107 protein-coding genes and 3 tRNA genes (1 of these 110 only partly in view) are annotated in these 115,343 nt (G+C 60.5%); 58 read left to right on the top strand and 52 right to left on the bottom strand.

What is annotated here, in order from left to right; genetic code table 11:
• The first annotated feature begins 386 nt into the window (after window positions 1-386).
• A complete protein-coding gene (locus SM763_RS00275) occupies window positions 387-1,001 on the top strand; it encodes an invasion associated locus B family protein (RefSeq protein WP_274834124.1) in 615 nt (204 codons plus the stop codon).
• 116 nt (window positions 1,002-1,117) lie between these two features.
• Here SM763_RS00275 and SM763_RS00280 read toward each other — a convergent pair whose 3' ends face one another.
• From SM763_RS00280 to SM763_RS00295, 4 genes are read right to left on the bottom strand one after another with little or no spacing between them, the layout of a single operon-like run.
• Window positions 1,118-2,326, bottom strand: a complete 1,209-nt coding sequence (locus SM763_RS00280; protein ID WP_274828104.1) for a beta-ketoacyl-[acyl-carrier-protein] synthase family protein — start codon at window positions 2,324-2,326, stop codon at window positions 1,118-1,120.
• 29 nt (window positions 2,327-2,355) lie between these two features.
• A complete protein-coding gene (locus SM763_RS00285) occupies window positions 2,356-2,613 on the bottom strand; it encodes an acyl carrier protein (protein WP_065270263.1) in 258 nt (85 codons plus the stop codon).
• 48 nt (window positions 2,614-2,661) lie between these two features.
• On the bottom strand, window positions 2,662-3,735 hold the full coding sequence (lpxD, locus tag SM763_RS00290; protein ID WP_368996939.1) for a UDP-3-O-(3-hydroxymyristoyl)glucosamine N-acyltransferase: 1,074 nt from the start codon (window positions 3,733-3,735) through the stop codon (window positions 2,662-2,664).
• A 42-nt stretch (window positions 3,736-3,777) separates the two neighbouring features.
• A complete protein-coding gene (locus tag SM763_RS00295; RefSeq protein WP_368996940.1) occupies window positions 3,778-5,403 on the bottom strand; it encodes a L,D-transpeptidase family protein in 1,626 nt (541 codons plus the stop codon).
• Between the two features lie 362 nt (window positions 5,404-5,765).
• Between SM763_RS00295 and mepK the strand changes: the two genes are divergently transcribed.
• The gene (gene mepK, locus SM763_RS00300; RefSeq protein WP_065270260.1) at window positions 5,766-6,335 is read left to right on the top strand and encodes a peptidoglycan L,D-endopeptidase MepK; all 570 of its coding nucleotides are present in this window, start codon (window positions 5,766-5,768) and stop codon (window positions 6,333-6,335) included.
• A 217-nt stretch (window positions 6,336-6,552) separates the two neighbouring features.
• On the opposite strand, the gene SM763_RS00305 is transcribed toward mepK, so the two are convergent.
• Window positions 6,553-6,629: transfer RNA gene (locus SM763_RS00305), tRNA-Arg, on the bottom strand.
• Window positions 6,630-6,822: 193 nt separating this feature from the next.
• Between SM763_RS00305 and SM763_RS00310 the strand changes: the two genes are divergently transcribed.
• Window positions 6,823-6,896, top strand: a tRNA-Gly gene (locus SM763_RS00310).
• Window positions 6,897-7,027: 131 nt separating this feature from the next.
• Entirely contained in the window at window positions 7,028-7,507 is a 480-nt protein-coding gene (locus tag SM763_RS00315) for an acyl-CoA thioesterase (RefSeq protein ID WP_368996941.1), read from the top strand.
• Between the two features lie 9 nt (window positions 7,508-7,516).
• On the opposite strand, the gene pgl is transcribed toward SM763_RS00315, so the two are convergent.
• Both pgl and zwf read right to left on the bottom strand, forming a co-directional pair.
• Entirely contained in the window at window positions 7,517-8,188 is a 672-nt protein-coding gene (gene pgl / locus SM763_RS00320) for a 6-phosphogluconolactonase (protein ID WP_368996943.1), read from the bottom strand.
• On the bottom strand, window positions 8,185-9,660 hold the full coding sequence (gene zwf, locus SM763_RS00325; protein WP_368996945.1) for a glucose-6-phosphate dehydrogenase: 1,476 nt from the start codon (window positions 9,658-9,660) through the stop codon (window positions 8,185-8,187). The genes pgl and zwf overlap by 4 nt, the downstream gene beginning before the upstream one ends.
• Window positions 9,661-9,805: 145 nt before the next feature.
• Between zwf and SM763_RS00330 the strand changes: the two genes are divergently transcribed.
• On the top strand, window positions 9,806-10,759 hold the full coding sequence (locus SM763_RS00330) for a radical SAM protein (protein WP_368996947.1): 954 nt from the start codon (window positions 9,806-9,808) through the stop codon (window positions 10,757-10,759).
• A 28-nt stretch (window positions 10,760-10,787) separates the two neighbouring features.
• Here SM763_RS00330 and SM763_RS00335 read toward each other — a convergent pair whose 3' ends face one another.
• Complete coding sequence (locus SM763_RS00335; protein ID WP_065270255.1) at window positions 10,788-11,057, bottom strand: usg protein; 270 nt, start codon at window positions 11,055-11,057, stop codon at window positions 10,788-10,790.
• 196 nt (window positions 11,058-11,253) lie between these two features.
• Here SM763_RS00335 and gyrA point away from each other — a divergent pair, with 196 nt between their 5' ends.
• On the top strand, window positions 11,254-14,007 hold the full coding sequence (gyrA, locus tag SM763_RS00340; protein ID WP_490363251.1) for a DNA gyrase subunit A: 2,754 nt from the start codon (window positions 11,254-11,256) through the stop codon (window positions 14,005-14,007).
• A gap of 126 nt (window positions 14,008-14,133) precedes the next feature.
• Complete coding sequence (locus tag SM763_RS00345) at window positions 14,134-14,484, top strand: DUF6614 family protein (RefSeq protein WP_065270254.1); 351 nt, start codon at window positions 14,134-14,136, stop codon at window positions 14,482-14,484.
• 69 nt (window positions 14,485-14,553) lie between these two features.
• On the opposite strand, the gene SM763_RS00350 is transcribed toward SM763_RS00345, so the two are convergent.
• The 3 genes from SM763_RS00350 to SM763_RS00360 all read right to left on the bottom strand — a co-directional run bounded on the left by SM763_RS00350 (window position 14,554) and on the right by SM763_RS00360 (window position 17,994).
• Window positions 14,554-16,023, bottom strand: coding sequence for a carboxypeptidase M32 (locus SM763_RS00350; protein WP_368996949.1), 1,470 nt, complete (start codon window positions 16,021-16,023; stop codon window positions 14,554-14,556).
• A 4-nt stretch (window positions 16,024-16,027) separates the two neighbouring features.
• A complete protein-coding gene (gene ctaA, locus SM763_RS00355; protein ID WP_368996951.1) occupies window positions 16,028-17,176 on the bottom strand; it encodes a heme A synthase in 1,149 nt (382 codons plus the stop codon).
• 65 nt (window positions 17,177-17,241) lie between these two features.
• Window positions 17,242-17,994 (bottom strand): RNA methyltransferase, encoded by a 753-nt coding sequence (locus tag SM763_RS00360; RefSeq protein WP_368996953.1) that lies wholly within the window; start codon window positions 17,992-17,994, stop codon window positions 17,242-17,244.
• Window positions 17,995-18,160: 166 nt separating this feature from the next.
• On the opposite strand from SM763_RS00360, the gene SM763_RS00365 reads away from it, so the two are divergent.
• Entirely contained in the window at window positions 18,161-18,793 is a 633-nt protein-coding gene (locus SM763_RS00365; protein WP_368996955.1) for a thiamine phosphate synthase, read from the top strand.
• A gap of 66 nt (window positions 18,794-18,859) precedes the next feature.
• On the opposite strand, the gene SM763_RS00370 is transcribed toward SM763_RS00365, so the two are convergent.
• On the bottom strand, window positions 18,860-20,002 hold the full coding sequence (locus SM763_RS00370; protein ID WP_368996957.1) for a HupE/UreJ family protein: 1,143 nt from the start codon (window positions 20,000-20,002) through the stop codon (window positions 18,860-18,862).
• Between SM763_RS00370 and SM763_RS00375 the strand changes: the two genes are divergently transcribed.
• The 4 genes from SM763_RS00375 to SM763_RS00390 all read left to right on the top strand — a co-directional run bounded on the left by SM763_RS00375 (window position 20,001) and on the right by SM763_RS00390 (window position 23,461).
• Window positions 20,001-20,801, top strand: a complete 801-nt coding sequence (locus SM763_RS00375) for a DUF4198 domain-containing protein (protein WP_368996959.1) — start codon at window positions 20,001-20,003, stop codon at window positions 20,799-20,801. The two genes, SM763_RS00370 and SM763_RS00375, sit on opposite strands and share 2 nt — an antisense overlap.
• 48 nt (window positions 20,802-20,849) lie before the next feature.
• Window positions 20,850-21,776 carry a PfkB family carbohydrate kinase gene (locus tag SM763_RS00380; RefSeq protein ID WP_368996961.1) on the top strand — a complete coding sequence of 309 codons (927 nt, stop codon included), beginning with the start codon at window positions 20,850-20,852 and terminating at the stop codon, window positions 21,774-21,776.
• Window positions 21,773-22,687: a pseudouridine-5'-phosphate glycosidase gene (locus SM763_RS00385; protein WP_368996963.1), complete on the top strand. Its 915-nt coding sequence runs from the start codon at window positions 21,773-21,775 to the stop codon at window positions 22,685-22,687. Before SM763_RS00380 ends, SM763_RS00385 begins: the two co-directional genes overlap by 4 nt.
• 81 nt (window positions 22,688-22,768) lie before the next feature.
• Complete coding sequence (locus SM763_RS00390) at window positions 22,769-23,461, top strand: DUF502 domain-containing protein (RefSeq protein WP_368996965.1); 693 nt, start codon at window positions 22,769-22,771, stop codon at window positions 23,459-23,461.
• 90 nt (window positions 23,462-23,551) lie between these two features.
• On the opposite strand, the gene SM763_RS00395 is transcribed toward SM763_RS00390, so the two are convergent.
• Window positions 23,552-24,325 carry a 3-hydroxybutyrate dehydrogenase gene (locus tag SM763_RS00395; RefSeq protein WP_368996967.1) on the bottom strand — a complete coding sequence of 258 codons (774 nt, stop codon included), beginning with the start codon at window positions 24,323-24,325 and terminating at the stop codon, window positions 23,552-23,554.
• Between the two features lie 462 nt (window positions 24,326-24,787).
• On the opposite strand from SM763_RS00395, the gene SM763_RS00400 reads away from it, so the two are divergent.
• Entirely contained in the window at window positions 24,788-26,503 is a 1,716-nt protein-coding gene (locus SM763_RS00400; protein WP_490363252.1) for an extracellular solute-binding protein, read from the top strand.
• 142 nt (window positions 26,504-26,645) lie between these two features.
• Window positions 26,646-26,876 carry a hypothetical protein gene (locus SM763_RS00405; protein ID WP_274828089.1) on the top strand — a complete coding sequence of 77 codons (231 nt, stop codon included), beginning with the start codon at window positions 26,646-26,648 and terminating at the stop codon, window positions 26,874-26,876.
• Window positions 26,877-27,055: 179 nt separating this feature from the next.
• Here the strand turns inward: SM763_RS00405 and SM763_RS00410 are convergent, their stop codons facing one another.
• Window positions 27,056-27,679 (bottom strand): helix-turn-helix domain-containing protein, encoded by a 624-nt coding sequence (locus tag SM763_RS00410; protein ID WP_065270242.1) that lies wholly within the window; start codon window positions 27,677-27,679, stop codon window positions 27,056-27,058.
• A 64-nt stretch (window positions 27,680-27,743) separates the two neighbouring features.
• On the opposite strand from SM763_RS00410, the gene SM763_RS00415 reads away from it, so the two are divergent.
• The 5 genes from SM763_RS00415 (at window position 27,744) to SM763_RS00435 (ending at window position 33,475) form a co-directional block, all read left to right on the top strand.
• Window positions 27,744-29,252 (top strand): class I adenylate-forming enzyme family protein, encoded by a 1,509-nt coding sequence (locus SM763_RS00415; protein ID WP_368996970.1) that lies wholly within the window; start codon window positions 27,744-27,746, stop codon window positions 29,250-29,252.
• 3 nt (window positions 29,253-29,255) lie between these two features.
• Window positions 29,256-29,924 carry a DsbA family oxidoreductase gene (locus SM763_RS00420; RefSeq protein ID WP_368996972.1) on the top strand — a complete coding sequence of 223 codons (669 nt, stop codon included), beginning with the start codon at window positions 29,256-29,258 and terminating at the stop codon, window positions 29,922-29,924.
• Window positions 29,924-30,301, top strand: coding sequence for a potassium channel family protein (locus SM763_RS00425; protein ID WP_368996974.1), 378 nt, complete (start codon window positions 29,924-29,926; stop codon window positions 30,299-30,301). The genes SM763_RS00420 and SM763_RS00425 overlap by 1 nt, the downstream gene beginning before the upstream one ends.
• A gap of 155 nt (window positions 30,302-30,456) precedes the next feature.
• On the top strand, window positions 30,457-31,680 hold the full coding sequence (locus SM763_RS00430) for an MFS transporter (protein WP_274834093.1): 1,224 nt from the start codon (window positions 30,457-30,459) through the stop codon (window positions 31,678-31,680).
• Window positions 31,681-31,804: 124 nt separating this feature from the next.
• Complete coding sequence (locus tag SM763_RS00435; protein WP_368996976.1) at window positions 31,805-33,475, top strand: hypothetical protein; 1,671 nt, start codon at window positions 31,805-31,807, stop codon at window positions 33,473-33,475.
• Between the two features lie 27 nt (window positions 33,476-33,502).
• Here the strand turns inward: SM763_RS00435 and mfd are convergent, their stop codons facing one another.
• Complete coding sequence (gene mfd, locus SM763_RS00440; protein ID WP_368997496.1) at window positions 33,503-36,964, bottom strand: transcription-repair coupling factor; 3,462 nt, start codon at window positions 36,962-36,964, stop codon at window positions 33,503-33,505.
• Between the two features lie 54 nt (window positions 36,965-37,018).
• Window positions 37,019-37,543, bottom strand: coding sequence for a component of SufBCD complex (locus tag SM763_RS00445; protein WP_274834088.1), 525 nt, complete (start codon window positions 37,541-37,543; stop codon window positions 37,019-37,021).
• 169 nt (window positions 37,544-37,712) lie between these two features.
• On the opposite strand from SM763_RS00445, the gene hemB reads away from it, so the two are divergent.
• Complete coding sequence (gene hemB / locus SM763_RS00450) at window positions 37,713-38,711, top strand: porphobilinogen synthase (RefSeq protein WP_065270234.1); 999 nt, start codon at window positions 37,713-37,715, stop codon at window positions 38,709-38,711.
• A 185-nt stretch (window positions 38,712-38,896) separates the two neighbouring features.
• Window positions 38,897-39,472 carry a lipid-binding SYLF domain-containing protein gene (locus SM763_RS00455; RefSeq protein WP_347508506.1) on the top strand — a complete coding sequence of 192 codons (576 nt, stop codon included), beginning with the start codon at window positions 38,897-38,899 and terminating at the stop codon, window positions 39,470-39,472.
• Window positions 39,473-39,572: 100 nt separating this feature from the next.
• On the opposite strand, the gene SM763_RS00460 is transcribed toward SM763_RS00455, so the two are convergent.
• Window positions 39,573-40,475, bottom strand: coding sequence for an NAD(P)-dependent oxidoreductase (locus SM763_RS00460; RefSeq protein WP_274832266.1), 903 nt, complete (start codon window positions 40,473-40,475; stop codon window positions 39,573-39,575).
• Between the two features lie 83 nt (window positions 40,476-40,558).
• Between SM763_RS00460 and SM763_RS00465 the strand changes: the two genes are divergently transcribed.
• Both SM763_RS00465 and SM763_RS00470 read left to right on the top strand, forming a co-directional pair.
• Window positions 40,559-43,033, top strand: a complete 2,475-nt coding sequence (locus SM763_RS00465) for a penicillin acylase family protein (RefSeq protein ID WP_368996978.1) — start codon at window positions 40,559-40,561, stop codon at window positions 43,031-43,033.
• Between the two features lie 15 nt (window positions 43,034-43,048).
• On the top strand, window positions 43,049-44,245 hold the full coding sequence (locus tag SM763_RS00470) for a cation:proton antiporter (protein WP_274840696.1): 1,197 nt from the start codon (window positions 43,049-43,051) through the stop codon (window positions 44,243-44,245).
• A gap of 39 nt (window positions 44,246-44,284) precedes the next feature.
• Here SM763_RS00470 and hflX read toward each other — a convergent pair whose 3' ends face one another.
• The 4 genes from hflX to trkA all read right to left on the bottom strand — a co-directional run bounded on the left by hflX (window position 44,285) and on the right by trkA (window position 48,841).
• Window positions 44,285-45,556, bottom strand: coding sequence for a GTPase HflX (gene hflX / locus SM763_RS00475; RefSeq protein WP_368996980.1), 1,272 nt, complete (start codon window positions 45,554-45,556; stop codon window positions 44,285-44,287).
• Entirely contained in the window at window positions 45,556-45,795 is a 240-nt protein-coding gene (gene hfq, locus SM763_RS00480) for an RNA chaperone Hfq (RefSeq protein ID WP_008204623.1), read from the bottom strand. The genes hflX and hfq overlap by 1 nt, the downstream gene beginning before the upstream one ends.
• 132 nt (window positions 45,796-45,927) lie before the next feature.
• Window positions 45,928-47,463 (bottom strand): TrkH family potassium uptake protein, encoded by a 1,536-nt coding sequence (locus tag SM763_RS00485; protein ID WP_368996982.1) that lies wholly within the window; start codon window positions 47,461-47,463, stop codon window positions 45,928-45,930.
• 1 nt (window position 47,464) lies between these two features.
• Window positions 47,465-48,841 (bottom strand): Trk system potassium transporter TrkA, encoded by a 1,377-nt coding sequence (gene trkA / locus SM763_RS00490; protein ID WP_065270227.1) that lies wholly within the window; start codon window positions 48,839-48,841, stop codon window positions 47,465-47,467.
• A gap of 102 nt (window positions 48,842-48,943) precedes the next feature.
• Between trkA and SM763_RS00495 the strand changes: the two genes are divergently transcribed.
• On the top strand, window positions 48,944-49,429 hold the full coding sequence (locus SM763_RS00495; RefSeq protein WP_368996984.1) for a hypothetical protein: 486 nt from the start codon (window positions 48,944-48,946) through the stop codon (window positions 49,427-49,429).
• Window positions 49,430-49,536: 107 nt separating this feature from the next.
• Here SM763_RS00495 and ntrX read toward each other — a convergent pair whose 3' ends face one another.
• The 5 genes from ntrX to dusB form a co-directional block, all read right to left on the bottom strand.
• A complete protein-coding gene (ntrX, locus tag SM763_RS00500; protein WP_274837020.1) occupies window positions 49,537-50,946 on the bottom strand; it encodes a nitrogen assimilation response regulator NtrX in 1,410 nt (469 codons plus the stop codon).
• On the bottom strand, window positions 50,943-53,225 hold the full coding sequence (locus SM763_RS00505) for a sensor histidine kinase NtrY-like (protein WP_368996986.1): 2,283 nt from the start codon (window positions 53,223-53,225) through the stop codon (window positions 50,943-50,945). The genes ntrX and SM763_RS00505 overlap by 4 nt, the downstream gene beginning before the upstream one ends.
• 98 nt (window positions 53,226-53,323) lie before the next feature.
• The gene (locus SM763_RS00510) at window positions 53,324-54,694 is read right to left on the bottom strand and encodes a response regulator (RefSeq protein ID WP_368996987.1); all 1,371 of its coding nucleotides are present in this window, start codon (window positions 54,692-54,694) and stop codon (window positions 53,324-53,326) included.
• A 3-nt stretch (window positions 54,695-54,697) separates the two neighbouring features.
• Window positions 54,698-55,777 carry a two-component system sensor histidine kinase NtrB gene (locus tag SM763_RS00515; RefSeq protein ID WP_116560293.1) on the bottom strand — a complete coding sequence of 360 codons (1,080 nt, stop codon included), beginning with the start codon at window positions 55,775-55,777 and terminating at the stop codon, window positions 54,698-54,700.
• A complete protein-coding gene (gene dusB / locus SM763_RS00520) occupies window positions 55,774-56,760 on the bottom strand; it encodes a tRNA dihydrouridine synthase DusB (RefSeq protein ID WP_368996989.1) in 987 nt (328 codons plus the stop codon). The genes SM763_RS00515 and dusB overlap by 4 nt, the downstream gene beginning before the upstream one ends.
• Before the next feature lie 181 nt (window positions 56,761-56,941).
• On the opposite strand from dusB, the gene SM763_RS00525 reads away from it, so the two are divergent.
• The 4 genes from SM763_RS00525 (at window position 56,942) to SM763_RS00540 (ending at window position 60,415) form a co-directional block, all read left to right on the top strand.
• Window positions 56,942-58,105 carry a bifunctional 2-C-methyl-D-erythritol 4-phosphate cytidylyltransferase/2-C-methyl-D-erythritol 2,4-cyclodiphosphate synthase gene (locus SM763_RS00525; protein WP_368996991.1) on the top strand — a complete coding sequence of 388 codons (1,164 nt, stop codon included), beginning with the start codon at window positions 56,942-56,944 and terminating at the stop codon, window positions 58,103-58,105.
• Window positions 58,102-58,599, top strand: coding sequence for a phosphatidylglycerophosphatase A family protein (locus SM763_RS00530; RefSeq protein ID WP_368996993.1), 498 nt, complete (start codon window positions 58,102-58,104; stop codon window positions 58,597-58,599). Before SM763_RS00525 ends, SM763_RS00530 begins: the two co-directional genes overlap by 4 nt.
• Window positions 58,596-59,072, top strand: coding sequence for a CinA family protein (locus tag SM763_RS00535; RefSeq protein ID WP_368996994.1), 477 nt, complete (start codon window positions 58,596-58,598; stop codon window positions 59,070-59,072). The genes SM763_RS00530 and SM763_RS00535 overlap by 4 nt, the downstream gene beginning before the upstream one ends.
• A 161-nt stretch (window positions 59,073-59,233) precedes the next feature.
• Window positions 59,234-60,415 carry an ammonium transporter gene (locus tag SM763_RS00540; RefSeq protein WP_368996996.1) on the top strand — a complete coding sequence of 394 codons (1,182 nt, stop codon included), beginning with the start codon at window positions 59,234-59,236 and terminating at the stop codon, window positions 60,413-60,415.
• 122 nt (window positions 60,416-60,537) lie between these two features.
• On the opposite strand, the gene SM763_RS00545 is transcribed toward SM763_RS00540, so the two are convergent.
• Window positions 60,538-60,984: a type II toxin-antitoxin system RatA family toxin gene (locus SM763_RS00545; protein WP_274834066.1), complete on the bottom strand. Its 447-nt coding sequence runs from the start codon at window positions 60,982-60,984 to the stop codon at window positions 60,538-60,540.
• 75 nt (window positions 60,985-61,059) lie between these two features.
• On the opposite strand from SM763_RS00545, the gene hpt reads away from it, so the two are divergent.
• On the top strand, window positions 61,060-61,608 hold the full coding sequence (hpt, locus tag SM763_RS00550; protein ID WP_368996998.1) for a hypoxanthine phosphoribosyltransferase: 549 nt from the start codon (window positions 61,060-61,062) through the stop codon (window positions 61,606-61,608).
• 36 nt (window positions 61,609-61,644) lie between these two features.
• Here the strand turns inward: hpt and SM763_RS00555 are convergent, their stop codons facing one another.
• Window positions 61,645-62,808 (bottom strand): amidohydrolase, encoded by a 1,164-nt coding sequence (locus SM763_RS00555; protein ID WP_368997000.1) that lies wholly within the window; start codon window positions 62,806-62,808, stop codon window positions 61,645-61,647.
• Window positions 62,805-63,758, bottom strand: coding sequence for a lipoyl synthase (gene lipA, locus SM763_RS00560; RefSeq protein WP_368997002.1), 954 nt, complete (start codon window positions 63,756-63,758; stop codon window positions 62,805-62,807). Before lipA ends, SM763_RS00555 begins: the two co-directional genes overlap by 4 nt.
• A 260-nt stretch (window positions 63,759-64,018) precedes the next feature.
• Here lipA and SM763_RS00565 point away from each other — a divergent pair, with 260 nt between their 5' ends.
• Window positions 64,019-64,567 (top strand): peroxiredoxin, encoded by a 549-nt coding sequence (locus SM763_RS00565; protein ID WP_065273451.1) that lies wholly within the window; start codon window positions 64,019-64,021, stop codon window positions 64,565-64,567.
• 3 nt (window positions 64,568-64,570) lie between these two features.
• Here SM763_RS00565 and SM763_RS00570 read toward each other — a convergent pair whose 3' ends face one another.
• Together SM763_RS00570 and SM763_RS00575 are read right to left on the bottom strand one after the other, a co-directional pair.
• Complete coding sequence (locus SM763_RS00570) at window positions 64,571-65,539, bottom strand: LysR substrate-binding domain-containing protein (protein WP_274832207.1); 969 nt, start codon at window positions 65,537-65,539, stop codon at window positions 64,571-64,573.
• A gap of 44 nt (window positions 65,540-65,583) precedes the next feature.
• On the bottom strand, window positions 65,584-66,642 hold the full coding sequence (locus tag SM763_RS00575) for a DUF6456 domain-containing protein (protein ID WP_368997004.1): 1,059 nt from the start codon (window positions 66,640-66,642) through the stop codon (window positions 65,584-65,586).
• A gap of 240 nt (window positions 66,643-66,882) precedes the next feature.
• Here SM763_RS00575 and SM763_RS00580 point away from each other — a divergent pair, with 240 nt between their 5' ends.
• Entirely contained in the window at window positions 66,883-67,173 is a 291-nt protein-coding gene (locus SM763_RS00580) for a DUF6477 family protein (protein WP_368997006.1), read from the top strand.
• 105 nt (window positions 67,174-67,278) lie between these two features.
• Here SM763_RS00580 and SM763_RS00585 read toward each other — a convergent pair whose 3' ends face one another.
• The gene (locus tag SM763_RS00585) at window positions 67,279-68,823 is read right to left on the bottom strand and encodes a trimethylamine methyltransferase family protein (RefSeq protein WP_368997008.1); all 1,545 of its coding nucleotides are present in this window, start codon (window positions 68,821-68,823) and stop codon (window positions 67,279-67,281) included.
• 288 nt (window positions 68,824-69,111) lie between these two features.
• Between SM763_RS00585 and guaA the strand changes: the two genes are divergently transcribed.
• The 11 genes from guaA to SM763_RS00640 all read left to right on the top strand — a co-directional run bounded on the left by guaA (window position 69,112) and on the right by SM763_RS00640 (window position 80,036).
• Entirely contained in the window at window positions 69,112-70,680 is a 1,569-nt protein-coding gene (gene guaA / locus SM763_RS00590) for a glutamine-hydrolyzing GMP synthase (RefSeq protein WP_368997010.1), read from the top strand.
• 539 nt (window positions 70,681-71,219) lie between these two features.
• Window positions 71,220-71,771, top strand: coding sequence for a dTDP-4-dehydrorhamnose 3,5-epimerase family protein (locus SM763_RS00595; protein ID WP_368997012.1), 552 nt, complete (start codon window positions 71,220-71,222; stop codon window positions 71,769-71,771).
• Window positions 71,772-72,168: 397 nt separating this feature from the next.
• On the top strand, window positions 72,169-72,900 hold the full coding sequence (locus tag SM763_RS00600; RefSeq protein WP_368997013.1) for a hypothetical protein: 732 nt from the start codon (window positions 72,169-72,171) through the stop codon (window positions 72,898-72,900).
• Window positions 72,893-73,708 (top strand): hypothetical protein, encoded by an 816-nt coding sequence (locus SM763_RS00605; protein WP_368997014.1) that lies wholly within the window; start codon window positions 72,893-72,895, stop codon window positions 73,706-73,708. The genes SM763_RS00600 and SM763_RS00605 overlap by 8 nt, the downstream gene beginning before the upstream one ends.
• 54 nt (window positions 73,709-73,762) lie before the next feature.
• Window positions 73,763-74,659, top strand: coding sequence for a DMT family transporter (locus SM763_RS00610; RefSeq protein WP_274832200.1), 897 nt, complete (start codon window positions 73,763-73,765; stop codon window positions 74,657-74,659).
• 76 nt (window positions 74,660-74,735) lie between these two features.
• Window positions 74,736-75,650, top strand: a complete 915-nt coding sequence (locus tag SM763_RS00615; protein ID WP_368997015.1) for a DMT family transporter — start codon at window positions 74,736-74,738, stop codon at window positions 75,648-75,650.
• 56 nt (window positions 75,651-75,706) lie between these two features.
• Window positions 75,707-76,570: an ATPase gene (locus SM763_RS00620; RefSeq protein ID WP_368997498.1), complete on the top strand. Its 864-nt coding sequence runs from the start codon at window positions 75,707-75,709 to the stop codon at window positions 76,568-76,570.
• A gap of 50 nt (window positions 76,571-76,620) precedes the next feature.
• The gene (gene metA / locus SM763_RS00625; protein ID WP_368997017.1) at window positions 76,621-77,538 is read left to right on the top strand and encodes a homoserine O-acetyltransferase MetA; all 918 of its coding nucleotides are present in this window, start codon (window positions 76,621-76,623) and stop codon (window positions 77,536-77,538) included.
• Between the two features lie 4 nt (window positions 77,539-77,542).
• Window positions 77,543-78,490, top strand: a complete 948-nt coding sequence (locus tag SM763_RS00630; RefSeq protein WP_368997019.1) for an alpha/beta fold hydrolase — start codon at window positions 77,543-77,545, stop codon at window positions 78,488-78,490.
• Window positions 78,491-78,556: 66 nt separating this feature from the next.
• Entirely contained in the window at window positions 78,557-79,426 is an 870-nt protein-coding gene (ppk2, locus tag SM763_RS00635; RefSeq protein ID WP_368997021.1) for a polyphosphate kinase 2, read from the top strand.
• Window positions 79,419-80,036 carry a TetR/AcrR family transcriptional regulator gene (locus SM763_RS00640; RefSeq protein ID WP_065270202.1) on the top strand — a complete coding sequence of 206 codons (618 nt, stop codon included), beginning with the start codon at window positions 79,419-79,421 and terminating at the stop codon, window positions 80,034-80,036. The genes ppk2 and SM763_RS00640 overlap by 8 nt, the downstream gene beginning before the upstream one ends.
• A gap of 127 nt (window positions 80,037-80,163) precedes the next feature.
• Here the strand turns inward: SM763_RS00640 and rpsI are convergent, their stop codons facing one another.
• The 3 genes from rpsI to SM763_RS00655 form a co-directional block, all read right to left on the bottom strand.
• The gene (rpsI, locus tag SM763_RS00645) at window positions 80,164-80,649 is read right to left on the bottom strand and encodes a 30S ribosomal protein S9 (RefSeq protein ID WP_065270201.1); all 486 of its coding nucleotides are present in this window, start codon (window positions 80,647-80,649) and stop codon (window positions 80,164-80,166) included.
• A gap of 5 nt (window positions 80,650-80,654) precedes the next feature.
• Complete coding sequence (gene rplM, locus SM763_RS00650) at window positions 80,655-81,113, bottom strand: 50S ribosomal protein L13 (RefSeq protein ID WP_065270200.1); 459 nt, start codon at window positions 81,111-81,113, stop codon at window positions 80,655-80,657.
• Window positions 81,114-81,275: 162 nt separating this feature from the next.
• Complete coding sequence (locus SM763_RS00655) at window positions 81,276-82,679, bottom strand: aminotransferase-like domain-containing protein (RefSeq protein ID WP_065270199.1); 1,404 nt, start codon at window positions 82,677-82,679, stop codon at window positions 81,276-81,278.
• 93 nt (window positions 82,680-82,772) lie between these two features.
• On the opposite strand from SM763_RS00655, the gene SM763_RS00660 reads away from it, so the two are divergent.
• The 3 genes from SM763_RS00660 (at window position 82,773) to speE (ending at window position 84,577) form a co-directional block, all read left to right on the top strand.
• Window positions 82,773-83,006, top strand: coding sequence for a DUF1127 domain-containing protein (locus SM763_RS00660; RefSeq protein WP_274828059.1), 234 nt, complete (start codon window positions 82,773-82,775; stop codon window positions 83,004-83,006).
• Between the two features lie 216 nt (window positions 83,007-83,222).
• Entirely contained in the window at window positions 83,223-83,729 is a 507-nt protein-coding gene (speD, locus tag SM763_RS00665) for an adenosylmethionine decarboxylase (protein WP_065270197.1), read from the top strand.
• Entirely contained in the window at window positions 83,726-84,577 is an 852-nt protein-coding gene (speE, locus tag SM763_RS00670; protein WP_065270196.1) for a polyamine aminopropyltransferase, read from the top strand. Before speD ends, speE begins: the two co-directional genes overlap by 4 nt.
• Before the next feature lie 87 nt (window positions 84,578-84,664).
• Here the strand turns inward: speE and ccmE are convergent, their stop codons facing one another.
• The 5 genes from ccmE to SM763_RS00695 all read right to left on the bottom strand — a co-directional run bounded on the left by ccmE (window position 84,665) and on the right by SM763_RS00695 (window position 91,719).
• Window positions 84,665-85,108, bottom strand: coding sequence for a cytochrome c maturation protein CcmE (ccmE, locus tag SM763_RS00675; protein WP_065270195.1), 444 nt, complete (start codon window positions 85,106-85,108; stop codon window positions 84,665-84,667).
• Between the two features lie 36 nt (window positions 85,109-85,144).
• The gene (gene argC / locus SM763_RS00680; RefSeq protein WP_368997023.1) at window positions 85,145-86,173 is read right to left on the bottom strand and encodes an N-acetyl-gamma-glutamyl-phosphate reductase; all 1,029 of its coding nucleotides are present in this window, start codon (window positions 86,171-86,173) and stop codon (window positions 85,145-85,147) included.
• A gap of 131 nt (window positions 86,174-86,304) precedes the next feature.
• Complete coding sequence (murI, locus tag SM763_RS00685; RefSeq protein ID WP_274837001.1) at window positions 86,305-87,114, bottom strand: glutamate racemase; 810 nt, start codon at window positions 87,112-87,114, stop codon at window positions 86,305-86,307.
• Window positions 87,115-87,138: 24 nt separating this feature from the next.
• Complete coding sequence (locus SM763_RS00690) at window positions 87,139-88,071, bottom strand: lysophospholipid acyltransferase family protein (RefSeq protein WP_274832263.1); 933 nt, start codon at window positions 88,069-88,071, stop codon at window positions 87,139-87,141.
• 222 nt (window positions 88,072-88,293) lie between these two features.
• Window positions 88,294-91,719, bottom strand: coding sequence for an indolepyruvate ferredoxin oxidoreductase family protein (locus tag SM763_RS00695; RefSeq protein ID WP_368997025.1), 3,426 nt, complete (start codon window positions 91,717-91,719; stop codon window positions 88,294-88,296).
• Window positions 91,720-91,897: 178 nt separating this feature from the next.
• Here SM763_RS00695 and SM763_RS00700 point away from each other — a divergent pair, with 178 nt between their 5' ends.
• The 5 genes from SM763_RS00700 (at window position 91,898) to grxD (ending at window position 96,663) form a co-directional block, all read left to right on the top strand.
• Complete coding sequence (locus SM763_RS00700) at window positions 91,898-92,803, top strand: LysR family transcriptional regulator (protein ID WP_065273448.1); 906 nt, start codon at window positions 91,898-91,900, stop codon at window positions 92,801-92,803.
• A 523-nt stretch (window positions 92,804-93,326) separates the two neighbouring features.
• Window positions 93,327-95,492: a phosphoribosylformylglycinamidine synthase subunit PurL gene (gene purL, locus SM763_RS00705; RefSeq protein WP_274828055.1), complete on the top strand. Its 2,166-nt coding sequence runs from the start codon at window positions 93,327-93,329 to the stop codon at window positions 95,490-95,492.
• 225 nt (window positions 95,493-95,717) lie between these two features.
• Window positions 95,718-95,954, top strand: a complete 237-nt coding sequence (locus SM763_RS00710; RefSeq protein WP_065270190.1) for a BolA/IbaG family iron-sulfur metabolism protein — start codon at window positions 95,718-95,720, stop codon at window positions 95,952-95,954.
• A gap of 5 nt (window positions 95,955-95,959) precedes the next feature.
• On the top strand, window positions 95,960-96,190 hold the full coding sequence (locus tag SM763_RS00715) for a hypothetical protein (RefSeq protein WP_065270189.1): 231 nt from the start codon (window positions 95,960-95,962) through the stop codon (window positions 96,188-96,190).
• A 110-nt stretch (window positions 96,191-96,300) separates the two neighbouring features.
• Window positions 96,301-96,663, top strand: a complete 363-nt coding sequence (grxD, locus tag SM763_RS00720) for a Grx4 family monothiol glutaredoxin (RefSeq protein ID WP_274828054.1) — start codon at window positions 96,301-96,303, stop codon at window positions 96,661-96,663.
• Window positions 96,664-96,795: 132 nt separating this feature from the next.
• On the opposite strand, the gene SM763_RS00725 is transcribed toward grxD, so the two are convergent.
• Both SM763_RS00725 and SM763_RS00730 read right to left on the bottom strand, forming a co-directional pair.
• A complete protein-coding gene (locus SM763_RS00725; protein ID WP_065270187.1) occupies window positions 96,796-97,197 on the bottom strand; it encodes a cell division protein ZapA in 402 nt (133 codons plus the stop codon).
• Window positions 97,197-97,994, bottom strand: a complete 798-nt coding sequence (locus tag SM763_RS00730) for a coiled-coil domain-containing protein (RefSeq protein WP_368997026.1) — start codon at window positions 97,992-97,994, stop codon at window positions 97,197-97,199. Before SM763_RS00730 ends, SM763_RS00725 begins: the two co-directional genes overlap by 1 nt.
• 279 nt (window positions 97,995-98,273) lie before the next feature.
• Here SM763_RS00730 and tkt point away from each other — a divergent pair, with 279 nt between their 5' ends.
• The gene (tkt, locus tag SM763_RS00735; protein WP_368997028.1) at window positions 98,274-100,295 is read left to right on the top strand and encodes a transketolase; all 2,022 of its coding nucleotides are present in this window, start codon (window positions 98,274-98,276) and stop codon (window positions 100,293-100,295) included.
• 186 nt (window positions 100,296-100,481) lie between these two features.
• On the opposite strand, the gene SM763_RS00740 is transcribed toward tkt, so the two are convergent.
• Window positions 100,482-100,567, bottom strand: a tRNA-Leu gene (locus tag SM763_RS00740).
• A 159-nt stretch (window positions 100,568-100,726) separates the two neighbouring features.
• On the opposite strand from SM763_RS00740, the gene SM763_RS00745 reads away from it, so the two are divergent.
• Window positions 100,727-101,305 (top strand): YqaA family protein, encoded by a 579-nt coding sequence (locus tag SM763_RS00745; protein WP_368997030.1) that lies wholly within the window; start codon window positions 100,727-100,729, stop codon window positions 101,303-101,305.
• A complete protein-coding gene (locus tag SM763_RS00750; RefSeq protein WP_274832188.1) occupies window positions 101,302-101,766 on the top strand; it encodes a disulfide bond formation protein B in 465 nt (154 codons plus the stop codon). The genes SM763_RS00745 and SM763_RS00750 overlap by 4 nt, the downstream gene beginning before the upstream one ends.
• A 28-nt stretch (window positions 101,767-101,794) precedes the next feature.
• On the opposite strand, the gene SM763_RS00755 is transcribed toward SM763_RS00750, so the two are convergent.
• Window positions 101,795-102,220: an Lrp/AsnC family transcriptional regulator gene (locus tag SM763_RS00755; RefSeq protein WP_065273447.1), complete on the bottom strand. Its 426-nt coding sequence runs from the start codon at window positions 102,218-102,220 to the stop codon at window positions 101,795-101,797.
• Window positions 102,221-102,336: 116 nt separating this feature from the next.
• Here SM763_RS00755 and rocF point away from each other — a divergent pair, with 116 nt between their 5' ends.
• Both rocF and ocd read left to right on the top strand, forming a co-directional pair.
• Window positions 102,337-103,263, top strand: coding sequence for an arginase (rocF, locus tag SM763_RS00760; protein WP_368997033.1), 927 nt, complete (start codon window positions 102,337-102,339; stop codon window positions 103,261-103,263).
• Window positions 103,260-104,324, top strand: a complete 1,065-nt coding sequence (gene ocd / locus SM763_RS00765) for an ornithine cyclodeaminase (protein WP_368997034.1) — start codon at window positions 103,260-103,262, stop codon at window positions 104,322-104,324. The genes rocF and ocd overlap by 4 nt, the downstream gene beginning before the upstream one ends.
• A gap of 8 nt (window positions 104,325-104,332) precedes the next feature.
• Here the strand turns inward: ocd and SM763_RS00770 are convergent, their stop codons facing one another.
• Window positions 104,333-104,917 (bottom strand): HNH endonuclease, encoded by a 585-nt coding sequence (locus SM763_RS00770; RefSeq protein ID WP_274832184.1) that lies wholly within the window; start codon window positions 104,915-104,917, stop codon window positions 104,333-104,335.
• Between the two features lie 216 nt (window positions 104,918-105,133).
• Here SM763_RS00770 and SM763_RS00775 point away from each other — a divergent pair, with 216 nt between their 5' ends.
• Window positions 105,134-105,823, top strand: a complete 690-nt coding sequence (locus tag SM763_RS00775) for an rRNA large subunit pseudouridine synthase E (protein WP_274834460.1) — start codon at window positions 105,134-105,136, stop codon at window positions 105,821-105,823.
• Window positions 105,824-105,850: 27 nt separating this feature from the next.
• Here the strand turns inward: SM763_RS00775 and SM763_RS00780 are convergent, their stop codons facing one another.
• Window positions 105,851-106,516 (bottom strand): alpha/beta hydrolase, encoded by a 666-nt coding sequence (locus SM763_RS00780; protein WP_065270179.1) that lies wholly within the window; start codon window positions 106,514-106,516, stop codon window positions 105,851-105,853.
• A complete protein-coding gene (locus SM763_RS00785) occupies window positions 106,513-107,187 on the bottom strand; it encodes a DNA-3-methyladenine glycosylase family protein (RefSeq protein ID WP_368997036.1) in 675 nt (224 codons plus the stop codon). The genes SM763_RS00780 and SM763_RS00785 overlap by 4 nt, the downstream gene beginning before the upstream one ends.
• 105 nt (window positions 107,188-107,292) lie before the next feature.
• Between SM763_RS00785 and SM763_RS00790 the strand changes: the two genes are divergently transcribed.
• Window positions 107,293-108,513: an MFS transporter gene (locus SM763_RS00790; RefSeq protein WP_274828046.1), complete on the top strand. Its 1,221-nt coding sequence runs from the start codon at window positions 107,293-107,295 to the stop codon at window positions 108,511-108,513.
• An 88-nt stretch (window positions 108,514-108,601) separates the two neighbouring features.
• On the opposite strand, the gene SM763_RS00795 is transcribed toward SM763_RS00790, so the two are convergent.
• The 5 genes from SM763_RS00795 to SM763_RS00815 all read right to left on the bottom strand — a co-directional run bounded on the left by SM763_RS00795 (window position 108,602) and on the right by SM763_RS00815 (window position 114,288).
• A complete protein-coding gene (locus SM763_RS00795) occupies window positions 108,602-109,378 on the bottom strand; it encodes a squalene/phytoene synthase family protein (RefSeq protein WP_368997038.1) in 777 nt (258 codons plus the stop codon).
• Window positions 109,368-110,336, bottom strand: a complete 969-nt coding sequence (locus SM763_RS00800; protein ID WP_368997040.1) for an alpha/beta hydrolase — start codon at window positions 110,334-110,336, stop codon at window positions 109,368-109,370. The genes SM763_RS00795 and SM763_RS00800 overlap by 11 nt, the downstream gene beginning before the upstream one ends.
• Window positions 110,336-111,958 (bottom strand): citramalate synthase, encoded by a 1,623-nt coding sequence (gene cimA / locus SM763_RS00805; protein WP_368997041.1) that lies wholly within the window; start codon window positions 111,956-111,958, stop codon window positions 110,336-110,338. Before cimA ends, SM763_RS00800 begins: the two co-directional genes overlap by 1 nt.
• A gap of 109 nt (window positions 111,959-112,067) precedes the next feature.
• On the bottom strand, window positions 112,068-113,462 hold the full coding sequence (gene cysS, locus SM763_RS00810) for a cysteine--tRNA ligase (RefSeq protein WP_368997042.1): 1,395 nt from the start codon (window positions 113,460-113,462) through the stop codon (window positions 112,068-112,070).
• Between the two features lie 277 nt (window positions 113,463-113,739).
• Window positions 113,740-114,288 carry a hypothetical protein gene (locus tag SM763_RS00815; RefSeq protein ID WP_368997043.1) on the bottom strand — a complete coding sequence of 183 codons (549 nt, stop codon included), beginning with the start codon at window positions 114,286-114,288 and terminating at the stop codon, window positions 113,740-113,742.
• Between the two features lie 491 nt (window positions 114,289-114,779).
• On the opposite strand from SM763_RS00815, the gene SM763_RS00820 reads away from it, so the two are divergent.
• Window positions 114,780-115,343: the 5' portion of a trimethylamine methyltransferase family protein gene (locus SM763_RS00820; protein WP_368997044.1), read on the top strand. It continues 987 nt past the right edge of the window; only the first 564 of its 1,551 coding nucleotides appear in the window; the start codon lies at window positions 114,780-114,782; its stop codon lies off the right edge, out of view.

A 115,343-nucleotide genomic window follows, 5' to 3' on the forward strand; every position in this document is an offset into this window, starting at 1 on the left:
TTTCCTCCCTGTCAGACTGGCCGTGCCACCGAGCACGGCCTTTTTTTGTACACCGACAGGTGATGGACACCCTCAAAATCATGGTTAAAAGTTCGTAAATCGGTCAAACCCCTTTCAGGGGTGCCTTGCTGTAATTTTTTTGTCATTCCATGTTGACCACAGGCCGGGGCTTTCGTAACGTCCCTACCAATAACTAAGTCGGCCAGTCCGACGGGGGAGAAAAAACAAAAGGGAACCCGTTAGGTTCCCTTTTTTCTTTGTTTCCAAAATCTTCGCTCTGATCATCCTGCCGTGCATTTCCCCGCCGATAGGCCGATAATGACCTGACACCACATGTGCATCGTGCTAGATCCCGTATCGGACGTCCTGACATAAAAGAGGCACTCATGATCAAGTCCCTGACACCGATCGCCCTGGCTGCGATGATCGCAACAACTGCGCCTTTGCATGCGCAGGAAACGCAGAACTCCGGCGGCGAGACGGCTGCGCCCTCTGCGGATCAAATGCTGGACCTGGGGCAGCCCGTCGATGACGGCACTCCGGCGATTGGGGATCGCTATGCAAAAGAAACCCACGGCGACTGGGATCTGGCTTGCATCAAGACCGAAACAGAAACGGACCCCTGTTCACTGCTACAGATCCTGACTGCGCCCGATGGCAACCCGATGGCCGAGGTTTCGCTGTTCCGCATCGATCAGGCCGGCGGACAGGCTGTTGCTGGGGCAACCGTAATCGTGCCGCTGGAAACGCTGCTACCTGCGGCCCTGACCATTTCGGTCGATGGCGCCCCGAGCAAGCGCTACAACTATTCCTTCTGCAACCCACTGGGCTGCGTGGCGCAGATCGGCTTTACCCAAGGCGACATCGATGCATTCAAGAAGGGCACCGAAGCCACCCTGTCCCTGCGCCCTGCCCCTGCGCCGGATCAGCTGATCGAACTGAAAATGTCGCTGAAAGGGTTCACCGCCGGCTACAATGTCGTCGACGTGGTCTCCCAATAAGATGAGAACTCACGCTCCCGCCACCAGGCGGGCGTGATCAGACAACGATAAAAGCCACCGCAGCGACTGCTGACGGTGGCTTTTCTTTTTTTCGGCAAGCCCGGGCAGCGCTCCGTTCAGATCTTTTTCAGCGCCAGAACCGCGTTCAGCCCGCCAAAGGCAAAGGCGTTGCTCAGCGCCACATCTACCTTTGCCTCACGCGCCTCATTGGGCACCACATCCAAAGCGCATTCCGGGTCTGGTTCCTCATAGCCGATTGTGGGGGCAATCACCCCATCACGCACGGCCATGATACAGGCCAGAAGTTCGACTGCACCGGTGCCGCCGATCAGGTGACCATGCATGGATTTCGTCGAGGAGATCATCAGCCGGTCCGCGTGCGGACCAAACACATCTGCCACCGCGGCGCATTCGGTTTTGTCATTCGCTGCAGTGCCGGTCCCATGGGCATTGATATAGCCAACGCTTTCAGGCGCCACTCCGGCATCCTGCAGGGCGCCAGAGATTGCGCGGGCCGCACCCTGTTTGCTCGGCATGACGATGTCCGCCGCGTCCGAGGACATGGCGTAGCCCACCACCTCGCAGAGGATCTCCGCACCGCGGGCGCGGGCGTGTTCGTAGTCTTCAAAGACAAACACGCCGGCGCCTTCGCCCTGCACCATGCCGTTGCGGTTGGCGCTGAACGGGCGGCAGGCATCGCGGGACATGACCCGCAACCCTTCCCAGGCCTTGACCCCACCAAAGCACAGCATCGATTCCGATCCGCCTGTGACCATCGCAGGCGCCATGCCGCTGCGCACCATCTGGAAGGCCTGCGCCATCGCATGATTGGAAGAGGCGCAGGCGGTGGAAACGGTGAAACTCGGCCCTTTGAGGTTGAATTCCATTGACACATGGCTGGCGGCTGCGTTGTTCATCAGCTTCGGCACCACGAAGGGATGGACGCGGTTCTTACCGTCCTCATAGACCGAGCGGTAATTGTCATCCCAGGTTGATACGCCGCCACCGGCTGTGCCCAGAACCACTCCGGATTTCGCCGACAGATCGCCGTGGAATTCGATTCCGGACTGGGCAATCGCCTCTTTGGCGGCGGTCAGAGTGAACTGGGTGAACCGGTCATAAAGGCTCATCTGTTGCCGGTTAAAACGGCCCTCGGCCTCAAAGCCCCTGACTTGGCCACCGATCTGAATCGACAGACGCTCCACATCGCGAAACTCCAGCGCGCCGATGCCACAACGCCCCTCGCGCATCGCCTCCATGGTGGCGGATACAGAATGGCCAAGAGCGTTGATGGTGCCGGCGCCGGTGATTACTACGCGTCTCATTCAGATCATCCTTGATCCAGAGGCAGGCCTCACTGCTTTGCAGCCGTCAGCTTTTCGATACCCGCGATGATGGCCGCAACATTGGTGATATCGAAATCACTCTCTTCCGGCGCATTGGCATTGAACGGAATGGTGATGTCGAACTCTTCCTCGATAGCAAAGATGCTTTCCACGAGGCCGAGACTATCGATGCCCAGATCCTCAAGCGTGCTGTCGAGTGTCACATCAGACGGTTCCAGCACTGCCTGCTCTGCGATGATTTCGATTACCTTGTCCTTGATGCTCATACCGGGTCCTTGATCCTTAAGGCTGGCGCAGATGTAATCTCTGTGCCGTTATTTTAAAACTGCCTTTTTCAGCGCTTCGATATCGCGCATCAGTCGGGGCAGCCTGCGTTGTGCCTTATAGACTTCGGTATGTGTCTCCATTTTGACAGCGGGATAGCCCATCATCACACGGCCTGCGGGCACGTTCGAAAGGATCTTTGTGCCGCCGCCGGCAATCACTCCGTCGCCGATAAAGATATTATCGACCACGCCGCATTGCCCGCCAAGAACCACGTTGTTGCCGATATCAACCGAGCCGGACGTTCCGGTCTGTCCGCACAGGAGGCAATCACGCCCAACCCGGGTGTTGTGGCCAACGTGTACAAGGTTGTCGAGCTTTGTGCCGTCGCCGATCACCGTGTCGCGGATGGTGCCGTTGTCGACGGTGCAATTGGCGCCCACTTCTACATCGTCGCCGATGGTGACCGAGCCAAGGGAGTGAATGCGCAGCCAGCTTTGGGGTTTGGCATCGCCCTGATCACCCAGCGTCTTGCGCACGGTTTCCGCGCCTGACACCTCAGGCGTTACATAGGAAAACCCATCGCCACCGATGCGCGCGCCGGGCTGGGCCCGGAACCGCTCCCCAATGGTGACGCGGGCGCCGATGGAGACCATCTCGCGCAGTTGTGCGCCGTTCCCCATCGTGACATCCACGCCGATATGGCACTGCGGACCGATGATGGAATTGTCTCCGATTTTCGCCCTCGCACCAATCACACAGAAGGGGCCGACGCTGACACCCTCTCCCAGCTCCGCGCTGGGATCAATGACGGCTGAGGGGTGAATGCCGGAGCCAAAGCCCTGGCCCGGATCCATCATACTGGTGAGACCGGCCATGGCCATACGCGGCCGGGCTGCGAAAATAGCCGCCTTCAGGCCCATGGACTGCCAGTCGGCACCTTCCCAGAGCATGGCAACCTGGGCTGCGCCCTCGGCCAGCGCCTCGGCATATTTCGGGGAGGTTGCAAGCGCCAGATCGCCGGGACCTGCGTCTTGCGGTTCGGCCGTACGCGCCACTTCGATAGAAACATCGCCTTCGCAGGCAGCACCTAATGCATCAGCAATCTGATGGACAGTATACATATGGGGCCCTTCCTCACGTCTGTTGAAGACGGGCCCCGGAGATCAGCCCTGCACGCCCGGCAAGGCGACCCCTGCCCGCTGCAAGGCGTCCCATACCTTGGCGTCGCGTCCATAGACATCCCGCCGGAACTCGGCCCGTCCTTTGCCCGAGACATAAGCCGTCCGGTAGATAATGTGAACAGGCACCTTCTGTTCCAGATCCACTTTGGTTTCTTTTCCGGAGCTTAGGATCCGCTGAAAGAATGCCTTGGGATCTTCGGTCTGCCGCGCCAGCAGCGCATAGGCAAACTCAAAGGGCTGCGCCAGGCGGATACAGCCGTGGGAGAAGGCCCGGACTTCGCGGCTGAACAGGCTCTTTTGCGGCGTGTCGTGCAGGTAGATGTTGTATTTGTTCGGGAACATGAACTTCACCAGCCCCAGCGCATTGCTGCGGCTCGGCGGCTGGCGCATCGAGTATGGAAAGTTGCTTCTGGTGTACTGAGAGAAGTCCGCTGAGTTGCGGTCGACGACACGGCCCTGACGATCGGTAATCAGAATGTGACGGACTGCATTCGGGTTGTTGCGCAGTTTCGGCAGGTATTCCTTGGTGATGATCGAGCGCGGCACGTGCCAGCTCGGATTGATAATCATGTGTTCCATGACATCCGAGAATTCCGGCGACCTGCGGTCGTGCTGGTTCTTGCCGATCACGGACCGGGTTTCAAAGGTCACGTCGCCACGGTCGACGATCTTGGCGGTGAAATCGGTCTGGTTCACCAGGATATGACGCTCACCGCGTTCGGGTGACAGCCAGCGCTCCCGCTCCATCGCCACCACCACGGATTTCAGCCGTTCGGTAACCGGTTTGTTGAGCTCGGCAATGGTGCCGTCCCCGGCAACGCCGTCGACCTCCAGCCCGTGGTTCGACTGGAACTTTTGCACCGCCTGTTCCACATCCATGTCAAACGCGGCGGTGGCGCTGCGGGGCAGATATCCCATGGCTACCAGCCGGTCGCGCAGCGCGATCACAGCAGGTCCGGTGTCACCCGGCTCAAGCTTGCCCTTCGGAACCGTGGTGCCCCAGCCGCCTTTGGCGACCAGCTGCTCAAGACGGAATTTCTCCCGCAGCAAGGCGCGGTATTGCGGCGAGGCGGGCACCAGCGAGCGCATATAGGCCATCGGCTGGTTGTCCCGGATGCCTTCCAGATAGGTCACCGGATCGGTGGTATGTTTCTTGCGAACGATCCCGTCGTCGATCGAGCCGGGATCAAGAAGGCCAGTCTGCAGATCAGTGGCATAATTCACGTAAGCCGTGCTCAGCGCCGCTTCGATCTGCCCCAGATCACGGGCCGACCGTGCATTGCGCATCTGCTCCATCAGCGACGCCGCCAGGGCAGATTGATCCGGCAACCCGTGGGCCGAGGCCTCTTCCAGCGCACGCAGCAGCGCGGCCCGGCGCTGCATCGATTCTTCGCCCGGCGCGGTCCAAATCGGAGTGTAAGCGGATTCGCGGTAGAATTTGGCAACGGCGTCTTCGTTCGCTGCGAACTCAGCAACCGATTGCTTGAAGGCCGTGACCTGCGCCGAGGCACCACTAGGCGCAAAGGCGACTGTGGTACCGAATAGAGCCAGAGCGAAAACGCCGGACCGAACCTGCGGCAGAACGCTGCTATAAAGTGCTGTTTTCATTGACGCGCGACCCCCTGATGACGATGCCACTAAATCTTCCCTCTACTACATGAATCTTTAGTAATAAGAAGCAAGACGCAGCCCCCATTTACACATCGTAAACCAATAGTTGAGAGCCTATTTTCGGCGGTTCTCGAACTTGTGACCAGTGATTTTGGTGCTTTTTGATGGGGAAATCTTAACGGAACGTCCCCTTTTGCGCAAAAAATTGCCGAAAATCCGAAGAAAACAGGGATGAGACCACTCGAAACTTGGATCGTGATTCCCCCTGTGTCATAGAAGTCACGTGCCGGGAAATACGGCAGGCCCGTAACATCGGGCATCGGCAGGACACACAAATCGTTCGGGATGGTGCGGTAAACATGGCAGAAACATCGAACTCGGGGCTCACCCGTCGGGCCCTTCTGGGTGCATTTGCGGCAACAGCAGTAACCGCAGCCCCAACATTTTCCAATGCAGCAGGCTTTTTGCGTGGTGGCGGCGATATCCGCCGCATCCGCATGTACTCGGGCCGCACCGGTGAACGGCTGGACATGGTCTACTGGATCGAAGGCAAGTACATCAAAGACGCAGTGCGCGAGATCAATCACTTCATGCGCGACTGGCGCACCGACGACGTCAAAGAAATCGACCTGCGCACAATCGATATCATGGCCGCCTCTCATAACCTGCTGGAAGTAAACGAACCGTATATGATGCTTTCGGGATATCGCAGCCCGAAGACCAACGCCATGCTGCGCAGCCGTTCGCGTGGCGTTGCCAAGAACTCTCTTCACATGCGCGGACAGGCCGCAGACCTGCGCCTTGCGTCTCGCTCGGTTACGCAGATGGCGAAAGCGGCCAAGGCTTGCCGTGCCGGCGGTGTTGGCACCTATTATCGCTCCAACTTTGTTCACATGGACTGCGGCGTCGTCCGTGACTGGCGCGGCTGATACGGAAACCCGACCAGGCATTATATAGAAGCCCGGTCCGCATGTCGTCATCCAGGCGTTCTGCATTACACCAAAACGAACCACTAATGTCCGGTGTGCCCCGATGGGTGCGCCGGATTTTTGCTTCTGCCGCACCTGGAATTGGCGTCGAATTTACAATACAGCCCAAATCCGAATTGGTCCGGACACTGGTTCGGGAGATTAGTTCGGGGAGAAGTGGCGCACCTGATAGGATTCGAACCTATGGCCTCTGCCTTCGGAGGGCAGCGCTCTATCCAGCTGAGCTACAGGTGCCTGATGTGGAGCCGTATACCTGCCGTTCCATGACGCTGCAATGGCAAAATTGCCTCTGGATTCTTTTGTTTGCGGACCGCCAGCCCTGTGCCGGGAGTACTGCGGTCCCGCTCGGCGCTGGATTTGCAAAATCCGCCATCCACAGCGAAATCAACTTGAAGCGCCCACGGCGCGGTGCTACCCAAATCTCACTGCGGGTGTAGCTCAATGGTAGAGCATTTGCTTCCCAAGCAAGTGACGAGGGTTCGATTCCCTTCACCCGCTCCAAATCTCCCTTCCCATTTCGAATGCCACAACCTCGCGACGCTTGGACTGATGTTTTCGCGGATGTCGCGGTCAAGACGATGTGCCGGAGGGTTTTTGTTGAAACTTCAAATACCGCGCCTTAGTCCAACGGGATGACACTCCTTTACCTTACCCCGCTCGATGCAGAGACTCAGTTGGCTCAGGGGATCGACCGCCCCTGCCCGGTTGCCATTGCCGATAAGGTTCGTTTTTCCGAACTCGACCTTTTGAACCATGTGAACAACAAGGCCTACCTGGGCTGGTTCGAATCCACCCGCGTCACCTATTTCGATACACATTGCGCCAGGCATTTCTCCGGCGGGCCGGTGCCGCGCACGGTGATGCGTAACTCCAATGTGCACTACCTCAAGGAAATGCTGCTTGGCGAAAGCTACATCTCCACCGCCCGGGTGCTGTCCTTCCGCAACACGTCATATGTGATGGAGCAGCAGATCTGGTCTGGCGACCTGCGCACCCGGCTGGAAGCCGTGATGGTTCTGCGTACCGCCGATGGCAGCGCAGGACAGCCGCTTCCGGACAGTTTGAAACAGCAATTTCTGGATCTCGATGGCGCCACCGACCTCAGCCAATAAGGCTGAGGCTTAAGGTGCCCAATGCACTTGAGTGCCTGACAAAATGGCCTGAACCGGGGCTTCTTCGGGCGGCAGCGATATCGCCCGATCCAGCGCCTTGCGTTTGGCCTCACCAAAGATCACCAGATGTTTCGCCATCGCTCCGTTTAACACCGGCGCTGTCAGACTGATGCGGCCTTCCGGCTGGCTGTCCGGGCGCATCACTGCCAAAGTCGGCGCCGAGCCGGCCAGCGCCGCCTCAAGCCCCTTCACCCCCGGAAACAAGGAGGCCGTGTGCATGTCTTCGCCCATCCCCAGAAGCGCCACTGAAATCGGCAATTCCGGGGAAACTAGGGATTCGACCTCTGCCAACACATCTTCGGGGGCGCGGTCGGGCACGTAGAACGGCAGAAAGCGCGCGGCGGCAGCGGGGCCTGTCATCAGCCGCTCGCGGATCATTCGCGCATTGGAGCGGTGACTGTCGGAGGGCACCCAGCGTTCATCCGTCGCCATCACCCGGACCCGTTCCCAGTCGATTGACGCTGCGCAGAGATCATCAAAGATAGGAGCGGGCGTGCTGCCGCCTGCCACCGCAAGCGAGGCGGTGTCGTGATGTAGAAGATGTGTTTCCAGATCCCCGGCAATGCGCTGCGCAACCTCTATCGCCAGCATTTCCTGATCTGGATATTCATTGAATTTCATGGATTTATTCCTCTCCATTCACGTCCATCACGGCGCATCAGCAAGTCCGCATCGCCGGGCCCGGTGCTGCCCATATCATAGGGTTTTGGTACATCCCCGCGCGCCTGCCAGCCCGCGATTATCGGGTCGGTCCAGGCCCAGGCGGCGGTCACCTCGTCCCCGCGCATGAACAACGTCTGGTTACCCCGGATCATATCGGTGATCAGACGCTCGTAAGCGTCCGGGGGATTTTTGCCATCCGCCCCGAGGGCCGTGGCAAAGCTCATATCCAGCGGAACGTCAACCAGCCGCATGCCGCCCGGACCCGGCTCCTTGATGGTCACGCTCAGTGTGATGCCTTCGTTGGGTTGCAGGCGGATCTTCAGATGGTTGGCGTGACGGCCGGCCTCCTCGCCGAATATAGAGTGCGGCGCGTCCTTGAACAGCACGTTGATCACCGAAGACCGTGCCACCAGCCGTTTCCCTGTGCGAAGGTAAAACGGTGTGCCCGCCCATCGCCAATTGCTGATATGGGTCTTGAGCGCGATATAGCTTTCGGTGCTGGAGCGCGGGTTTCCGACGGTTTCCCGGTAGGTTAGGTCGGATCCTTCACCCCCGGCAGCCGCGTTATACTGCCCCCGGACGATGTGGTAAGGCTCCACCGGATCCAGCGCCCGGATCACTTTTACCTTTTCATCGCGCACCGCGTCGGGGTCAAATTTTGCAGGCGGTTCCATCGCGATTAGGCACAGAAGCTGCATCAGGTGGTTCTGCATCATGTCGCGCATTGCGCCGGCGCGGTCGTAATACTCCTCGCGCCCGGCGACCCCGACGGTTTCCGCCACGGTGATCTGGATATGATCGACGTATTGACTGTTCCACAGGGGTTCGAACAGCATATTGCCGAACCGGATCGCCATCAGGTTCTGCACCGTTTCCTTGCCCAGATAATGATCGATCCGGTAGATCTGGTTCTCGGTGAAATGCGCAGCCAGTGTCGCGTTCAGCGCCTTGGCAGACTGCAAATCGTGTCCAAAGGGTTTTTCTACCACGATCCGGCTGTCTTCATCCGACAATCCGTGCCGGTGCAGACGTTCGGCCAGCGGTCCGAACAGGCCCGGCCCCACCGAGAAGTAGAAGACTCTGATCGGCCGTGGCTCAACTTCGGCCAGTTGCGCGGCCAGCGGCTCCCAACCGCGATCCTCGCGGGCGTCCAGCGACACATAAGTGACACGGCGCAGAAACTCCGGGATTCCCGCAGCACCCGGCCCGTGTTCATTCAGCGTTGCCTTAATCCCCTCCGCCACCAGCCGCCGGTAGTCTTCGGTGCTGATATCGGCCCGGGCGGCACCGATGATGCGGACTTCCTCGGGGAAATGGCCACCACAAAACCGCCGGTAAAGCGCCGGCAGGATTTTGCGCTGCGCCAGATCGCCAGTACCGCCAAAGATCACCAGATCGAAGGGATCGACCGGAATCACGCGTGGAGCCATTGTTCATTCCATTTCGCTGTGACCGGATGCCCAAGGCAGAGGCGAAATCACTTCACATCCCTGTCAGGCGGCCTCCGGCGGCTTTCACTTTGGGGGCAGTATAGGGTAGCCTTGTCGGAAAGGAACGGCCCATGAGGACATCCCCGTGAAAGATCTGCCTAACCCCAACGCAAACCTAGGTAAATTTCAAGACAGCCTGGTGACAGCCGACGGCAGCACCCGGGCGTCCGTGGCCTTGTCGAACCCGGAAACCCTATGGTTCAACACCGGAACGCTTTGCAATATTGAATGCGCGAACTGCTATATCCTCAGCTCGCCCCGCAATGATGCCCTTGTCTACCTCACCGCAGCCGAGGTCGAGGACTATCTGGATCAACTCGAAGAGCGGAACTGGCGGGTACGTGAAATCGCCTTTACCGGCGGCGAGCCCTTCATGAATCCCGAGATGTGCGCCATGGCCGACGCCGCGCTGGAGCGGGGGTATGAAGTGCTGATCCTCACCAACGCCATGCGGCCAATGATGCGCAAGACTGTGCGGCAGGACCTGCTGGCGCTGAATGAAAAACACCCGGGCAAGATGACGCTGCGCATCTCGCTGGACCACCACTCCGCAGATATTCACGACACCGAGCGCGGCGAAGGCAGCTATGCCAAAACGCTGGAAGGTATGGCCTGGCTGCGGGACAACGGGTTCCAGATGGCGGTTGCCGGCCGCATCACCTTTGCCGAAAGCGAGGCGGAAGCGCGGCAAGGTTTTGCCGATCTGTTTGCCGCGCAGGGGTTTGATATCGATTCCGCCAACCCCGGTCAGACGGTGCTGTTCCCTGAGATGGACGAGGCGGTGGAAGTGCCCGAAATTACAACCGCTTGCTGGGGCATCCTGAACAAGGCGCCAGAGGATGTGATGTGCGCCTCCTCTCGTATGGTGGTCAAACGCAAGGGTGCCGAAAAACCGGCGGTTCTGGCCTGCACCCTGCTGCCCTATGCGCCGGAATTTGAGCTCGGCACAACCTTGGCCGAGGCAGAAAAGCCTGTGGCGCTAAACCATCCCCACTGCGCCAAATTCTGCGTATTGGGCGGGGCCAGCTGTTCGGCCTGACCTCCATTCATGGCCCGGCACCTGCTGTTTAGTGGATCTTGAATTCGCCCTTCACGTGCCGCCATTCCCCGGCGCCAATCATCTTGCGGTGGGTAAAGCGGACCGAATGCAGCGGTCCCTCGATCTCGCGCTGCCAAAATTCGATGAACTGAAACATCCGGTCGTGGTCTGGAGCCAGATCGTACTCCTGCCACAGAAATGTATTCAGAACATGAGGATGGTCCGGCATGTGATATATGAATTCGGCCGTGGTCAGCCCATAGCCCTTGAGCATCAGTTCCGTTTCGCTGATCTCCATATGTGGTCTCCTGCAACGAAGCCCCCCGTGAAATCCTAGCCACGGATTGGTTAACAGTTTCGAAACCACGCTGCCTGCTCCGCGCGCGGTCGGGCGGCGTGCCGGTCTGCCCATCAGCCAGCTTGCGCCCCATATGGGGTGTCTGATAGGGTGTCCTGACACAATAGAGACCCATAATACAGAACGGGCAGCAAACGTGAGCGATACGCCGGATACTCCTGAAAACATGGACGAAACACCGCCCCAAGGGCCGGTATACGAGGGGCCGACGGTCTCAATCGAATCCGAGATGCGCACGTCCTATCTGGACTATGCCATGTCGGTCATCGTCAGCCGGGCCATTCCCGACCTGCGCGACGGGCTGAAACCCGTTCACCGCCGGATTCTTTATGCGATGCATGAGACCGGCAATACCCATGATAAATCCTATCGCAAATCGGCCCGTCCGGTCGGCGACGTGATGGGTAAATACCACCCGCACGGCGACAGCGCGATTTATGACGCCTTGGTGCGCATGGCGCAGGACTTCTCGATGTCGCTGCCGCTTTTGGATGGTCAGGGCAACTTTGGCTCGATGGACGGCGATAACCCCGCCGCCATGCGTTACACCGAAGTGCGCATGGACAAGCCTTCGGCCTTTATGCTGGCGGATATCGACAAGGATACCGTCGATTTCCAGGACAACTACGATGGCAAGGACCAGGAACCGACGGTTCTGCCCGCGCGTTTCCCCAACATGCTGGTCAACGGCGCTGGCGGTATCGCGGTCGGCATGGCCACCAACATCCCGCCGCACAATCTGGGCGAAGTTGTTGACGCAACCCTGGCCCTGATCGAGGAGCCGGATCTGACCAGCGAACAGCTGATCGAATATGTGCCCGGTCCCGACTTCCCGACCGGCGGCGTGTTGCTGGGCCGTTCTGGCGCGCGCAAGGCCTATCTTGAAGGACGCGGAAGCGTCATCATCCGCGCCAAGACCCGGGTCGAGGAGATCCGCAAGGATCGCTACGCCATCATCGTGGACGAAATTCCCTATCAGGTGAACAAGGCCTCGATGATCGAAAAGATCGCCGAACAGGTGCGCGACAAAAAGATCGAAGGCGTTTCCCACGTTCAGGATGAATCCGACCGCAACGGTGTGCGCGTGGTGGTCGAACTGAAGCGTGACGCCACTGCCGAGGTGGTGCTCAACCAGCTTTATCGGTTCACGCCGATGCAGACCCATTTCGGCTGCAACATGCTGGCGCTTAACGGTGGCAGACCCGAGCAGCTGACCCTGCGCCGGTTCCTGACCTCCTTTATCGATTTCCGCGAAGATGTGGTCGCGCGCCGGACCGCTTATCTCCTGCGCAAGGCGCGGGAACGCAGCCATATCCTTTGTGGTCTGGCGGTTGCCGTTACCAATATCGACGAGATCGTCACGACGATCCGCCAATCTGCGGATGCGGCCGAAGCGCGTGAAAAGCTGATGACCCGCCGCTGGCCGGCGCAGCCGATCCTGGAATATATCGCGCTGATCGATGATCCGACCCATACCGCGAACGAAGACGGGACCTACAACCTGTCAGAAACTCAGGCCCGCGCCATTCTGGAACTGCGCCTGCAGCGCCTGACCCAGATCGGCGTCAAGGAAGTCACCGACGAGTTGGAAGAACTGGCCTCCAAGATCAAGGAATACCTTGAGATTCTGGGCTCCCGTGACCGGATCATGGGCATCATCGCTGACGAGCTGCGCGAGGTTCGTGAGAATTTCGCCGTGCCGCGCCGCACCGAAATCGTTGATTGGTCCGGAGATATGGACGATGAGGACCTGATCGAGCGCGAGGACATGGTGGTCACCGTGACCTCTGGCGGCTACATCAAACGCACCCCGCTGGTCGATTTCCGCGCTCAGAAACGCGGCGGCAAGGGGCTGTCGGGGATGCAGACCAAGGAAGAGGATGTTGTCACCACCCTCTTTGTTGCGAATACCCATACACAGCTGTTGTTCTTCACCACGGATGGCATGGTCTACAAGCTGAAGACCTGGCGCTTGCCGCAGGGCGGACGCACCTCAAAAGGTAAGGCGATCGTCAACATCCTCCCGATCCCGACAGGCGTCTCCATCGCGGCCATCATGCCGGTCGACCGGGCCGAGGACGAATGGGACGATCTGCAGATCATGTTCGCGACATCTGCTGGAACTGTGCGGCGTAACCGTTTGTCGGATTTCACAAATGTCATGCGCAACGGTAAGATTGCGATGAAGTTCGAGGACGATCACGCGGACACCAAACTGATCAATGCCCGGATCTGCTCCGAGGATGACGACATCATGCTGGTCACCAACACCGGCCGCGCGATCCGCTTCCCCTCGACCGAGGTCCGGGTGTTCAACAGCCGCAATTCCGTTGGTGTACGCGGGATCAAGCTGAATGAAGGCGACGAGGTCGTATCGATGTCGGTGATCCGCCACTCGAAATACACGCCCGAACAGCGGACGGCGTATCTCAAGATGCGCCGGGCCATGGCCGGGATCGCAGACGATGCAGAACCCTCGGATGAGGATAGCGTGGCAGATCCCAACTTCTCGACCGAGCTTTATGCAGAAATGTCAGCGGCCGAAAACCTGATCCTCACCATTACCAAGGGCGGTCAGGGTAAGCTGAGCTCCAGCCACGATTACCCGGTTCGGGGCCGTGGCGGTATGGGCGTCACCGCCATGGACAAGGCGATGCGCGGCGGCGAACTTGTGGCGTCTTTCCCGGTCGAGGTTGAAGATCAGATCATGCTGGCAACCTCCAAGGGTCAATCGATCCGGGTGCCGGTGGATGGAATTTCCTTCCGGTCCCGCTCGGCCGGCGGCGTCCGTGTCTTCAACACTGGCAAGGGTGAAGAGGTGGTTTCGGTCGCCTGGATTGCCGACAGCGGTGACGATGATGAGGCTGAGGTTGAGGGCGGCGAAACCTGACGCCCACTCCCCAAACCAAAGCAACAACAGACGCCGTCCCGGTCCGGGGCGGCGTTTCGTTTTTACCGATGGGTAAACAATTTCTGCCATGCTGACGGGAAACATTTGCGTGGGAGGAGCCACCCGATGAACATGTACCACTGCTACATCGACCTTCATCACGAAGCCAAAGCGCTGGCGTTTTCCAGCGCCGTCGATCAATGGATGTCCTACCTGCAAGAACGCAAGGTGATCAACGGCTGGCGCCTGCTGCGTCGCAAGCTGAACCTTGCCAGCGATTCCTGCCGTGATTTCCTGCTTGAGATCGAATTCGAGAACATGACCCAGCTGGACCAGGCCTTTCGGGTGTTGGGTGAAAAAGACGAAGAGATTGAAAAGCTCTACGCGAATGTCTCTGCGTTGATCGCAAATTCCGACTTTGGGCTCTACCGGCCATTTCCGGACCCGGAACGGGCGGAGCGCATGGCTCTGGTCTGATTCCGCTGTAGTTTATGCAAAAAGGCCGGGCATAGCGCCCGGCCTTTTCTGTTGTTCCCGCCAGGCAGCTTACAGATCGTAGAGCGCGCCGAATTTCTGTTCGAGATAGTTCATGAGCGGCGCGTGGTCCGGCTCCATTCCCGCCGCATGGGCGATGGTATTCCGCGGGCTGCGCAACCCACCATGCTGCTGCAACTTCTCGCCCAGCCAGCCGATTGCGGCCGAAGTATCGCCTTGCGCCAGATCCGTATCCAGCTTTGGCACATCCCGGCGCAGCGCCTCGTGCAGGCAGCCGGCGTAGACATTGCCCAGGGAATAGGTCGGGAAATACCCGAAGAGACCAACCGACCAATGCACGTCCTGCAGACACCCGTTTGAAGGCTTGTCGACGGCATAGCCAAAATCGGCCTCAAACCGATCATTCCAGGCCGCCTCTAGGTCCGCAACCTCCAGATCGCCTTCCATCAATGCCCGTTCGAGATCGAAACGGAGCATGATGTGCAGGTTATATTGCAGCTCATCTGCTTCGGTCCGGATATAACCGTTATGAACCTTGTTGACCGCCGCGTAGAAGGCATCGGCATCGGACACGCCAATGTCGCCAAAGCTGTCCCGCATCTGTTCGAACAACCATCCAGTAAAGGCACGGCTGCGGCCGATCTGGTTTTCATAAATCCGGCTCTGGCTTTCGTGCACGCCCATCGACACCCCGCGCCCCAGCGGCGTCAGCAGGTAATCGCGGCTGATGTTCTGCTCATAGGCGCCGTGGCCAACCTCGTGAATGGTCGAATAGAAGCAGTTGAACGGATCTGTTTCGCTGGTCCGGGTGGTAATCCGCACATCCAGCCCTGAGCCAGAGCTGAACGGGTGCACCGCCTTGTCGACCCGCCCATGCGCCATGTCATATCCAAAGGTGCGCGCCAACGTGCGCGCCAGCTGCATCTGGGCTTTTTCATCAAACCGCCCCGACAGGCCCTGCGGCGCTGGCTTATCCAGAACCCGGGCGCGCAGGTCCACCAGACCGGGACGCATCGCATCAAAGATTTTTGCGATTTCAGAAGAGGTTGTGCCGTGTTCGTAATCCGCCACCAGCGCATCATAAAGATCACCGCCTGCCGCCAGCGCCTGACCTTCCTCACGCTTCAGTGCGACCACTTCCTCCAGCACAGGCAGGAAGGCCGCCACGTCTTCATTGGCGCGGGCCTCGGCCCATTTTCCCTGCGCTTCGGAGGTGACCTGCGCCAGTTTCTTGGCCAGGTCCGCAGGCACCTTGATGGTACGGTCGTAGCTGCGGCGGATTTCGCGCAGATGCGCAGCGCCGACCTCATCCGGGGCTTCGGCCTGCTCCAGCCATTCCGCCACCTGCGGCGCGCTGCGGCGGGCGTGCAGCACGGATTCGATCGCGGCCATCTCCGCGCCGCGCTGCCCGGTGGCCCCGCGCGGCATCATGGTTTCCTGGTCCCAGCCCAGACGGCCAGCGATCTGCCCCAACGCCTGCGTGTCACGCTCATAGGCCATCAGCTGTTCAAATGCGGTCATATTCTCAATGGTCCTTGATGGAAGTTGCAATCGGATAGCCTGCCAGGAAGCGGGCGCGCAGGATCAGGACCCACAGAACCACAGCCATCAGCTGGTGCAGGATCGCTGCCTGCCAGGGTGCAGCGTAAAGAACGGTGATCACGCCAAGGGCAATCTGTACGATCAAACCTGCAAAGACGGCGTTGAAGGCGAACCGGGTCGCGCCATGGGCGCTGGCGCGGCCGCGTAGCCAGACAACCACCCCAAAGGCAAACAGAAGATAGCCACAGATCCGGTGAACAAACTGTACCAAGCCTGGGTTTTCAAAGAAGTTCTTCCACATCGGCTCGATCATCAACGGATTGGGCGGGATCACCTGTCCGCCCATCAGCGGCCAATCGGTATAGGACCGCCCAGCGTCAATGCCTGCCACCAGCGCGCCCAGCAGGATTTGCAGGAACGCAAAGTGCAAGAGCCCGGTCGAGAGGCCGAATATCTTTGCTTCCTTGGCCCGGCGCGCCTGCATCAGGTCCCGTTCCTGCCGCCCCAGAAGGAAGCCATACCAGGCGATCAGCCCGAGGATGACAAAGGCCAGACCAAGGTGCGTCGCCAGCCGATAGGAGGCAACAGAGGTCATGCCCTCGCCCTGGGTCACGCCCGAGGAGACCATCCACCAGCCGATTGCACCCTGAGCCCCGCCCAAAGCCCCCGGCAGGATCAATCGTCCTGTCCAGCCGGTCGGGATCTTGCGGGCCAGCAGAAAGCCAAAAAAGCCAACCGCCCAGACCAGCCCAATCACACGGCCCAGCTGGCGATGCCCCCATTCCCACCAGTAGATCGATTTAAAATCAGAGAGTTCCATCCATTGGTTGTGGATCTGCCACTGGTCGATCTGCTTGTATTTGTCGAACTCCTGCTGCCATTCCGCCTCGTTCATCGGCGGAATGGCCCCGGTGACGGGGCGCCATTCGGTGATCGACAGGCCGGAATCGGTCAGACGGGTCAACCCACCGACCACGATCATCGCCACCACCAGCGCAAACAGCACAAAGAGCCAGGCCCGGATCGCCTTGCGGGCGCCGCCCCGGCCCCGGTCGATCATGCCGGTTGCGGCGGTCTGCGGCTTGGCCTCGGGTTCACTGACATCTTGGAAGATACTGCGCTTGCTGCTCATGCTCGTCCCTCTTCGGTTTCGCGGTGAAGCTAGGGTTGGCGGTCCGGATCGTCCAGTGCTAACGCTCAGTTCTCGTCCGACATTTTCTTCCAGCGGACCATCTGCCGCATCACCCCATGCAGCATCTGCACATCGGCCCGCGTCAGGCGCATGCGGCTGAACAGGTTGCGGAAGACTACTTTCATCCCCGGCGCCTTTTCCGGCGGGAAGAAATAGCCGGCTTCTTCCAGCCGATCCTCGTAATGGGTCACCAGCGCCTCAACCTCAACACCGGTTGCCCAATCGGATTTGCCAATCTCGAAGACCTCGTGCTCGACCTCCGCCGCCTGACGGCGCCATTCATAGGCAGCCAGCAGCACGCATTGACCAAGGTTGAGCGAGGCAAATTCCGGATTGACCGGCACCGTGATGATAGCATTGGCACGGGCGATATCGTCATTCTCGAGGCCCGCACGTTCCGGGCCGAACATCACGGCGACCTTCTCGCCGCCACGGATTTTCTCAATCGCCAGCTTCATTGCGGCTTCGGGGCTGTACACCGGTTTGGTCAGCTCACGCGGACGCGCAGTGGTGGCAAAGACAAAGGAACAGTCCTCCAGCGCACCAGGCACATCGGGGGCCAGCAATGCCTCGTCCAGCAACCGCCCCGCACCCGAGGCCATGGCCACCGATTTTGGGTTCGGCCAGCCGTCGCGCGGCGCGACGATACGCATCCGGTCCAGCCCGAAGTTCCACATCGCACGGGCGGCGGCGCCGATGTTTTCGCCCATCTGGGGGCGCACCAGAACAAAGGCGGGCTGTGGCATATCGCTGGGCATGTCAGTCTCCATAGCGCCCAAAGGGCATTTCCCCTGCTGTAATCGCAGGGGCTGCGAACGGCAAGGGCATCCACTGCTGGTCCCGGCGTCGCAGGGCGGCGCAGGATCCTTGCGTCCTGTGGCAGATGCGTTAAACACCAGCCAGCAAGCAACAGGAGCGCCCTTGATGGATACCGCCGCGGATACAGTGGAAAAGCCCCAGATCTATCTGATTTCGCCGCCCAGTTTCGAACTGGGCCGGTTTCCCGACCAGCTGGCCAAGGTGCTCGACAGCACCGAGATTGCCTGCGTCCGCCTGGATCTGGCAAGCCGCGATGAAGACGCGCTGAGCCGGGCCGGTGACGCCCTGCGCGAGGTTTGCCTGGCCCGCGATGTGGCAATCGTGATTTCCGATCATCAGATCCTGGCCGAGCGGCTCGGCCTTGATGGCGTGCACCTGACCGATGCCTCCAAATCCGTGCGCAGCGCCCGCAAGGCGCTTGGCGCCGATGCCATTGTCGGCAGCTTTTGCGGAGCTTCCCGCCACGACGGGCTGACTGCAGGCGAAGCCGGCGCCGATTACATCAGCTTTGGCCCCGTCGGCACTTCCGGTCTGGGTGACGGAGCCGTGGCTGAGCAGGAGCTGTTCCAGTGGTGGTCCGAAGTGGTAGAAGTGCCGGTCGTGGCCGAAGGCGGTTTGACTGAAGAGCTGGTCGGAAGCCTTTCTCCTTACACGGATTTCTTTGGCATTGGCGAGGAAATCTGGCGCAGCGAAGATCCCGTCGCCGCGCTTCAGACATTTATCAAGGCAATGGGCTGAGCCTCAGCTCTCCCAGAAGGTACGTCATCGCCCCGGTGTTATAGCTGCGGGGCGATGAAAACACGATCAGAGCCAGACGCGTTCCACGAACCAATAGCTGCCGATCAGCGCAATCGTGACGGAGGCTGGAATGGCTACGCGGCCGCGGTACTTCGGATGGCCGCCGAACCAGTAACCGACCAGCAGATAGGCAAGCGCGATCACCGTCAGCTGCCCCAGTTCAACCCCGACATTGAACCCGATCAGCGCCGGAATGAACTGCGCCTGCGGCAGGCCAAATTCCCCCAGTACGCTGGCAAAGCCCAGCCCGTGCAGCAGGCCAAAACCAAAGATCACCACCGTGCGCCAGCTGTGCAGCCGCCGGGCAAAGATGTTCTCCACCGCAACAAAGACGATCGAGGCCGCAATTAGCGGCTCCACCACCGCCGGGTTCACAGTCACCAGCCCCAGCGCGCCGCAAGCCAGCGTGATGGTGTGGGCGACGGTAAAGGCGCTGACCTGCCACAGCAGCGGCTTAAGACGCGTGCTGAGGAAGAAAAGCCCCAGGACAAACAGGATGTGATCCAAACCTTTCGGCAGGATGTGGTCAAAGCCGACCGGGATATAGCTGGTAAAAGCCTTTGCCGGGGACAAGGCCGATCCGCCCCCGATCGCGATGGGTCCGGTGCTCTCACCGCCCTGAATGTAGCCGGTAAAAGGTTCTTCCACCCCGTTTTGACGCAGAACCACGGCGCCTGCCCCTTCTGGCCAGCGGATCGTCAGCGCCGAGGCAAGCGGCGGTAGCTCCCCCGAAAGGGACAGCACACTCTCGCGCGGCAGTTCGACATCACCAACCGGTGCGACGCGTACATCTTCCACCACCAGCGGCACCGGGCGACCTGCCTCGACATCAAGGGTTTTCAGCCAGTCCTCGGCAAACAGCCGCAGCATCGGCGCCAGTTCCTCGGGCGGCATGGCGCGCAACAGATCGTAATCGCCCGCCTGATCGGCCGCTTCGGTGTCTTGGTGCGTATCCAGATCAATACCGGCGACAAATGCCTCTGCATTCAAACGAAGAGACAGATGTAACGCGTTGTCCTCAATTGTGAAATCACCAATGGCCGGTGTCACCTCATGGGCGAGTGCGCGCTCGGCGCCCCAAAAGCCGAGACTTGACAGCAGGCAGAGGCATGCCACCTTCATCCCACGCAGCAACAAAGAATTCGTCATGAAAAATCACCTGGCCTGTTTACTCGTTTTTGCATTCTCGTTCAGGCTGGCGGATCCGGCCCTGTCCCATGAGTTTTGGATCGAACCGCAGAATTATCAAGTTGAATCCGGAGAGGAACTCCCAGCGCAATTGCTGAACGGGCAAGAGTTCAAGGGCTTTCGGCTGCCCTATTTCAAAACTCGCACCAAACGGTCCGAGGTGATAACCGGTGACACCGCCACCCCTTACGAAGGACGCATGGGCGATCTACCGGCCCTGACAGTGACCGCCGAACGGGACGGGTTGCTGACTCTGGTGCATGAAACCATGCCGGAAACGCTGATCTATGAGACTTGGGAAAAATTTGACGCCTTCGCAGCGCACAAGGGATTTGCCGATATCCGTGCCCGGCACGAGGGGCGCGGCCTGCCCGTGGATGGATTCACCGAACGCTACAGCAGGCACGCGAAATCCCTGATTGCCGTCGGCAGCGGCGCCGGGTCGGACCGGGAAAGGGGCTTGGAGACGGAGTTTGTTGCACTGGAAAACCCCTATACGTTCAAGGGTGACACGCTACCGGTTCAGCTGTTCTACCAGCAAAAACCGCGCTCGGCGGCACAGGTCGAAATCTTCGAACGCGCGCCCGATGACAGCGTGACCATCACCTTGACCCAGACTGATGCAGAGGGACGCGCCGAGATCCCGGTGAAGCCCGGCCATACCTATCTTCTGGACGCCGTTGTGCTGCGCCCGTCCGATCCGGAAACCGGCGCGGTATGGGAAACGCTTTGGGCTGCGCTAACCTTTGCGGTGCCATAGGTTGCAAAGCCGCTTGCGGGGGCGCGTGAAAGGCGGCAAGAGAGAGCCATGACATCGCCCCGTTCCAATACCCCCATGGCCCAACCTGCTCCTGCCCAGATTCTCTGCATCGGATCGGTGCTGTGGGACGTGATTGGCCGCTGCTCCTCTGACATGCAACGCGGATCTGACATGCCGGGGCGGATCACCCGCCTGCCCGGCGGCGTTGCCATGAACATCGCCATGACACTGGCCCGCTTTGGCCTGAAACCCGCGCTGCTGAGCGCGATTGGTCAGGATGCCGAAGGGGATGAACTGATCGCCGCCTGTGGTCACCTGGGGCTTGATACGCAGCACGTCTACCGCTCCGAAGATCTACCGACCGACCAGTATATGGCGGTCGAAGGCGCCAACGGGTTGATTGCGGCGATTGCCGATGCTCATTCGCTTGAGGCCGCAGGGGCGAAAATCCTGCGCCCGCTGCTGGATGGCACCCTCGGCTCGGAAACCGCGCCTTATGCAGGGCCGGTTGCGCTGGATGGCAACCTGACCCTGTCCCTGCTGGACGACATCGCCGCCAGCCTCGCCTTTGCCAATGCCGACCTGCGGGTGGCGCCTGCCTCTCCGGGCAAGGCAGAGCGGCTACGGCCATTCCTGATGCGCAGCCGGGGCACGCTTTACGTCAACCTCGAAGAGGCCGGTTTGCTTTGCCAGGACACCTTTGCCGATAGCGAAACCGCCGCAACCACCCTGCTGGAGCGCGGCGCCGCGCGGGTTCTTGTCACCGACGGTAGCCGCTCGGCCTCCAAGGCAGACGCACACAATACCTTTACGCTGGAGCCGCCGCAGGTCACCGTCGCCCGCGTCACCGGCGCTGGCGATACTTTCATGGCGGCGCATATCGCCGCCGAGACCCGCGGCGAGCCGCCCGCAAAGGCGCTAGCATCTGCTTTGAACGCCGCAGCCACATATGTTTCAGGAGAGCCTCCGCTTTGATCCCCATCAAATATTCCCAAGAAGTGGCCGAGGCCCGCGCTGCCGGTCGCGCCATTGTCGCGCTTGAAAGCACCATCATCACCCACGGCATGCCTTATCCGCAAAACGTGGAAACCGCCGCACAGGTCGAACAGGACATTCGCGATGCGGGCGCGGTTCCGGCCACCATGGCAGTGATGAACGGCAAGCTGTACGTAGGCCTAGAAGCGGATGAGTTGCAGGCGCTCGGCCAGGCGAAAGACGTCGCCAAGGTGTCGCGCGCAGATATCGCTGCCTGCATCGCCAGTGGCGGCACCGGAGCGACCACCGTGGCCGCCACCATGATCGCTGCCCGGCTGGCGGGGATTTCCGTCTTTGCCACCGGCGGCATCGGTGGTGTGCACAAGGGCGCCGAAACCAGTTTTGACATCTCCGCCGACCTGATGGAGCTGGCGCAAACCCCGGTGACTGTCGTTGCGGCTGGCGCCAAGGCGATTCTGGACATCCCGAAAACGCTGGAAGTTCTGGAAACCCAAGGGGTTCCGGTGATTTCTTATGGTCAGGACAGCTTCCCCGCCTTCTGGTCGGGGCAATCCGATCTCAATGCCCCGCTCCGTATGGACACAGCCAAGGAGATCGCCAGCGCCCATGCCATGCGCCAGGCCATGGGGCTCAACGGCGGGCAGTTGGTAGCGAACCCGATCCCGGCCAAGGCTCAGATCCCCTCCGAAGAACTGACCCCGATCATCGCAAAGGCCCAATCCGAGGCCGATGCGCAGGGCATTTCCGGCAAGGGCGTCACGCCCTTCCTGCTGCAGCGCATCTTTGATCTGACCGAGGGACGCTCGCTGGTGGCCAATATCGCGCTTGTGCGCAACAACGCCCGTCTTGCCGCGGCTATTGCTCAGGAATTGAACGCAATCGCGGGCTGATATGGTAATTCGGCAGCACGGCCATTGCCGTTCTGCTGAACAGTGCCTAGGTTCCCCGCATCTGTCATCGTGAATGCGCCCATGACCACTCCATTTGATCAAGAACCCCACCGCCGTCCCGGCCTGTTCGCGCGGCTGCGCTCTTCCTTTCTGACCGGGATCGTCGTGATCGCGCCAGTGGGGCTGACACTCTGGCTGCTCTGGACCGTGATGGGTTGGATTGACGGTGTGGTTCTGCCCCTTGTGCCGCATACCATGCGGCCCGAGCAATATATCGGCATTAACCTGCGCGGCGTCGGGCTGATTATCTTCCTGTTGTTCACCATCATCGTCGGCTGGATTGCAAAAGGCATCATCGGCCGTTCGCTGATCGGGTTTGCGGAGAACCTGGTGGACCGGATGCCTGTGATCCGCTCGGTTTATTCCGGAATCAAGCAGATCTCGGAAACCGTATTCGCTCAGTCGGAAAGCAGCTTTGATACCGCCTGCCTGATCCAGTATCCGCGCAAGGGAGTTTGGGCGATAGCTTTTGTCTCGACCAAGGCAAAGGGTGAAATTGCCCAGCGGGCCGAAACATCCGGCGGTTTGATGAGCGTCTTCATCCCGACAACACCCAACCCGACCTCCGGGTTCCTGTTGTTTGTGCCAGAAGAGGATGTGACCGTTCTCGACATGTCGGTCGAGGATGCAGCGAAACTGGTGATTTCCGCCGGACTGGTCTACCCGAACCCCAAGGATCCGACGCAGCCGCCCTCCGACGGGGCCAAAGGCTGACGACTTAGGCTTTTTCGTGCTTTAGCCTGCAATATCGGCATTAAGAGCGGCAGCTATCTCGCTGCCACTCCATTCCTTTTCCCATACCGCTTACAGAGCGGTCCAGCCACCATCGACGCTGATCGTGGTCCCGGTGATCTGCGCAGCCGCATCCGAGCACAGGAAGACAGCCGTACCGCCAAGTTGCTCAACCGTGGCGAATTCGCGCGAGGGCTGACGCTCCAGCATGACCTTCTTGATCACCTCCTCGCGGCCCATGTTGTATTTCTCCATGGTGTCCGGGATCTGCGCTTCGACCAGCGGTGTCAGCACGTAGCCGGGACAGATCGCATTGGCGGTGATCGGCTCCTCGGCAGTTTCCAGCGCGACGGTCTTGGTCATGCCGACCACGCCGTGTTTGGCCGCCACATAGGCCGATTTATAGGGCGATGCCGTCAGGCCATGGGCCGAGGCGATATTGACCACCCGGCCCCAGCCCGCTGCGCGCATCTTGGGCAGGGCCGCTGCGGTGGTGTGAAAGGCCGAGTTGAGGTTGATCGCGATGATCGCGTCCCATTTGTCCAGCGGGAACTCATCAATCGGGGCGACGTGCTGGATGCCTGCATTGTTGATCAGGATATCGCAGCTACCCGCCTGTTCGATCAGGGCGCGGCAGTCTTCGCCCTTGGACATATCCGCCTGGATGTAGCGGGCAGTGACCGAGAACTCCTTGGCGATCTCTGCAGCCAGCGCGTGATCTTCGTCGCGGTCGGTGAAAGAGTTCAGAACCACATCCGCACCGGCGCGTGCCATTTCGCGTGCAACGCCCAGGCCAATCCCGGAATTCGATCCGGTAATCACCGCCGTTTTGCCCTTCAGTGTCATATCTCAGGTGTCCTTTGAGCTGAGTTCAGTTGCGCGGCATTCTGCCACGTGACCGGAGTAATGAAAACGCGTAGGACTACTGACTTGCTCATCCAGGACGGCCGAAATACACCGCATTTCCGCCGTGGTCTCCAAAGCCATTTTTCATCGAAAACCGCACGATTTTACCAAAAAAAACGCCCGCACGAAGCGGGCGTTAAGTTATTGAGGCAGGTTTCATACAGGCAAGAAACCTATCGAGCAGTGACCCCTTTATACGCAATTTCGTGCTTTCATCCAAGCTAAAAGTTTGAAAAGACAAAGACGCGCCTCTACCGTGAAGGCTCAAGTAAATAAGGGCAGAATGGGATTGTTGCCAAAGTGAGGTCAGAATATTTCTCCGCCGCCAGATCGCTTGTGATGGGAATCGGGCTTTGTCTTAACGCCAGTTTTGCAGCCGCAGAATCAGCCCATGGTATTGCAATGTATGGCGAACCGGCGCTCGACCCTGGCTTCACCGCGCTTCCCTATGCCAACCCCGAGGCGCCAAAGGGCGGCAGGCTGGTTGTCGGCAACACCGGCGGCTTTGATACGCTGAACCCATTTGCCCAGAAAGGCACCCCGCCCTGGCAGCTTCGCTTCTGGGGATACGAAAGCCTGATGGGCCGCTCTTGGGATGAACCCTTTACCCTCTATGGCTTGCTGGCCGAATCGATCAACGTGCCCGAGGACCGCTCCTGGGTCGAATTCACGCTCCGCCCCGAGGCGCGGTTTTCCGATGGCAGCCCTGTCACGGTCGAGGATGTGCTTTGGTCCTATGAAACGCTCGGCACCGAGGGGCACCTGCGCTATCGCGGGTTCTGGTCCAAGGTGGCGGGGATTGAACAGACCGGCCCACGCAGCCTGAAGATTACCTTCAATACCGAAGACCGGGAGCTGGCGCTGATCGCCGGTATGCGTCCGATCCTGAAAAAGGCGCAGTGGGAAGCCAAGGATTTCGCGGCCTCCGGCCTCAGCGAGGCGCCCATCGGCACTGGCGCCTATGTGGTCTCCGATTTCGAGCCGGGCCGGTTTGTCACCCTTTCCCGCAATCCCGACTACTGGGGCGCGGATCTACCGCTGCGCCGGGGCATGCATAACTTTGACGAGCTCCGCATAGATTTCTTTGGCGATCAGACGGTGCTGTTCGAGGCCTTCAAGGCCGGAGAGCTGAGCGCCTATCGCGAATTCAACGCCGACAAATGGAAAAGCGCCTATGACTTTCCCTCCGTCAACAATGGCGACGTGGTCAAAAGCGAGATCCCGCATCAGCGCCCATCGGGCATGACCGGACTGGCGATGAACACACGCCGCGCACCTCTGGGTGACTGGCGCGTGCGAGAGGCGCTGATCCTTGCCTTCAATTTCGAATATATCAACGGCACCGTCACCGGCGGCATCCAGCCGCGGATCACCTCTTATTTCTCCAACTCCACCCTTGGCATGCGGGACGGTCCCGCGCCTGATGAGGTGCGCGCACTGCTCCAGCCCTATGCCGACAGCCTGCTACCCGGCACGTTGGAAGGCTATGCCCTGCCCACCAGCGATGGCACCAAACGCAACCGCAGGAATCTGCGCCGTGCAGTCGCCCTGCTGGCCGAGGCAGGATGGACCGTGCAGGACGGCGTACTAAAAAATGATAACGGACAGGTGCTGACGCTGTCGGTCCTTTTGCGCCAGGGCGATGCAGAGATGAAAACCATCGTCGAAATCTACGCCCGCGCACTGGATCGCCTCGGCATCACTATCACGCCAGAGCTTGTTGATAATGCGCAATATGTGGCGCGCCAGTCCGAGTTCGATTTCGACCTGACCCGGTTCCGCCGCGATCTGTCGCTCAGTCCCGGCAACGAACAGAAACTCTATTGGGGGCGCGCCGGGGTCAACCAACCGGGCAGCCGCAACCTGATGGGCATCGACAGCCCCGCCGCCGAAGCGATGATTGACCAGCTGCTGACCTCAAAGAGCACGGATGACTTCACCGCTGCGGTACGGGCACTGGACCGTGTGCTGACGGCGGGGCGCTATGTGATCCCGATCTGGCAATACGACAAAGGGCGCATTGCCCATAAGCGGCAACTGGCCCATCCCGAGAGCCTTCCAATATATGGTGATCGCACCGGCTTCTTCCCCGACGTTTGGTGGTATCAACCAGAGTAACTGGGCACGGCGCCGCAACCACTAGGCGTTGATCACAGCGGTTTCGCGTGATCGTGAAGATCTTCATGATCCAATTGTTTTCTTTTTTGACATATTTGCTACCATAATACCGTATTGTTGTTGTTTTCACGGGGTACTCGAAATGTCATGTTTCTCTGCTTCGGCCAGCTGGGCGGTCCGCTTTCCCCGCGCCAAACAGCGGTTTCCGTATCTTCAACGCCGGTATGCTCCCTGTCCGATCGGCGACAAGGACGGGTTCGTTGCTTACCTGGCCCAGTCGCATCACCTGACGCTCACCGAGGCGCAGGAAGAGGCCGACGACTTCCTGTTTTGGGAAAGGCTGCATGAAGAGCTGGAACGCGATGCGATCTGAGCGCCGTGTTCCTTTCGTCATCGCATTGGGGTGCGGACTACAGCCGCTGTGACCGCTGTGGGCTGAAATTCCCGTAGCGCGGGTCATACGGTGATGCGCGAAAGCTCCTGGGTGCCATCCCCCACAGAAATAAAATCGCTAAAATTCAAAGGGTTGCCCTCGGCATTTCACTGTAGTCTTCAGACTAGGGACGTGACCCACAGAATGGTCGCATCATCCGGACTGAGCGAGATCACGTTGTGCCCCATGGCACCATCGTAATAGGCGCTGTCGCCCCGGCGCATTTCAACCGGCTCGTAAAACTCGGTATAAAGCATGATCACCCCGGTCAGCACATAGAGGAATTCCTCGCCGTCGTGCCGTACCCAGCCGTCAAACTCATCCATCGAGCGCGCCCGGACCCGGGCCCGGTACGGCAGCATCTGCTTGCGGGTCAAACCATCGGCGAGCAGTTCGTGCTCATAGGTGGCCGTCGCCTGATGCGATCCTTCACCGGATTTTGTCACTGTCATCCGCCCGTTCACCTGATCGCGCTGCGGCGGGGTGAACAGCTGCGGTACTGAAATTTCCAGCCCGACGGCCAGCTTTTTCAGGGCGTCATAAGTCGGGGACATCTGGCCGTTTTCGATCTTTGACAGGGTCGAACGGGCCAGCCCCGCTTGATTGGCCGCGTGTTCCAGCGTCCAGTCCCGCGCCTTGCGCAATTCCCGCACGCGGGCGCCAAGGTCCAGCGGTTCTGCCTGCGTGTCTTCGCCGCCAGAGCGGGCAATGGTGATAAGGGTTTTGGGGTCGCGGCCAGTCATGCTGTTTCTATAGGCCGCAGCACGGCAGCTTGCAACGCGGGACGTGTCACGCTAGCGAAGATCCATGATATCAGTTTTCGACAATGGGCCGTTTGCCCCCTGCCCGGCGCCTTTCAACATGGCCGCCCATGTACTGCGTTTCGCACCCGACCGCCCTCAAAAACCTGCGTTGGAGGTCCTTGGCCGCGATCAAAGCCAGAAATGGACCTATGCCCAGCTGGAGGCCGCGGTGCGCGGCACTGGCACGGGGCTGTTGGCGGCGGGTCTGCGCCCTGGCGACATTGTGATGATGCGGCTTGGCAATACGGTCGATTTCCCGCTGGCCTATCTTGGCGCGATTGCGGCTGGTCTGGTACCCGTCCCGACCTCCTCGCAGCTAACCGCACCGGAAACCGCCAAGATGATTGCGGAACTCGACGTGGCCGCAGTTCTGCGCGACCCGTCGGTCGCCTGCGCCGATCACCCGCGCGAAATCATCCTGCCTGAACTGACCGCGATGCGCGACCTTCCTCCCTGCGAGTATGACATCGGGGATCCGGACCGTCTGGCCTATGTGGTCTATACCTCCGGCACCAGCGGATCACCCCGCGCCGTCGCTCATGCCCACCGCGCGATATGGGCGCGGCAAATGATGGTGCGGGACTGGTACGACCTTTCAGAGCACGACCGCCTGCTGCACGCCGGCGCCTTCAACTGGACCTTCACCCTAGGCACCGGATTGATGGATCCGTGGAGCATTGGCGCAACCGCGTTGATCCCTGATCCCGACACACCGCCCGAGGCAATCCCGGCGCTGCTGCGCGACCATCACGCCAGCATTTTTGCCGCCGCTCCAGGCATTTATCGGAAAATCCTCAACTCTGATTGCACTCTTGACCTGCCGGATCTGCGCCATGGCCTTTGTGCCGGTGAAAAGCTCTCGCGTCACCTCTCCGAGCTTTGGAGCGATCGAACCGGCCGGGCCCTTTTTGAGGCCTACGGCATGTCCGAATGTTCGACCTTCATTTCTTCCAGCCCGGCGCACCCGACGCGCGGCGATGCGCTTGGCCAGCCCCAGGAAGGACGCCGGGTGGCGATCCTTGGTCCAGACGGGCCAGTACCGCGCGGCGCCGAAGGTACCATCGCCGTGCACCGGTCGGACCCCGGTCTGATGCTGGGCTATCTGAACGCCCCCGATGAAACCGAGGCGCGCATGCAGGGAGACTGGTTCCTGACCGGCGATCAGGGCGCCATGGCTTCCGATGGTCAGATCACCTATCTGGGCCGCGCCGATGACATGATGAACGCAGGCGGTTTCCGCGTTTCCCCGATCGAGGTGGAAACCACGCTCGCGGCTCATCACGGGATTGTGCAGGTCGGGGTTACCTCGGTTGAAGTCAAGGAAGACACACATATTATCGTGGCCTTCTACACCGGTCCGCAGGAGATCCCCGAAGCCGAGCTTCGGGATTTTGCCACGGACCGTATGGCGCGTTACAAACAACCGCGTGCCTATGTGTATCTTGATGCCCTGCCGACTGGCGCAAACGGAAAACTACTGAGGCGCGCCCTACCGGCCTATTTCAAAGGATAACCCATGACCAGCCTTCCTTCGGTCAAGCTCGACATTCTTTCGGACCCGATCTGCCCCTGGTGCTATATCGGCAAGACCCATCTGGACAAGGCGCTGGCCGAGATCCCGAACCATCCTTTTGTGATCGAATGGCACCCCTTCCAGCTGAACCCCGACATGCCCCGCGAAGGTATGGACCGGCGCGCCTATCTTGAGGCGAAGTTTGGCGGCAAGGAAGGCGCGGTGCGGGCCTATGCCCCCATTGTGGAACATGCTGAACAGGCCGGACTGTCGATCGATTTCGAAGGCATGAAACGCACGCCCAATACGCTCAACGCGCATCGGCTGATCCATTGGGCCGGCACCGAAGGCAAACAGACTGCGGCCGTGGATGCCCTGTTCGAGGCCTATTTCGTCAAAGCGTTGGATATCGGTGATCCTGAAATCCTTGCGGACATTGCCGAAGAGATCGGCATGGAGCGCGATGTCATGCTGAAGCTGCTGGAAACCGACAACGACCTTGAGGCGATCCAGTCCCGCGATGCCCATTCCCGCAAGATGGGCGTGAACTCGGTCCCGACCTTCGTGGTCGCCAACCAGCACGCGGTGCCGGGCGCACAGCCGCCCGAGCTGTGGAAAGAGGTGATCGCCGATATCATGTCCCAGCTGGAAGCCGGACCAAAGGATGAGTAATGCAGATTAAACGGTCCAGTATCTTTGCCACCCTCATCGGCATCATCGTGTTCAGTACAGTGTTTTTTCATTACGCCGAGGGATGGAGCTGGCTGGACAGCCTGTTCTTTACGGTCGTGACCATTTCCACCGTGGGTTACGGGAACTTTGTTCCCGTGACGGCGGCCGGGAAGATTGGCACGATCATCCTGATCTTCAGCGGCCTTGGGGTCTTTGCCCTGGCGATCCGGGAGTTCGCGCTCTACCAGATCCAAAAACGCGAAGAACACAGCGAGTGGCTAATTGCCCATTTCGGTCGCCACCATCGCGAAGATCCGACCACTGCGGCCAACGAGGATGAGTGTCCCGATCCGCCCACGTCACCTGCGCGCCAGTGACAACGCTGCCGCAATTCTGACCATCGCATTGATGCACAGAGTCCTGTGCAGGCGATCTACTGGTGCCTTTTTTAAAATCATGGTAGCGGCCTTTCAGCGGCGCCCGGATTGGATCCGATTTCCGGTTCCTTCTGAAGCACCGCATGAGGTTATCTATGTCAAAATCCGTTTCAAACCCGATGTCGAAAGGTGAATTTATCGCCTTGATCGCGATGATGTTTGCCACCATCGCCTTTTCCATTGACGCCATGCTGCCGGCCCTGCCGGAAATTGGCGCAACGCTCAGCCCCGATAACATAAATCGGGCACAGCTGATCATCACCTCTTTTGTTCTGGGCATGGGTATCGGCACCTTTTTTACCGGCCCGATCTCTGACGCCTTTGGCCGCAAGCCCGTCATTTTTGGCGGCGTCATTCTCTATATCATCTCGGCGGCCGCGGCCTGGGCCGCGCAATCCCTGGAACTGGCGCTTTTGGCGCGGGTCACCATGGGGCTTGGCGCAGCCGGACCGCGCGTTGTCGCCATGGCCGTGGTGCGGGATCTCTATTCGGGCCGTGAGATGGCGCGGGTTGTCTCCATCGCCATGATGATCTTCACCCTCGTTCCGGCGGTTGCGCCGATGCTGGGCTCTGTCATCATTGCCTTTTCCAGCTGGCGCGGCATCTTTGCTGCCTTTGCGGCCTTTGCTCTCATCATCGCACTTTGGATGGGCGTGCGCCTGCCCGAAACGCTGGAGCGGCAAGACCGCCGCCCGGTGCGCCCGGCGCTGATGGCTGCAGCACTGAAGGAGATGGTGACCCACCCCACCGTCCGCCTGTCGATCATCGCCCAATGCCTGTGCCTTGGCATGCTGTTCACCATGATCACCCTGGTTCAACCGGCCTATGATGTGGTCTTTGACCGCGCCGAAAGCTTCCCTTACTGGTTCTTCGGCGTTGCGCTGGTGGCCGGGACGGGCAGCCTCCTGAATGCCGTACTGGTGGTGCGTCTGGGGATGCGCCGCATGGTGACCTGGGCGCTGGCCTCCCAGATCGGTCTGGCATCGGCCATGCTGGTCTTGGAAAGCATGCCGCTGGACAACTCCGTTGCCTTTGGCCTGTTTGTGACCTGGCAGACCAGCGTGTTCTTCATGGCCGGCGTTACCCTTGGCAATCTCAACGCCATGGGGATGGAGCCGATGGGCCATATCGCGGGTACGGCTGCCTCGGTCATGGGGGCAATCTCCACAGTAGTTGCCGCAGCCATCGCCGCACCGGTCGGGCTGTTGTTCGACGGATCGCTGCTGCCGCTGACCGCAGGCATTCTGATCATGGCTTTCCTCGGGTTTCTCGTCATGCTGCATATGGCGCGAGTAGAAGCACGCCTGCCTGCGGTTTAACCCCGCACCGCCGCCTGCCAGCAGATTGCGCAAATGCACTGCTGCCGCGTCGCGCCGGGGACACGCCGCTTGCCCGGCAAGCCTGAAAACCCTAACCTCTTCATAAGCTTGAAGGGGTGTTTTCATGGATTTCTATTATGATCTCGGGACCTATTCCTGTCCCGTGACCACCGGCAGCGCCAAGGCGCAGCTGTGGTTTGATCGCGGTCTGATCTGGACCTATGGCTATAACCATCAGGAGGCAGCCACCTGTTTTCGCCGCGCGCTGGCCGAAGATCCCGCCTGCGCCATGGCGCATTGGGGTCTCGCCTATGCATCCGGCCCCAACTACAACATGCCGTGGGAATTGCACGACCCCGCGACCCGGGCCGAGGCGCTGGCGACAGCCTATGATGCGACGCAGTCCGCTCTGGCCCATGCAGAGGTCTGCACCCCGGCCGAGCGCGCCCTGATCGCAGCGCTGACCGCCCGCTATCCGCAGCGCACGCCCGTCGACGACATGCACGCCTGGGACCATGATTTTGCCGACAGCATGCGCGCGGCCTTTGCCAAGGTACCCAACAATCTCGACCTGCGCTGCGTCTATGTCGAAAGCCTATTGAACCTCACACCCTGGAACATGTGGGATCTGAAAACCGGCCTTCCGGCAGAAGGCGCCGCGACGACAGAAGCGCAACAGGTTCTGGAAGACGCCTTTGACAGCCTGCCCGGCGCCATGACCCATCCCGGCCTGCTGCATCTTTATGTGCACCTGATGGAAATGTCGCCGACCCCGGAAAAGGCGCTGAAGGCGGGTGATGTGCTGCGCGATCTGGTGCCCGATGCCGGGCATCTGGTGCATATGCCCACCCATATCGACGTGCTCTGCGGCAATTATCAGGATGTGGTCTATTGGAACCAGAAGGCGATCGAAGCAGACCTGAAATACTACGAACGCGAAGGCGCCTATAATATCTACACCGGCTATCGGCAGCACGATTATCACTTCGTGATCTATGGTGCTCTTTTCCTTGGACAAATCAAGCCAGCCCTACGCGCAAATCAGGGGCTGTGGGACACCACGCCGATTGAAATGCTGCGGATCGAAAGCCCGCCAATGGCAGATTATTTCGAAAGCTACATGGCCATGCATCCTCATATCCTGATCCGGTTCGGCCGTTGGGACGAGGCGATCGCGCTGGAACTGCCAGAGGACCAGGAGTTGTTCCGCACTCTGACAGCCACTACCCATTATGCCCGCGCCCTTGGCTATGCTGCGACGGGCCGCGTGGCTGAGGCTGAGGCCGAGGAAGCGCTGTTCCTTGCGGCCAAGGACCGGGTGCCGGAAACCCGTCTGATGCACAACAACCGCGTTGTCGATCTTCTTGAAATCGCGCGGGAAATGCTGCGCGGCGAGATTGAGTATCGCAAGGGCAACTTTGATATCGCCTATGGCCATCTACGCCGCTCGGTCGATCTGGATGACAACCTGCCTTACGACGAACCCTGGGGCTGGATGCAGCCCACCCGCCACGCGTTGGGGGCGCTGCTGCTAGAGCAAGGCCATGTGACCGAGGCCGAGGCCGTCTATCGCGCCGATCTGGGGCTGGATGGCACCCTGTCGCGGGCGTCGATCCATCCCAACAACGTCTGGAGCCTCAAAGGGTTGCACGACTGCCTCGCGGCGCGTGGGGAAACCGTGGAAATCCACCACATTCGCCAGAAGCTGGATCTGGCGCAGGCGCGTTCGGACGGGATCATGGCCTCCTGCGGCTGCGCGCAGGTGGCGATGGCGCCGCAGGACTGTTGCGGCTGACCCGCACCATCCCTGCGCGCTGAAGGCCTAGCCCTGCTTTGCCTTGGCTTTTTTCTTCTCCGCGACCACCTTTTCGGCCAGGTCGCGGGCGATGGCAAAGGCGCCCTTGATCTTCTCGCTGTCCTTCTTCCAGTCGCGCCGCACGACGATCTTGTTGTCCTTGACCTTGGCCAGGCCTTTCTGATCCTCGATGAATTCGACCAGCCCCTGCGGGGAGGCAAATTTGTCATTGTGGAACTGCAGGGTTGCGCCCTTTGGACCGGCGTCCAGCTTGGCGATGCCCGCGCGTTTGCACATCGCCTTGATCCGCACCACCAGCATCAGCGTGTTTACCTCTTTCGGCAGTTTGCCAAACCGGTCGATCAGTTCTGCGGCGAACCCTTCCAGCTCTACCTTGGTCGTGAGGCCTGAGAGACGGCGATACAGGCCAAGGCGCACATCAAGGTCGGGCACGTAGTCCTCGGGGATCAGCACCGGCACGCCCAGATTGATCTGCGGCGCCCATTGATCGTCGCCCTCGGAAAGGCCCTCCAACTCCCCGGCCTTGATCTTGGCAATCGCCTCTTCCAGCATGGATTGGTACAGCTCATAGCCCACATCGCGCATCTGGCCCGATTGTTCCTCGCCCAGCAGGTTCCCAGCGCCGCGGATATCAAGGTCCTGACTGGCAAGGGTAAATCCGGCGCCCAGAGTGTCGAGCGAACCGAGCACCTTGAGCCGTTTTTCAGCCGTCGCGGTCAGGCGCACGCGCGGCTTGGTGGTAAGGTAAGCATAGGCACGGGTTTTCGAACGGCCCACCCGGCCCCGGATCTGATAAAGCTGCGCCAGGCCGAACATATCGGCCCGGTGCACCACCATGGTGTTTGCCGTCGGAATGTCGAGGCCCGATTCCACGATGGTTGTCGCCAGAAGGATGTCGAATTTGCCGTCGTAGAAGGCATTCATCCGGTCATCAAGCTCACCGGCCGCCATCTGACCATGCGCAACCACATAGGTCAGCTCGGGCAGTTGCTCCTTGAGGAATTCCTCGACCTCGGCGAGGTCTGAAATCCGCGGTACCACGTAAAAGCTTTGTCCGCCGCGATAATGTTCCCGCAGCAACCCTTCGCGGATGGTGACAGCGTCGAATTCGCTGACATAGGTGCGGATCGCAAGCCGGTCCACCGGCGGCGTGCCGATAATCGATAGATCCCGCACGCCCGTCAGGCTCAGCTGCAGGGTCCGCGGGATCGGCGTTGCGGTCAGGGTCAGCACGTGAATGTCGCTGCGCAGCTGCTTCAGGCGTTCCTTGTGGCCGACACCGAAATGCTGCTCTTCGTCGATGATCAGCAGGCCAAGGTTTTGAAACTTGATCCCCTTGGCCAACAATGCGTGGGTGCCAATCACGATATCGACCGTTCCCTTGGCCATACCTTCGCGCGTTTTGGCAGCGTCCTTTGCCGTAACAAAGCGCGACAACTGCCTGACTTCCAACGGGAAACCCCGGAACCGTTCTGCGAACGAGGCCGCGTGCTGACGCGCCAGCAGGGTTGTCGGCGCGATGACAGCCACCTGCACGCCGGACATCGCCGCGACAAAGGCCGCGCGCATCGCGACCTCGGTCTTGCCAAAGCCGACATCGCCGCAAATCAACCGGTCCATCGGCTGGCCCGAGGTCATATCCGCCATCACGTCCTCGATGGCGCGCAGCTGATCGTCGGTTTCCTGATAGGGAAAACGTGCCGAGAATTCCTCCCAGGCGTGCGGCGGCGGATCCATGATCGGTGCCTTGCGCAGCGCCCGTTCGGCCGCAATCCGGATCAGCCGGTCGGCCATCTCCCGAATGCGCTCTTTCAGCTTGGCCTTCTTCGCCTGCCAAGCACCGCCGCCCAGCCGGTCCAGAAGCCCTTCATCGTGGCCGTATTTGCTGAGGAGTTCGATATTCTCGACCGGCAGGTACAGCTTGGCCGCTTCGGCATATTCCAGCAGCAGGCATTCATGGGCCGCCCCGGCGGCGGTGATAACCTCCATCCCCTGATAGCGACCGATGCCGTGGTCGACATGCACCACTAGATCCCCCGGCGACAGCGATTGCGCCTCGGTCAGGAAATTCTCGGCCTTGCGGCGTTTCTTGGGCGAGCGGATCAGCCTGTCGCCCAGCACGTCCTGCTCGGAGATCACCGTCATGTCCGGCGCTTCGAACCCGTGTTCCAGCGCCCAGACCGCCAGATGCAGCCCGGATTTTCCAATCCGGGTGCCGTCCATGACCGGGATTGCCTCGGCCAAACCTTCGTCTTCGATCAACCCGGTCAGACGTTCCCGCGCACCTTCGGAGTATGAGGCAACCACGACCGGACCCTTTTGCATCCGCTCCTGAATATGGGCCGCCAAGGCACCAAAAAGACTGACGTTTTCCAATTGACGCTCGGGCGCGAAATCCCGCCCGATCCGCCCGCCTGCATCCACCACACCGGGGCCAGAGGCCTGCGCCAGTGGATGCAGCTGGATGGTACGATGTGCACTGGTTGCGTCCTCCCAGGCGCTGTCGTCAAGATACAGCAGCCCCGGCGGCGTTGGTTTGTATACCGTGTCCATCCGCCCCTTTTGGGCCATCGCCAGTTTGCGGGTCTCATACTGGTCCACGATACTGTCCCAGCGCGCCAGCCGGGATGCGGTAACCTGATCGTCCAGCGTGACCGAGGCCTGCGGCAGGTAGTCAAACAGGGTTTCCAGCTTCTCATGGAAGAACGGTAGCCAGTGTTCGATCCCTTGATGCTTTCGGCCCGCGCTGACCGCCTCGTACAGCGGATCGTCAGTGCCCGCAGCGCCGAATTCGATGCGGTAGTTCTGCCGGAACCGGGTCACGGCGGCGTCGTCCAGGATCACTTCGGAGACCGGCGCCAGTTCGATGAGGTCCAGTTTTTCCGTGGTCCGCTGGGTCACCGGATCAAACCGGCGCGCGCCATCCAGCACGTCACCAAACAGATCCAGCCGCACCGGCCCGGTGTCGCCCGGCGGGAAGATATCGATGATCCCGCCCCGGATTGCGTAGTCGCCCGGCTCCATCACTGTTGGACTTTGCGTGAACCCCATGCGGACCAGGAACTGACGCAGCGCCGTTTCATCGATCCGGTGGTCGACCCGGGCGCTGAAGGCTGCTTCGCGCAGGACCTCGCGCGCAGGCACCCGCTGACTGGCGGCGTTGAGCGTGGTCAGCAGGATGAACTGCGAAGGCATCTGGTGGACCAGCGCCGCCAGCGTCGCCATCCGCGCGGCGGAGATATCGGCGTTGGGCGAGACGCGGTCATAGGGCAGACAATCCCAGCCGGGAAAGACAAAGACCGGCATGTCCGGTGCAAAAAAGGCCAGCGCGGCGCGCATCGCCTCCATCCGCTTGTCATCGCGGGCCACATGAAGAACCGGACCGCCGGACGTCTCGACCTCTTTCAGCACCAGCCGGGCATCGAACCCTTCCGGCGCGCCGCCCATGGTTATCGCAGGCTGCGCCATGCTGCGCGTCTCCCTCTTCATTGTGTTTCTTCAGCTCTGGGTCCCTGGTGATGCTCAGCCAAAGACGCCCAACCGCAGATTCTGGTACATGCCCCACATCGCCGTGACAAAAATGGAGATCATGCCGATGATCTGGATCGCAAAGCGGCAGGTGGCAAGTCTGCGGTAGAGCGCATCGCCCTGCGGCTCATTCATCCGGATCGACCGCGCCGTCGCCAGATTGACCAGCCCCACCGCAGCCATCGGGAACAGCAGCAGGAACACTGCCTGTGCGAATTCCACGCCAAGACCAAAGCCCAAGGTTGCCAGGGACGACAGCACGAAGCAAGCGATCGCAAGGATCCAAAGTCCCGCCATTTGAACCACATAGAGCATGCGGTTTACGTTGATCCGCACCAGATCCTCCAGATCCTCGGCGCTCTGGCCGCCGTTCTTGCGCGCCCGGTGCACCATGTCAAAGGGCACCCCCAGGATCCAGTGACTGGCCGTGGACCACATCACCGCAAGGGCAATCCAGTACCAAAGGTTGGAAAAGGACCGCAGGTCGATCATTTCGGTCAGTGTCTGAAACAGATCCAATCCCGTGCCCTCTTCCGTCTGTTCGCATTCGCCGCCTTATATCCACCGCCAAAGCCCCCGGCACAAGCCCCGCAGACAAGGGGCGCACAAGCGCGGCGATTGTGCCACTTGCATGACGGCGCGGTTCCATGCGACCCACAGGCGTGCCACAGAGAGATGAGAGACCACGATGAAGCCGACCGTCGCCCCCTTTCCCGCCGCCCGCCTGCGCCGTACCCGTGTTAGCCCTGCGATCCGCGGGTTGGTCCGCGAGAACACCCTGACCACGGATGATCTGATCTGGCCGGTTTTCGTGCGCGATGGTGAAGGAATCGTGGAGCCGGTGGTCTCCATGCCCGGCGTGGTGCGCCGTTCGGTCGACAAGATCGCCGAAGCGGCAGTCGAGGCGCAGGCCCTTGGCATTCCGGCCATCTGCCTCTTTCCCTATACCGATCCGGCGCTCAAGACCGAAGACTGCGCTGAGGCCTGGAACCCCGACAACCTGTGCAACCGTGCTATCCGCGCGATCAAGGCGGTCGCGCCGGAGATCGCAGTGATGACCGACGTGGCGCTCGATCCCTATAACATCAACGGTCACGATGGTTTTGTCGTCGATGGTGAGATCCTCAACGATGAAACTGTCGAGGCACTGGTGAAGATGACCCTCGCGCAGGCCGAGGCCGGTGCGGACATCATCGGTCCGTCGGACATGATGGACGGTCGGATCGCCGCCATGCGCAGCGGCCTGGAACAGGGCGGCCACCGCAACGTATCGATCCTGTCCTATTCGGCCAAATACGCCTCTGGCTTTTACGGCCCGTTCCGCGATGCGGTCGGTGCATCTGGCGCGCTGAAAGGCGACAAGAAGACCTATCAGATGGACCCCGGCAACTCGGACGAGGCGCTTCGGCTGGTCGAACGTGACCTGCAGGAAGGCGCCGATATGGTCATGGTCAAACCCGGCATTGCCTATCTGGACATCTGCCACCGGGTCAAAACCACCTTTGGCACGCCCACCTTCGCCTATCAGGTCTCTGGCGAATACGCGATGATCCAGGCTGCCGCCCAGAATGGCTGGATCAATGGCGAACAGGTCATGCTGGAAAGCCTTCTTGCGTTCAAACGCGCAGGCTGTGACGGTATTTTGACCTATTTCGCGCCTGAAACCGCACGGATCCTGAACGGCTGATCCACCGCTATCCGGGATCACTTCCGGCGACGACACTGCCAACCCCACAGCAACGCCCTGCGGGAAGCCGCTCAGGCGGACTATGGCGCTGTTGTCGTAGATGACAGCGGGCTTTTTTCCGCCTATGATCCTGCTCAGAGCCGAACAACCGGCCTATATCCATAACGTGACAGGCAACACTTCACATGAGCAGACAAATTTCCCCCCGCTTGACGCGCCGCGGCTTCACTCTTGGCATTCTTGCCGGGACCGGAGCGGTTGCGGCCTGTGGCAATGGCGTTGGCAACAACAATGCCGCCACCATCGACGCCCGCGTCGATGCCACCCTCAACCAGATGTACAGCCAATACCCCAACACCATCACGCTGGCCGAGAAATCGACCGGCATGCTGGTGATGCCGCTGGTCACCGAGGCCGGTTTCCTGATTGGCGGCGCCTATGGGCGCGGCGCGCTGCGCATCAATGGCGTAACGGTCGATTACTATTCCACGGTCAAGGGCAACGCCGGGTTGCAGATCGGTGCCCAGCAATACGCCCATGTGCTGTTCTTCATGACGGACGACGCCCTGGCCGGGTTCCGACGCTCTTCGGGTTGGGCGGCCGGCGCTGATCTCGAATATGTGATCAAAGACGATGGCAACTCTGTCGCGGCCGATACCAATACCCTGACCTCTCCGATCCTGGCGGCCGTTTTCGCGCAGGCCGGTCTGCGTGTTGGCGCCACACTGGAAGGCACCAAATACACCCGCATCATTCCCTGATCGGACACGGCTCAGCTGATTTCACCGCTGAAGCAGCAGATAAAAAAAGGCGCGCCACATTCCGGGCGCGCCTTTTATTTCAGATGGTTGCGGGCTCTGTTTAACCTGCTGACTTCAGGCGTTTGAACAGCGACGAGGTATCCCAGCGCCCGCCGCCCATCTTCTGCACATCCTTGTAGAACTGATCGACCAGCGCGGTCACCGGCAGGCTGGCGCCGGTTTCATCCGCAGCATCCAGACAAATCCCCAGATCCTTGCGCATCCAATCCACGGCAAAACCATGTTCGAAATGATCGTCCAGCATGGTTTCATAGCGGTTCGCCATCTGCCAGCTGCCTGCCGCCCCCTGGCTGATCACCTCGACCACGGCGCGGCCATCAAGACCTGCTTTTTCGGCAAAATGCAGCGATTCCGCGAGCCCCTGCACCAGCCCGGCGATTGCAATCTGGTTGCACATCTTGGTCATCTGGCCGGCACCGCTGTCGCCGATCCGGCGACAGATACGGGCATAGGCGTCGATGATGGGTTCCGCACGGGCATAGGCCTCCGCTTCACCACCGCACATCACCGATAGAACGCCATTCTCGGCCCCCGCCTGACCGCCGGAAATCGGCGCATCTACAAAGGAAATGCCCAGCTCGGCAGCCGCCTCGAACAGCTCCCGCGTGACGCTGGCAGAGACCGTGGTGTGATCGACAAAAACGCCGCCCTTGGCCATCCCGGCAAAGGCGCCATCCGGCCCCAGGCAGACCGAGCGCAGGTCATCATCGTTGCCCACACAGGACATCACGAATTCCGCGCCCGCAGCCGCCTCGCGCGGAGTTGGCGCGCTGGCACCGCCGTGCTCCTTGACCCAGGCCTCGGCCTTGGCGGCGGTGCGGTTGTAGACCGTCACCTCGTGACCCGCCGATTGCAGGTGCCCGGCCATCGGATAGCCCATAACTCCCAACCCCAGAAATGCAGCTTTTGCCATGTGCTTTTCCCCTGTGCTTTCTTGGCATATGTTGACGCTACCCTAGCACTGGCGGCGCGGGGTGCAATCGTGCCAGGCCGCTGAACACAGAAAACAAAGGGAAAAACCTTTATATGGCACTCCTGTTCCGCTGGCTGATGCGACTGACCGCCACCTTGATTCTGCTGTCGCTCGCTGCGGTTGTCCTGGCCTACTATTTCGCCTCCCAGTCGCTGCCCGACTATGACAAGACGATTGCCCTGCCCGGCCCCACGGCACCGGTCGAGATTGTCCGCGACAACGCCAATGTGCCGCATATCTTCAGCAGCATCGGCGCCAGTGACGAGGACGTGTTTTTCGGCCTCGGCTATGCCCATGCGCAGGACCGCTTGTGGCAGATGGCTGTGATGCGGCGCACCGCGCAGGGACGTCTGTCCGAGATCTTTGGTACCCGCACCATTGAGGTCGATACTTTCGTGCGGCGGCTTGATCTTTACCGGCTGGCACAACAATCGGTCGCGGTTCAGACACCCGAAGCCATGGCCGCGTTGACCGCCTATTCCGCTGGTGTGAATGCCCGCCTGCAGGAGATCAACGAAGAGGCGCTGGGACGCGGCGCGCCGGAGATGTTCCTGTTTAATATGCCGCTAGCCCCATGGCAGCCTGCCGACAGTATCGCGATCATGAAACTGATGGCGCTGAAACTGTCAGGCCATATGCGCGAGGAAATCCTGCGTGCACGCACCTCTCTGGCGCTCGCCGATCCGGAACGCCTGTTTGATATCCTGCCCGATGCGCCGGGATCCGGCACGGCCGCGCTGCCGGAATATGCGAGCCTGTTCCCAGATGCACCGCGCATCGCCGCCTCTTCGCCCGAGCCGGAAAGTCGCCTGTTTCCGCTCGCGCCGCGCGGCCTTGGCGGAGCGTCCAATGCCTGGGCTGCCGATCCCAGTCGATCGGCCACGGGCGGCACCCTACTGGCCAATGATCCACATCTGGGCCTCAGCGCGCCCGGGATCTGGTATCTGGCGCGGATGGAACTGGCAACCGGCGGCGTGATTGGCGGAACCATCCCAGGGCTGCCTGCCGTGCTCACCGGACGCTCAAACGACTTGGGCTGGGGGATCACCTCTTCCTACATGGATGATCAGGATCTCTTCATCGAAAAGATCAACACCGAAAATCCCGAAGAATATTTAAGTCCAACGGGTTACATGCCTTTTGTTACCCGCCGGTCCATCATCAACATTAAGGACGCGCCGCCAGTCACCCTGACCCTGCGCTGGACCGAGAACGGGCCGGTTCTTCCGGGGTCCATGTTCTCTCTGGCCACCATCACCCCGCCGGGTCACGTGGTCAGCCTTGGCTGGACGGCTTTGTCTGGCGAAGATACCTCGGTCAGTGCCGCCATCGCTTTGATGCGCAGCGCCTCGGCCCGGGAAGCGATCCGTGTCGCCGAAGATTATATTGCACCTTCGCAGAACCTGACGCTGGCGGATAAGGAAACGATTGCCCTCAAGACCATCGGCGCCATTCCCCAGCGCGATGCACGTCATCAAAGCAAGGGCCGCCTGCCAAGCCAGGGCTGGCGCCGGGAAAACATTTGGAAAGGCCGCGCGCCCTATGCTGCCAACCCGGAATTCATCAGTCCCCGTGGCGGGATCCTGGGCAATACCAATAACAAGCTGCTTGACCGCCCCTTTCCCAACCATGTCTCCTTCGACTGGGGCGACACCCAGCGGATCAACCGCTGGCGGCGCTTGATGCAGAACCGCGAAGTACACACGCGCGACAGCTTCATTGAGGCGCAGCTTGATACGGTATCCTACTCTGCCCGGGCCCTGCTGCCGCTGATCGGGGCAGACCTGTGGTTCACCGGCGAGGCCGCCCCTGAAGGCAGCCGCGAACGCCAGCGTCACACCGCGCTGACCCTGCTGTCTGAATGGAACGGCGAAATGAATGAGCACCTGCCGGAGCCGTTGATCTATGCGGCCTGGCTCCGGGCGCTGCAAGCGCGGCTGATCACCGATGATCTGGGACCGCTGACGGAAGAGTACAAACACGTGGACCCGCTGTTCATCGAACGGGTCTACCGCGACATCGATGGAGCTGCCGCCTGGTGCGATGTCCGGCAAAGCGCGCCGCGGGAAACCTGTACCGACATGGCGCGGCTGGCGCTGGACGATGCGCTGATCTGGATCGAGGAACGCTATGGCACCGCGCTGGAATCGCTGCGCTGGGGCGATGCCCACCAAGCCACCCACGATCACGAGGTTCTGGGCGAGGTGCCGGTACTGCGGTTCTTTGTGAACATCCGCCAGTCCACCAGCGGCGGCGACAACACCCTGCAGCGCGGGCGCACCTCTGGCGAAGGCCCGATGCCGTTTCAGAATGTCCATGCCGCCGGGTTCCGCGGCGTCTATGATTTTGCCGATCCGGACAGTTCGGTCTTTATTACCTCGACCGGCCAGTCGGGACACTTCCTCTCGCGCCACTATGACGACATGGCCCAGTTGTGGCGCCGGGGTGAATATATCCCGATGTCTCTGGACGAGGATCTTGCCCGCGCGGCGGCAGTCGGTGTGACCCGTATCCTGCCCCGGAACTAGACAGAGAGCCCCTGGATGGAAGATCAAGCCGTCACTCTGATCATCTTTGGCCTTCTGTTCTTTGCCGGGTTGGCGGCCGACCGGATCGGGCGACGGTTGCGCCTGCCCCGTGTAACACTGCTTCTGGGCTGCGGCTTGCTGATCGGTCACTCCGGGTTTGGTTTGCTGCCGGACAGCATCACGGAACTGTACCCGGTGATTGCTGTGGTGGCGCTCAGTGCGGTTGCGGTTCTCTTGGGCAGCGCCTTGTCCATGTCCAACCTGCGCCAGCATGGCCGCGTGGTTGTCGTCGTGTCACTGTCCATCGTTATCGTCAGTCAGGTCGCCGTCACAACCGGGCTTTGGGCCATGGGCCTGCCGCTGACGCTGGCCATCCTGCTGGGCGCGCTGGCCACGGCGACCGATCCCGCAGCCACCTATGACGTGATCGATCAATCCGGGCAGGATACGGGATTTACCCAAACTCTCAAAGGCTTGGTCGCCATTGATGATGCTTGGGGGCTGTTCGCCTTCAGCCTCGCATTGCTGATGATTGATCTCATCAGCGGTATTGGTGACGGTGTTGATACGCTGATCATCGCCACGCAGGAGGTTGTCGGATCGATAGGACTGGGGATCGCCATCGGCATTCCTGGTGCGCTGCTGACCGGACGGCTGTCAGATGGGGAGCCGCTGCGGATCGAGGCGCTCGGCCTGATCTTCCTGACCGCCGGACTGTCGCTGATGCTGGAGCTGTCTTATCTGATCGCAGGCATGACAGCCGGCGCAGTGATCGTAAATCTAGCCCGCCACCACACTCGGGCCTTTCACGAGATCCACAATTTCGAATGGCCTTTCATGATCATCTTTTTCGTACTCGCCGGTGCAACGCTGGACCCCGAGGCGCTGGCGACGCTGGGCATGGCGGGCCTTGGCTATTCGGTTCTCCGGGTGTTGGGGCGCATCTTTGGGGGTTGGATCGGCGGTATGCTGGCCCACGCCCCGGCGACCGAACGGCCCTATTACGGCGCCGCGATGCTGCCGCAAGCCGGGGTGGCAATCGGCATGGCGTTGGTCGCGGCCGAGCGGTTCCCCGAATTCGCTCCGTCGATCATGGCGCTGGCGATTGGAACCACGGTGGGGTTTGAACTGATCGGGCCAATCGTCGCTGCAGCCACGCTCACGCTGCAATCACGACCGCGTAGCGGTGCAACGCCGCCGGATTCTCACTAGCAGCTACTTCGGAGTTTCAAGGACGTACAGCACGACGGATCATAGCCCGTCGTACTGCGCCCGTTGTTTCGCAGTCCAAAGCACGGTGATATCAAAACCGCTCTCGGTCTGCTCTTCGGAGACGACAACATCCTGCGCGAACAGCCAGGCCCGTTGCTTGCCTTGCGAAAAATCAAGGCTGAGCACCTCTTGATGCTTTGTGCCTTGCAGTTTTTCCGCGATATCCGCCAAGAGCCCGTCGATGCCTTCGCCGGTCACGGCTGAAATCGCGTGGATCCCTTCCTCGCGGGCGGCGCGCTGTCGGCGGGCGTCGGCTTCTTCCTCGCTGAGATTGTCGAGCTTGTTCCAGACCTCAATCTGGGTGCGGTTTTCATCCACCCCAAGCGACGTCAGGATCGCGGCCACATCGCGGGCCTGATGCTCGGTTTCATCGTGGCTGATGTCGCGCACGTGCAGGATCACATCGGCGGCCAGCACCTCTTCCAGCGTCGCACGGAAGGCCGCGACCAGCTCGGTCGGCAGATCCGAGATAAAGCCCACCGTGTCCGACAGGATCACCTCTGGACCATCAGGCAACAGCACCCGGCGCATAGTCGGATCCAGAGTGGCGAACAGCATATCCTCGGCCATCACCTCAGCCCCGGTCAGGCGATTGAACAGGGTCGATTTACCGGCGTTGGTATAGCCGACAAGCGCGACAATCGGATAAGGCACCTTGGCCCGCGCGGCGCGATGCAGCGTGCGGGTTTTCACCACCTTGTCGAGCTGGCGGCGTAGGCGCACCAGCTGATCGTCAATTGCACGACGGTCCGCCTCGATCTGGGTTTCGCCGGGACCGCCAACGAAACCCAATCCGCCCCGCTGCCGTTCCAGGTGGGTCCAGGCCCGCACCAGCCGGGTCCGCTGGTAGCTGAGCGCGGCCATCTCCACCTGCAGCACACCTTCACGCGTGCGCGCCCGATCCGAGAAGATCTCGAGGATCAGCCCGGTCCGGTCGAGGATCTTGACCTTCCAGGCCTTTTCCAGATTTCGCTGCTGCACCGGAGAGACCGGACCGTCAATAAGGACCAGTTCCACCTCTTCGGATTTCAGCTTCTGCGCCAGTTCTTCGATCTTACCCGAACCGAACAACATCCCCGCATGAGCCTTGGGCAAACGCACCACATCCGATCCGACAACGTCGAGATCGGGCAGCGCCTGCGCCAGCGCCACAGCCTCTGCAAGGGCGGGTTCAGGATCGCGCCGGTGTTGATCCGACTTGATCTCGGGATGCAGCACCCAGGCCCGGGTGCGCTTCCGGTCATGCTCCATCAAGAGGCGTCTTCACCTTCATAAAGGCTGATCGGCTGTGCGGGCATGATCGTGGAAATTGCGTGTTTGTAGACCAACTGCGACTGTCCGTCGCGGCGCAGCAGGACACAGAAATTATCAAACCAGGTAATAACCCCCTGCAATTTGACCCCGTTGATCAGAAAAATTGTAACGGGAACCTTGGTTTTGCGAACGTGATTCAGGAAGGCATCCTGAAGATTCTGTCTGTCCGAAGCCATTATTATTATCTCGCCTTTTTTCTTGCTACGCGCTGCGGACCAACGCGCCTCGTTACAACCAACTATGGACGGAGACCGATTGGGTTTCCACCCGAAAAACATCAAATGCCAGAGCAGCGTAACGAGGTTTTCTTAACTGCGCCAGAGATTAGGCGACAAAAGCGCGATGATCGCCAGAGTTTCGAGCCGCCCGAGCACCATCGCAAAGCACAGCACCAGTTTGGCCGAGGGCACCAGCTGCCACAGCATGATCGGCTCGCTCGCCGCGACTTCGGTCAACGGGCCAGTTGTCGACAGGGCCGATACCGCCAGGATCAGCGAAGTTTCGAAATCCGTACCAAGGGCGGCAAGCACCGTGCTGATCAGCGCCAGAGACAAGGCAAAGAGCATGAAAAAGATCCAGGCCACAAAGGCGCCGTTCTTTTGCAGCCGCCGGTTGCCAGCACCCTCGCCGCTGACCGATGACGGATGCACCAGCCGTTCCATTTCGCCAAGCCCGTTGAGATAAAGCGCATAGACCCGCAGCAATTTGACGCCGCCCGCTGTGGTGGCCACCCCGCCGCCAATCAGAGACAGGCCCAGAAGAATCATACCCGGGGTTTCCAACCCCGACCATTGCCCGGCGGCCTCCCAGTCGGCGCTTTCAAATCCGGTGGTGGACAGGAAGGACATCACCGTGAACAGCGCCCCCCAGAAGGCGCGCAGCGCCTGCATGCCATCCTCGGCGTTGTTGACCTCAAACGTTGCCAGCCAGTGGCGCAGGAACAAGAGCGTCGGAACCCCCAGCACAATCAGTAGGCCGGAACGGAACTCCGGGTCACGATCCAGCCGCCCGTCGCCGGTACTGACCGTATCGGAAGAAAATGTCAGCCGCGACAGGGCAAAGAACATGAACAGGAACATGACCATTTCCCCGGCCATGCCGCTGTTTGCCGCCTCGGTGCCCCCGACCGATGAAATCCCCGAGGTCGCCATCACCGACATCGCATGGGTCAGCCCGGCCAGCGATTTACTACCAGTCATCATCAAAAGGGTCCAGAGAACCAGCGTCAGCGCGAAATAGACCGGCGTCAGGGTGCGTGCGACTGTGATCAATTGGCGCCGTGGATCCGCCTTTTGCATCAGAACAGGTGTCGCGCCACCGCCGCCCGGCTCCCCCTTGGCGGTGACTTCGAAGCCGCCCAGGAACATCGGCGCCAGAACCGCCGAGGCGGCGATCCACATCAAAAGGCCGCCAAGCCAGCCAACAATCGCCCGCCACAGATGCACGCTGGGCGGCAGCCGCCCCGGATCGGCAAAGATATCGGCGCCCGTTGTGGTGACGGCGCTCACCATGTCGAAATATGCGTTGAGGAAGCTTGTGTTTTTCAACGCATCCTGTACGGGAAGCGCAAGGAACAGCGGCAATACTGCAAAGGTTGCCAGCAGCGACAGCAACTGCCCCGGCATGCCATAGCGGGGCATCTTATTGCCCAGCGACAAGGCAATCACAGCGATCACAAAAAGCCCCAAGAGGCCGGAGAAAAAGAAACTTTGCGATGTCGGGTGGTCGTTCAGGATCACCGCATGGGTGGCCGGCACCCACATGGCCAGGCAAGCCACACCCCAGATCAGCAGGAACAAAGGCAGACGCAACAGCCCGCCCGCGGTATGATTGCGTGCCGCCATGCTAGAAGTAGTCGATCGAAACCTGCATCAGGCGCTCGACCTCTGGCACATCGGCGGCCATCGCAAAGATCGCGATGACATCACCCTCTTCGATGCGCATTTCGCCGCTGGGTCGCAGGACCTCGCCTCCCTTGCGCACAGCGCCGATCAGTACGCCTTCGGGGAAGGGAATATCGCGAACCGCTTGTCCCGCCATCGGAGAGGTTCCCAGAACCTCAGCCTCGATCACCTCGGCTTCGGCATCGCCAATGGAATAGACCTGCCGAACGCGGCCATAGCGGATGTGTTGCAGGATCGAACTCACCGTGGTGGAGCGCGGGTTGATAAAGGCGTCGATCCCGAGAGGCGCCATCAGCGGCAGCAAGGTCGGATCATTGATCAGGGCCACCACGAAAGGGCAGCCTTCGGATTTGGCGCGCACGGCCGCCAGCATGTTGGTCTTATCATCGTCGGTGACAGCAAGCATGGCATCGGCGCGATCAATACCGCCTTCAATCATCAGAGAACGGTCCAGCCCGTCACCGTTCAGAACGATGGTCCTCTCGAGTGTTTCGGCCGCCCGCTCGGCGCATTTGCGGCTTTTCTCAATGATCTTGGCGCGGATCCGTCCGGTGCGGTTCTCAAGCGCCTTTGCCACTTCAAGGCCCACATTACCGCCGCCCACGATCACCACCCGATCCTGGCGTTTTTCTTTCTTGCCAAAGACTTCGATGGTTCTGCTTACGTCGTCCGTGTGGCAAAACACATAGGCGCTGTCGCCGACGAACAGCTGATCGCCCGGTTCCGGTGCAAACAGGCTGCCATCGCGCCGCACACCCACAACGATAGCCCGCAGGGTGGAAAACAGATCCGTCAGCTGCCGCAGCGGCGTGTTGACCACCGGGCAATCCTCGTCGATCTGAATGCCGAGGAGCTGCGCCTTGCCGCCCATGAAGGTTTCCGTGTCAAACGCGGCCGGTGCCAGAAGCCGCTGAATGGCGGCGGCGGCGACCTCGCGTTCGGGGCTGATCACCACATCGATGGGCAGATGGTCACGCCGGTACAGGTCGGAATAGATCGCATTCAGGTAGCTGCGCGCCCGCAGCCGGGCAATCTTGCGCTGGATCGAGAATACCGAATGGGCAACCTGACAGGTCACCATGTTGACCTCATCCGAGTGGGTTGCGGCGATGATCATATCCGCATCCCGCGCCCCTGCCCGCTCCAGAACATCCGGGTATGAGGCAAAGCCCGCAATCCCCTGAACATCCAGCGTATCTGTCGCGCGGCGCACCAGATCCGGGTTGTTGTCGACAACTGTCACATCGTTGTGCTCGCCGGACAGGTGCCGCGCGATCTGCCAGCCAACCTGGCCGGCGCCACAGATGATAACCTTCATGATCTTTTCCCTTGGGCGCGATCTTGCCAGTTTTGAATGACAGAAGCCGCCAGAGGGGTCAAATCAATTGTACTGACCGTCATCGCGGGGCATTCTGACAGCATGACCCGTACTTACCGCCGCTTCCGTTCCCTGTTCGCCGTGCCCGTTTTGGGCGCCGTCCTTGCCGGATGTGGCCCGGTGCCGGTCTATTATCGCGAAGGCGCCGATGTGCAGCGGCTCAAGGCCGATACGCTTTCCTGTCAGGTCAGCGCACTGGAAAAGGCGCCCGTGGCCAACGAAATTCGTCAGCGCCCGCCCGTCTATTATCCCGGCGGGCAATATTGCAGGGACGGCAACTGCTGGAGCCGCCCCGGATACTGGGTTGATGGTGGCATCTATACGGTTGATGTGAACCAAGGTCTGCGCAGACGGTTGGAGCAAAGCTGTATGGCCAAGAAAGGGTATCAAGAGGTACCCCTGAGGCGCTGCACCACCGCCGAAGTCGGGCAGCGTCTGGCCGGACAATCGCGCCGCCTGCCGCCGCTGACTGGCGATGCTTGCGTCTGGAAAGGCCCTGACAACACCCTGCATGTCCTGACGCCGTAGTCGGCCACGCTGCCGCCCCAGACACCGGGTTTTCTCCAGGCTTCGCAAACACAATGACAGCAGGCGCGCAGACCGTGCCTACGCGCCCCGTCATCCGTCCGCGGCGGTCAAACCATATCTTCTTCCTGCTCCACATGAGCAACGCGCGCGCCAGCCTTGTTCGAGGTGACAACGCCAAGGGATTTCAGCTTGCGGTGCAAGGCCGAGCGTTCCATACCCACAAACGAAGCCGTGCGGCTGATATTGCCACCGAACCGGTTGATCTGGGTCAGCAGATATTCGCGTTCAAAGGCCTCGCGGGCCTCACGGAGCGGCAGCGTCGCCAAGGCCCCGGACAGGACGACGCGGCCCTCGTCTTCGACCTTTTCCTCTTCACGCGGCAGATCGCGCGCCTCGATCGGGCCATTGCCATCGCCAAGGATCAGGATCCGCTCCACCAGGTTTTTCAGCTGGCGGACGTTGCCGGGCCACATCATGGTCTGCATCAGTGCAACCGCCTCATCCGTCAGTTCACGCAGTGGCAGGCCCTGCGCCTCATTAAAGCTGCGGATAAAGTGTTCGGCCAGAACAGGAATATCCTCGCGCCGATCTGCGAGCGTCGGCACCGCAATCGGCACCACGTTCAGCCGATGATAGAGCTCCTGCCGGAAACGGTCCGCTTCAATTTCTGCCTCCAAGGCCTTGTTTGTGGAAGAAATCACCCGCAGATCGACCCGCACGTTCTCGGATCCACCAACCCGCTGGAACTGCTGATCGACCAGCACCCGCAGGATCTTTGACTGGGTGCCAAGCGGCATGTCCGCGACCTCGTCAAAGAACACCACGCCGCCATGCGCCTGTTCCAGCAATCCCGGCTCAACCCCGCGGTCCGTGGTTTCACGGCCAAACAGCACCTCTTCCATCCGCTCCGGCTCGATGCTGGCGCAGTTCACCGTCACGAAGGGAGCCGAGGCACGGGCCGAATTGGAGTGGATATAGCGCGCGGCGATATCCTTGCCCACGCCGGCAGGTCCCGTCAGCATCACACGGCCATTGGATTTAGTGACCTTGTCGAGCTGCGCCACCAGCGCCCGGAAGGCTGCGGAATTGCCGATCATCTCGGCAGCTCCGGTTTCCTTGCGGCGCAGATCGGTGTTCTCACGGCGCAAGCGCGAAGTCTCCATCGCCCGCCGGATCACCACCATCAGCTGATCGATATTGAAGGGCTTTTCGATGAAATCATAAGCACCCTGTTTGATCGCCGCGACCGCAATCTCGATATTCCCGTGGCCTGAGATGATCACCACCGGTACCTCGGGATTGTCCCGCTTCACGGTTTTCAGGATGTCGATGCCGTCCATCTGGCTGTCCTTAAGCCAGATATCGAGGATCAGCAACGCCGGAGGCTCCTGCCCGATCTCGGCCATGCATTCCTCGGAGTTCGCCGCCTTTCGCGTGGCAAACCCCTCATCTTCCAGGATATCGGAAATCAATTCGCGAATGTCGCGCTCATCGTCAACGATCAGAATGTCACTCATGTCAGACCTACCTTCACTGTATTTCTGTTAGCCTCAGCCGTACGTACGGCGTCTGGCAGGCGGATCACCGCCATGGCTCCAAAATGGTTCTGTCCTTCGAACACCGGCGCATCCTCAAGCGTCAGGGTGCCGCCGTGTTCTTCGATAATCTTCTTCACAATCGGCAATCCCAGCCCGGTGCCTTCGTTCCGGGTGGTTACATAGGGTTCAAACAACCGCGCGCGGTCCTCTGGCAAGCCGATGCCATTATCGGCAATCGTCACCTCATACCCCCCTTTATCGGCCCGGCGCAGCGCCACGCGAATTTGCGGATCCAGATCCTCGGGCGCACCTTTTTTCTTCAGGCTTTCAATCGCTTCACCGGCATTTTTGATCAGGTTAGTCAGCGCCTGCCCGATCATCGTCGCATCCAGATCTGCACAGCACACGGTATTGGGCAGATCCGCCGTAATCGTCACATCCGGCTGGCCGGTGCGCTGCAGCACCACCGCGTCCTGCACCAGCTTGACCAGATCTTCTTCATGGCGTTCTGGTTCCGGCATGCGCGCGAATTTTGAAAACTCATCGACAATCCGGCGCAGATCGTTGGTCTGGCGCACGATCACATCGGTCATGGCTTGCAGTTGATCGCTGTTTTCCTCGCCTAGCTTGGGCGCGAACTTGCGCTTGATCCGCTCCGCACTCAGCTGGATCGGGGTCAGCGGGTTCTTGATCTCATGGGCAATCCGCCGGGCCACATCGCCCCAGGCGGCCATCCTCTGGGCGCTGACAAGATCGGTAACGTCGTCAAAAGCCACCACATAGCCTTCGAGGTTGCCATCATCGGACCGGCGCTGCGACATCCGCACCAGCAGGTTTTCCAACCGACCATGCCGCGTCACCTTGATCTCATCCTGCGCGGTTTCCGCGCCATCCTTGGTCAGGGTTTCGAACAGCGGGCCGAATTCTGGCACCGCAACGGCGAGCGCCAGAGATTGCCGGTCTCCGTGCCAATCCAGCAGACGTTCCCCGGACCGATTCACAAAGGCGACCCGGCCTTCGGCATCCAACCCCACGACACCGGAGGTGACTGAGGAGAGAACCGAATCGAACAGCCTACGACGGCGCTCAATCTGGTCGGTGTTTTCCAGCAACGTCTTGCGCTGTTGTTTCAGTTCCCGCGTCATCCTGTTGAAATACTGGCCAAGTTGGGAAATCTCGTCACCGCCGTTCTCTTCGGGCACCTGCACGTCAAGATCACCGCCACCGACCCGGCGCGCGGCCACGGTCAGGCGACCGACAGGACCGGACAAACGTTCCGCAAACCACATGCCCAACCACATGGCCGCCAGGATCAGGATCAATGCAAACCCGATGTACAAAAGGCCGAATTCGAACAGCACCCGACCGCGCTCTTTCTCAAGCTGTTGATAGAGGTTCGCGGTCTGCTGGGTTTCATCCAGAAGGTTCAGTAATTCACCATCCACATCGCGACTGATGTACAGGAACCGGTCGACAAAGGCGTTCAGGCGCACAATGGCCCGGAACTCGTTATTGTCCCAGTCCTGGATGATGCTCATCCCCTGCTCGGCCGCCTCGGTGATCTGCTCAGGATCGGGATGTTCGAAATCAAATTCGTAGGACCGTTCGCCCCGCACCCGGATATCGCCAACGCCATCGATGACATAGGCCTCGCGTAGGCCACGCTGGATCTGCAGCTGCCCCTGCGACAGAACCTGCCGCAGCTCTGCATCGTTCATGAAAAAACTACGCGAGCGGCTGGTATCTAGGTAACGCGCCAGCGCCTCGCCATCTTCGGAAAGGTCACGCCGTTGTTCCACCTGATAGGCCTCGGCAGCCGCAAGCGACGAGCCGATGACCTGCCGAACACGCTGGGAAAACCAGCCCTCAAGCCCAACATTCACCGTCAATACTGCAAAGATCGCGACGATAACCGTGGGCACCAGCGCCAAAAACCCAAAGGCTCCGATCAGCCGCAGGTGCAGTCTGGAGCCAGCCGATTTGGAACGGCGCGCCGCGAACAGACGCACAATCTGGGTCAACACCAAGGCGGCAATCGCCATGATGTAGACCATGTCGGCCAGCAGAATCAGGCGCAACGACATAGAGGATGCGCCGTGCCCCAAAGGACCAAAGATCAGAAACGTCACCAGAGCCAGAATCGGCCCCAGCAGGACAAGGCCAAGGGTGCCGATATTGCGCGCCTTCCGGGTTTTCCGCCACCGGTCAAACGCCGCGAGCGTTCTGAATCCCCCGCGAAGATGTGACTTCTGCGCCACTGGCTGCCCTCATTCTGATGTATGGCCTTCTAGGCCAACCGCCACATGTCGCGACCTCACCGACGGCTGTGCCGGTCGGCCACGTTTCTGTGGCGATATTACATCAGTTTGCGCCGCCGTGTCACCTCAATATCAAGGTCCGTAATTTTCTTTCTCAGGGTATTGCGGTTGATGCCCAGCAATTCGGCGCATTTCGCCTGATTTCCGCCGGTTGCAGCCAGCGCAATCTCGATCAGGGGCGTCTCTACTTCGCGCAGCAGCCGTCCGTAAAGCCCCGGCGGCGGCAACATGTCGCCATGCAGATCAAAATAGCGTTGCAGGTGGCGCGCCACGGATTCGGATAGCTTTTCGTTGACTGCGCCACTGACCATGGGTTCGGCCCCGGTCTGCGGCCCCAGCGCCGCCGCAACATCGGATTTACCGATTTCCTCGCTCCGCGCGGTCAGCGCCAGTCGGCGAACCACGTTTTCCAGCTGGCGCACGTTCCCGGGCCAGGCGAAATGGCGCAAAAGCTCGCGTCCTTCTTCGCTCAGCGTGCGGTGCGGCGCGCCTTCGTTTTCTGCCCGGATCAGGAAGTGCTCCGCCAAGAGCGCTATATCCTCGACCCGTTCGCGTAGCGCGGGCACGTGCAGTTCCGTCCCGCAGAGCCGGTAATACAGATCGGCGCGCAGTTCCCCGGCCTCCATCGCCGGAGCCAGGTCTTTCTGGCTCGTCGCCATGAAACGCGGAGAATGATCACTGGTCGCATCCATCATGCGCACCAGCCGGGCCTGCGCCTCATCCGGCAGATCCAGAAGCTCATCAATCAGCAGCGTGCCGCCCTTGACCTGCGACAAAAGCCGTGCAGGACCTTCGAGCTCGATCAGCTCGGCCGCGGTGGCGGTCACATAGGGCAAGGTGCGCCGGTCGGAGAAATCGTGAATAGCACGCGCAATCAATGACTTGCCCGTACCACTTTCACCCGTAACCAAAAGCGGCATATCGGTGTTCATCACCCGCGCGATCAGGCGGTACAGGCCCTGCATCACCTCGGTACGACCAACGAGAGGCAGTTCCTCGGGGCGGTCGCCTTCTTCTTCCGAACGGGCCGTGGTCACGGTGGTCCGTTTCTCCGACAACGCCTTGGCCGTGCGCTTCATCAGCTCCGGCAGGTCAAAGGGTTTCGGCAGGTAGTCATAGGCATCCGCCTCGGCCGCCTTGATCGCGGTCATGATGGTGTTTTGGGCCGAAATGACGATCACCGGCAGTCCGGGACGGTCCTCGGCAATCTTGGGCAGCATTTCCAACCCGTTTCCGTCCGGCATCATCACGTCGGAAATCACCACATCACCCTTACCCTCGGCCACCCAGCGCATCAGCGTGGTCAGGGATGAGGTCGCATGAACCTTGCATCCGGCCCGCGTCAGCGCCTGTGTCAGAACCGTGCGAATGGTGCGGTCGTCATCTGCGACCAGAACGGTGCCATCCATCGATCAACTCTCCTGCGATTGGACGTCGCGCGGAACACGCGACAAAGAAAGCCTGAAAACTGTGTGCCCCGGTTCGGAGCTGACAGAAATCCAGCCGTCATGGTCGGCAATGATCTTGCTGACCAATGCGAGCCCCAACCCGGTGCCGTTTTCACGCCCCGAGACAAAGGGATCAAAAATGTCCTCCCGGATGGTGTCCGGCAGCCCCGGTCCATCGTCGATGATCTCGATCTGAAGCGGTAACAGTTTCCCGGTTCCATCGCTGCGGCGTAGCCGGAAGGAATGCTCGTAAAAGGTACGGATCCGAATTTTTCCGCCTTTTTTGCCAGCAGCTTCGGAGGCGTTCTTCAACAGGTTCAGGATCACCTGGAGCAGCTGATCTGCATCGCCCCAAGCCGAGGGCAAAGACGGATCGTATTCTTCGGTGATCGTCATATTGGCGCCGAACCCCAACAACGCAGAGCGCCGGGCCCGGTCCAGAACATCGTGCAGGTTCACCGGTTTAAAATCCGGCTCCGAGAGATTGCCGAATTGCTCCACCTGCTCCAGCAGTTTGACGATGCGGCGGCTTTCGCTGACGATCAGATCGGTCAGCTCCAGATCTTCGGCCGACAGGTTCATGCTCAGCAGTTGCGCCGCGCCAGTGATCCCGGCCAGCGGGTTCTTGATCTCATGGGCCAGCATTTCCGCCATCCCGATGGCAGATTGCGCCGCCGATTTAGCAGAATGGTTCTGCGTCATCCGCCCGGCGAGTTCACGAGGGGACAGCATCAGCAGCATCATCCCCTCGTGCCCGCTCACCGGGGAAATCTGCACCCCGCATTGCAGTGGCGCACGGCTGCTGGCGCCGACGTCAATGTCATTCACGAACAGGGGCGTGCCCGAACTGCGGCTGCGCGCAAAGGCATCCGTGATCGGCGCATCGATATAGATCTGGCTCCAGACCGGTTTCCCCATCAACGCCTTTCGCGAGGTGTTGAGGAACCCCTCCGCCGCAGAATTTGCGTCCGCAATCAAGTCTTCCGCATCAATCAGAAAAGCCGGGACCGGAAGCGAAGCCCATAGCGCACCATCGTCAATCACGCTGCTACCTCGTCTGTTTGCTCACTCAAAGCTGCCTCAAGAAGAACCAGAACCTGATCTGGGTCGCGCTCCGTCAGAACCGCGCGGCGCAGAACGGGGCCAGTGCCTGCGGCATCCATGTACCAGCCCAGATGTTTGCGTGCGACGCGGGTGCCCAGATCGATGCCGTAAAAAGAGAGCATTGCCCGATAATGCTCTGAAACCATGTCCAAAAGCTGTTTCCCTTCGGGGACATCCGGCTTGGGCGTCTGCCAAAGATCATGCGCGATCTCGGCCAGCAGCCACGGCTTGCCCTGGGCGCCGCGGCCAATCATCACGCCATCAGCGCCGGATTGTTCCAGCGCCTGCTGCGCTGCGCCCGTGCCAGTGATGTCGCCATTGGCAAGAACCGGTATGTCCACCGCGTCTTTGATCGCCCGGATCGCGGCCCAATCGGCGGAACCCTTGTAGAACTGGCAGCGGGTGCGACCATGGATAGTCACCATCTTGATGCCCGCATCTTCGGCCCGCCGCGCCACCGAGGCGGCGTTGAGACTCCCCTCATCCCAACCAAGGCGCGTTTTCAGCGTCACCGGAATATCGACCGCAGCCACAACCGCCTCGATCAGCGACAGGGCGTGATCGGGTGTCTTCAACAGCGCCGATCCCGAATACCCGTTGGTCACCTTCTTGGCCGGGCAGCCCATATTGATATCGATGACCCGCGCGCCACGGTCCGCAACCTGCCTAGCGGCCTCGGCCATCCAATGGGCTTCACGCCCGGCCAGCTGAACCGCCGTATTCTCCACATCCGCGCTCAGCTCGGCCCGCTCACGCACGCCGGGCTTGGCCTGCACCATTTCCTGACTGGCCACCATTTCGCTCACGGTCAGCCCAACGCCGAAAGAACGAACCAGATCCCGAAACGGGCGGTCCGTGATTCCGGCCATCGGCGCGAGTGCGATCGGCGGTGTCATAGAGGTGGTTCCGAGGCTGAAGGGCAACTGCCTAATCCTTGTGCAACTGAGACTTTTCTAACCGGGAGCGCCGGGGAGAGACAATGAAATGGCCCCGAATGATCCAATATTCCAGATCGACTGCCTATTTTTTAGGCGCGGCCCCATGGGTGATTGCCTCTGTAACCGGCAGGTCCTAAACAGCCAAGCAAAAGCCGGAGGCTGCCTTTTGACCACTGCCGCACTTATCGTTGCCGCCGGTCGCGGAACCCGCGCTGGCGGCGGTCTTCCCAAGCAATGGCGCCCCCTGAAAGGGCGCCGCGTCATCGACTGGACTCTGGCTGCTTTTCGGCAGGCGGGGATCGAGAAGATCGCCCTGGTCCTTTCGCCCGACGACAGCGAAGCATGGGCCGAATTTCAGGGGCAGCCGGGGATTGTCCTGGCCTCAGGGGGCGATACACGCTTCCGCTCGGTTCTGAACGGGCTGGAGGCGATCGAGGCGCAGGACATCGCCCAAGTGCTGATCCACGACGCGGCCCGGCCCTGCATCACCCCGGATTTGATTCATGCGGTTGAGGAGGCGTTGAGCACAAGCATAGCGGCGGCCCCGGCGCTGGCAGTCACCGATGCGCTGTGGACCGGGCAGGACGACAAGGTCACCGGCACCCGCGACCGCGACGGGCTATTTGCGGCGCAGACACCGCAGGGCTTTCGCTATGCCGAGATCCTTGCCGCGCATCGCGCCCATCCGGGCGAGGCAGCAGACGATGTCGCCGTGGCCCGCGCTGCCGGGCTTGACGTTGCCATCGTTCCGGGAAATCCAGACAATATCAAAATCACCGGCCCCGCGGATTTTGCCCGGGCCGAGTTGATTTTGGGCAGAGCAGACAGCGACAGGTCAGAAGAGGACAGGATGGATATCAGACTGGGCAATGGCTACGACGTTCACAGATTTGGCGCGGGCGACCATGTTGTACTCTGCGGCGTGAAAATACCGCACGACAAGGGGTTGCAGGGTCATTCTGATGCAGATGTCGGCATGCATGCGGTCACCGATGCGATTTATGGCGCGCTGGCCGAGGGCGATATCGGCCGCCACTTCCCGCCGTCTGATCCGCAGTGGAAAGGCGCAGCCAGCGACATCTTCCTGCGTCACGCCGTTGATCTGGCGCGTGATAAAGGTTTCGTGATTTCCAACGTCGACTGCACGCTGGTCTGCGAATACCCCAAGATCACACCGCATTCTGCAAAGATGCAGGCGCAAATGGCATCAATCCTTGGCATTGATGCAGATCGCGTGTCGGTCAAGGCAACAACATCCGAACGGCTTGGCTTTACCGGGCGCAGCGAAGGGATCGCGGCGCTGGCCACCGCGGCATTGGTGAAATCATGAATATCGCAACAGCAATCGGAACCGTTCTGGGCGTCGGTTATCTGCGCCCGGCCCCCGGCACCTGGGGATCCTTGGTGGCGCTGCCGTTGGCCTATGGCTTGCACCTGGCGGGCGGGTTTCCCCTGCTGGCTGCAGTGACCCTCATCTGCACCGCCGCGGGCCTCTGGGCTGCAGCCGAGATGACGCGCGGCAAGGAAGACCTCGACCCGTCTGAATTCGTTATGGATGAACTGGCCGGTCAGTTCCTGGCGCTCTGGGCGATTTCCTATCCATCCTGGGCGCATGGCATCGACATCACCGCCCTATGGCCGGGCTGGGTCACGGCCTTTGTGCTGTTCCGCCTGTTCGATATCCTGAAACCCGGCCCCGTCGGCTGGGCCGACCGCAAGAAAGGCGCGGTCGGGGTGATGATGGACGATGTGATCGCCGGGATCTTTGCCGCCATTGGCGTTGCCCTGCTGGCTGGCCTGTCGCATGGGGTGCTGGGGCTGTGAGTGTCGATGTCGCGAATCTGATCGCCCGCGCAGCCAAGGCAGGCGTGACCATCGCCACCGCCGAAAGCTGCACGGGGGGCATGGTCGCCGCTGCCCTGACCGATATCCCGGGGTCCTCGGCGGTGCTGGATCGTGGCTATGTGACCTATTCCAACACCGCCAAAACCCAGATGATCGGCGTGCGCCCGGAAACGTTGGACGCATTCGGCGCGGTGAGCGAGGAAGTCGCGCGGGAGATGGCCGAAGGTGCCCGCGCCCGCGCCGGAACCACCCTGGCCGTGTCGATCACCGGGATTGCCGGACCGGGCGGTTCTGAGTTCAAGCCCGAAGGCCGGGTCTGCTTTGGCCTCTCTGCCGAAGGGAGGGAAACTCATGTGGAGACCATCGAATTTGGCGCCCTAGGCCGCCCGCAGGTTCGCGCCGCCAGTCGGGATCATGCCCTTTCCCTGCTGGAACGGGCCATTTCACATTAAGTCCATAAAGCGGGCAAACGAGCGCATTTCTTGCCCAAAAATTAATCGCTTCGCTAAAAGCTGCAAAAAACAGCACCCAAGCCAAGCATGATGCTTCTTTTAGCATCGCTCTTGCGTTTTGTCGGCCTCCAACCACTCAATCTTGATGGAAGGAACCCAAAATGAACGGAGCTGATACAGCCTGGATCATTGTGGCGACGGCTTTGGTGCTCTTTATGACGCTCCCCGGTCTCGCGTTGTTTTACGGCGGGCTGGTACGTGCCCGAAATGTGCTCAGCGTCTTCATGCATTGCTACGCAATTGCCTGCTTGATGAGCGTTCTGTGGCTGGTCGCGGGATACTCCATCGCATTCGGCGGCGGCACCAGCGGTTACTGGGGCGGGCTGGACAAGCTGTTCCTGAGCGGCGTTGATGCAGACAGCCTGGCAGGCACCCTGCCCGAAGTGCTGTTCTTTGCCTTCCAGATGACATTTGCCATCATCACACCGGCGCTGATCGTCGGCGCCTACGTGGAACGGGTTGGGTTTGGCTTTGTGCTGACCTTCTCCGGGCTGTGGATGCTCCTCTGCTATGCGCCTGTGGTGCACTGGATCTGGGGCGGCGGCATGCTGTCCGATGGCGGTATCTTTGGCGACATCGGCGTGCGTGATTTTGCCGGCGGCATCGTGGTGCATGAAACCGCAGGCCTTGCCGCGATCATCATTGCCGTCTTCCTTGGGCCGCGCAAAAACAGCACGACGCCGCCGCACAATCCCGGCTTCGTGGTCATCGGTGCAGCCATGCTCTGGGTTGGTTGGTTCGGCTTCAACGGCGGCTCGCAACTGGCAGCAGACGGCGGCGCAGCCATGGCGCTGACCGTGACGCATATTTCGGCCGCCACGGCATCGCTGACCTGGGCACTGTGGGAAAAGATCAAATACGGCAAAGCCTCGGTTGTCGGCATCGTCACCGGCACCATCGCAGGCCTTGCCTCGATCACCCCGGCCAGCGGTTTTGTCGGCCCGGTTGAAGCGCTGATCATCGGCGCCGTCGCGGGTATCCTGTGTCAGGAAGCGGTCAATCTGGTGCGCAATGTGCTGAAGATCGACGACACGCTGGATGTCTTTGCCGTGCACGGCGTTGGCGGCATCTTCGGTACCATCATGATTGCCGTCTTTGGTGCAGGCAGCTGGGCTGCGCAACTGGGTGGTCTGGCGGTCGTCGGGATCTTCACAACAGTTGTCACTGTGGTTCTGGTCAAAGTGGTCGCTGCTGTCACCGCCCTGCGCGTCGATGCAGAAGCCGAAACCAACGGTCTGGATATCTCGGCCCATGGTGAGCGGGCCTACGATCTGTCAAGTTAAGACAACAACTTAGAGAACTGAATTTCCTGAGGCAGGCCCCTTTTTTGAAGGGGCCTGTTTTGTGTCAGCCGCTGTCACTGCGCGGCGAGTGGCAAGGCTGCCCCGGCCACCAAGGCAGGAGACTAGCCGTAAAGATCCGCCGCCCGCCGTTCGAATGCGCGCACGATGCGCTGCATTGCCTCGTTGAATACCACGCCGATGATGCCCTGAAGCACCGCGTTCTTGAACTCGAAATCGACAAAGAAATCGACATTGCAACCGCCATCGGGACGATCTTCAAAAGACCAGTTGGATTTCATGTAGCGGAACGGACCGTCGAGGTATTCGGTATCGATCTTGCGCGTAACAGGAAACAGGGTCACCCGGCTGCCAAAGCGTTCGCGGAACACTTTGAAGGAGATCACCAGATCGGCCTCCATAACCTCAGCATCGCCCTGTGGCGTCACGCTGCGGATCCGGGCTGCGGCGCACCAAGGCAGGAATTTGGGATATTGCGCCACATCCGCCACCAGATCGTACATCTGCTGTGCTGAATAAGGCAGCTGGCGGGTTTCCGAATGGGTGGGCATGGTTTCGTCGAATTTCCTGCTATGATCGTGCCGCGTCATGTCCTATGAACGCGCGGGAATTTCAAGGGGTCAGCCATGTCACAGCGTCCATATGTCATCGATGTGATGATTTCAGCCAAGGCCATCGCCGCACGGATCGAAGAGCTGTGCGGCGATATCCACGCCGAGTTCGGGGACACCGACAAGCTGGTCGTCGTCGGCCTGTTGCGCGGCAGTTTCGTCTTTATCGCCGATCTTGTCCGCGAACTGGACCTGCCTATCGAGGTCGATTTCCTTGAGGCGTCCTCCTACGGTGACGGTATGGAGAGCAGCCGGGAAGTGCGCATTCTCAAGGACTTGCGCGGCGCCATTGAAGGTCGCGACGTGCTGGTCGTGGAGGATATCGTCGACACCGGGCATACGCTGAACCACGTGATCGGCCTTTTGAACAGCCGCAAGCCCGCGCGGCTTAAATCCATTGCCCTGCTCGACAAACCCTCGCGCCGCGAGGTGGATTTCCGCGCCGACTGGATCGGGTTCGAAATCCCCGATGAGTTCGTCGTCGGCTACGGCATCGATTTTGCGCAACGTAACCGCAACCTGCCCCATATCGGCAAGGTCCGCTTTACCGAAGACAGCGCCTGATCCCGCACCATAGCCTGGCGTCGGCGGTAACCTCGTTCAGTGGTTGCCACCTGGCGCCTGGTTCAGAACAGCGTCGATTGCAGCGGCAAAGATCGCAGACCCAACGGGGATAAGCTCATCCGGGAAATCATAATCCGGATTGTGAAGCTGCGGCATGGTCTCGCCTGCGCCGAGCCAGAACATAGCGGATTTGGCTACTTTGGAGAATTGACCAAAATCCTCTGACCACGGCTGTGGCACCTGCCACAACTGCGCTGGGTAACCCGCTGTTTCTGCGCCAAAAGACAAGATCTCGGTTGCCTCAGGGTGGTTGGTGCACGCATCAAAGACATCGTCATAGGAAACGGTGTATTCCAGCCCCTCTGCCGCGCAGACCTCTGCAAGAACCGCGTTGGCCTCCTCCGTCAACTGCTCCATCCGGGAATCGGTGACGGTGCGCAGGGTGACCCAGATTTCCGCCTCTCCCGGCGCGATGCCGAATGTCGGCTCCCCCAGCCAGGCGTGGGTAAGGGTTACGCGGGCGAAATCGGCGGACATCTCTCCGCCCGGCCCCAGTGCCACCAGTCCCGGCATCAGCTTGGTCAATGCCCCGGCTGGGGATACCCCGTCCTGCGGCGCCGCTGCATGGGAGGTCTTGCCCATGAGACGGATCCGCATGCCGCGCGACGCGCAATTTGCGGGTCCTTGACACAGGGCCACCGCACCGGCGGCGAGACCCGGATAGTTGTGAAGTGCAAAGGCATAGTCCGGTTGGATGCGTTCAAATTGCGGATCTGCAATAACAGCCGCGGCGCCCTTACCGGTTTCCTCGGCGGGTTGGAACAGCAGCACCACCCGGCCCGTTTGCGGACGGGTGCGCGCCAGATCCTCCGCCAGGGCGGCAACCATCACCATATGGCCGTCATGACCGCACAGATGCCCGCGCCCTGCATGACCCGACCGGTAGTCGGCGTCAGAGACTTCCTCGATCGGCAACCCATCCAGCTCACAACGGATCAGCACCGTCGGACCCTCGGCAGCGCCACGATAGACGGCCGCAACGCCGTGTCCGCCCAGCCCGGTCAACAATTCATCCGGCGCGTGTTGGCGTAGATACCCCGCAACCACATCGGCAGTTTTTTCTTCACTGCCAGAGACTTCCGGGATTGTGTGAAGCCTGTGGCGCAGCGCGGTCAGCTGCGCCCGACGCTCAGGCGTCATGCCCGACCCAGCCTTGCATTCCGGGCCTCGCGCAGCCGGTCAAAGTCATCCCCTGCGTGATAGGACGACCGGGTCAGCGGCGTGGCCGAGACCATCAGGAAGCCCTTGCCGTAGGCCGCCTTTTCATAAGAGGCGAATTCCTCGGGCGTCACAAAACGATCCACTGCGTGGTGTTTCGGGGTCGGCTGCAGATACTGGCCGATGGTCAGGAAATCGATATCCGCAGCGCGCATATCGTCCATCACCTGCTTCACCGCCTGCGCGTCCTCGCCGAGGCCAACCATGATTCCCGATTTGGTGAACATCGACGGATCCAGCTCCTTCACCCGCTGCAAAAGGCGCAGCGAATGGAAATACCGCGCGCCCGGACGCACCTCGGGGTAGAGCCCCGGCACGGTTTCCAGATTGTGGTTGAACACATCCGGGCGAGCTTCAACGACGGTTTCCAGCACTTCCGGCGCGCATTTGATGAAATCCGGGGTCAGGATTTCGATCGTGGTCTTCGGGCTGCGGTGGCGCACGGCCCGGATCGTCTGAGCGAAATGCTCGGCGCCGCCGTCCTCAATATCGTCGCGGTCAACGGATGTGATCACAACGTGGTTGAGACCCAGTTTTTCCACCGCATGGGCGACCCGGCCCGGCTCAAAGGCGTCCAGTTCCTCGGGCGGCTTGCCGGTGGCAATGTTGCAGAAGGTGCAGGCCCGGGTGCAGACCTCGCCCATGATCATCATGGTGGCGTGGCCCTGGCTCCAGCATTCGCCCACATTGGGGCAGCCGGCCTCTTCACAGACGGTCACAAGATTGTTTTCCCGCATGATCTTGTGGGTGTCGGCATAGCCTTTTCCACCGGGCGCCTTCACGCGAATCCAGCTGGGTTTCTTCGGCTGTTCGTTATCGGGGCGGTGCGCCTTTTCCGGGTGGCGCTGCGCGGGGATTTTCAGGTCTCTCACGGGTTTTTCCCTTGCGGCAACTGTTCATCCGCTGATGTATCACAGCCACACGGCAATGACACGGCCATTTCTGCAACCCTGGTTTCACCATTTCGCAACCGCCGCCGAACCGCGCCTTCAGCGGCATCGTGCCAGTCTTGTGATCATCCATCTCTGCAATGCGGCGCTGAACATTGCTTGTGCAGCATTCCCCATTGCAGCGTTTGCGCAAGTTTATTAAGCCAGCGCCCAGAACCGATTTTCACCATATGGAGACCGACATGAAAGCTGGCGTCAAACTGCCCGAGGTAACCTTCCACACCCGCGTTCGCGACGAAGCGATCGAAGGCCCGAACCCGTTCCGCTGGGAAGACAAAACCACCGCCGACTATTTCGCGGGCAAGCGCGTTGTGCTGTTCTCGCTGCCGGGCGCCTTCACCCCGACATGCTCCACCTACCAGCTGCCCGGTTTCGAAAACGGCTTTGCCGATTTCAAAGCCGAAGGTATCGATGCGATCTACTGCATGTCGGTCAACGACAGCTTTGTGATGAACAAATGGGCGGAATCGCAAAACCTTGAAAACGTTCAGGTTATCCCGGACGGTTCCGGCGAGTTCACCCGTAAGATGGGCATGCTGGTGGCCAAGGACAACCTCGGCTTTGGCGCGCGCAGCTGGCGTTATGCCGCCATCGTCAAGGACGGTGTCGTCGAAGCCTGGTTCGAAGAGCCCGGCCTGTCGGACAACCACGCCGAAGATCCCTATGGCGTCTCCTCGCCCGAAACCGTGCTGAACTACCTGAAAACCGCCAAGGCGGAAGTTGCAGCCTGATCTTCAGGCCTCCTGATCTTCAGCGGGCGCGCCCGGCGCGTGCCCGCTGTCCTGCCTGCACTGGCTGACAATCCCTTCCCCCACTGATCTGACGACCTCGGCTAGCTGTTCGAACCAGCCTTCGCCATCGGTTGAATCGCGTCGCACCAGCCCGATACGCCTATATGGCTGCGGCTCGGGGAACCTCTGTACTCGCAATCCTTCTGCACCGCCGCATTCTGCCTGCGCGGCAATTTCCGGCATCAGGGTCAGGCCGAATCCTGCCGCAACCAGTCGTGACAGGGTGGCCAGCGATCCCGCCCCCATATTGATTTCCGGCGCGGTACGTTGCATCCCGCAGATATCGAGCGCCTGATCGGTCAGGCAGTGCCCATCCTCCAGCAGCATCAGCTGCTCTGATCGCAGATCCTGCGGGCGAATGCCGGGACCATGGGCATTGATCTGCTCCAGCCGGTTGCAGGAGCCCGCCAGCAGGAACCGGTCGCGAAACAATTCAACCTCGACCAGACCATTACCGCCACTGGGCAAGGCCAGCACCGCTGCATCCAGCTCCCCGGCCTGTAACAGTGCCAGCAGCCGCTCTGTCGTGGCCTCGCGCACTTGAATCGCCAACTGCAAATCAACCGCGCGCAGCTGCGCCAGCGTTCCGGGTAGTAGATAGGGCGCAACGGTGGGAATCACCCCAAGGACAAGACTACGTCGTCCGCTGCTTTGATCCCGGGCCGTGCGCGCCAGGGTCTCGGCCGCCTGAAGCACCGCGTCGGCCTGCGCCAGCACCTGCCGCCCCAGCGGGGTCAGCACCACATCGCGGGCTCGGCGTTCCACCAGGGGACCGCCCATCACGTCCTCAAGCGCGCGGATCTGAACCGACAGCGCCGGTTGGGAGACATGACAGGCCTCGGCAGCGCGGCCAAAGTTCCTGTTGGCGCAAAGCGCCTGAAAATAGGTCAGTTGTCGTAGAGTGAAGTTCATAGCTTCTATTTATCCCAGCCAATCAAAACCACAAGTCGCAGCTATCACCCGATCAGTCTTTCCTGCTCTCCCTCCTGTCCGCAGGATTCGTAGTGGGATTGCAGCTGCTGCAGGGCGATGCGCAGCACGATCTTTCCAGATCGCGCCGACCAGCCAAGCTGCCGCTCTGCCGCCTCAAGCCCCTCAAGGTAGCAACAACAGCGCAGGGCGATATCGCTGAGCCCGGCGCCAAGGGCCGCCAGTGCCCGCCGCGCCCGGTCCCGGGCCGCCCGGGCTGTTGCGCTTGGCATCGGGGTTGGTTCCGGTCTGGCACAGGACTCACCGCCGAAATAAGCCGCCTCCTGCATCAGGTGATTGCCGATCTGGGCCACTTCGAAATCCTCGCGCAGACGTTTGCCGACCCGAACCAGGTCGGGCGGCAGGAAGGGCTCGCCGTTCTTGTCGATAAGCCGCGCCAACATATCCATCGGTGTCTCCCCGCCGCCATAACGCGTGCGCCTGGGGCGTGGCGATTGTCCTTTGTGGCCGCTGGGCCCCCCGGCAAGGGCCGCGATTCCGTTTTCGGCACGGTTGCGTGCCTTGTTCTCACGCTCGGCGATCAGCCGGGTCAGAAGGTTACGACCGTTACTGGTGATCTGGTAGCGGCTGAGCCGTCCGGACCGGGTGCAATCAATCCAGGTCAAAAGCGCCATCGCCCCGGCCAGCCCGCGGCTCACCGACAGCTTCGCCTCGACCGGATCGCCCTGCCGGACCACCACAGCGGTTTCCATACCCTCGGCCACCGCCAGAACAGCGCCGGGTTGCGCAAGACGCGTGAGGATTTCAACAGAACGGGCTTCAAGCAGGGCAGTTTGCGAAGGCGGCAGCGCCCCGCTTTCCTCAGCCCCAGAATGCCAACACGCCAGCGCAGTCAGAATGCTATCGATTAACGGGTCGTCGCGCCGGATCTCAATCCGGCGCACCTGCCGCAGCACCGTAGACGGATGACAGCCCGCCTGACGGGCCAGTTGCCGGATCGATTGCCCTGTTTCCGTATGCTGCAGATACCTTTGCGCATCCTCGGGAAGCCAGTCCGGCAGCTTCGAAACAGATAGTGTACCCATGATATCAGATCCCCGACTGTTGTTCAGGGAATAATCCACGGGGCACCCCCATGGTTACCCACAAGGGGATCGCGTCCTACTCACCTGTTTTTAAACAAAACTTCGCGTCCGACCATCATTCATTTCAAATTTATATCAATCAACCAACAATACAGCGCGCGCTAGTATGCCCTGCGCCGCAACACCCGTTTTGGTTGCGTTATGACATCGCCGCCCGTCGTCACAGAAAGGACCCGCGCGATGCAAGATGTTCTTAGCCGCCTAGCGGCGTTGCACCGACCCCGCCTTCTTGTCCTCACCGCCAGAATTGGCGCCAGCAGCTACCTGCGGGAGAAGAGCCTGAACCGATTGCTGGGATATGGCGCCCGGCCCAGCCCGTCGGCAGCGATCCTGAAACTGTTGGACATGGAGTATGAGCTCAACGCATGCCGCCTGCTGCGCGATGCGGGGTATGACCTGCGCCGCCATATCGAGGTGCTGATCGCGCTGATGGGAGAGGCAAATCTCCTGCGGAGCAGTAAGGAAACATGATCCTCTCGGGGCGTTACTCATTCGACAGAACAGAAAAAGGCGGCATCCGCATGGCCACCGCCTTACAGGACCGCCCATGCCGGACAGCCCCCAGCTTTCCGAGGCTTACAGGAAGGAATCCGGCATGGATGCCTTTTTCTCAGCCACGTAGGCTTCCAATGCATCCTTGATCGCCGGGTCCAGCGCAGGCGGCTGATAGGTCGCCAGCAGGTGATCAACCCGCGCAGAGGCAAGCGCATAGGTGTCGCGTGCGCCTTCCTCTTCCCAGGTTTCAAAGGGCTTGTAATCCAGCAGATCGGATTTCCAGAACGCCGTTTTAAAGTTCGCCTGCGTATGGGCGCAGCCCAGATAATGGCCGCCGGGACCTACTTCGCGGATGGCATCCATCGCCTGATCGTCTTCGCTGACGGTGACGCCCTTGGCCAACCCGTGCAGCACGCCAAGCTGATCGGCATCCATCACGAATTTTTCGAAATCGGCCACCAGACCACCTTCGAGCCAGCCACAGGAGTGCAGCATGAAGTTGACGCCGGACATCAGCCCCATGTTGAGCGAGTTTGCTGTCTCATAGGCGGCTTGAGCATCGGGCAGTTTCGAGCCGCAGAACGACCCGGCCGAGCGGAACGGCAGACCCAGACGGCGCGCCAGTTGGCCCGCACCATAGGTCACCAGCGATGCCTCGGGCGTGCCAAAGGTCGGAGCGCCGGAGTTCATATCGATGGAAGAAACGAAGGCGCCAAAGATGACCGGAGCGCCCGGACGGATCAGCTGGCTATAGGCCACACCGGCCAGAACCTCGGCCAGAACCTGCGTCAAGGTGCCCGCCACCGACACCGGCGCCATGGCGCCGCCAACGATAAAGGGCGAAATGATGCAGGCCTGGTTGTTCTTGGCATAGACTTCCAGCGCGCCCATCATCACATCGTCGAAGGTCATCGGCGAGTTGATGTTGATGAGCGAGGTCATCACGGTGTTGTCCTGCACGAACTCCTTGCCGAACAAGACGCCGCACATATCAACCGAATCCTGCGCGCGACTCGGTTCAGTGACCGATCCCATGAAGGGTTTGTCGCTCAGCGTCATATGCGCCAGCAGCATGTCGAGGTGACGCTTGTTGACCGGCACGTCGGTCGGCTCACACACGGTGCCACCGGAATGGTGCAACCATTTGGACATATAGCCCAACTTCACGAACTTCTGGAAATCCTCCAGCGTCGCATAACGACGGCCACCTTTGGCATCGCGCACGAAGGGCGGGCCATAGATCGGCGCCAGCACCAGATTCTTGCCGCCGATTTCGACGCTTTTCTCCGGGTTGCGCGCGTGCTGGGTGAAGGTGCTGGGCGCGGTTTCGCACAGTTTGCGGGCCAGACCACGGGGAATACGGACCCGTTCGCCCTGAACATCCGCACCAGCGGCCCTCCAGCGCTCCAGTGCCGCAGGATTATCGACGAAGTTGACGCCGACCTCTTCGAGGATGGTCTCGGCGTTGGTCTCGATAATCTCTATGGCTTCCTCAGTCAGAACTTCAAAGTTCGGAATGTTCCGCTCAATGTACTTGGCGGTTTCGATCTTGATGCTCGAACGTTCGGCGCGACGGGCGGCGCCTCCGCCCCCCCGGCTGCGCCGGCGCGGTGCTGCTTCAGTCATTGTTTTTCCTCACCAAAGCCGTGTCATTGACCTCGTGTCTACGCCCTTGCCCCGGCGCGGCGCCGAAGGATAACGGCCAATCAGGTTGAAAACCGACATATTCGCGGCAAAATTTCTGGGCACCTCTGTACAGTATTGCGCCGTCTGCGATGACGATGTCGTTCAGCTGGGCCTTGCATCTCTGATTAGCCATCAAAGCCGCACCTTTGGGGCGCAAATCCTTGCAGAGACAGGTTTCAGGCCATCTGCCCTCTTGCCAGCCGCCCTGTCTGCCCCTATGAGCCAGACATGAGCCAGACATCCCATGACCGCCTCCTGATTATCGACTTTGGCAGCCAGGTCACGCAGCTTATTGCGCGTCGCCTGCGCGAGCTGAACGTCTATTGCGAAATCCACCCCTACCAGAATGTCACGATGGACTTTGTGCGCGAAATGGCGCCCAAGGCCGTGATCTTCTCCGGGGGGCCGGACAGTGTGACCCGCGAGGGATCCCCCCGCGTGCCGCAAGAGATTTTTGACTATGGCGTGCCGATCCTTGGCATCTGCTACGGCCAGCAGGTGATGATGCACCAGTTGGGCGGCAAGGTGCTGTCGGGCCACGGCACCGCCGAATTCGGCCGCGCCTATGTGACCCCGACCGTCGACTCCCTGCCGCTGCTGAACGGATGGTTCCAGGACGACAGCGACCGCGAGCAGGTCTGGATGTCGCATGGCGACCACGTCAGCGAAATTGCACCGGGTTTCAAGGTCTACGGAACATCGCCCAACGCCCCCTTTGCAATCACCGCAGATGTCTCGCGCAATTTCTACGCGGTGCAATTCCACCCCGAGGTGCATCACACGCCGAACGGCGCCAAACTCTATGAGAACTTCGTCAAGCTGGCCGGGTTCAGCGGCGACTGGACCATGGGCGCATACCGCGAACAGGCAATCCAGGCGATCCGCGATCAGGTCGGCGACAAGCAGGTGATCTGCGGTCTGTCCGGCGGCGTCGACAGCTCGGTTGCGGCCGTGCTGATCCACGAGGCGATCGGCGATCAGCTGACCTGCGTCTTTGTTGACCACGGTTTACTGCGCAAGGGTGAGGCCGAAGAGGTCGTCACCATGTTCCGCGACAATTACAACATGCGCCTGATCCACGCGGATGAGCAGGACCTGTTTCTGGGGGAACTGGAAGGCCAGTCCGACCCGGAAACCAAGCGCAAGATCATCGGCAAGCTGTTCATCGACGTGTTCCAGAAACACGCCGACACCATCGAAGGCGCCGAATTCCTCGCTCAGGGTACGCTCTACCCTGATGTAATTGAGTCCGTGTCCTTCTCGGGCGGGCCTTCGGTCACGATCAAATCCCACCACAACGTGGGCGGCCTGCCTGAAAAGATGGGTCTGAAACTGGTCGAACCCCTGCGCGAGCTGTTCAAGGACGAGGTCCGAGCGCTGGGCCGCGAGTTGGGCCTGCCGCAAAGCTTTATCGGTCGTCACCCCTTCCCCGGACCGGGTCTTGCCATCCGCTGCCCCGGCGAGATCACCCGCGAAAAGCTGGACATCCTGCGTGAGGCCGACGCGGTCTATATTGACCAGATCCGCAAGCATGGCCTTTATGACGAGATCTGGCAGGCATTTGTCGCGATCCTGCCGGTGCGTACCGTCGGCGTAATGGGAGATGGCCGCACCTATGACTATGCCTGTGCCCTGCGCGCGGTGACTTCGGTCGATGGTATGACTGCGGATTACTATCCGTTCACCCACGAGTTCCTCGGCGAAACCGCCACCCGGATCATCAACGAGGTCAAGGGCATCAACCGCTGCACCTACGACATCACCTCCAAGCCTCCGGGCACGATCGAGTGGGAATGATCCTTCGCGTGTAAGTCGTTGATACTTTAGATTGACGGCTTACACATTCTTCTTGGGCGCTCAGACCTAACATTGATTTTCCGAGGTTCAGACCTCCAACTCTGAGAATGGGGAGTGTGGCTCAGGTTTCGAGTGATGACGTCCCGCATCCCATTGTCTTGCGAAGTCTCTTTGAAAAACGTCCCTCGGCTGGTACGGATGGCGTGCAACTCTGTCGTGACGACTGACCAATCAAGGCCCCCCAATCATCTCGGCAACGAAGCCCTGACCGCGCCAAACCATGCTGTGGTCTGCGCTCTCCCGTAGAAACAAATAGGCCCTGCCGCAGCAGGCGCACGTACGGACTGTCTCTTCTGCACGGGAATAACGTCACCAATTTCGGTGACTAAAACCTCGTACATTTCCTGCACACACCGGCACTCGTTTCTTTCCCAGGAAAGAGAGAGTTCCGCGCAAACACCGCACCAAATCTTGACTACGCCCCACCCCCCGACTACAAAACCTATGGCATTATGAAAATTCGAAACGAGACAAAAACAATGGCTAATCAGTTCGAAAAAATCCCCACTACGCTGGATGATGTCTTTGTCCTAAAACGTTTCACACACGCCGACGAACGGGGGATATTTACCAAAACATATAATTCCAAGATGTTCGATGAGTTAAACCTAGGGGAATCCATTGAAATCCGAGAGTCTCTATGCAGTATTTCGAAAAAGAACGTTATACGCGGAATGCATTACCAGACCGCCCCTTATGGCTGCGCAAAAATTGTAAGCGTTGTCAAAGGCGAGATTATTGACGTTATTGTTGGAGTGGGCGGAGCGTCAAACGAACGAAACAAAGGTAAATTTTTCTCCGTTAACCTATCCGACAGCAACCGGAAAAGCCTATTAATTCCGGATGGATACGCGCACGGCTTTCTGGTTCTTAGCGAAGAGGCCGTAGTTGTTTATCATCAGACAAATCATTTTGACGCGGCTTCTGACACCGGAATTCATTTTGATTCATTTGGATTTCAATGGCCGGTACAAAGCCCTATTATCAGCGAAAAAGACGCAGCGCTTCCGGGGTTGAACGAGGTTCTCTGATGCACTCAAAGGATTATTCGACCTGAGACCTTATTGGATCAAAATATGGTTGAAAACGGAGCGTTGATGAATGCTCTGAAACACTTCAAACGGCTCCTTAAACATCCGCTCCACACCGTATTATTTATTTAACAAGCGGCGACGGAATACATTTTACCTTCACTCCTGTACGCAACAGTGATGCGCTGAGGCAATACAATCTAGCAATACGGTGTTGCCGATTTTCGATAGCTATCCCGTCCGCCTTGAGCACTTTAACGACCGGATAATTTTGCTCTGACACTTACGAAGATTTTCGACCGGGTTCGAACCTCCCTTTTTTCAACTTAAGAATACATATTTTTAACACATCCTTCCTAGTTTGCTTGGCGTTGCTCCAGTACGCAAAGGCTGACCCGTGATCATTTGCCACCCTCTCAGGCTCATTTTCATCAAGACGATGAAGGTCGGGGGAACGTCGTTCGAGATCGCCCTGTCGAGTCTGTGCGATGGCGACAGCGTCATCACCCCCATTGCTCTGGATGACGAGGCTTTGCGCCGCAGGCTGGGGATTCTCGGCCCGCAGAATTATATCGCTCCGATATGGCGCAACGCTGATGGCGAAGAATACTGGAGAAGTTCAGGAGATTTCGTCAACCACATCCCGGCCCCAAGGGCTAAGGCCCTTATTCCACCCGACGTCTGGGACGGATATCGCAAGATTACCATCTGGCGTGACCCCTTCGATGTGGCAATTTCGCGCTATTTCTGGGTGGGCGGCACCGCAACCGGGATGCATTTTGACGAGTTTATCGACCGTCACCGGAGCTTTCTGCACGACAATGCCCGGATCGCACCCCTTACAGGAGAAGCCGCTCTCGACAGCTATCTGCGGTATGAATGCCTTGCGGATGACATGGAGTCGCTTCAGGTGCCGGGCCTGAAAGATCTGTTCCAGGCGTTGAACGCCAAGAGCAATATCCGCCCCAAATGGGGCACATCTGTCGCGGAAACATATTCCATGTTCCCTGCCGCGGCAGAGATCATCGCAGAAGAGTGCAAGGAAGAAATCGCCTTTTTTGGCTATCAGAATCCATTGTCACATGCGCCCCCCCAAGCAGCACAAACAAAGGACACAATCCATGTCTGAGCTCATATTCTCCCTCGCAGCAGGCCGGTCTGGCAGCGCCTGGCTTGCCAAGTTTTTGGAAGCGAACCTAGGCTTTCCAACCGTGCACGAACCGTTCGGCATTGACGATTTTGGCAATACCATGCCGGATATTCGCACCATGCGCTCCTTCAATATGCGCGGGATGGATGACGTGGTCCGCGGGTTCTGGGGCCGAAAGATGGCAAGCCTGCCAAAAGATAAGCCCTATGCGGAAACCAACCACACGCTCGGCAAATGTGGTCTGATCGAAACTCTGATCGATCATCCGCGCTGCGACGATACGACAGTCATCATCCTACGCCGGAACCTAGCCAAACAATGCGCCAGCTACATCCAGCGCAATGATTGCGGGAACATGACGCTATTGTGGCAATGGTACCTGGCCCCCAATTATCGCAATGTCATCCTGAAACCCGAGTCCTTCCTGAAAATGGGCGTCGTCGGGACCGCGCTTTGGTACACGCTCGAAATGGAATGCCGTCAGCATTACTATGAACAAGTTTACGGCGACCGCGTCAGATTTGTGCATGCTCAGCTGGAAGACGTCATCACGCCTGAGGGCGCCCGCAAGCTGCTTGCAGATCTTGGCCGAGACCAAGCCGCAACGCTTCCTCCAAAGGCCAATGCGAATGTGGCGCCTCCTGACGTTGGGCTGATCGATGAGATCGACACTTTTCTGTCGAAAACCGGTTTCGACGCCCAAGCGCTGGTGGCCCAGTACCTGGACGCGGAGTTTAGCCTGGATCAGTCACACAAGAAACAGCCACAGGTCGCTGCCTCCTCTTGACCCTTCCATGCAATTGGGCCTTCTTGCTGCCCAAGCCATGCGGGGGACGACACAATGCAAGAGCAGCCAATACAGATCGCCAAGGCGGCACTGTGGATGACCGGCTCGATCGTCTCGTTCTCCTCCATGGCCATCGCCGGGCGCGAGGCGGGGCTGACGCTCGATACCTTTGAGATCATGGCCTACCGCAGCGTGGTGGGCGTGATCGTGGTGGTGGCGATCCTGACACTGACCGGCAAATGGCATCAGGTCAGCCGCGAGCGCATGGGGCTGCACCTGGTGCGTAATCTGGCGCATTTTACCGGCCAGAACCTATGGTTCTTCGCCGTAACGGTCATTCCGCTGGCTCAGGTCTTCTCTCTTGAATTCACCTCCCCCATCTGGGTGATCATCCTGTCGCCCCTGATGCTAGGCGAGCGTATGACGCGGGTGCGGGCGGGCGCGGCAATGCTGGGTTTCATCGGCATTCTGATCGTCGCGCGCCCCTCGCCGGAAACGATAAACGCCGGTGTTCTGGCGGCGGCTGGCTGCGCGATTTTCTTTGCCCTGACGGCGATTTTCACCAAGCGCCTGACCCGCCACGAAAGCATCGCCTCTATCCTGTTCTGGCTCACCTCCATGCAACTGGTGTTCGGCTTTGCCATGGCAGGCTGGGATGGCGATGTAGCGGTGCCGGATGCAGCCACCCTGCCCTGGCTGGTACTGATTGGCCTTGCTGGCCTTACCGCGCATTTCTGCCTGACCAACGCCCTGTCGCTGGCCCCGGCCACCGTGGTGATGCCGATCGATTTCACCCGTCTACCCGCCATCGCGATTCTGGCGATGATCCTATACGGCGAAGAGGTGGTGATCTGGACCCTGCTCGGCGCTGTGGTGATTTTCGCTGCGAACTACATCAACATTCTGGATGCGTCCGGCAGGCTGCGCCCGCGCGGTGCGCGCATCGGCTAGGGCTTTCTGCCCAAACGGCAGATGAAGCCGCAGGAAACGGGTCGCGGCAGCATCCCTTTCGGCGCAGAAAAGCGGCATGACAACGCAGCATTCCATATCCCCCCGCGCCTGGGTCGAGCTGAGCCTATTGGCCTGCCTCTGGGGCGCCTCCTTTCTGTCGATCCGCATCACACTCAACGAAGTGCCGGTACTGACCTCGGTATTCTACCGTTGCGCGGGCGGCGCCGTGGTCCTTTGGGTTGCGGTACTCCTCCTGCGTCTGCCGCTGCCGCGCGCGCCCCAGGTCTGGGGGAGTTTTCTGGTGATGGGGCTGCTCAACAACGTGATCCCCTTCGTGCTGATGGCCTGGGGACAGCTCCATATCGAAACCGGGCTGACCTCGATACTGAATGCCACAACGGCAATATTCGGAGTTCTGGTGGCCGCGCTGTTCTTTGCCGATGAAAGGATCACGGCACGGCGGGCCATCGGAGTCGCCTTGGGGTTTCTGGGTGTATCGACGGCCATTGGCCTCAGCAGTTTTGCAGATTTCGATCCGCGCAGCGCGGCGCAGCTGGCAGTTTTGACCGGCACGCTCTCCTACGCGTTTGCAGCGGTCTGGGCAAAACAGCACCTCGCTGGCCTGAAGCCGCAAGTGGCCGCTGCGGGAATGTTGACAGGCTCCGCCCTGATCCTGCTGCCCCTCACGCTGGTTGTGGATGGGGTGCCGCGCCTTGATCTGATGCCAGTCACCTGGCTCGCGATTTTCTACTATGCGGTCTTTGCTACGGCGGGGGCATATCTTCTGTACTACCGGGTGCTGGCGATGGCGGGCAGCGGCAACCTGATGCTGGTGACGCTGATGATCCCGCCCGTTGCCATCCTTCTGGGCGCCGTGGTGCTGGGCGAGGCCCTGCCGCCCCATGCCTACCCCGGATTTGCGCTTCTGGCGCTTGGCCTGCTGATCATTCAGGGGCGCATTCCCCTGCCCCGACGCCTTCGGCGGAATTGACCCGGCCGCAGACACTGGCTAGCAAGGCGCCAGGTGATCAAGGATCTGGAATGCCAATGCTTTATTCTTCCGCTCAGGCGTGGCGCGACGCCCCCAGCAAACGCGTGCTGTTCTTTGGCATGTCGGGACTCGGCAAGACCTACATCAGCAACATCCTGCGCGGCGCGGGGGGCTGGTTCCACTACTCGATCGATTACCGCATCGGCACTCGCTACATGGGCGAATACATCGCCGACAACGCCAAGGCCGAGGCGATGAAGGTCCCCTTCCTGCGTGATCTGCTGCTGTCGGATTCGATCTACATCGGATCGAATATTACCTTCGACAACCTGACACCGGTCTCCTCCTACCTCGGCAAACCCGGCAGCCCGGCCATGGGGGGCCTCCCGATGAGCGAATACCGTCGCCGTCAGGAACAGTTTCGCCTGGCCGAAATCCACGCCCTGCTGGATACCGAATATTTCATCGACCGGGCCGAGAGGCTTTATGGCTATCCGCATTTCATCTGCGACACTGGTGGATCGATCTGTGAATGGGTGGATGCCGCGGATCCGAACGATCCGGTCCTGACCGAACTGTCCAAACACACGCTAATGGTCTGGATCAAAGGTGACGAGGCCCATACCGAAGAGTTGATTCGCCGCTTTGATCGCGCGCCCAAACCGATGTCCTATCAGCCGGAGTTCCTGAGCAGGGTCTGGGAAGACTATCTTAGCAAAAACAATGTACCAGAGGCGGATGTTGACCCCGATGCCTTCATTCGCTGGACCTATGCGCAGGCGCTGGCGCACCGTCAGCCGCGCTATGAGGCGATGGCGCAGAACTGGGGTGTGACCGTCACCGCCGACCAGATCAGCGCCGTGCGCGACGAGGCTGGTTTCGAGGACTTGATCGCCAGCGCACTTGAGAGTGCCGCCTAGGCAGCTTATCTCTTGCCCTCAGCCCAACACATGAACCGCAAGGACCTGACATGCCTATCAAGATCCCTTCTGACCTGCCCGCCTATGACGTTCTGACGAACGAAGGCGTGATGGTCATGTCGCCGGATCAGGCGGCGCGTCAGGATATCCGCCCGCTGCGCATCGGCCTGCTTAATCTGATGCCGAAGAAGATCCAGACGGAGAACCAGTTCGCCAGGCTGATCGGCGCGACGCCGCTCCAGATCGAACTGTCTCTGATCCGGATGACCGAGCACCAGACCCGCAACACCGCGGCTGAGCATATGGCCGAATTCTATCGCCCCTTTCAGGAGGTGAAGGACGAGCGCTTTGACGGGTTGATCATCACCGGCGCCCCAATCGAACATCTGAATTTCGACAACGTCACCTATTGGGATGAGCTGCGCGAGGTGTTTGAATGGACGCAGACCAATGTGCACTCCACCTTTGGCGTCTGTTGGGGCGGCATGGCGATGATCAACTATTTCCACGGCGTCAAGAAACACATGCTGGATCACAAGGCCTTTGGCTGCTTCCGGCATAAGAACCTCGCGCCTGCCTCGCCCTACCTGCGCGGGTTTTCAGACGATTGCGTCATTCCCGTCTCGCGCTGGACCGAGATGAAACAGGATGAAATCGACAGCCATCCAGAGCTCATCACCCTTCTGGGAAGTGATGAGGTTGGCCCCTGTCTGGTCGAGGATCCGCACCATCGCGCGCTCTATATCTTCAATCACTTCGAATATGACAGTGATACACTGAAGCAAGAATACGACCGCGACGTTGCCAATGGCACCGAGATCAACGTGCCGATCAACTACTACCCGGATGATGACCCCAGCCGCACGCCGCAGAACCGCTGGCGCAGCCATGCGCATCTGCTTTATGGCAACTGGATCAACCAAATCTACCAAAGCACGCCCTTCGATCTGAACAACATCGGTCAATAGCGCATTGTTATCGCTTGCCTTTGCCATGGCTGCAGGCGTCGGCATCACCGCCCTGCAAGGATCCCGGCGGGAGGCCCGCGCCAGGGCCAGCCACCCGCCTGAAGGCCGGTTCATTGAGGTGGGTGATGCCCGCGTGCACGCGGTCGAGATGGGCCAGCCGCAGGGCTCGGCGCCAGATCTGGTGCTGATCCACGGCTCCAACGGCAGCACCCGCGATATGAGCTTTCGCCTCGCCCCTGCGTTGGCCGACCGTTTCCGCGTACTGATGTTCGATCGCCCCGGTCTCGGCTATACCGCAGCGCCAAAGGCTGGCAATGCAACGCTGCGGGATCAGGCGGCCCTCCTGCAACAGGCCGCAGCCAGCCTTGGCGCCGAACGTCCCATCGTGCTGGGGCAAAGCTATGGCGGGGCCGTGGCGCTCACCTGGGCTGTCTACCATCCGGATGATCTCTCGGCGCTGGTCTCGGTCTCTGGCGTATCGCACCCTTGGGATGGCTCGCTCGATCCATTCTACAAAGTGACAGCCTCGCCGCTGGGTAGCCGTCTGGTGGTGCCGCTGATCACCTCCTATGTGCCGGAACGCACCGTGACCCGCGCGCTGGAGGATGTCTTTGCCCCCCAACCAGTGCCAGAAGGATACGCCGAGCATTTTGGTCCCGGACTGACCCTCAGGCGCGGATCGCTCCGGGCCAATGCCCTGCACCGGGCCAACCTTCTGCGCGATATCAAAGCGCAGGCACCGCAGTATGACCGCATCAAGGTACCGGTCGAGCTTGTGCATGGCGACGCCGACACCACCGTTGGGGTTCATCTGCACGCCGCAAGACTGGTCAAGGACGTGCCGCAGGCCCGGCTGACCCTACTCGACGGGATTGGCCACATGCCACACCATGTGGCCACCGGGGATGTGACAGACGCCGTGGACCGCGCTGCCGCCCGCGCCGGGCTTTAGGTAAATCGGAGTCACATTGCGCCGCGCAATGCCCTATAAAGAGTTGAGGACAGGAAGGTTTTGCCCATGACATTGCCAATTGACGGCGCCATCAGCCGCTATTTCGAGACCGGCGCGCCTTCTGACATCCGCAAGGCTATCGCCGATGGGGGAAAGAAAGCGATATTGGATTCGGACTATCCGCATGCCGCGCGGATGAAGAAAAAGCCCTATGAGCAATCCATGGACGCGTTGCAGATCGAGTTGGTGAAACTGCAATCCTGGGTCAAAGCCTCTGGCGCCCGTGTCGCCGTGGTGTTCGAAGGCCGAGATGCCGCAGGAAAAGGTGGCACAATCAAACGCTTTCGCGAAAACCTTAACCCCCGCGGCGCGCGGGTTGTGGCGCTGCAGAAACCGACCGAGGCTGAGCAGACGCAATGGTATTTTCAGCGCTACATCGACCATTTGCCCTCGGGCGGTGAAATCGTATTTTTCGACCGCAGCTGGTACAATCGCGGCGTCGTCGAAAAGGTCTTTGGCTTTTGCACCGACACGCAGCGCGAGCGCTTCTTCCATCAGGTTACAGGGTTCGAGGAGGCTCTGGTCGAGGACGGCATTCACCTGTTCAAGATCTGGCTGAATGTTGGCCGCGCCGAGCAGCTCGATCGGTTTCTGGCCCGCGAATCCGATCCGCTGAAGCATTGGAAGCTAAGCACCATCGACGTAAAAGGGCTGGAACGCTGGGACGCCTATACCGATGCCATCGGCGAAACCTTCCGCCGCAGCCACACCAAGGTGGCCCCCTGGACCGTCGTCCGCTCGGACGACAAACGCCGCGCGCGGCTGGCTGCCATCCGTTCGGTCCTGCATGGACTGGATTATGACAACAAAAACGCCGAGACACTCGGGGACGTAAATCCCCTGATCTGTGGCGGACCGGACATCTGGAATGCGTAAACGCGGCTATCATCACGGCAACCTGCGTCAGGCCCTTGTGGAATCCGCACTGGGTCTGATCGAGGCAAAAGGCCCGACCGGCTTTACCTTGTCCGAGGCGGCAAAACAGGCGGGCGTCACCCCGGCGGCAGTCTATCGCCATTTCGAAGGCCGCGAGGATCTGATCGCAGAGGCCGCGAAACAGGGCTTTGCGATGTTCGCCGATCTGATGCAGCACGCCTATGAAAAATATCAGCCCTCGGCCCTGGCGGCATTTGAGGCAACGGGACGGGCCTATCTCGCCTTTGCCCGCAAACATCCCGGCCATTACATCGCGATGTTCGAAAGCGGTATTTCCGTCAACCGCACGCCCGAACTGGCGGATGCCGCTGCCCGCGCACGGGGCATCCTGGAAAAGGCTGCTGCGGATCTGAGCCAGCACATCCCGGCCGAAAAACGCCCGCCCGCAGCGATGTTTTCCGCCCATATCATGGCGCTGAGCCACGGGGTCGTGGAGCTTTATGCCCGCAACACGCCCGGTGCCACCTCGCCCTTCTCGCCCGAGGATCTGCTTGAAAGCGGGATCATGATCTATCTGCGCGGTCTGGGCCTGATTGAACCCGACAAATAGGCACCGCGGCTGCGCCTTTGTACGTAGGTTCCAGGGCGGTCCAACCCCCCGTTTCAGCCACACAGACAAACCACGGAAAAAGGCCGCAGATTTCTCTGCGGCCTTTCTCTGTTCTGCTGTCCAGCGATTAACGCTTGGAGAACTGGAACGAACGACGCGCTTTGCGGCGGCCGAATTTCTTACGTTCAACGACACGGCTGTCGCGGGTCAGGAAGCCAGCAGCCTTCAGAGCGCCGCGCAGAGCGGGATCGTAAAGTTGCAGAGCTTTGGAGATGCCGTGCTTAACCGCACCGGCCTGACCGGAAAGGCCGCCGCCTTTGACGGTTGCGTAGACGTCGAACTGGTCTTCGACACCGGCAACGGTGAACGGCTGGCGCAGGATCATCTGCAGCACCGGACGGGCGAAGTATTTGTTCAGCTCTTTGCCGTTCACTTCGACCTTGCCGGAACCCGGCTTGATCCAGACGCGTGCGACTGCGTCTTTCCGCTTACCGGTTGCATAGGCACGACCCAGCTCGTCACGGACGGGCTCACGGGAAATGGTTTCTTCAGCGACAGCTTCAACGCCTGCAACGGCGCCCAGCTCTTCGAGAGTGTTGATCTGATCAGCCATCGGTCTCAGCTCCGCGTGTTTTTCTTGTTCATGGATTTGACATCCAGAACCTCGGGGGCCTGGGCCTCATGCGGGTGCGCGGCACCAGCATAGATACGCAGGTTGCTCATCTGCTGGCGCGCCAGACGGTTGCCCGGCAGCATGCGCTTCACAGCCTGATAGACAACACGCTCGGGGTGCGCGCCTTCCAGGATCTGTTGCTTGGTGCGGGACTTGATGCCGCCCGGGTGGCCGGTGTGCCAGTAGAAGTGCTCGTCGCGCTTCTTGCCGGTCATCTGTACCTTGTCGGCGTTGATGATGATGACGTTGTCGCCCATGTCCATGTTCGGCGTGAACGACGCTTTGTGCTTACCGCGCAGGCGCATGGCAACGATCGAGGCAAGACGGCCCAGAACAACGCCTTCGGCGTCGATCAGGATCCAGTTCTTCTCGATATCTGCCGGAGTAGCAGAGAAGGTTTTCATGGCAGGTCTATCCTGTTTGTCGTGAAGATGAGCCGGAATACAACTCACCTGAATTCGATGGACGGGGTTTACGGGGATCTCCGCACTGCGTCAACACAGCAAAACAACAATTTATCACGTAAAATCAGTGTGTTAAAAAATCGGTATCAAAATACCCCACTCCTAGACGCTGATTTGCTCGGGCGGGTTGTCCAAAAGGCTGCGCAAACGCAGCATCGCGTCTTCGAACTTAGCCAAAGAAACCTGCCCATTGATGGTGATGCGCACGGCATTGGGCGCGCGGCCATCCCTCAGGGCGAATTCATCGGCTGACCTGATCTGCACACCTGCAGCTTCTGCCGCGCGAGTAAAGGCAGCGGAGCGCCAGCCTGCAGGCAGTTTCAGCCAGAGGAACGGGACCTCGTCTTTCCATGTCAACTCAAATGCACCAAGGGCATTCACCGCCACACGCACATATTTGGCCATTTCCTTGCGCACTTCTTTGGCCAGCTCCTTGCTGCGCGGGTCCGAAAGCAAGACGCGGATCAGTTCAGCCAGCGGCTGCGACAGGCCAAAAAAGCTGTATTCCGCTGACCGGCGCAGATCCTGTTCATGTCCTTTGGGCGCGAGGGCAAAACCGACGCGCAGCGCCGGCGTCAAAACCTTGGAAATCGAACAGACGTGCCAGGTGATATCCGGCGCCAGAGCGCGATAGCTGGGCGCGCCGGCCTCTCCCATGCGATAGCAATCATCCTCGACGATCTGCAACTCATGCCGCCGCGCGACCTTGATGATCTCCTCGCGCCGTTTTTGCGGCGTAAAAAGACCGGTCGGATTGTGCACCTCGGGGCTGGTACATAGAACCGTCGCGCCCGTCTTGCGGATGGCAAGCTCCAGCGAATCCGGACGAATCCCGTGTTCGTCCATCCCCACCCCGACAACCTTGGCCCGGAGCAGTTCAGACGCACGACGAAAGCCGGCATAAGAAAGATCCTCGACCAACAGCGTGGGCTGCGCGTCCTTCAGGACCGCCTGCAGCACTGTTAGGATGCCGTTCTGACCGCCATGGGTCAGGACCACCTGGCTTTCATCAAGCGGCCCCAGCGGCTGATCTGACAGCCACTCCACCACCGCTTCGCGCACCGGGCGGTAGGCGTCACGGGTCGGGTAGTTCAGGAACATCAGCGGATCGGCAGCGGCGACCTTCTTCATCGCCTCCCGGATCGCAGCCACCTGCCCCACATCGGCAAGGCGCGGGCTGAACAGGCTGACATGGTTGGGATCGCTTTCCTCCCGAAGGTGCAATTCGCGGGACCAGACATCATCCATGACCTTGGTCTGCCGCTCAGCGACAAATGTGCCGCGCCCGACCTCCGCCTGCAGAAGTCCTTCGTCCGTGAGGGTGGAATAGGCCCGCGCCACCGTGCCGGGGGTGATGCCCAGCTGATAGGCCAGATCGCGCACCGGCGGCAACTTTGTACCAACACGCAATGTATCGTTTTCCACCGCCGCGCGGATTGTATCGGCCACCCGCTGATACTTCGGTCCAGGCTTATCACCAAGGCTCGGCGCCCAAATTGTACCCATTACAATGCTTCCTTAGACAGCTGAGTCGGAACTTTGTATCAAATAACCGTACCAACAACACAGGATTGTATCAATACAATAAAGGATCTGACCATGACACAGCACGCGACCCCTGCACATTCCAGCATCACCTTTCTGACCAATCAGCCCACCCTGCCGGTGCTGGCTCAGGTCGCGGTGACGTTCGCGGTTCTGATGACGAAATGGTCCGTCCGACAGCGCAGCCGTAAACAGCTCCGCCACCTGACCCCGGAACAATTGCAAGACATCGGGTTGTCCCGCGAGGACGCCCACTATGAAGCCACTCTTCCGTTCTGGCGCCCCTGATCCCCGGGTACCGGAACCACCTGACGGCCGGGGCCAGTTCCCCGGCCTTTTTTCTTTTCAATCATTTCAAAGCCCCTGGTAAATTTTTCCTTGATCGAATCTGCCATGGGGCCTAGACGCGCCTCACTTTCGGCACCGATCCCAACCCCGGACCCTTATCCGGGGGGGCGCTAAGGGCCGGCTGGATTGTCATCTACTGGAACGAAGGGGAGTGTCATGAAAGACGCCAACCTCTTCCAACTGGGGATCGGTCTGGAGACAGGCGCCCAAGAGGAAGATACCGCCCGCAGTGTACCCGCTGCGATCATCGAAACCGTTGTGGACAGCGACCGCGAAGACCATTTCATCCGCCGCGATGGAAAAGTATTCGCCGGAACCCATCTGATCATCGAAGTCATGAACGGCACGGGCCTTGATTGCGAGACCCGCATTCAGAACGCCTTCCGCAAATGCGTCGAGGTTTGCGGCGCCACGCTGCTGCACATCCACACCCATAAATTCTCGCCGCAAGGCGTGTCGGGCGTGGCCGTGCTGGCCGAAAGCCACATCTCGGTGCACACTTGGCCGGAAATCGGCTATGGCGCCTTTGACGTCTTCATGTGCGGCGATGCCGAACCCTGGCGCGCTGTCGGCGTGCTGAAAGAGGCCTTTTCCACCGATCACGTGGAGGTCCGGGAACTTCTGCGCGGGGAGGAGCTGATCGCCAAGGAGGTCGCGGCATGAGCGAGACCTGGATCACCGAACGCCTGCACGATCACTACGCGCAGAGCCTGCGCGTGGACGAGATGCTCTATGACAGCAAGACCGAGCATCAACGCCTGAAGGTCTTTCAGAACGGTACGTTCGGCCGCATCCTGACGCTGGATGACGTGGTGCAGACCACCGAGGGCGACAATTTCATCTACCACGAGATGCTGACCCATGTGCCGATCCTGGCGCATGGGGCCGCAAAACGTGTGCTGATCATCGGCGGCGGCGACGGCGGCATGGCCCGCGAGGCGCTGCGTCACGCCTCGGTCGAACATGTCACCATGGTCGAGATCGACGCCGGTGTGGTGGATTTCTCAAAGGAATACCTGCCGATGCTGAGCCAGGGCGCCTTTGACGATCCACGGCTTAATCTGGTGATCAACGATGGCGCGGCCTTCATGCGTGAAACAGATCAGAAATTCGACGTGATCGTGGTCGATTCCACCGATCCGATCGGCCCGGGCGAGGTGCTGTTCACCAATACCTTCTACGGCCACGCCGCCCGCGCGCTGACCGATGACGGTATCATCGTCACCCAGAACGGCGTGCCTTTCATGCAAGGGGACGAGCTGACCGGCACAATGCGCGCCTTCAAGACGCTGTTTGCCGATCACAGCTGCTATCTGGCGACAATCCCGACCTATGCGGGTGGTCCGATGGCCTTTGGCTGGGGCAGCCACTCCAAATCCGCGCGTACCGTGTCGCTGGCCGATCTGGAAAAACGCTTTGCCGCTGCCGGGATTGAAACCGATTACTACACGCCCGAGGTGCACAAGGCGGCTTTCGCCCTGCCCGGCTATGTGAAGAAACTCTTCCCATAAGACCTGCACCGCGCAGGATCTGCTGAAACAAAACGGGGGCCAAGGGCCCCCGTTTTCATTTGGTACTGTTTTGGAATGTTCCGAACCTCAGGCGTCCGGCTCCTGATAGACACCCTGTTCTTTCAGCGCGTCCACGACTTCCTTGGGCATGTAGGTCTCGTCATGTTTCGCCAGAATTTCAGAGGCTTCGAACACACCGTTGACGTAACGGCCTGTGCCGACCATGCCTTGGTTTTCCTCGAACAAGTCCGGCAGCACACCCGCGTAAGTCACTGGCACGGTTGCGCCGCCATCGGTCACAGAGAACCGCACGGTTTCGCCCTGACCGCGCACCAGACTGCCATCTTCGACCAGACCGCCAATACGAAAAACCTCTGTCGGCACCGGCGGCTCAGCCATCACCTGACTAGGCGAACGGAAGTAGTTGATCCCGTCCCGCATCGCATAGCCGATCAAAGCCGTCGACACGATCAAGGCAACGGTCGCCAATGCGATCACCTGAATGCGGCGCTGCTTTTTGAGGTTTTTCATATCGTTACCGTCCTGTGCTCGTCCGGGTCTGGCGCCCTAGGGGAACAGCGGCGCCATCATCAGACCCGCAGTTTCGTCTTCACCTAACATCAGATTGGCGTTCTGCAAGGCCTGGCCGCTGCTACCTTTTGTCAGGTTATCCAGCGCCGCAATGACAATGGCCCGCCCTTCGATCCGATCAGCGGTCACGCCGATATGACAGAAGTTGGAGCCGCGCACGTGGTGGGTGCTTGGCGCCGCGCCAAAGGGCAGAACCTCGATAAAGGGTTCATCGGCGTAAGCAGAAACGAATGCCGCGTGGATCGCCTCGGCGTCGCCTTTGACATAGGTCGTCGCCAGAATACCCCGGTTGGCGGGAAGCAGATGCGGGGTGAACTGCACCTTGACCGGACGCCCGGCCAGTTTCGAGAATTCCTGATCGAATTCACCCAGATGCCGGTGCGTGCCACCGATGGCATAGGCATTGTAACCCTCGCTCAGCTCCGCATGCAGCAGGTTTTCCTTCAGGGCCCGTCCCGCACCAGAGACGGCACATTTCAGATCGAGGATGATTTCATCCAGATCAATCAGGCCAGAGGTGATCAGCGGCCGCAGCGCAAACTGCCCGGTGGCCGCGTTACAGCCAGTGCCGGCCACCAGCCGCGCGCCCCGGATCTCATCCCGGTAGAATTCGGTAAGGCCGTAAACAGCCTCTTTCTGCTGCTCCAACGCAGCATGGGGGTTGCCGTACCATTTCTCGTACTCCGCCGGATCGCGCAGCCGGAAATCCGCCGACAGATCGACGATCTTCAGATCCTTCGGCAGGGCAGCGATCACTTCCTGGCTGGTTTTATGCGGCAGAGCGCAGAAACACAGGTCGATCTTGGAAAAGTCGATCTCGCTGATCTTGCACAGGGTCGGCAGGTCCAGATGCCGCAGGTGCGGAAACACCTCGGCCATGGACAGCCCCGCCTTGCGCTCTGCTGCGAGCGCCGCGATTTCAATGCTCGGGTGCTGGGAAATCAGCCGCACCAGTTCCGCGCCGGTGTAACCGCTGGCGCCAAGGATAGCCACTTTGTGGGTCATGTCAGACCTCGTCTTTTGAATTTAGGTGATTTGTACCGCAGCAACAGGCGGTGAGAATAGGGAAAACTGCCGCAGCCGACAGGCGATCCGCCCGAGGGACGACAGAAAGCCGTCCCCGTGGAAGCGCCGGATCAGGCCGCTTCAAAGGTGATTTGTCGTCGCAAGAACTGGGTCGCATGGGTGCTGACCCGCGCCGGATCGCCAGTGGTGTAGAACCCTGCCTTGCCGGAGCCGTACATATCCGGGTGCCGCTCAAGGTAATCAGCCAGACTGTCGGCGACCAGATCGCCCTGGCTGAACACTTTGACCTGTGGGCCAAGCGCCTCCTGAAAGGTCTTTTCCATCAACGGATAATGGGTGCAGCCCAAGATGGCAGCCTCGGGATGCGGCATCTTGCGCAAGAGCGCATCCACATGGCTGCGCACCAGCGCCTCAGCCAGGATCATGTCGCCTTCTTCGATGGCGTCGACAACACCGCCACAGGCCTGCGCTTCCACATCGACACCGATGGCGCGAAAGGCCAGTTCCCGCTGAAACGCCCGGCTGGATACGGTCGCGGGCGTTGCGAACAGCGCCACATGCTTCACCGCAACCTCGCGCGGCGGCGAATTATCGCCCCACTGGCGCTCGGTCAGTGCTTCGATCAGCGGCACAAAGACGCCAAGTACGCGCTTGCCCTTGGGCAGCCCGCCCTCCTGCATGCGCCGCAGCGCCGCCGCCGAAGCGGTGTTACAGGCCAGGATCACCAGATCGCAGCCCTTGTCCCACATATCTTCCACGGCGGCCTTGGTCAGCTGATAGACATCCTCGGCATCGCGCACGCCATAGGGGGCGTGAGCACTGTCGCCGTAATAGATAAGGTCAACCTCCGGCAGACGCCGCTGCACAGCGTCGAGCACTGTCAAACCGCCCAGACCAGAATCAAAAATGCCTACTGCCATGTTCTTCTTTCGCGGATGCCACGTTCAGGCGCGATGTTTCTCTTCAAACTCGAACCCGCGCAAGCCCGGATCGAGAGGAGTCGGAGACAGCTCATACGTCGCTTTGCGCAGGAAATCCATCATTCCTTTGGCATCCCCGGTCAAAGGGTCAAGTTTGTCGCGCCCGATCGCCTCCCCGATGACCACCCGCACCGGTGTATCGACCCGCTTGTGGAACTCCTTGATCAAGAGCCCCATGCGCAACGTAGCGTGCAGATGGCTGGCGATCTGAAACAAGCGCGAAGTGTGGCCGTCAAAATAGACCGGGACCACAACCGCATCGGATTTGGCAATCATCCGCGCGGTAAAGCTGCGCCAGCCCGGATCCATCGGCCGGGCAAAGGGCGTTGCTCCCGTGGAAACCGTGCCGCCCGGAAAGATCCCGATGGCGCCGCCCTGCCCCAGATAGCTGAGCGCCGTTTTGCGGGTCTCAAGGTTTGTGCGCAGCGCCTCCTTTGTTTCGGCAAAATCAATCGGCAGGATGACGCGGTTCAGATCTTCCGCCTTGCCAAACACCTGATGCGCCAGAATACGAAAATCCCCGCGCGTTTCGGCAAGGATGTGCCCCATCATCAGCCCATCAAGGATCCCATAGGGATGATTGGCGATCAGAACGACCGGCTTGTCGCGCGGAATATTGGACAGCGCGCCGCCGATGATCTCCAGCGACAGACCATAGCGTTCGGCGATGACGCTCCAGAAACTGCGCCCGCCCGCGACCTCCTGTTCATACCCCCGCGCGCGCCGGATCAGCTTCAGACGGCCCGTGGTATTCTCCATCATTCGGATCACCAGACGCCCCGAACGGGTCTGCGCCGAATGCGCGTAAGAGATCTCCCGCGCGATCTGGCGCGCGCTGGACCGGATTTTTCCAGGACGGGATTTTCTTGATTGGGTATTGCCGGACAGTTGCTGCATCTCGGACATGGGCTGGGTCTTTCTGGACGGAATCACCAAGGTGACCAGTTAGGCATAACAGCATCTCAGATCCCCGTAACAGACTCATGACCGGTCTACGGCAGGATCCCGCGCCCTGCCCCAGAACGCAGCAGCGCCGCGCAGATGCGCGGCGCCGGGCCCAACGGGCAAGAGGCAGCCGTCCCGGCTGTCACCTGCCGGGCGGGAGAACACCCCTGCGGCTTATTCGGCCGCTTTCTTCATCGGAGCACCGCCCTGACGCAGAACCGCCAGCAGTTCTTCGCGTCGTTTCGCCGCCTTCTGCTCGCTTTCCATCTTCACAGGACCAAAACCACGGATCTGCAGCGGCAGTTCGGCCAGAGCGACCAGCGGGTCCATGATCTCAGGCGAGGCTTTTGCCAGCCATTCCTTCATGTCGCGCTCGTATTGCTTGATCAGCGCCCGTTCCATCTTGCGCTCGGCGGTATAGCCAAAGATATCGAGCGGCGTGCCGCGCAGACCTTTGAACTTCGCCAGCAGCTTCAGACCGCGCTCCATGCTTGGGCCGAAACGGCGCTTTTTCGGGCGTCCGTTGGCGTCAACCCCGCCCAGGATCGGCGGCGCCAGATTGTAAGAGATCTTCAGATCGCCCTCAAACTGCGCCTCGGCCTTCTCTCGGCTGCTCAGCAATAGCCGCGCCACCTCGTATTCGTCCTTATAGGCCAGCAGCTTGTGATAGCCCTTGGCGACGGCTTCCTTCAGGCGCGGATCGTCGATGCCGTCCAGCAGTTTCATGTAGCGTTTGACCAGCCCCTTGCCCTGATAGGCGGTCAGATGGTCCTGCCGGTAAGCGATCTTTTCGTCCAGCGTCTTGGGCAGTTCCACTACGTTGGCGGGCTTGATCAGCTTGGCCACCTCTTCGGGGTGCAGCACCGCCCAGCGACCGATTTCAAAAGCCCGCAGGTTCTTTTCAACCGCAGCGCCGTTCAGATCGATCGCCTGAGTGATTGCCTCAAGGCTGACCGGGATCAGACCGCGCTGGAAGGCACCACCAAAGACCATCATGTTGGAGAAGATCGAATCCCCCATGGTGGCCTGCGCCAGCTGCGATGCGTCAAACATATCGAGCCGCTCGCGCAGGCGTGCCTCCAGCGCCACCTCAAGCCGGTCAGTGGGCAGCTGGAAGTTGGTGTCGCGGGTGAAATCGCCGGTGATGATCTCGTGGCTGTTCACCACACCGCCGGTCTGACCTGTGCGCATCAACCCGATGGTCTTGGCGCCCGCACTCACCACCAGATCGCCACCGATCAGCGCGTGCGCCTCGCCAGTGGCGACGCGGATGGCGCTGATGTCATCAGGGCTTTCGGCAATGCGGCAGTGGATATGCACCGCGCCGCCCTTTTGCGCGAGACCGGCCATCTCCATCATGCCGGCACCTTTGCCGTCGATTTGGGCAGCCTGCGCCAGCACCGCGCCGATGGTCACAACGCCAGTCCCACCAACGCCGGTGATCACCACGTTATGGGTACCGTCGATCTTGGGCAGGTCGGGCATCGGCAGATTGGGCAGCTTCAGCTCAGCCGTGGCCTCCTTGCGGATCTTGGCGCCTTCGATGGTCAGGAAGGACGGACAGAATCCGTTGAGACAAGAGAAATCCTTGTTACAGGACGACTGATCAATCGCCCGCTTGCGTCCCAGTTCGGTTTCCTTGGGAACGATAGAGACGCAGTTGGATTGCACCCCGCAATCGCCGCATCCTTCGCAAACGTCCGAGTTGATGAACACGCGCTGATCGGGATCGGGGAACAGGCCCCGTTTGCGACGGCGGCGTTTCTCGGCGGCGCAGGTCTGGACATAGATGATGGCAGAAACGCCTTCGACCTCTTCCATCTTCCTTTGCACATTCATCAGCTCGGCCCGCTCATGGGTGGGAACTCCGGCCGGGAACTGCTTGAAATCGATCTCTTCTTTCTCGTCATAAACGATGGCGAGATGCTCCACTCCCATCGCCTTCAACTCATGCGCGATGCGATAGGCACTGAGGCCGCCCTCATTGCCCTGACCGCCAGTCATGGCCACCGCATCGTTATAGAGGATCTTGTAGGTAATATTGGTGCCTTCGGCCAGCGCGGCACGGATCGCCTGCACGCCGGAGTGGTTATAGGTGCCATCGCCAAGGTTCTGGAACACATGCTTGCGCTTTGAAAACGGCGCTTCGCCGATCCAGTTGGCGCCTTCGCCGCCCATATGGGTGAAGCCCATGGTCTCGCGGTCCATCCACTGCACCATGAAGTGGCAACCAATCCCGGCATAGGCCCGGCTGCCCTCGGGGATCTTGGTCGAGGAGTTGTGCGGACAGCCCGAGCAGAAATACGGCAGGCGCGCGGCGATCTCTTCGGCGTTGTCGGCGCGGCGCGCCTCGTCCAGGCTGGCCAGCCCCGCGCGGATCGCCTCGGTGTCGCGGCCCTCTTCGATCAGGATCTCGCCCAGCTTCTCGGCGATCATGATGGGATCGAGCGCATAGCGCGTCGGGAAGAGTTCCGGCCCGTGCATGGAGCCCGCGCCGCCGCCCTTGTGCCAGCCGTAGACCCGGCGACCACGGCGGTCGTCAAAGATCGCCTCCTTGATCTGCACCTCGATCAGCTTGCGCTTTTCCTCGACCACGACGATCAGATCCAGACCTTCGGCCCAGTCGTGGAAGCCCTTCATGTCCAGCGGCCAGACCTGACCGACCTTGTATGTGGTGATGCCCAGACGTTCGGCCATGGCCTCGTCGATATTCAACAGAGACATGGCATGGACCAGATCCAGCCAGTTCTTGCCCGCGGCCACGAAACCGATCTTGGCACCGGGTTTGCCCCAGATGCGTTTGTCCATCTTGTTGGCGTGGCTGAATGCCTCGGCAGCAAAGCGTTTCTGGTCGATGATCCGGTCTTCCTGCTGGAAACGATCATCCACCAGGCGGATATTCAGCCCATCCTGCGGCATGGCGAAATCGGGGGTAACCAGTTTCACCCGGTCCGGGCTCGCCTCCACGACCGAAGTTACCTCGATGGTGTCCTTCATCGTCTTGAGACCGACCCAGAGACCGGAAAACCGGCTGAGCGCGTAGCCATAAAGCCCGAAATCCAGGATTTCCTGCACACCAGCGGGGCTGAGGATCGGGAGGTAGGCATCCATCAGCGCCCATTCGGACTGGTGCAGCACGGTGGAGCTTTCGCCGGTGTGGTCGTCGCCCATCGCCACCAGCACGCCGCCATTTTTGGAGCTGCCGGCCATATTGGCGTGGCGGAAGGCATCGCCGGCGCGGTCAACGCCCGGCCCCTTGCCATACCAAAGGCCGAATACGCCGTCGAATTTGCCTTCACCACGGATTTCGGCCTGTTGCGCGCCCCATAGGGCGGTGACGGCCAGATCCTCGTTCAAACCGTACTGAAAGGTGACATCGGCCTCTTTCAGCTGCTTTTCGGCCCGGCTCATCTGCATGTCGACAGCGCCAAGCGGCGATCCGCGATAGCCGGTAACAAGCCCAGCAGTGTTGAGACCGGCTGCCGTGTCCCGCGCCTTCTGCATCAGCATCAGGCGCACAAGCGCCTGCGTGCCGTTCAGCATGACGGGCGATTTGCTCAGATCATATTTGTCATTCAACGAGATCTTTTGCGTGCTCATCCGGTCCTCCCAACCACAACTGGCTTGCAATAATTTCCATCGATATTCGGTCACAAATACTGACCTGTATACCCACTGTTGTCAATATCCCCCTCCGGAAGCGCGCTTCTGCATTCGGAAATTGATCCAAGTGTCAGGTTTCATATAGGCTGATATGGGCACAACGAAAGTAACGGATATGGACTGGGACAAGCTTAGAATTTTTCACGCCGTGGCAGATGTCGGCAGCCTGACCCACGCCGGGGACAAGCTTAACCTGTCGCAATCCGCGGTCAGCCGCCAGATTCGTGCGCTTGAGGAAAGCCTGAACGCGACGTTGTTTCACCGTCACGCGCGCGGGCTGATCCTGACCGAACAGGGCGAGCTGCTGTTTGACGCGACCAAATCCATGTCCAAACGGCTCGAAGCGGCTTCGGCCCGGATCCGCGACAGCGAAGACGAAGTGTTCGGCGAATTGCGCGTCACCACGACATTCGGCTTTGGCACACTGTGGCTGGCGCCCAGGCTGACGAAGCTCTTTGAACAATATCCCAATCTGAAAATCGACCTGATGCTGGAAGAGCGGGTTCTGGACTTGCCCATGCGCGAAGCCGACGTTGCGATCCGGATGAAAGAGCCGAGCCAGGCGGACCTGGTGCGCAAGCGACTGATGACGGTTCAGATGCGACTTTATGCGTCTCGCGCATATCTGGACCGCAACGGCACGCCGCAGACCGCCGAAGATATCAAGAACCACCGTCTGATCTGCCAGAACCAGAATTCGGCTCAGGTGGGTTCTGCAGCTGTGCTGGTCCAGAAACTGATCACCCACGGTCCCGGCTCGATGCTGTCGGTCAACAACTACTTCGGGGTCCTGCAGGGCGTGCTGCACGATCTGGGAATCGGCATCCTGCCTGACTATGTCACCGAGGATTTCCCCGATCTGGTGCAGGTTCTGCCGCATGAGGACACCAGTGGTGTGCCTGTCTACCTGGCCTATCCGGAAGAATTGCGTCACTCGCAGCGGGTGTCAGCCTTCCGCGATTTCGTGCAAACCGAGATCATGGCGCACCGCAAACATATGAAAGAGATGGGGAAACTCTGACCTTAGGTCAGTAGGCGTTAAGCTATGCATAACATGCATACCAGAAATGACGCAATTTGAGACGGAAAATTCTTGAAGCAGAGAAGCTCTATCCCTAAATGACCCTCATGAAGACGGCGCCAAGGCGCACTTCATACCTCCCTGTTGGACTTCGGCCGAGCTTAGTGCTCGGCCTTTTTTTGGGGCCATTTGGTCCAGCTCCTGAGGCTTTCAATCAGGTTTCACGCCCCTCGGAAGCGCCGGACACATTCAACGTCTCGCATCCACACCGGCGCCTGCAACCCTTTCGCCGGTGATCATTGCCCAGTTTTCTGACATGCACGGATAATGACGGCATTTTCCGGCCTCCAATGACGGTCTGCACATTTTTCAGGCAATTCGAGCATGGCACCCCTCCTCAAGCCGGACCTTCTCGCAGCGACGAAACGCCCCTGCCTTCAATGATACATACGCTTTGCCCTTCCCCCGTGCGCTTCCTTGCCCTAAAAGGCGCGCAACCGCAGCCACTGGGGATACGACACGGATGCAGGAACCAGCAATCACGCCCGAACTGATTGAAAACCACGGACTGAATTCCGAGGAATATCAACTGATCCTCGAAATCATCGGACGGGAACCCACCTTTACCGAGCTGGGCATCTTCTCGGCGATGTGGAACGAGCACTGCTCTTACAAGTCGTCCAAGAAATGGCTCCGGACGCTGCCCACCGAGGGGCCCCAGGTAATTTGCGGCCCGGGTGAAAATGCCGGTATCGTCGATATCGGCGATGGCGATGCGGTGGTCTTCAAGATGGAAAGCCACAACCACCCCTCTTACATCGAACCCTATCAGGGTGCGGCAACCGGGGTTGGCGGCATCCTGCGGGACGTCTTTACCATGGGCGCGCGGCCAATCGCCTCGATGAACTCGCTGTCCTTTGGTGAGCCGTCCCACCCCAAGACCCGGCAGTTGGTCAACGGTGTGGTCGAAGGCATCGGCGGCTACGGCAACTGTTTCGGTGTGCCCTGCGCAGGCGGCGAGGTCCGCTTCCACTCTGCCTACAACGGCAACTGCTTGGTGAATGCATTCGCTGCGGGTCTCGCAAAGACCGACAGCATCTTCTACTCCGCCGCATCCGGCGTCGGCATGCCGGTGGTCTACCTTGGCGCCAAGACCGGACGTGACGGCGTCGGCGGCGCCACCATGGCCTCGGCCGAATTCGACGACACCATCGAGGAAAAACGCCCCACCGTTCAGGTTGGCGACCCCTTCACCGAAAAACGCCTGATGGAAGCGACGCTGGAGCTGATGCAGACCGGCGCGGTGATCTCGATCCAGGACATGGGCGCAGCTGGTCTCACTTGTTCGGCGGTGGAAATGGGCGACAAGGGTGAGCTTGGCATCAAGCTGAACCTCGAAGACGTACCCCAGCGTGAAGAAGGCATGACCGCCTATGAAATGATGCTGTCGGAATCCCAGGAGCGGATGCTGATGGTGCTGAAGCCCGAGAAAGAGGCCGAAGCCAAGGCAGTGTTCGAGAAATGGGACCTCGATTTCGCCATCGTCGGCGAAACAATCGCCGAGGACCGTTTCTTGATCCAGCACAACAACGTGGTGATGGCCGACCTGCCGCTGTCGAAACTGGCGTCCTCTGCGCCTGAATACGACCGTCCCTGGGTCGAAACGCCCGCCGCAGAACCGCTGACCGACGCGGATGTGCCCACTATCGATCCGATCGACGGCCTGAAGGCGCTGATCGCCTCACCGAACTACGCAGGCAAACAGTGGGTCTATGAACAGTACGACACCACCGTGATGGGCGACACCGCCCGCCGCCCCGGCGCGGGCTCCGGCATCGTCCGGGTGCATGGCACCGGCAAACAGTTGGCCTTTACCAGCGATGTGACGCCGCGCTACGTCAAAGCGAACCCCTTTGAGGGTGGCAAACAGGCGGTAGCCGAGGCTTACCGAAACCTCTCTGCCGTGGGCGCCCTGCCTCTGGCGACGACCGACAACCTCAACTTCGGCAACCCGGAAAAGCCCGAGATCATGGGCCAATTCGTCGGCGCCATCAAAGGCATCGGCGAAGCTGTTGCAGCGCTCAACATGCCGATCGTTTCGGGCAACGTCTCGCTTTATAACGAGACCGACGGACAGGGCATCCTGCCCACCCCAACCATCGGTGCCGTGGGTCTGATCGCCGAGGGCGAAGAGGCGATCACCGGTGAAGTGCGCGAAGGCCATATCGCCCTGCTGATCGGTGAAACCACTGGCCACCTGGGTCAGTCGGCCCTTCTGGCGGAAGTCTTCAACCGCGAGGACGGAGATGCGCCGACGGTGGATCTGGAAGCGGAAAAGCGTAACGGCGAATTCATCCGCGCCAACCGCGAGCTGATCAAGGCCTGCACCGATCTGGCGGATGGCGGTCTGGCGCTGGCGGCCTTTGAACTGGCCGAGGGCGCTGGCGTTGGCGTGCAGATCGATGCCGGTGACACCCCGACCCTGTTTGGCGAAGACCAGGCCCGTTATCTGGTCGCCTGCAACTTTGATCAGGCCGAAGGCCTGATGCTGGCAGCCGGTCAGGCCGGTGTCAGCGTCACCACCGTGGGCCGTTTCACCGGTGACACGGTAAAAATCGGTGGCAGCGAAGCGCCGCTGGAAGAGCTGTCGCAGATTTTCCGCAGCAGCTTTGCCGAGGCCGTCGCCTGATATCAAACACAAACGGGCGCCCTCCCGCGCCCGCAGGTGCCCTTGCCTATGGCAAGCCCCCCCTTTTCGGCCTTGGGCCCGGCAGCGCGCATCGCGCGCTGCCGGGCCCAACTCGCACGGTCTGATTTTCAATCAGGTCTTGCGCGGCGGGAGCATCTCCCTGCTTGAACTGCCTCTCCGTCAGGCCTACATTTTCAGCGAACAGAACCACGAGGATCCCACGCAATGCCCATGCAGGCCCATGAAATCGAAGAGCTTCTGCGCGCATCCTTTCCCGATGCCCAAATCCAGGTCGGTGGCACCGACGGCGTGCATATGTCCGCGATGGTCGTCGATGAAAGCTTTCGCGGCAAGAACCGTGTGCAGCAGCAGCGCGCCGTTTACGCGGCCCTCAAAGGCAAAATGGACGGCGCCAATGGTGAGTTGCACGCCCTTGCCCTGACCACCAAAGCGCCCGAGTAGCACACATGTCGCTGTTCATGTCCTTTCTAGTGGTCGGCGTTATTGTGATGACGGCAGTTGTTGCCGTCATCGGTCAACGACGCGCACCAACGGAAGAGGACGACAGCGACCCGGACTATCACACGCTGCGCTCGGACTATCAGTCCGGCATGGGCGGCGGGTCTGTCAGGACCTGGAAGGTCCCCAAGGACCCGCAGGAATACGCCCGCCTTTTTGTTCCCAAAGACAAGAGCTGAGCGCGCAGAGCCTCACACATCCGTTCCCCGGCCCGGATTGGAATTCTCCACATTATTCCCTATATCTCGGGCAGCAGAACAACGGCACATCCGCCAGAAGGAAACGCAACATGAGCGACGCAAAAACCCGCATCGACGAAACCGTCAAATCCAACGACGTGGTGCTTTACATGAAAGGCACCAAGGACATGCCGCAGTGCGGCTTCTCTTCCCGCGTGGCCGGTGTTCTGAACTACATTGGCGTTGACTATACCGACGTCAACGTGCTGGCCGACGAAGAGATCCGCGCCGGGATCAAGGATTACTCGGATTGGCCGACCATTCCGCAGCTTTATGTCAAAGGCGAATTCGTCGGCGGCTGCGACATCATCACCGAAATGACCCTGTCCGGTGAACTCGACGGCATGTTCGAACAGAACGGCGTCAGCTTTGACAAGGCCGCAGCAGATAAGATCCGCGAAGCCAACGGTTAAGCCGCACGACCAGACAACATGAAAAAGGCCTGTCCGCAGCACGCGTGACAGGCCTTATTTACGTTTCGGATTCGCACATTCGGCGAGCGACATCGAAAACCGATCGCCCCCGACAGCGCAGCGCCCCGCCGCCTATTGCGCGGCAGAGGCTTTTTCTTCGATCTCCTGCGCCATGGCTTCGGCGCGGGCGGCCAGTTCGGCCAGGGTTTCAGCCACCTGAGGGGGCACAACAGGCACTTCAATCCGCTCCGGCTCCGGCGCGGGCTGTGCCTTCAGCGCGGCCAGTTCCGCCTCGCGCTCAGCCAGGACCGCCTCGACTTCCTTGATGCGGTCCTCGACCGCTGCGGTCTTGTCCGCCAGCATCAGCCCCGCCATCAGCAGCATGCGCGCTTCGGGCATACGGCCAATCTGGTCCGACAGCACCTGCGCCTCATCATCCAGCATCTTGGCCGCAGAATGCAGATAACTCTCCTCGCCTTCCTGGCAGGAGACCTCGAAACCGCGGCCGCCAATATGAATGGTCACTTCGGGCATCAAATTTCCTCTCCTTCGGGCAGGTTGGGCGCTGCCGCCAGCAGCGGTTCAAGCCGGGCCAGAACCGCGTTCACCTGCGCCTTGTCACTCGCCTGCGCCGCGCGCAGGCCGTCGATCTCGGCGGCCATCGCCGCATTGATCAGCCCTGCATCGCCCAGCCCTTCGGCATTGGCTTCGCGCAGGGCAGCGTTGGATGTGCGGAGCTGTTCGTTGGCCAGGCGCAATTGCTGCAATTCCGTGTCCAGTCGCTGCAGCACCTCCTCGTCAGTGCCGCCGCTTTCACCATCTGCAGTTTCGGAAGCGGACGTTTCCTGAACGGATCCGGCTTCAGCCAGCTGAGCCGTGAGTTCCGCATTGGCGGCCTCGAGCTGTTCAATCCGGTCCTCGAGGCTTTCTTTCTCGGTGGCCGCCGAATTGGCTGCGCCTTCCATCTGCGCCTTCAGCCGCGCAACTTCCTGTTTCAGGGCTTCGGCCTGCTGGGCATTTGCAGCCTCATTCCGCAAAAGCTCAAGCTCGGCCTGCATTGCGGCGATATCACCCGAGGCATCTGCCGCGGACGCCGCCGGTGCCTGCTCTTCCAGCTCTTTCAACCGCCCGCGCAGGACCTTGACCCGTTCGGTCAACTGGGCATTGGCGACCCGTTCTTCGTCCAGCGCCTGTTCCAGCGCGCTGGTATCGGCCGCCGCAACGGCCTTGGCCTCGGCCGAGCTGCGCGCTTGTTCAAGTGCGCCGACACCCGTCCCGATCCGGTCCATTGCGGCCAGGATCCGGCCCTGCAAGTCTTCAATCTGCTTCATGCCTGTCCCTCACCCGTCCATCTCGCTGGCGCGATCTTCGCGCTGCCTCCTGCCGTGCCGGTTTGCACCTCTGCTTTGCACCGCTGTGCGAATCGCACATGCCTGCCGATCATACGCGCAGCTTCACCCTTGCAGGAGTAAAACACCGCCTCTTTGCTTTCAAGCACTTGCAAGCGGTCCTTCGCGTTCGAAACACAGAAACGCCTGCCAACGCTTGATCTTTGCCCCATCACTGGTATTCAGCGGCTCATCAGCCTGCCAACCTAAAGGAACAGTTCAGTGGATCTGACAGCCCTGCGCACCGCAAATCCCGAGCATTGGAACAAGGCCGCCGCCATTCGCGCCCTGACCCTTGATGCCGTCGCTGCCGCAAACTCCGGCCACTCCGGCATGCCGATTGGCATGGCCGATGTGGCCACCGTCCTGTTTGAAAAGCATCTAAAATTCGACGTAAAGGCCCCAAAATGGGCCGACCGTGACCGGTTCATCCTGTCGGCAGGCCACGGCTCCATGCTGATCTATTCGCTTCTCTATCTCATGGGCGATGAGCAGGTGACGCTGGATCAGATCAAGAACTTCCGTCAGATGGGCGCGCTGACCGCGGGCCATCCGGAAAACTTCCTGATCGATGCGGTGGAAACCACCACTGGTCCGCTGGGTCAGGGCATCGCCAACGCCGTCGGCTTTGCCATGGCCGAAGAAATGCAGCGCGCCCATTACGGCAAGAAGGTCGTCGATCACAACACCTATGTAATCGCAGGCGACGGCTGCCTGATGGAGGGCATCAGCCAGGAGGCCATCGGCATTGCCGGTCGTCAGAAACTGGGCAAGCTGATCGTGCTGTGGGACAACAACAACATCACCATCGACGGCTCGGTTGAACTCTCTGACCGCACCAACCAGATCCAGCGCTTCAAGGCCTCCGGCTGGCACGTTCAGGAAATCGATGGTCACGATCCCGAAGCCATCGACGCGGCCATCACCGCCGCGAAGAAGGCGCAGAAACCCTCGATGATCGCCTGCAAGACGCATATCGCCCTTGGCCACGCCGCGCAGGACACCTCCAAGGGTCACGGCGCACTGACCGATGCCGAGCAGCTGAAAGCCGCCAAAGAAGCCTATGGCGCTCCGCTCGGCGCCTTTGAGGTCCCCGCCGAGGTCAAAGCCCAGTGGGAAGCCATCGGCACCCGTGGCGCCGCTAACCGCGCGGCCTGGGAGGCGCGCTTTGCCGAGCTGTCCAAGCAGAAACAGGAGCGGTTCAACCGCGCCTACGCACTGGAAGCGCCGAAAAAGCTCTCTGCTGCCATCAAGGCCCTGAAAAAGCAGATCAGCGAAGAGCAGCCCAAGGTCGCCACCCGTAAATCCAGCGAAATGGCGCTGGCGGTGATCAACCCCTTGATGCCTGAAACCGTGGGCGGCTCGGCTGACCTTACCGGCTCCAACAACACCAAGACCGGCGATCTTGGCGTCTTTGACACCGACAACCGCAAGGGCCGCTACGTCTATTGGGGTATCCGTGAGCACGGCATGGCCGCTGCGATGAACGGCATGACCCTGCACGGCGGCATGCGCCCCTATGGCGGTACCTTCTTCTGCTTCACCGATTACGCGCGTCCGTCGATGCGTCTGGCGGCGCTGATGAAGACCCCGACCGTCTTTGTCATGACCCATGATTCCATCGGTGTTGGCGAAGATGGCCCGACCCACCAGCCGGTCGAACATCTGGCGATCTGCCGCGCAACCCCGAACACCTATGTGTTCCGTCCCGCCGATACGGTGGAGGCTGCAGAAGCCTGGGAAATCGCGGTTACCGCCAAGGAAACGCCCTCGGTCATGGTGCTGACGCGTCAGAACCTGCCCACCGTGCGCACCGAGCACAAGCTGAGCAACCTCACCGAAAAGGGCGCCTATGTCCTGGCCGAGGCCGAAGGCAAGCGTCAGGTGATCCTGATCGCCACCGGTTCTGAGGTTTCGCTGGCGATGGAAGCCAAGGCCAAGCTGGAAGCCGAAGGTATCGGCACCCGCGTCGTCTCCATGCCCTGCATGGAGCTCTTCGCTCAGCAAGACGAAGCCTACCGCCGCAAGGTCCTGCCCGCAGGCCCCGTGCGTGTTGGTATCGAGGCCGCCGTGCGCGCCGGTGGCTGGGACCGCTGGCTGCTGGGAGAGCGTGGCCAGGAGAAGAAAGCCGCATTCGTGGGCATGGACCGCTTCGGAGCCTCCGCACCTGCAGGTGAGCTGTTCGAGAAATTCGGCATCACCGCAGAGGCCACCGTTGCAAAGGCAAAAGAGCTGCTTGGGTGATCTGCGGACCATCCTATCGATGAGATCAGAGGCGCCCCAACCGGGCGCCTCTTTTCATTTCCGACCCGTGAAGTGTGAAGCAAGAACAGACGTCAAGCTGTTGAGGCCAGGTCACAATATCGAAAGCACCGGATAACCCCGATGTGGCAACACTTGTGAATTCAAAAATTTAGATGGGGTTGAGGCTGGTACCCAAGGCCGGACTCGAACCGGCACGCCCGTTAAGGCGGGGGATTTTGAATCCCCTGCGTCTACCATTCCGCCACTTGGGCCTCGGGGCTGTTGTTACCCAAGGCGGCAGATGAGGTCCAGAGCCAAACGCGGCCCCATGGCATAATTCTGTGCAAACGCCTCTCAGTCCCCACCCGCATGTTGACCTTGCCGCGCCTGCGTGCAACCTCGGCGCCACTGGGGTTAAGGGCGGATGGTCAATGTTACGCAGACTATATGATCGCACGATGGCGCTGGCGGATCATCCGCGGGCGCTGTGGTGGCTGGCCATCGTTTCTTTTGCCGAAAGCTCGGTTTTTCCGATCCCGCCAGATGTGCTGATGATCCCGATGATTCTGGCGCGCCCCTCGCGGGCCTGGTTGATTGCCCTGGTGGCGCTGGTCTCTTCGGTTCTGGGCGGGCTTCTGGGCTATGCCATCGGTGCCTTCTTCTACGAAGGCATCGGTCAGCCCATCCTTGAGATGATGGGTAAGGCGGATGCCATGGAGGCCTTTAACTCCCGGTTCAACGACTTTGGCTTCTGGGCGGTTCTGGGCGCGGGCATCACGCCGTTCCCGTTCAAGGTGATCACCATCATGTCCGGCTGGACCGGTATGCCGCTGGTGACCTTCGTTGCAACCTCTATCCTCGCGCGATCGCTGCGGTTTTTCGCGGTCGCGGCGCTGCTGCGCCTGTTCGGCGCGCCGGTACGCGCCTTTATCGAGCGGCGGCTCGGTCTTGTTTTCACGGCCTTTGTCGTGCTTCTTTTCGGCGGCTTTCTTGTGGTGAGATACCTATGACGTTCAGAACCTTCCTGATCCTGATTGCAGCAGGCGGATCCGCTGCCCTTTTGCTGGGGGCCTTTGGCTTTCAGTACATCGGTGAAATGCCGCCGTGCAAAATGTGCTACTGGCAGCGTTATCCCCATGCCGCCGCCGTTGGCATCGGGGCGCTGGCAATCCTGATCCCGGGCGCATTCTTCCCCTACCTCGGCGCGCTGGCAGCGCTGGCGACCTCAACCATCGGGGCCTATCACGCCGGTGTCGAACAGGGCTGGTGGGAAGGACCGAGCGCCTGCACCTCGGGATCGATTACCGGGCTGACACCTGATCAGTTGATGGAGCAGATCATGGCCGCGCCGATGGTACGCTGCGATGAGATCCCGTGGGAGATGTTTGGTGTTTCGATGGCGGGCTGGAACGCAGTGATCTCTGCCGGGCTGATGCTGATCTGGATTGCGGCAGCGCGGCAGCGTCGCTGATACCAGAGGGCCGCTGAAACGCGGCCCTTCAGGTCTCTTTCTTGGTGGCCAGCAGTAGATTGGTTTCGCTGGTGGAGACCCCATCAAAGTTGCGGATCTTCGCAAGCGCAGAATCGAGCGTCTCCAGCGTTTCCGTGCCAAGTTCCACGATCAGGTCCCAGCGCCCATTTGTTGTGTGGATTGCACGCACCTCTGGCAGACCATGCAGTTGCCGCGTGATCCGGCTGGCACCGCGTCCCTCGATCCCGATCATCATCAAGCCGCGCACCGGATCCCGCAGCACGTCCTCCTTCAGGACAACGGTAAACCCCAGGATGTCCCCCCGCGCCTGTAGCCGTTCGATGCGCGCCCGCACCGTAGTGCGTGACAGGTTCAGCTCCAGCGCCAGATCGGACAGGGACGCCCGTGCATTGTGGCGCAGTGCCGCGATCAGCCGCTCATCCGTTTTGTCCAAACCCACCTCCATTACGTGAAATTGCCACGCATTATGGCCAAAATATTGACTTCAATCCACCCCGTATTGGAGTTCCTCTGAAGGCTCGACACAATCGTGATGGAGATCCTTCCCCCGTGAGCACACAGAACTGCATTCTGATCGGCGCGCCGGTAGACAGTGGAAAACGTCGCGCCGGCTGCCTGATGGGACCCGATGCCTATCGCACCGCCGGATTGTCCAAGGCCTTGACCGATCTGGGCCATCAGGTGACGGACCTTGGCACGGTGACACCCGCAGCGCACCCGCCGGACGAGGCGAACTCGCGGCTGTTCTCGCTGAACCAGACCATCGGTTGGACCAGCGCGCTCCGCGATGCTGCTGCATCCGCAATGGAGCAAGGCTTGCCAATTTTCCTTGGCGGTGATCACGCGCTGTCCCTTGGCTCCGTCATCGGTGTGGCCAATTACGCCGCCCGGCAGAACCGGCCGCAATTCGTGCTGTGGCTGGATGCACATACCGATTTCCACACACCGCAAACCACCGACAGTGGCAATCTGCACGGCACGCCGGTTGGCTATTTCACCGGTCGCGAAGGCTTTGACGGGTTTCCAGCTGTAAAGAACCCGGTGCCCGAGGAGAACGTCTGCATGTTCGGCCTGCGGTCTGTTGATACGCCCGAGCGGCAGGCTTTGGAAGGCAGCCGGATCCGGCGCCACGACATGCGCGACATTGACGAAAACGGTATCACTGGCCCCTTGGCCGCGTTTCTGGACCATGTGGCAGCCCAGAACGGCATGCTGCACGTGTCGCTGGATGTGGATTTCCTCGACCCCTCTGTCGCCCCGGCGGTGGGCACCACGGTGCCCGGCGGCGCCACGGTGCGTGAAGCGCATCTCATCTGCGAAATGCTGCATGATTCCGGGTTGATGACCTCGCTCGACCTTGTCGAACTCAACCCTTTCCTCGATGAACGCGGCCGCACCGCGCATCTGATGGTCGATCTCTGCGCCTCGGCCCTGGGCCGCCGCGTCTTTGACCGCCCCACACGGAGCTACCAATGACCAACCTCAATCCTTCCGCCAAAGCCATGGTGCCTTTTGTCAGCGTCGACAACATGATGCGCCTGATCCATCACACCGGCGTGGAAAACATGCTGCGCGACCTCGCTGCCTATGTCGAAGAGGACTTCCGCCGCTGGGAGCTGTTCGACAAGACCCCGCGCGTGGCAAGCCATTCTGATGTCGGCGTGATCGAACTGATGCCCACCTCGGATGGGGAGGCATACGGGTTCAAATACGTCAATGGCCACCCCAAAAACACCTCGGAGGGGCTGCAGACCGTGACCGCCTTTGGCCTCTTGGCGGATGTCTATACCGGCTATCCGGTGCTGCTGACGGAAATGACCATGCTGACGGCGCTGCGCACCGCGGCGACCTCGGCCATGGTGGCCAAACATCTGGCGCCGAAGGGCGCAGACACCATGGCGATGATCGGAAATGGCGCCCAGTCAGAGTTCCAGACACTGGCGATGAAGGCGATCTGCGGGCTGAAATCCGTACGCCTTTACGATCAGGATCCCAAGGCCACCGAAAAATGCGCCCGCAACCTGGCGGGCTGCGGTCTTGAGGTGGTGTCCTGCAAAACAGCCGAAGAAGCGATTGAGGGCGCGCAGATCCTGACCACCTGCACCGCGGACAAGCAATATGCCACCATCCTCAGCGACAATATGGTCGGCCCCGGTGTGCACATCAATGCCATCGGCGGTGACTGCCCCGGCAAGACGGAGCTAGCGGCAGGTATCCTGTCCCGGTCGGATGTCTTTGTGGAATTCCCGCCGCAGACCCGCATCGAAGGCGAGATCCAGCAGATGCCCGAGGATTTCGAAGTTACCGAGATATGGCAGGTCATTACCGGCCAAAAGCAGGGGCGCCGGGACGACCGGCAGATCACCCTGTTCGACAGCGTCGGCTTCGCCATCGAGGATTTCAGCGCCCTGCGGTATATCCGCGACCAGATCAAGGACAGCGAATTCTTCATCGAACTCGACATGCTGGCAGACCCGGATGATCCGCGCGATCTGTTCGGCATGCTGCAACGGGCCGGAACCGCGCACCCCGCATAAACTGCGGCTCAGGCCTCCAGTTCGGAATCCCAGTAAAGAAAGTCCATCCAACTGTCGTGCAGATGGTTGGGTGGAAACTTGCGCCCGATATTGCGCAGCTCCTCGGCGCCGGGGCGTTTGGGCGCCTTGCGCAAGTGCATCCCGGCCCGGTGCAGCGATTTTGACCCCTTGCGCAGGTTGCACCTGGAACAGGCCGCGACGACGTTTTCCCAGCTGGTCACGCCGCCAGCAGCGCGGGGCACCACGTGATCGAATGTCAGATCGCCCCTTGCGCCGCAGTACTGACAGCAGAATTCGTCCCGCAGAAATAAATTAAAGCGCGTGAAGGCCACGCGCTTTTGAGGTTTGACATAATCTTTGAGGACGACAACCGACGGTATTCGGATCTCGGTGCTGGGGCTATGCACGACGGTGTCATATTCCGCAACGATCGCCACCCGGTCCAGCCAGGCTGCCTTGACCGCATCCTGCCACGGCCACAATGACAGCGGATAATAGGAAAGTGGCCTATAGTCCGCATTCAGTACCAAGGCCGGGTGCTGTTTCAGCGCCCCGGGGTCCCGTACAAAGTCTGTTCTGAAATCGCCGTCCATTCTAAACGTCTTCCTCGCCCTGCCTGCCCGTTACCTGACACCAGAGCGGGGAACCCGCCCCAGTCTGAGATTAACTATATATCGCGGTAGAAAGCTGGCAAGCCCCTTGCGCGCTACAACATCTCGACGGCAGGCATAGGCCGATTCCGTGACAGGCAGGTGACGGGCCTGCTCAAGAAACTTGCGCCTTTCAAACGCGAGGCCTATTGCGGCGCCATGACCCGGCTTATCCGCTTTAACAAACCCTTTGACGTTCTGCCCCAGTTCACCGACCGCAGCACAGAAGGGGGCCCACGCAAGACGCTGAGCGATTTCATAGATTGCCCCGGCGTTTACCCCGCTGGCCGTCTGGATCGCGACAGCGAGGGATTGATGCTGCTGACCGACAATGGCCGCCTTCAGGCCTGGATCAGCGATCCGCGCAACAAGATGGCAAAGACCTATTGGGTGCAGGTCGAAGGCACGCCCGACGAGGCCGCGCTGCAGGCCCTGCGGCAGGGGGTGGAGCTGAAAGACGGGCAGACCAAACCCGCCAAGGCGCGGCGGATTGATGAACCGGCGGGCCTCTGGGCGCGAAACCCGCCGATCCGGGTCCGCAAATCGGTGCCCGACACATGGATCGAGCTGACCATTACCGAGGGGCGCAACCGGCAGGTCCGCCGGATGACTGCTGCGGTCGGCCATCCCACATTGCGGCTGATCCGTTATGCCATTGGCGCCTGGACCCTGGATGGGCTGGCACAGGCCACATGGGAAGATCTGGAGCCGCCAAAGGTACCGGGGCGGCCCAAACCCGCGCAGCTGCCAAACCGCCGGGCGCAGGCGAGACGGGCCAAGGAAAAAGCCAAAGACACCGATCAAAAGAAAACGGGCGGCAAGCCCCGTAAGCCTCGCCGCCCGTCCTGAATTCTTCCTGTTCGGCGTCCGCGCCGGTCAGAGGCTCAGCTTGTCCCGCATGAAGGCGAGCGCGACGCTCAGCCCGTCGGGGGCAATGCCATGGCCGGTACCCTTCTGAATATGGGCAAAGACGTCCTGAAATCCGGCTTCCTGCAGGGCTTCGGCGGCTTCGGGCAGGGATTGCACCGGCACCACGTCATCCGCATCGCCATGCACCAGCAGCACCGGCATCCGGCTGACCACCTCGTCCTTAAAGGTGTCTGGGCTCAGCAGGCGGCCAGAGAAGGCAACGATCCCGGCCACCGGATCCTCGCGGCGCGGTGCCACGTGCAGGCTCATCATGGTGCCTTGCGAGAAGCCGAACAGCACCACCTGCTCGGGCAGTACGTCCTCATCCACCATCAGCGCGTCGAGGAAGGCATTCAGATCCTCGACGGCGGCCTGCATGCCGCGCATGCTTTCTTCTTCGGAGGACCCATCGATCCAGGGGATCGGGAACCACTGATAGCCCATCGGCGCCCCGGCGCAGTTTTCGGGCGCATCAGGCGCCACGAACAGCGTGTCCGGCAGGTGCTCGGCCAGCGGATCGGCCAGCCCCAGCAGGTCGGCTCCATTGGCGCCATAGCCATGCAGAAACACCACAACCGAGCGGGTTGAGCCGGAAAGCGGCTCTTTGCGGCCAGCAGTCAATACACGAGTCATCGGATCCCTTCCCTGTCCTTCTTCACATGGTAATAGGCCCAGAGCACCCGTGCCGCAACCGCGCGCCAGGGCGACCAGTCTTCGGCCATTTTGCGCAAGGCGCGTTCCTTGGGACGTTCCGGCAGATCGAACAACAGCCGCGCGCCTTCCTGCAAGGCCAGATCGCCGGGCGCGAAGACATCCGCCCGCCCCAGCGCAAACATTGCATAGATTTCCGCGGTCCAGACCCCGATGCCGGAAACTTCGGTCAGGATCGCCACGACTTCCGCATCCGGTTTACTCCGCAAGGCATTGAAATCAATAGAGGCCTCCGCCAAAGCCCGCGCATAGCGGACCTTTTGACGGCTAAGCCCGGCTGCGCGCATTTCCTCGTCGCTGGCCGCGATGATCGCATCCGGTTCGGTCAGCCCCGCATTGGACATCCGGGTCCAGATCGAGGCCGCCGAAGCAATGCTGAGCTGCTGGCCCACGATGGCATTCAACAACTCCGCAAAACCATCAGGATGGCGCCGCAGTGGCAAAGTTTCGATCTGGGCCAACGCATCGGCAAAGCGTGGGTGCCGCGCCGCCAGCCATTCCGCGCCTTCGATAACGCATGCATCGCTGTGAATGATCCGTCCAACCCCGTTATCCGTGACTACACGGCTCTCTGTATCTGTGTGTGACGCCACGTCACGTTTCCTTCATCTGTTAATTTTCACAAAACTGCCGACGGACGCCCGATGAGGCGCGCCAGGCGTCTTGTTCCCGCTCACATTCAGGGTTACGCATCCCACATGACACAGACCATGACCACCCCCACCGACGACAGAGTCGCCAAGAAGAATGTTGCCATTCTCGTGATGGCGCAGGCCTTCCTCGGCGCTCAGATGCCGATGATCTTTACCATTGGCGGCCTCGCGGGGCAGTCGCTGGCCTCCAACCCTTGTTTCGCCACCTTGCCGATCTCACTGATCGTCGCCGGGTCGATGATGGCGGCAACGCCGATTTCGGCGATCATGCAGCGCTGGGGCCGCCGCGCGGGTTTCTTTACCGGGGCGCTGTTCGGAGCGCTCGGCGGCATCGTTGGCGCCTATGGTCTCTATCTCGGCTCATTCCCTGTGTTCCTGCTCGGCAGCCTTCTGACCGGCGTCTACATGAGCGCGCATGGTTTCTACCGCTTTGCCGCCGCCGATACCGCGTCCGAAGAGTTCCGTCCCAAGGCGATTTCCTACGTGATGGCGGGCGGGCTCTTGTCGGCCATCATCGGCCCACAGCTGGTCAAGGCGACCAGCCAGGCCTTTGTCATCCCCTTCTTCGGAACCTATATGGCGGTGATCGCGGTCAACGTTGTGGGCGCGGCGCTGTTTCTGTTCCTGAACATCCCGAAACCGCCGGTCCCCAGCCATGACGCCCCCAAGGGCCGCAGCCGTATCGAGCTGCTGAAAACCCCGGTGATCGCGGTGGCGGTGATCTGTGCAATGGTTTCCTACGCGCTGATGAACCTGGTGATGACCTCGACCCCGCTGGCCGTGGTCGGCTGCGGCTATACCGAGGGCAACGCCGCCGATGTGGTGACCTCTCACGTGCTGGCGATGTATGTGCCCTCCTTCTTTACCGGTCACCTGATCGCGCGTTTCGGCGTGGAGAAGATCGTTGCTGCGGGTCTGGTCATTCTGGCCGGCGCGGGCGCCGTGGCGCTGCAAGGCGTCGATCTGGGCAACTTCTTCATCGCGCTTGTCCTGCTTGGTGTTGGCTGGAACTTCGGCTTTATCGGCGCGACCACCATGCTGGCGGGCGCGCATGAGCCGCACGAACGTGGCCGGATGCAGGGTCTGAACGACCTTCTGGTCTTTGGCGGTGTCACCATGGCCTCGCTCGCCTCGGGCGGTCTGATGAACTGTTCGGGCGGCTCGCCGGTGGATGGCTGGAGCGCGGTCAACATGGCGATGGCGCCCTTCCTGGTGCTGGCCGGCGGCGCGCTGGTCTGGCTCGCCCTGCGGCCCAAGCGGGTCTGACGGCGCTGCTCAGCCAAAACACAAAAGCCGCCCAGTGGGCGGCTTTTTTTGTTCGATTACAAAGACCTACCGCCTCAAACGCGCCCGCCTACCAGCGCCCCAGCGCGGCCCGCATCATCAACCCGCTACGGCGGCGGAATTCGCTGGTGCCAAGCGCGCCTGCCGCAACCCGTTCTGGTTCCCCGATCGCCTGTTTCAGGATACTCTGCGCCTGCCAGCCCGCCAGCATCGCCGGGGCCGCTGCCGTCGACACGCTGCCGCGCGCGCGCCGCGCTTGCGCCAGATATTGGTATCCCTTTTCCGCTAGCTGCTGCACACCCTTGGTGGTGCCATCGAGCAAGGGCACCCGTTTTTGTTTTTCCAGCTCCGGGATTGCGCGCAGCCAGTTGGCAATGCCGATGCCACGTCCAAAGGCGCGCACGGTTTCTTCTTCCGCCTCGCCCAGCGAAGCTGCTGCCATCCATAAAAGGCTACCCGAGGTGGCATCGATATAGGTATCAAACGCCGCTTCATCCTCAAAAGGATCGCGGTAGATGTCCCAGCGCCGCGCCTCGGCCATGGGGTCAATCTCTTTCGCCAGTTCGGGGCGAAGTAGCCGCCCAAGCGGGGTCGCCACATAGTGACGGCGCACCTGCTTCGCCTCTGCGATTTCGGCGCCGACATCGCGCCACCATTGCACCCGCATCTCTGCGATCATGCTTTCCTGGCTGGCCCAGGGCGCGCGGGAGAGTTCAAGGTTGAAGGCATAAAGCGCGAACAGAAGCGGACGCGCTGCAACGGGCGCCGCCATGGTCGCCATGAAGCGGTCCGGATCGCCCTGCCGGACCAACTCGGCGCAGCCTTTCAGATCGTCATCAAATTCCATTTAGGAACTCCTTCACGGCCATTGCAGTTTCCGGCGCATCGACGATGCCAAGATGGCCGACACCCGGAATGATGCGATAGCTCCCCCGGTGCGTCACTTGCGCCATCAGTGGCTCATAGCCCTCCGCGACAAAGGCTTCGTCTTTTTCCCCTGCCATTACAAAGAATTCCGGAAGAGCCCTAATGTCCGCCAGATAGTCGCTTCGCGGTGCGTAAGAGGTGTTGAGTCGGTAGGAATATTCCGTCGTCGCCAGATGCCCCAGCGGTCCATCCAGAACCTGTTTCGGCATGGCGAACTGGATCACGGTCAGGTGATTGAACCACGTGATCCCCAAGGCATTCAGAATCGAAAGCCCGATGATCCGGCGCGTCAGCGGCTGCGCCCATCCGCCCGAATTCTTGCGGGTTGTCGGGGCGTCATACTTCAGGAACGGCGCCAGAAGAACGGCGCGGTCCAGCATGCCCCCATGTTGCCCCCCGGCAAAGCGCACCACCAGCCCGCCGCCCGAGGAATGCCCCAGCAGAACAACTTTCTGCCGCGGTTGCACGCGGGCTGCGATCAGGTCCGCAAGGTCATCCTCCAGCTGGCCAATATACTCCACATCGCCGCGCCGCCCGGGGGCGGCTCCGTGCCCGCGCAGATCCGGCACCAGAACATGTCCTGCGATCTGCGGTGCAAGCGTGGCATATTGCAGCCCATTCCAGCCGGACCCATGTACCATGACCACCAGCGGCCCGGCGCCGTTGTCGAAGCTGCGCACCTGCAGCGGATAGCCATCCCGCATCGGAACGGTCTCCGGCTCTGGCATGTCCGGCCCCGCAGAGACCGCAGAGAAATCCAGCCCCTTTTCCGGCGCCGCAGGCAGCATATCTGCAGGCCTTTGCGACAGGATCAAAGCAAAGGGCAGCACCGCCGTGATGGCCAGACCGATAGCCGCCGCCCGGATCAGCGCTTCCATCATGCTTCCGGCGCGCAGTCGCGGATCAGCTTCCAGCGGATCGCATCCAGCAGCGCCTCGAAAGAGGCGTCGATGATGTTCGGGCTAACGCCCACCGTGGACCAGCGGCGGCCTTGATTGTCGGCGCTGTCGATGACCACACGCGTCACCGCCTCGGTGCCGCCCTGAGTGATGCGCACCTTGAAGTCCACCAGACGCATATCGTCGATCACCTCGGAGTAACGCCCCAGATCCTTGGCCAGCGCCTTCGCCAGCGCGTTCACCGGGCCGCGGTCGCTGCCGGTTTCATCCATGGATTCGCTGACCGACAGGCGTTTTTCGCCGTCCACCTTCACGACAACGACCGCCTCGGAGAGGCTCACCATCTTGTTGTACTTGTTCTTGCGCCGCTCAACCGTGACCTTGTAGCGCTTCACCTCAAAAAACGTCGGCAGTTGCCCCAGCTCCTCGCGCGCCAGCAGCTCAAACGAGGCCTGCGCCGTGTCGTAGGAGTATCCTTCATCCTCACGCGCCTTGATCCGGTCAAGGATCCGTGCCAGTGCCGGATCGCCCTTTTCCACGTTCAGCCCGGCGTCGGTCAGCCGCTTGCGCAGGTTCGACTGACCGGCCTGATTGGACATGGGAATGATGCGCGCGTTGCCCACCAGTTCAGGCTGGATATGCTCATAGGTCGACGGATCCTTCAGGATCGCGCTGGCGTGCAGACCCGCCTTATGGGCAAAGGCCGAGGCCCCGACATAGGGCGCCTGCTTCATCGGCACCCGGTTGAGGATATCATCCAGCATCCGGCTTTGTTGCGTGAGGCTGGTCAGCGCCTCAAGGCTGACGCCGGTCTCGAACTGGCTGGCATAGGGTTCCTTCAGCAGTAGCGAGGGGATCAGCGTCGTCAGATTGGCATTGCCACAGCGTTCGCCCAGCCCGTTCAGCGTGCCCTGCACCTGCCGCACGCCCGCATCCACGGCCGCCAGCGAACAGGCCACCGCGTTTTCGGTGTCGTTGTGCGTATGGATGCCAAGGCGCTCCCCGGGAATGCCTGCCGCGATCACCTCGGTCACGATGCGATAGACCTCGGCGGGCAAGGTACCGCCGTTAGTGTCGCACAAAACAATCCAGCGCGCCCCCGCATCCAGCGCCGCACGGCAGGCGGCCAGCGCATACTCCGCATTGTCCTTGTAGCCATCAAAGAAATGTTCGGCGTCAAACAGCGCCTCGCGTCCCTCGGCCACGATATGCGCCACCGAGGCGCCGATATTCTCAAGGTTCTCTTCCAGCGTGATGCCGAGCGCGGCCGTCACGTGGTAATCGTGTGATTTTCCGACTAGGCAGACCGTATCGGTTCCCGCGTTCATCACTGCCGCCAGAACATCGTCATTGGCAGCCGAGCGCCCTGCCCGTTTCGTCATTCCAAAGGCCGCCAGCCGCGCGCGGGTTTTCGGCGCCACCTCGAAAAAGGCACTGTCGGTCGGATTGGCGCCGGGCCATCCGCCCTCAATGTAATCGATCCCCAGATCATCCAGCGCCTTAGCGATCTGTTGTTTTTCGGCAGTCGAGAACTGCACGCCCTGCGTCTGCTGCCCATCGCGCAGCGTGGTGTCGTAAAGGTAGAGACGTTCTTTGCTCATTCCTGCCTCGTTGTGTTCACCGGGCGGCGCCCGGCCCGGGGTGGGCGTAAAGCGCCCGCCCATGGGGCGGGTCGGGCGCTGCCCGGAGACACGCTCCGGGCGGGTCGGATCAGATCTCGTCCAGCTTGGCCGGATCAAACCCCGGCCCCGGTACCAGTTCGACGCCTGTCTTGCTCATCCGGACTTCCAGTCCTGCGTCCATATAGGCCGTCTTCAGTCGATCTACTTCAGAGAAGTCCTTGCTTTCCATGGCAGTCTGACGGGCCTCGAACAGGCGCGTCTCATGGGCAGACACATCCACATCAGGACCCTCGGCCCATGCACCGATGTCCACTCCCAGAAGACCAACCAGCTGCGCCGAAGCAAGAAGGCCCGCCGCATCTCCTGCGGCAGCCAATTTGTGCAGCTCTGCAATCACCCCAGCGGTATTGAGGTCATCCGCCAGCGCCTCCAGAACCGCGGCAGCAGCCTGGGCGGAGGGTTCGACGCCCTTCGTCAAGGCCCGCCATTTGCGCAACGTCGCCTCAGCCTCCTTTGCCTTCTTCTCGGTCCAGTCCATCGGTTTGCGATAGTGGGTCGACAGGAAGACAAACCGGATCACCTCACCCGGAATGCCCTGGTCCAGCAGGTCATGCACGGTGAAGAAATTGCCGAGCGATTTCGACATCTTCTTGCCTTCGACCTGCAGCATCTCATTGTGCAGCCAGTAGCGCGCGAACTCGCCTTCGGGATGGGCGCAGCAGCTTTGCGCGATCTCGTTTTCGTGGTGCGGGAACATCAGATCGTTGCCGCCTCCGTGAATATCAAAGGTCTCGCCTAAAATCTCATAGGACATGGCCGAGCATTCGATATGCCAGCCGGGGCGTCCGCGGCCCCATGGGCTGTCCCAACCAGGCAGATCGTCGCTCGACGGTTTCCACAGCACGAAATCCATCGGGTTCTTCTTGTAGGGCGCGACCTCGACCCGGGCGCCCGCGATCATGTCGTCGACCGAACGCCCCGACAGCTTGCCATAGCCCTCGCGCCAGCTGTCGACGGCGAAAAGAACGTGACCTTCGGCGGCATAGGCGTGGCCCTTGGCGATCAGATCCTCGATCATCGCGACCATCTGGGGAATATATTCCGTTGCCCGCGGCATGTGGTTCGGCTCCAGCGCGCCAAGGGCGCCCATGTCATCCAGGAACCACTGCGTTGTCTCGGCGGTGATCTCTCCGATCGCACGACCGCTTTCGGCAGCGCGGGCGTTGATCTTATCATCCACGTCGGTGAAGTTGCGCGCATAGGTCACGTGATCCGCGCCATAGACGTGCCGCAGCAGCCGGTAGAGCACGTCGAACACCACGACAGGCCGTGCGTTGCCGAGATGCGCCCGGTCATAGACCGTGGGACCACAGACATACATCCGCACGTTTTCCGGATCGATCGGAGTGAAGACTTCTTTCTTGCGGGTCTTCGTGTTGTGCAGTTTGATCACCGGTTGGGTCACTGTGTCGGTCGTCGTCATGACAGCTCCTTTGACAGGCACGGGCGTGCAGGGCTCAAGGCCAGGCGCACAGGGGCGCAGCGCGGGCTTAGCAAGTTGTCAGTTGGAAGGGAACGACAGAAACCAGCCCGCTGTGAAATTCAGCAGGTAATGCAGCAGCTAATGGAGATAGGCGCGGCGGTTCGGGTCATGGGATGGCTGTTAGCACGCCCCGGCCCCGCCGCCAAGCATTTCGCAATGCTATGCTAGCTCTTTCTGCCCATGGTCTCGCCAACCCTTTGCAGACCCGGTGCCGCCTTCAGAACCGGAAAGCGGCCCGCACTGACAGGATATCGCCGCCCTGGCCCGCAAGCGCATTTGCCGAGTCGACATCATGGTGCCGAAATTCGCCGGTCATCTGCAACACACGGTTCACCGAGACCCGCAACCCGAGACCAAAGACCTGGCTCGGCGCCAGACCAGAGGACGCACCGTGCTGAACCTCGCCCAGCGTGACATAACCGAGGGCATCGCCAAAATCATATCCGGCCCGCAGATGCAGCTGCTGACTGTCTGACTGACCGCCAAGGCCAGTAATATCCAGACCGCCGCCCTGCCGGACCGTGCCACCGAGGACAAGCTCACCATAGTCATGATCGAACCCAGCCTGCAGCGTGGCAGCCCCGTTTGACTGCAGCCCCGACCGAGCGACATATGCACCATTACCGCCGGATCCCGCCTGCCCCAAAGAGCGTGCCACAAAGGAGGTGGACCAGTCCCCCGCCGCTGCGGGAATGGCCAGCGCAAGCCCGGTTATCGCCCCGATGACACTGGTGCTGAGATGATGAAGCTGGAAAACCCCTGACATTGTTTCGGTCCTGTTTTCGCACCTGTATCGGTACGTTATTTTACGCCAGTGATGGCGCGGCATCCCCGTGATCCAGCTTGTCAAAAATCTCTTAACACTTTGTTCCCGTATCGCGTGTGCTGTGGCCATTCCCCCGCAAAATCACCGCCTTGTTATAACGTTTTGAAAACGCGCTACTTTCCCACCGTGAAATTTCCAGAACATTCCCCAGCCCTTGCGCGGCGTCCCCGCGCAACCCTCCATCGTCCGAGCGCGCTCGTGAAATAGATGACGTTTTTTTCACATCGGTCGCAAACACGATAGTTTTGCATTGTCGCGCTGCCATCCTGAAACCGTGAAAGGAGGGCGCACGGATGCAGGAGGAGCAATGCTTGGTCAGTCTGGTCTGGCGCACCATCGGCGCCGCGCGGGGTCTTGCAGCGCGCGGTCGGCCAAGATCGGGTTATCCACTTAACAAAAGAAGGTAACCCTATCCATTAAAAGGATTTTTCATGACCGCTGATCCGACAATCCGCACCAATTTGCGCAGCGGTGGACGCGCTGCACGCCGTGCCGCCCGCGCCGCGCCGCTGGACCGCGCCCTCCGTCCCATCCGCCCCGGTATGTCCGGCGGCGCCTATTCGCCCCTGTCACAGGCCGATGTGGAGAAAATCCACCACGCAGCGCTAGACGCGCTGGAGCGGATCGGCCTTGCCGACGCCCCACAAAGTGGAATTAATTACCTGACCGCTGCTGGCTGCACGCTCGGCAGCGACGGGCGCCTGCGTTTTCCCCGCGCCTTGGTCGAAGATACCCTGGCCCGCGCCAACCGATCCGTCACCCTGTTCAGCCGCGACGGGCAGACCGACCTAAACCTCTCCGGCACCCGGGTGCACTACGGAACGGCGGGCGCAGCGGTACATATGGTTGACGTCGACGGCCGCGCCTATCGCGAATCCACCCTGCAGGACCTGCATGACGCCGCACGGATCTGCGACGCGCTTGACAATATCCATTTCGTACAGCGCCCCATGGTGGCCCGGGACATCACCGACAGCCGCGAACTTGACCTCAAC

This window comes from Pseudophaeobacter sp. C1-32P7, assembly GCF_041008775.1.
In the GTDB taxonomy this organism is placed as follows: Bacteria; Pseudomonadota; Alphaproteobacteria; order Rhodobacterales; family Rhodobacteraceae; genus Phycobacter; species Phycobacter gallaeciensis_A.

Coding starts and splice junctions, on each gene's coding strand:
- SM763_RS00455 (WP_347508506.1), top strand. CDS start 38,897: ATGAGCAGACAAATTTCCCCCCGCTTGACGCGCCGCGGCTTCACTCTT.
- SM763_RS00435 (WP_368996976.1), top strand. CDS start 31,805: ATGGATTTCTATTATGATCTCGGGACCTATTCCTGTCCCGTGACCACC.
- pgl (WP_368996943.1), bottom strand. CDS start 8,188: ATGAAATTCAATGAATATCCAGATCAGGAAATGCTGGCGATAGAGGTT.
- SM763_RS00420 (WP_368996972.1), top strand. CDS start 29,256: ATGACCAGCCTTCCTTCGGTCAAGCTCGACATTCTTTCGGACCCGATC.
- SM763_RS00465 (WP_368996978.1), top strand. CDS start 40,559: ATGGCACTCCTGTTCCGCTGGCTGATGCGACTGACCGCCACCTTGATT.
- SM763_RS00400 (WP_490363252.1), top strand. CDS start 24,788: ATGTATGGCGAACCGGCGCTCGACCCTGGCTTCACCGCGCTTCCCTAT.
- hemB (WP_065270234.1), top strand. CDS start 37,713: ATGAAGCCGACCGTCGCCCCCTTTCCCGCCGCCCGCCTGCGCCGTACC.
- SM763_RS00295 (WP_368996940.1), bottom strand. CDS start 5,403: ATGAAAACAGCACTTTATAGCAGCGTTCTGCCGCAGGTTCGGTCCGGC.
- guaA (WP_368997010.1), top strand. CDS start 69,112: ATGAGCCAGACATCCCATGACCGCCTCCTGATTATCGACTTTGGCAGC.
- SM763_RS00750 (WP_274832188.1), top strand. CDS start 101,302: ATGACGTTCAGAACCTTCCTGATCCTGATTGCAGCAGGCGGATCCGCT.
- SM763_RS00640 (WP_065270202.1), top strand. CDS start 79,419: ATGCGTAAACGCGGCTATCATCACGGCAACCTGCGTCAGGCCCTTGTG.
- SM763_RS00415 (WP_368996970.1), top strand. CDS start 27,744: ATGATATCAGTTTTCGACAATGGGCCGTTTGCCCCCTGCCCGGCGCCT.
- SM763_RS00390 (WP_368996965.1), top strand. CDS start 22,769: ATGACCACTCCATTTGATCAAGAACCCCACCGCCGTCCCGGCCTGTTC.
- SM763_RS00405 (WP_274828089.1), top strand. CDS start 26,646: ATGTCATGTTTCTCTGCTTCGGCCAGCTGGGCGGTCCGCTTTCCCCGC.
- speD (WP_065270197.1), top strand. CDS start 83,223: ATGAAAGACGCCAACCTCTTCCAACTGGGGATCGGTCTGGAGACAGGC.
- SM763_RS00795 (WP_368997038.1), bottom strand. CDS start 109,378: ATGGAATTTGATGACGATCTGAAAGGCTGCGCCGAGTTGGTCCGGCAG.
- SM763_RS00530 (WP_368996993.1), top strand. CDS start 58,102: ATGAATATCGCAACAGCAATCGGAACCGTTCTGGGCGTCGGTTATCTG.
- SM763_RS00780 (WP_065270179.1), bottom strand. CDS start 106,516: ATGACTCGTGTATTGACTGCTGGCCGCAAAGAGCCGCTTTCCGGCTCA.
- SM763_RS00315 (WP_368996941.1), top strand. CDS start 7,028: ATGACACTCCTTTACCTTACCCCGCTCGATGCAGAGACTCAGTTGGCT.
- SM763_RS00395 (WP_368996967.1), bottom strand. CDS start 24,325: ATGACACTGAAGGGCAAAACGGCGGTGATTACCGGATCGAATTCCGGG.
- speE (WP_065270196.1), top strand. CDS start 83,726: ATGAGCGAGACCTGGATCACCGAACGCCTGCACGATCACTACGCGCAG.
- grxD (WP_274828054.1), top strand. CDS start 96,301: ATGAGCGACGCAAAAACCCGCATCGACGAAACCGTCAAATCCAACGAC.
- SM763_RS00800 (WP_368997040.1), bottom strand. CDS start 110,336: ATGGAAGCGCTGATCCGGGCGGCGGCTATCGGTCTGGCCATCACGGCG.
- SM763_RS00555 (WP_368997000.1), bottom strand. CDS start 62,808: ATGACGCCTGAGCGTCGGGCGCAGCTGACCGCGCTGCGCCACAGGCTT.
- SM763_RS00425 (WP_368996974.1), top strand. CDS start 29,924: ATGCAGATTAAACGGTCCAGTATCTTTGCCACCCTCATCGGCATCATC.
- murI (WP_274837001.1), bottom strand. CDS start 87,114: ATGGCAGTAGGCATTTTTGATTCTGGTCTGGGCGGTTTGACAGTGCTC.
- SM763_RS00570 (WP_274832207.1), bottom strand. CDS start 65,539: ATGAACTTCACTCTACGACAACTGACCTATTTTCAGGCGCTTTGCGCC.
- SM763_RS00485 (WP_368996982.1), bottom strand. CDS start 47,463: ATGGCGGCACGCAATCATACCGCGGGCGGGCTGTTGCGTCTGCCTTTG.
- cysS (WP_368997042.1), bottom strand. CDS start 113,462: ATGACGACGACCGACACAGTGACCCAACCGGTGATCAAACTGCACAAC.
- SM763_RS00620 (WP_368997498.1), top strand. CDS start 75,707: ATGCTTTATTCTTCCGCTCAGGCGTGGCGCGACGCCCCCAGCAAACGC.
- SM763_RS00510 (WP_368996987.1), bottom strand. CDS start 54,694: ATGGATGGCACCGTTCTGGTCGCAGATGACGACCGCACCATTCGCACG.
- zwf (WP_368996945.1), bottom strand. CDS start 9,660: ATGGCTCCACGCGTGATTCCGGTCGATCCCTTCGATCTGGTGATCTTT.
- cimA (WP_368997041.1), bottom strand. CDS start 111,958: ATGAGCAAAGAACGTCTCTACCTTTACGACACCACGCTGCGCGATGGG.
- trkA (WP_065270227.1), bottom strand. CDS start 48,841: ATGAAGGTTATCATCTGTGGCGCCGGCCAGGTTGGCTGGCAGATCGCG.
- mfd (WP_368997496.1), bottom strand. CDS start 36,964: ATGGCGCAGCCTGCGATAACCATGGGCGGCGCGCCGGAAGGGTTCGAT.
- SM763_RS00495 (WP_368996984.1), top strand. CDS start 48,944: ATGACCCGTACTTACCGCCGCTTCCGTTCCCTGTTCGCCGTGCCCGTT.
- SM763_RS00430 (WP_274834093.1), top strand. CDS start 30,457: ATGTCAAAATCCGTTTCAAACCCGATGTCGAAAGGTGAATTTATCGCC.
- SM763_RS00285 (WP_065270263.1), bottom strand. CDS start 2,613: ATGAGCATCAAGGACAAGGTAATCGAAATCATCGCAGAGCAGGCAGTG.
- SM763_RS00580 (WP_368997006.1), top strand. CDS start 66,883: ATGCAAGATGTTCTTAGCCGCCTAGCGGCGTTGCACCGACCCCGCCTT.
- SM763_RS00545 (WP_274834066.1), bottom strand. CDS start 60,984: ATGCCCACCCATTCGGAAACCCGCCAGCTGCCTTATTCAGCACAGCAG.
- SM763_RS00575 (WP_368997004.1), bottom strand. CDS start 66,642: ATGGGTACACTATCTGTTTCGAAGCTGCCGGACTGGCTTCCCGAGGAT.
- SM763_RS00345 (WP_065270254.1), top strand. CDS start 14,134: ATGAACATGTACCACTGCTACATCGACCTTCATCACGAAGCCAAAGCG.
- SM763_RS00715 (WP_065270189.1), top strand. CDS start 95,960: ATGTCGCTGTTCATGTCCTTTCTAGTGGTCGGCGTTATTGTGATGACG.
- hpt (WP_368996998.1), top strand. CDS start 61,060: ATGTCACAGCGTCCATATGTCATCGATGTGATGATTTCAGCCAAGGCC.
- ctaA (WP_368996951.1), bottom strand. CDS start 17,176: ATGAGCAGCAAGCGCAGTATCTTCCAAGATGTCAGTGAACCCGAGGCC.
- mepK (WP_065270260.1), top strand. CDS start 5,766: ATGGCAGAAACATCGAACTCGGGGCTCACCCGTCGGGCCCTTCTGGGT.
- SM763_RS00660 (WP_274828059.1), top strand. CDS start 82,773: ATGACACAGCACGCGACCCCTGCACATTCCAGCATCACCTTTCTGACC.
- SM763_RS00695 (WP_368997025.1), bottom strand. CDS start 91,719: ATGAGCACGCAAAAGATCTCGTTGAATGACAAATATGATCTGAGCAAA.
- SM763_RS00815 (WP_368997043.1), bottom strand. CDS start 114,288: ATGTCAGGGGTTTTCCAGCTTCATCATCTCAGCACCAGTGTCATCGGG.
- SM763_RS00745 (WP_368997030.1), top strand. CDS start 100,727: ATGTTACGCAGACTATATGATCGCACGATGGCGCTGGCGGATCATCCG.
- SM763_RS00370 (WP_368996957.1), bottom strand. CDS start 20,002: ATGACGAATTCTTTGTTGCTGCGTGGGATGAAGGTGGCATGCCTCTGC.
- purL (WP_274828055.1), top strand. CDS start 93,327: ATGCAGGAACCAGCAATCACGCCCGAACTGATTGAAAACCACGGACTG.
- SM763_RS00565 (WP_065273451.1), top strand. CDS start 64,019: ATGAAAGCTGGCGTCAAACTGCCCGAGGTAACCTTCCACACCCGCGTT.
- argC (WP_368997023.1), bottom strand. CDS start 86,173: ATGACCCACAAAGTGGCTATCCTTGGCGCCAGCGGTTACACCGGCGCG.
- SM763_RS00615 (WP_368997015.1), top strand. CDS start 74,736: ATGACAACGCAGCATTCCATATCCCCCCGCGCCTGGGTCGAGCTGAGC.
- rplM (WP_065270200.1), bottom strand. CDS start 81,113: ATGAAAACCTTCTCTGCTACTCCGGCAGATATCGAGAAGAACTGGATC.
- SM763_RS00350 (WP_368996949.1), bottom strand. CDS start 16,023: ATGACCGCATTTGAACAGCTGATGGCCTATGAGCGTGACACGCAGGCG.
- SM763_RS00360 (WP_368996953.1), bottom strand. CDS start 17,994: ATGCCCAGCGATATGCCACAGCCCGCCTTTGTTCTGGTGCGCCCCCAG.
- SM763_RS00275 (WP_274834124.1), top strand. CDS start 387: ATGATCAAGTCCCTGACACCGATCGCCCTGGCTGCGATGATCGCAACA.
- hflX (WP_368996980.1), bottom strand. CDS start 45,556: ATGGAGCATGACCGGAAGCGCACCCGGGCCTGGGTGCTGCATCCCGAG.
- hfq (WP_008204623.1), bottom strand. CDS start 45,795: ATGGCTTCGGACAGACAGAATCTTCAGGATGCCTTCCTGAATCACGTT.
- SM763_RS00730 (WP_368997026.1), bottom strand. CDS start 97,994: ATGAAGCAGATTGAAGACTTGCAGGGCCGGATCCTGGCCGCAATGGAC.
- SM763_RS00725 (WP_065270187.1), bottom strand. CDS start 97,197: ATGCCCGAAGTGACCATTCATATTGGCGGCCGCGGTTTCGAGGTCTCC.
- metA (WP_368997017.1), top strand. CDS start 76,621: ATGCCTATCAAGATCCCTTCTGACCTGCCCGCCTATGACGTTCTGACG.
- SM763_RS00790 (WP_274828046.1), top strand. CDS start 107,293: ATGACACAGACCATGACCACCCCCACCGACGACAGAGTCGCCAAGAAG.
- SM763_RS00375 (WP_368996959.1), top strand. CDS start 20,001: ATGAAAAATCACCTGGCCTGTTTACTCGTTTTTGCATTCTCGTTCAGG.
- SM763_RS00365 (WP_368996955.1), top strand. CDS start 18,161: ATGGATACCGCCGCGGATACAGTGGAAAAGCCCCAGATCTATCTGATT.
- SM763_RS00595 (WP_368997012.1), top strand. CDS start 71,220: ATGGCTAATCAGTTCGAAAAAATCCCCACTACGCTGGATGATGTCTTT.
- SM763_RS00775 (WP_274834460.1), top strand. CDS start 105,134: ATGACCCGGCTTATCCGCTTTAACAAACCCTTTGACGTTCTGCCCCAG.
- SM763_RS00710 (WP_065270190.1), top strand. CDS start 95,718: ATGCCCATGCAGGCCCATGAAATCGAAGAGCTTCTGCGCGCATCCTTT.
- lpxD (WP_368996939.1), bottom strand. CDS start 3,735: ATGTATACTGTCCATCAGATTGCTGATGCATTAGGTGCTGCCTGCGAA.
- rpsI (WP_065270201.1), bottom strand. CDS start 80,649: ATGGCTGATCAGATCAACACTCTCGAAGAGCTGGGCGCCGTTGCAGGC.
- ocd (WP_368997034.1), top strand. CDS start 103,260: ATGACCAACCTCAATCCTTCCGCCAAAGCCATGGTGCCTTTTGTCAGC.
- SM763_RS00585 (WP_368997008.1), bottom strand. CDS start 68,823: ATGACTGAAGCAGCACCGCGCCGGCGCAGCCGGGGGGGCGGAGGCGCC.
- SM763_RS00280 (WP_274828104.1), bottom strand. CDS start 2,326: ATGAGACGCGTAGTAATCACCGGCGCCGGCACCATCAACGCTCTTGGC.
- SM763_RS00655 (WP_065270199.1), bottom strand. CDS start 82,679: ATGGGTACAATTTGGGCGCCGAGCCTTGGTGATAAGCCTGGACCGAAG.
- SM763_RS00770 (WP_274832184.1), bottom strand. CDS start 104,917: ATGGACGGCGATTTCAGAACAGACTTTGTACGGGACCCCGGGGCGCTG.
- SM763_RS00470 (WP_274840696.1), top strand. CDS start 43,049: ATGGAAGATCAAGCCGTCACTCTGATCATCTTTGGCCTTCTGTTCTTT.
- ppk2 (WP_368997021.1), top strand. CDS start 78,557: ATGACATTGCCAATTGACGGCGCCATCAGCCGCTATTTCGAGACCGGC.
- ccmE (WP_065270195.1), bottom strand. CDS start 85,108: ATGAAAAACCTCAAAAAGCAGCGCCGCATTCAGGTGATCGCATTGGCG.
- SM763_RS00335 (WP_065270255.1), bottom strand. CDS start 11,057: ATGGAGATCAGCGAAACGGAACTGATGCTCAAGGGCTATGGGCTGACC.
- SM763_RS00380 (WP_368996961.1), top strand. CDS start 20,850: ATGACATCGCCCCGTTCCAATACCCCCATGGCCCAACCTGCTCCTGCC.
- SM763_RS00410 (WP_065270242.1), bottom strand. CDS start 27,679: ATGACTGGCCGCGACCCCAAAACCCTTATCACCATTGCCCGCTCTGGC.
- SM763_RS00610 (WP_274832200.1), top strand. CDS start 73,763: ATGCAAGAGCAGCCAATACAGATCGCCAAGGCGGCACTGTGGATGACC.
- SM763_RS00700 (WP_065273448.1), top strand. CDS start 91,898: ATGGACTGGGACAAGCTTAGAATTTTTCACGCCGTGGCAGATGTCGGC.
- SM763_RS00690 (WP_274832263.1), bottom strand. CDS start 88,071: ATGCAGCAACTGTCCGGCAATACCCAATCAAGAAAATCCCGTCCTGGA.
- SM763_RS00540 (WP_368996996.1), top strand. CDS start 59,234: ATGAACGGAGCTGATACAGCCTGGATCATTGTGGCGACGGCTTTGGTG.
- ntrX (WP_274837020.1), bottom strand. CDS start 50,946: ATGAGTGACATTCTGATCGTTGACGATGAGCGCGACATTCGCGAATTG.
- SM763_RS00605 (WP_368997014.1), top strand. CDS start 72,893: ATGTCTGAGCTCATATTCTCCCTCGCAGCAGGCCGGTCTGGCAGCGCC.